Here is a 115,343-nt window from a genome sequence, read left to right on the forward strand (position 1 = left end):
ATCTTTGACTCTAAATGGAATGAGCCCGATACAATATCGAGCTCATTTCCAAAATTAAATTTTGTTTAACCGTCCAACTTTTGGGGTTCAGTCCAAGATGCCGGTTTTTAATAATATAATTGAAGATTATCCTCCAAAATCATCAAATCTGATATTCTCATCAGGAATTCCGAAGTCTTCTCCCATCTTTTGAACAGCTTTATTCATCAATGGCGGTCCACAGAAATATAACTCTATATCTTCTGGTGATTCATGATGATTTAAATAATTATCAATAACCACGTTATGAACAAAACCTACAAACCCGTCTCCCTCTGTGTCGTTAATATCCTTTTTAACTTTCCAGTTATCAACTTCCAACGGTTCTGACAGTGCCAAATAAAATTTGAAATTAGGGAATGTCTTTTCCAATTGATAAAAATGATCTAAGTAGAAAAGTTCTCTTTTAGATCTACCACCATACCAAAACGTAACAGTACGTCCTGTTTCTAAGGTTTTGAAAAGGTGATATAGATGGGATCGCATTGGTGCCATACCTGCTCCTCCACCTACATATAACATCTCAGCTTCGGTCTCATTGATAAAGAACTCTCCATAAGGCCCTGAGATAATAACTTTATCTCCAGGTTTTCTAGAAAATATATATGAAGATGCAACTCCAGGATTCACATCCATCCATCCGTTCTTAGCGCGATCCCATGGCGGGGTAGCAATTCGAACATTCAACATAATGTCTCTACCTTCAGCAGGATAAGAAGCCATCGAATAAGCTCTCTCAACAGTTTCATTATTCTTCATCACTAATGGCCACAAATTGAATTTGTCCCATTCTTCTTGAAATTTATCCGGAGTTTCATGCTCTTCTGGGTGAGCCGTGATATCCATATCTGCAAACTTTACTTCACATTGAGGAATTTCAATCTGGATATATCCTCCTGCCTTATAGTTCATATCTTCTGGAATACGGACTACAAATTCTTTAATAAAAGAAGCGACGTTATAATTACGTACAACTTCTGCCTCCCATTTTTTGATTCCAAAAACTTCTTCAGGAATCTCTATATTCATATCCTGCTTAACTTTTACCTGACAAGCTAAACGAGCACCGTGCTGCAGTTCCTTCCGAGAAAAATGCGGTGTTTCAGTAGGCAAAGCCTCTCCTCCACCTTCTAAAACATGACACTCGCATTGAATACAAGTACCACCACCACCACAAGCAGATGGTAAGAATATTTTTTGCGCTCCTAATGTAGATAACAAGCTACCTCCGGAAGCTACTTCTATTTCTTTTTCACCGTTAATAGTTATTTTAACGGGACCTGACGGCAGTAATTTATCTTTTGCAAATAACAAAATCCCAACCAATACCAATGTCAACACCAAAAAGGCGATTACGGTAATTACGATGGTTCCAACTGTTGACGCTAAAAATATCATATTATTTAAGTATTGTAACGTTTGTATTATCAGCTACTTTTTTGGTAGCATTTTCTTCTTTTACTTCCACCTGAACACTCTCAGCTGCTTTTACATCTTCTTCATCGTCCCCTCCGGTAAGCATTCCACCAAAACTCATGAATCCAATAGCCATTAAACCCGTTAAAATAAAGGTGATACCTAAACCTCTAAGCGGTGCAGGAACATTGGAGTATCTGATTTTTTCACGAATAGCTGCAATTGCTAAAATTGCAAGAAACCAACCAATCCCCGATCCTATACCGTATACTGCGGCGTGAGAAATTGCAGGAAATTCTTTTTGTTGCATAAACAAAGACCCTCCTAAGATGGCGCAGTTTACTGCAATCAATGGTAAGAAAATACCTAAAGAATTATATAAAGATGGTGAGAACTTTTCAACTATAATCTCTACCAATTGCACCATCGTTGCGATAGTTGCAATAAATAGAATAAAGGTAAGAAAACTTAAATCATAGCTTGCATACTCTGGTCCAAGCCAAGCTAGAGCACCATCCTGTAACAAATACTTATCAAGTAAGAAGTTGAGAGGTACAGTTATGGCCAAAACGAAAATAACTGCTGCTCCAAGACCTACAGCGGTTGATACTTTTTTAGATACTGCAAGATATGAACACATTCCTAAAAAGAATGCGAATACCATGTTATCTATAAATATTGCTTTTAAAAACAATTCTAAATATTCCATTTTATATTGCGTTTATATTAGTATTACTTTTATTAGGGATTATGACATGCAACATACTCCCTGGTTTCAGTAATTATAACTTTTTAATGATCTTCGATTAAAGCTTTATTTTTACTACGCTGTACCCATATTATGATTCCTACCGTAATTAAAGCCATAGGCGCAAGTACCATAAAACCATTGTTTTCATATCCAAACGCATACAATCCCGTTTTTTCAATTGGATCACCCAAAACTTTAAATCCGAATAGCGTACCAGAACCTAAAAGTTCTCTAAAAAAGGCAACAATTATTAATAACAGTCCATATCCGGCTGCATTACCTACACCATCCAAGAAAGATTTCCAAGGACCATTACCCAAGGCAAAAGCTTCAAAACGTCCCATAATTATACAATTAGTAATAATCAAACCAATAAAAACGGATAATTGCTTACTCAGTTCATAGGCAAAAGCCTTTAATACCTGATCAACGATAATAACCAAAGCGGCTACCACTACTAATTGAACAATAATTCTAATTTTGGATGGTATAACATTTCGCATCAGCGAAATAACAACATTACCGATACCAAGTACAAAGACAACCGATATTGCCATCACAATCGACGGTTTAAGTTGTGCTGTGATTGCAAGTGCAGAACATATACCTAGTACCTGAATGGTAATCGGATTATTATCTGCTAAAGGATCGGTTAGCAACTTTTTGTTTTTCTTTGAAAATAAAGGCTCCTTCGGCTCTTTTACTTTAACTTCTTCTGTAGTTACTTCAGCCATTATTTATTTTTTTAAAGTTTCAAAATAAGGTAAATACATCTTAATCCCTTTTTTAACCATGGCAGTTACACCATCACCTGTAATCGTAGCACCTGCTAAAGCATCTACAGCATTATCATCTTTCCGATCATTTTTTGGATCAGAATTTCCCTTTTTCACCTCAATACCACGATAGTTACCATCAGCATCTAAAATCTTTTCTCCAAGAAAATCTTCTCTAAAATACGCTTCGGTAATATTAGCCCCTAAACCGGGGGTTTCACCCTTATGATCAAAGAAAGCTCCTTTTACTGTGTCAAAATTATCATTAAGCGCGACATAACCCCAGATAGCATCCCATAAACCATTTCCTCGAACAGGAATGATATAGAATTTTTCTCCATCCTTTTCCCCTACAAATAGCGGCAATCTTCTTTTGTAATCAGCATCTTGTTTTACCTTATCTGCTTCTTTTTTAATGTCAATTTCAAAGGCATCAGTAGTTTTAGTAGCGTTTCCATCTACAATAACAAATTGCTCACCTCCAACATACTGATCAAACAGTACCTGTGCTTTATCTGCAGGCACAAAGGCATTAGGATCCTCATCATCTGTTACATTCATAGCAAACAAAATATTTTGTTGCTTCTCTTTCTTTTTATTGATAGCTATATCTGGCTTAAGTACCGAAGATACACCAGCCAATAAAGCTCCTACAACAAACACCATTATCACAGAGAAAATGATCGTGTAGTTATTTTTATCTGTATTCATCGCCATGATTACGCTGTTTTTAATTTTAAACGTTTCATTCTCTTCTTTATATTTCCTTGAACAACATAGTGATCAATTGTCGGAGCAAAAACATTCATTAAAAGAATTGCTAAAAATACTCCTTCTGGATAAGCGGGGTTAAAGACACGAATAAGAATTGAAATAAATCCAATTAAAAATCCATATATCCATTTCCCTTTATTGGTTTGTGATCCGGAAACAGGATCTGTAGCCATAAAAACAACTCCAAATGCAATACTACCAATTATTAAGTGCTGCCAGAATGGTGTACTCATTAATCCATAGAATTTACTGGATTCTGAAATCCATCCTGCATCTACAACTCCGTTGAATAATAGTCCCATAAGTGCTGCACCCACAAAACCACTCAAAATTATCCTCCAACTCGCTACTTTGGTAAAGATCAAAATTGCCGCTCCGATCAAAATCAATAAAGTAGAAGTTTCTCCTACGGATCCAGGAATGTATCCGTAAAACATATCTGATATAGAAAACTGAACAGGATTACTTTGCGCCAATGTACCAAGAATGGTTTCTCCGGATATCGCATCTGCTGTACCAGCTCTTTCAACAGCCTCATGCACCCATACCTTATCCCCTGACATCCAAGTTGGATAGGCAAAGAACAAAAATGCTCTGATAGTTAGGGCAGGATTAAGAATATTCATCCCGGTACCTCCAAAAACTTCTTTCCCGATCACAACTCCAAAAACAACTGCTACCGCAAGCATCCATAATGGTATATCTATCGGTACGATTAAGGGAACTAACATCCCCGTAACCAAATACCCTTCCTCTACTTCATGTCCTTTAATAACGGCAAACAAAAACTCTACAGCCAATCCTACCCCGTAGGATACAATTACTAGCGGCAAAACCGTCCATGCACCTAAAACAAAATTCTCCCAGTTAATAAAATGCTCAAAAAGAGAAAAATCAGCAGGAAAACCATTAATTGCAGAATAATGTTGATATCCAGCATTAAAAATACCAAAAAGCAAACAAGGTACTAACGCCAAAATCACGGTGTTCATAGTACGCTTTAAATCATCTGCAGCTCTAACGTGTCCTCCAGAATGTGTGGTCTCGTTAGGCAAATACAAAAAAGTATGGAGTGCATTAAATGCAGGCGCCATCTTTTTATCCTTATACTTAAGTTTTAATTGATGTAATTTATTTTTTAAGCTCATAGCTACCCAATTTCTTTTAACATTAAATCTAAACCTTCTCTAACAATTTGTTGATGCGGTTGCTTTGACACACACACAAACTCAGTAAGCGCAAAATCCTCAGGAGCTATCTCATACATTCCCAACTGTTCCATCGCATCCAGATCGTTTACCACACATGCCTTTAACAATTGTAACGGATAAATATCAAAAGGAAAAACTTCCTCATAATTACCGGTCACCACAAAGGCACGGTGCTCACCATTTGTATTAGTATCTAATTCGTATTTTTTATTAGGAAACAACCAAGAAAAGGTTAACGCTCTAGAAGTAGATATTTTATTAAAAATTGGTTTGTTCCAACCAAAGAATTCATAATCATTACCTTCAGGAATAACCGTCACAGTGTTATGATAAAATCCGATATGTCCATCAGGCTTAACATTATCACCGGTTAAAACATCTCCACTGATAACACGAATATTCTCATCCTTAACTCCAGAGTCGTATACTAATGTTGAAACTTCTGCTCCAATACGTGTTTTATAATATTTTGGAGTTTTAACAGACGATCCCACTAATGCTATTGTACGTTCTGAGTTAAATTTACCAGTTAGCAATAATTCACCCATAATAACTAAATCCTGAGGCGTAACAACCCAAACAGTCTCTCCTTTGTTGATCGGATCAATGTTTGCTATCTGTACACTCACATTCCCAGCAGGATGTGGTCCGGATACGCTGTGAAGCTGTATATCAGTAAGTTTAGCAAAAGGCGATGAATTTAAATCCCCCGCAGAAACATGCACACTCCCCGGAGTCATTTTACTAAGCGCAGTAACCGCAGCTTGAAGCGCTAATTCTTTACCTTGTAAAATATAGTCGTAAGAAGCCGCCAAAGGAGCTGTGGCATATGCGGAAACATAAATAGCTTTAGGCTCAATACTCGGGTCAGCAATTACATCATATGGACGTTGCTTAATAAAAGGCCAGCATCCAGAAGCAAGTAGATGATCTTTCACCTCTTCACCTGACATAGTTCCAACATTTTTAACTCCAAAATCCTTATACTGCTGTTCCTTATCAGCTAAAATTTTAAAGGCTAAAATCTTACGCTTTGCACCCCTAACAATTTCTACTACCTCTCCACTTACGGGTGAAGGAAAAAGTAATTTGGCATTAGCCTTAGAATGAAAAAGAGGTTCCCCTGCTTTAACTTCTGTGCCTAACTTAGCCATAACCTTGGGCACAATGCCATGAAAATCATCAGGCCTAATCGCGTTGATATTACTTCGAGTAGCATCGACAGTAATTTTCTCTGCTTCGCCAACAAGCTTAATATCTAAGCCTTTTCTGATACGAATGTCTTTTGACATATTTAAAGTCTATGTTAATTAACTAAAAAAATCGTGCAAATTTACTAATTAAAACATGCAAGTGAAAGGAGGTTGTGTTATAAGATTTTATTTATATTCTTTCTAAATAAATAATTTCTGTTAGTCATGTACTATAAAGTTTTTAGGTATAACTTTTGATTATCTTTATCCTCAAAACGAACACAAATGTCAAATTATATCTGTAGACATCTAATAATTTTTGTCCTTTTGACCACGTCCAATTTACAAAATATTTTAGCTCAATTACAAACAAATGAAGCTGCATTACCTTCTCACATAAAATCTGTTCAGTTTTTGAGAGCAGCAGACAAAACCGGAATACCCATACTTCAACAAGGCGATCCTTTACGTATGACTTTTGACGACATTAATGGAGATGAGGCCGACTATTACTATAAAATTATTCATTGTGACTTCAATTGGACTCCGTCACAATTATCAAAGAATGAATACTTGGACGGCTTCGATGACATTAGAATCACCAACTATGAAAATTCTTTTAACACCTTACAAATTTATAGTCACTACACGGTAAATATACCTAATGAAGATACTTATGGATTGAAAGTTAGCGGTAACTATATACTTCAAATTTACGATGATAATGATCAGTTCGTTTTTTCAAGAAAATTTATTGTATATGAAAATATTGCTTCTGTCGGTGTTGAAATAAAAAGATCCAGGACTTTGACTCACATCAACACGAAGCAAAGCGTACATTTTGAAATCAACCCTGGTAAATCATTTTTTTTTAGAAATCCCGAGCAAACTGTAAAAACATTAATCCTTCAGAATGGTGATCTGCAAACCAGCATCACAAATTTGAAACCTCAGTACACTTCGGACAATAAACTTGTGTACCGGTATGATAGCGAAGCTAGTTTTTGGGGTGGCAATGAATTTTTATTTTATGACAATAAAGAAATACGCTCTTCTACAGCCAACATCAAGCGTGTAGCCTTAGAAGATCTTTACCATCATTACTTATATACAGATGTGGTACGAGCAAATCGTAACTATACCTACAATCCAGATATTAATGGTGGATTTGTGATACGCAACCTGCGCTCCGAAGACAGCGACACTGCTGCAGATTATGTTTGGATGCATTTTACACTTCAGTGTTATGAACCTATAGGAAAAGGTGAACTGTATTTATATGGAGATTTCAACAATTATGAACTAAACCGTAATAACCAACTTGTTTACAATAAAGAATCCGGATTTTTTGAATTAAAAATTCTACTTAAACAAGGTTTTTACAATTACAAATATGTATTACTCACCGAAAATAATGCTATAGAACCCGGTTTTATCAGCGGAAATTTTGATGAAACCGAAAATATCTACACCGTTATATCGTACTACACCGCTCCGGGAGCCAGATATGATAGAGTTATAGGTATTGGAGAAGCTAATTCCTCATCTATTAGTAATTGATACACAACTAAAACAGCAGTCAATGCAAAATCCGCGGCTAATCACTTACAAACTATTGTTAAATTAGCTAAACGAATTATTGATTATATGTATATTAGCTTAAGTCATCATTCAAGGTCCAAGGAAAAAACCTTTTACTATGGTCGAACAAATTACCAAAGGCATAAAAATCTCGGTTGACACTAATTTTGAAGGCACGTTTATTAAAAATAATCGTGTATTCTATGCTTTCGCTTATATTATATCTATTGAAAATCAAAGTAGCGATGTAGTTCAACTAACATCCAGATTCTGGAAAATTAAGGATGCACTAAACTTTGTGGAAACTGTCGAGGGCGAAGGGGTCATCGGAAAAAAACCGGTGTTACAACCTGGAGAAACCCACACATACAGCAGTGGTTGTTTGCTTCACTCCCCGTTTGGCTCTATGAAAGGATTTTATAACATGATCAATTTTACCTCAACTGCCAGATTCAAGGTATTTATCCCTAGCTTCAAATTAAGCACTCCTTTTGCACTGAATTAAAATACACGCTTAATTCGCTGTAATTTACAAATTTCACCTTCTTGTTGTACGTGACAAAATAAACAATTAGAGTCGTGGATTATTTCAAAATCCTTTTGAAAATTAAATCCTTTTTTCTCAAGTATAAACTGACCTTCAAAATCTGCAATACCTTTTTCCGTATACCGTCGAATAGTATATATCTCCTCATCCTGCGTCTCCTGGATGTAGAAATAAGCACTGCTTCCAATACCACTTAAAAAAAACAAATATTTGGAAACAAGTTTCAATTCATGAGTTGATTCATCGAGAGGTACAGGAATTTTTTTATCAAAATAATTCACTAAATTCTCTCGGATCACTGATCCGGCATAAGGTTGTAAACACCCATCGGTAACGGTATAAAGATCTTTTTTTCTAGATGCATACAGCACGTTACCCAATGGACTTGGTGTAAAAATTTTTATTCTCTTTAAGTACAGTTTGATAATTATATTTGTTGTACTTCGAATAAGCGTATCTGTAACCAAACGAGAACAATTACTTCCTTTTTTACCAAAAGCTCGATATGGAAGGCTACCGTGCTCCTGCATCGACATGAGATACCCTTTAGCACTCTCAAAGTTAATTGCATAACATAACGAAGCCACAAGCCGCCCTTCACCATGAGTTTTTTCAGGATTTGCCTCAAGCCACACTAAAAACTCTTTTAAGTTATCCAAATTTCCTGCGTCGTCAAATTTTGCATTGAACGGAAGCTCTAACTCAACGTCTGTCGCAGCACTACGCACCCTTCCCGTCCCTGGCGGAGTCACGTAACGACCAAAATCATAATAGGAGGCCCTACCCGTAGAATTTTCGATAAGTACTAAAGCCGCATGTCCTGCCTTAATAAACTTATTTTTACCTAACCCCAAATAAGGAAAAACATGCAATGCTGATTCATCAGAATAGCGAACAAAAGTATCCGGAAATGCTAAAACGATAATAGTACCGGTATTCATTTTTTAACTAATTTAACGCCTTTGCTATTTAGAAATAACCTCAGGTGAAACATCTTTCAACGAACAATAGGTTACCAGTGAATTTGTATCGGTCAAATCTTCATACCGCATTGATAATTCTTGGGAAGTTTTTACAATTTGAGTAACACTTCGGGTTTTTAAGAACCCACGATCAATTTGCAGTCCAATTTTCTTATTCCCTTGACCTGCTATTTTGTGAAATTCTAAAATCTTCTCAGGACTTGTATCTTTTTGTTTTAAAAAATTATTAAACCATAATTCACGTGTTTTTTTTGCATTTTGATCATATAGCGTTGCAGAAGACCATATGTATGTAGACGCGTCTAATGAAGTTATATTTGATTGTACACCATCCCAAACAAGTTCATAAAACTCATGCTCCCCTTTCCATTGCGCAGCTATAACCGTGAATGGTTCTACACCTTGATAATCAAAAGATCGTAACCTCTCTAATAAATTTCCGGCACGTAACAAATCTTTAACCACCACACCTCTACTTAATCTATAAGGAGGCTTGGAAATATGCCTGTCATTACCTCCGTTCAAAAGACAAACCATACTATTATTATCACTCATACCAATCCATGTACCTCCAGCCAACATGTCTTTTGGGTAAATTAATTTGTGGTCATTATCCCTATAGCTTTTGGGAGCAAGTGTTTCTCGATTAATGATCTCATCTCTATTAGATGTAAGAATAAAACCCTTGTTAGGCTTTTTAATTAAAGTTACTGTACACATGGGTAGATTTGTCGTTTTAAAGCTACGAAACTTACAAAAAAAAGTTGAGCTCAAGAGGTATTAATAAAAGTTAAACCGAGCATAAGCCTTATTAATTTTCTATCTTTGTCGACCAAGTTACTAACACATAAAAAATATCTTAACATGGGAAAAGGTTTTTTTCAAGTACCTACCGCAATTAACGAGCCGGTAAAATCATATGCTCCTGGAACTCCAGAACGCGAAGAAGTACTTGCTACATATAAAGAAATGTACAACAGCACAGTAGAAGTGCCTTTATATATTAATGGTGAGGAAATAAAGACAGGGGACACGGGAACGATGTCACCTCCCCACGACCATAAACATGTTTTAGGAACCTATCATAAAGCTCAAAAAAAACATGTTCAAGAAGCTATTGACACGGCACTTGAAGCCAGAACAGAATGGGCAGGTCTTGCATGGGAACAACGTGCAGCTGTATTTTTAAAAGCAGCCGAGCTTATTGCAGGTCCTTACCGGGCTAAGATTAATGCTGCAACTATGCTGGCGCAATCAAAGAATATTTTTCAGGCAGAAATAGATGCTGCTTGCGAACTAATTGATTTTCTACGTTTTAATGTGGAGTTCATGACACAGATTTATAACGATCAACCTGCATCCACCTCGGGCGCTTGGAATCGGTTAGAATATCGCCCGTTGGAAGGGTTCGTTTATGCAATTACTCCATTTAACTTTACTGCTATTGCTGGAAATTTACCGGCTAGCGCTGCATTGATGGGGAATACTGTCATTTGGAAACCTAGTGACAGTCAAATCTATTCTGCAAAAGTTATCATAGATATTTTTAGAGAAGCAGGTGTACCGGAAGGTGTTATCAATGTGGTATATGGTGACCCGGTAATGATTACAGATACCGTATTAGCTAGTCCTGATTTCTCAGGAGTACATTTTACAGGGAGCACGCATGTATTTAAAGATATTTGGTCTAAAATTGGCGCAAACATTAATACATACAAAACATATCCTAGAATCGTTGGTGAAACCGGAGGAAAAGATTTTATTGTTGCACATCCAAGTGCTAATGCAAAACAAGTTGCAACAGGAATTTCTCGTGGAGCTTTTGAATTTCAAGGTCAAAAATGTAGTGCTGCTTCTAGAGCTTACATACCAAAAAGTTTGTGGGAGGATGTTAAAAAATATGTCATTGAAGACGTAAAATCCTTTAAAATGGGATCTCCTGAAGATATGGGTAATTTTATTACCGCTGTAATTCACGAAGGTTCTTTTGATAAGCTTGCAAAATATATAGATCAGGCAAAAACTGATGCTGATGCAGAAATTATTGTGGGAGGAAACCATGATAAGTCCAAAGGTTATTTTATAGAACCTACCGTTATTCTTGCTAAAGATCCTAAATATACAACGATGTGTACAGAGCTTTTTGGCCCTGTAATCACTATTTATGTTTATGAGGATAAAGACTGGAACAAAACCTTAAAATTGGTTGACGGAACGAGTGAATACGCTTTAACAGGCGCTATTTTCTCAAGAGACCGTTATGCGGCAGCCGAAGCTACAAAGGCACTTCAAAATGCAGCAGGTAACTTCTATATCAATGATAAACCAACAGGAGCTGTTGTAGGTCAGCAACCGTTTGGAGGCGCGCGCGCATCAGGAACCAATGACAAAGCAGGTTCTTACCTGAATCTGTTACGATGGGTTTCTCCTCGTACAATTAAAGAAACTTTTGTTACTCCCGTGGATTATAGATATCCATTTTTGGGAGAGTAAAAAATAAGATTTCCTAATATTCACCGCATAATTAGCTCTAATTATGCGGTTTTTTATTTATAAATTTATCTGTATGAAAGAACTACTTATTAGAGAAGCTACACATAAAGATCTTGAAACGCTACTAGATTTTGAACAAGAGATTATTCGTACCGAAAGACCTATGGATAAAACTTTGATTCAGGATAAAAAAATCAGTTACTATGACATTGCCTCTTACATTGTTCAAAAAGATACACAGGTTCTGGTAGCAGAAGCAGAAGGTCAGCTTATAGGGAGTGGTTACGGACAAATAAGAGAAAGAAAACCATATTTTAAAACCGATCTATTAGGGTATATTGGCTTTATTTATGTGAATGAAAACTTTAGAGGAAAAGGCGTAAGTCAACAAATTTTAAAAGCTCTTACAGAATGGTTTCAAAATCAAAATATTACTGAAATTAGATTAACGGTGTATTCGGAAAACCCGAGAGCAATAAAAGCATACGAAAAAGTTGGGTTCAAAAGTCATATCATAGAAATGCGACTTGATAACTAATTCAACAAACAATTCTTTTTGAGATTACAACCGCACCTCTACCTACAACTTATATTTCACAGGTAGATACACCACTTTTTTTGTTTCAAAAAATTCTTCTTCAAAATAATCAGATAACTGATGTTCTACAGCTTTTGGAAACATGGATAATTCTTCTGTAAGATCTCCACCTTTTAAGTATAAGATACCGTTGGCCAGTTCATGTTGATTTTTCTTTTTGATATTTTTACGAATCCATGAGACAAAATCCGGCATATTGGTAACAGCCCTGCTCACGATAAAATCAAAACGTTCCTCAAACGTACCCGCTCTGCGTTGTTCAGCCTTTACATTACTCAATTCAAGACTATTAGCTACCTCATTTACAACTTTGATTTTTTTTGCTATGACATCTACAAGGTAAAAGCTGGTTTCAGGAAAAAGTATTGCCAATGGTATCCCGGGAAAACCACCACCAGTACCAACATCAAGCACAGAGGTTCCAGGCTTAAACTGAAGAATTTTTGCGATCCCAAGAGAATGTAGCACATGTCTGGTGTATAAGGTCTCTATATCCTTTCTTGATATTACATTTATCTTCGCATTCCACTCAAAGTACAAAGCTTCTAACCGATTAAATTGATCCTGCTGCTCTTCGGTTATATCCGGAAAATATTTTAAAATCGCGTCCATTGGCCTTTTTATTAGTCGGCAAAAATACATCTTAACATTATAAAATTTATACTTTTAAGAACTTTAAAAAATATAATACTTAAATTTACAAACATTTAATGGTAAACACCGTTATGTCATAAATTTACATCCCATGACTACACCCAACATACACTTTAGCCGAAGTGATTCTGCCAAGTTTTTCAGAACACTCAACAAGCGTGTAAACACCTACTTTAAGGAGAATAATATTAAACGAACTGGTAATTGGAGACTTTATCTGAAAACCATTGTCATGTTCTCATTATTCTTGAGCCCGTATTTCTTAATCCTTACTTTAGACATTTCACAATGGTGGATGCTGCTATTGACTGTGGTTATGGGGATTGGTATGGCAGGAGTTGGTATGAACGTTATGCATGATGGTAATCATGGTTCCTATTCGTCAAAAAAGTGGTTAAACAAACTAATGGGCAGCAGTCTCTATATTTTGGCAGGTAATGTATATAACTGGCAAGTACAACACAATGTTTTACACCATACCTATACGAACATTCACGGACATGATGAGGATCTTGATGCGGGAAGAATCATTCGATTTACAAAGCACGCACAATGGAGGCGTTTTCATAAATTTCAACAATACTATTCAGTGTTCTTATACGGTCTCCTTACATTCAACTGGGCTTTGACCACGGACTTTAAACAAACTAAGCGATACCTGTCCCGTAAGCTATCCTACGGAAAACTACCCACGGCCTGGAAGCAATGGAGCAATGTTGTGATCACTAAAATTATTTATGTATTAATATGGATTGTAATTCCAATGCTAATCTTATCTATCGCCTGGTGGAAAATTCTTATTGGTTTCTTTATCATGCACTATGTTGCCGGATTAATTCTCAGCATCGTATTTCAGTTAGCGCATATTGTTGAAGCAACAGAGATGCCATTACCTGATAATACAGGAAGCATGAAAAATACTTGGGCTATCCATCAACTATTTACGACAGTAAACTTTTCAACAAAAAACAAAATAGTAAATTGGTTTACCGGTGGTTTAAACCATCAAGTCGAACATCATATTTTTCCTCATATTAGTCATGTTCACTATACCAAGATTTCTAAGATTGTTAAACAAACTGCTTTAGAATTCAATCTACCTTATCACGAGTACAAAAGTACGCGTAAAGCCATAATGGCGCATTTCAGACACTTGAAAGAAATGGGGATGAAACCCGCAATATAATCGCTAACCTTTATTCACCAATCATAATGAGCATACAACTCTCAGACAGAATTAACAATCTGGCTGCATCAGCTACGCTTGCAATGGCAGCAAAAACAAGAGAATTAAAAGCTGAAGGCAAAGACATTATTGGACTAAGCCTTGGAGAACCGGATTTTAATACTCCTGATTACATTAAAGACGCAGCTATACAAGCTGTAAATGATAATTACAATTCCTACACTCCGGTTGACGGGTATGTAGAGTTAAAAGATGCTATCATCACTAAGTTTAACCGTGACAACGGAATCAACTATGATCGATCTCAAATCGTTGTCTCTACTGGTGCTAAACAGGCTTTATATAACATAGCGCAGGTTTGCATTAATCCTGGGGATGAAGTTATCTTACCATGTCCGTATTGGGTGAGTTATAGTGATATTATTAAACTTGCTGGTGGAATTCCGGTTGAGGTTGCCACTATCATTAAGAATGATTTTAAAATGACGCCCGCACAATTAGAGGCAGCCATCACATCAAAAACTAAGATGATTTGGTACAGCTCTCCTTGTAATCCCAGCGGATCCATATACAGCAAACAGGAGCTGAGAGCGCTTGCAGACGTGCTTCAGAAATATCCCGAAGTTGTTGTTGTAAGCGATGAGATCTATGAGCACATCAATTATGTTGGCGGACATGCATCCATGGCTCAGTTTGAAGACATGTATGACAGAACAATTACTGTCAATGGGGTGGCCAAAGCTTTTGCAATGACTGGATGGAGAATTGGTTACATCGGTGCTCCTGCAACTATTGCACGAGCGTGTAATAAAATACAAGGTCAGGTAACCAGTGGCGCGAATTGTATTGCACAACGTGCCGTAATCACCGCCTTAGAATCTCCCGTAAGCAATATAAAGTATATGGTGGATGAGTTTAAAAACAGAAGAGAATTGGTGTTAAAATTACTTCGTGACATCGAGGGGTTTGAAAGTAACACTCCGGAAGGGGCATTTTATGTTTTTCCGAATATTTCTTATTTCTTCGGAAAAAATTTAAATGGGACAACTATTAATAATGCCACCGATTTTTCAATGTACTTGTTAGAACACGCAAATGTGGCTACGGTTACCGGAGAAGCTTTTGGTAATCCTCAATGTATTCGTCTGTCTTACGCAGCCAGTCAAGAACAAATTAAGGAAGCTTTAGCTCGTATAAAAACAGCAGTAAGTTAACACTTTATACATCATTCTATTTAAAGCGCTACGAATCGTAAGATTTTTGGCGCTTTTTTAGTAGATAAAAGAGAAGTTTTAAACTTTTTTTATGAATTACAGAATACTTTTAATAACTAATTAAAGTATATTTGTATCATACTTTCCCGAATACCCCTTAAATAAACTATTAAAACATTAGTTTATTTTTTAGATTTAAGAAATACGTTGGCTTATCCAAATGAGAAGTGTTATTAACCAAATAAAACACCATGTTATGGATATTAAAGAAAAAGAACGCATCGTACGAACCAACGTGCTACACATTTTTAAGGAAAATTTTAAGGTTCGAAAGACGGATTCAGAAATTTTAGATATCAGTCCGGAAAAAGAATTTGACAAGAATTTTATCAAATACTATCAATCCATTTTAGACATTTTCTTTATCGAACAGGAACACCTTGGAAAAATCACAGGCAAAGTAAAGGATACTGTAAAAAAGGTTGCTCGTTTATGGCAAACTAATCCACACTCCTACAGCCCTTTTGAAATGCAGTAAACATTATAAAATTATCTATTTCTCCAGAAGAACGGAGTCAGAAGTATCAGCACGGTAAACAATTCTAATCTACCGATAAGCATAAGGAAGGAACACCACCATTTTCCGAATGCCGGCAAGACATCAAAATTGTTTACCGGGCTTAATTTTCCAAACGCAGGTCCTACGTTACCCAATGAAGATGCTGCTCCACCAATTGCAGTTTCAAAATCTAACCCTAAAGCTCCTAAAACCAATGAGCCAATGATAAAGGCTAACATGTAAAGTATAAAAAATGCTAGGATATTAAACACAATTTCTTTGGACACAGACTTTTTATTATAACGTACCGGTATGATAGCATTGGGATGTAATGTACGTTTGAACTCCATCACCCCATTCCGTATAGTTATAAGATGTCTTACCACTTTCATCCCACCCGCTGTAGAGCCGGCAGATCCTCCTAAAAACATTAATCCAAAGAAAAAAACTTTTAGAAAGGGCGACCACAAGGTAAAATCAGCACTTACAAATCCGGTCGTGGTAACGACAGCAAGTACTTGAAACAATGCGTGGCGAAAAGCACTTTCTGCCTCTCCCCAAACCATAGGGTGGTCTATCAAAGATAAGGAAACGTCTGCTTTATAATATATAATTGCTGCCGATATCAAGGAAAATATTACAATAAAAAACGAATAGAGCTTAAACTCTTCATCCTTGATAATTTTTTGAACTTTACCCTTAAAACCAAAATAACTAAGTACAAAATTGGCACCCGCCAAAAACATGAACAATATAATGATATATTGTATTAAAGGCTGGTCATTCCAATACGCTACACTTGTATTCTTTGTAGAGAATCCACCAGTCGACAGCGTACTTAAGGAGTGATTGATCGCATCAAAAAAGCTCATTCCTGCTAATTTTAGCAATACAGTTTCAGCGGCAGTATATCCTACATATATATACCACAAACGTTTTGCTGTATCCGTAATTCTAGGATGTAACTTATCAGCATTAGGTCCGGGTGCTTCGGCAGCAAATAACTGCATTCCACCAATACCTAAAAGAGGTAGTATTGCTATAGCCAACACGATAATACCCATTCCGCCGATCCAGTGTGTTAAACTTCTCCAGAATAAAATACCTTTAGGTATGATCTCTATGTCATTGAGAATCGAAGCTCCGGTTGTTGTATACCCAGACATTGTCTCAAAAAACGCATTCGTAAAATTAGGAATCGCACCAGAAAAGATATAAGGCAGAGTACCACTAAGAGACATAAGTATCCAGCCAAATGTTACTACAATATAACCCTCGCGCTTATTTATTTTCTTTTGATGATCCCGCGTCAAGAACATAAGCACAATGCCCACAAACATGGTTGCAAGTGAGGCGAGCATGATCTCTGTAGTTACCCCATCATCACAGATCAGACTTACAATTGTAGCAATAAGCATAAACCCACCATTACAAAGCAACAACAGCCCCATAATATGTGATATTATTTGATAGTTAAGTTTGGACATGCCTATAGAAAGAGTTTTTCAATTTTCTTAATTGATTTAGGCAAACAACACACTACTACCCTGTCTCCCGCTTTGATATAGAAGTCTCCTAAAGGAATAACTCCCTTCCCATCCCTAATTACACCTGCAATTACAGCAGAACGGGGGAAATCTAAATCCTTAATAAGATTGTCACTAACCTCTGAGGTAGGCTTTACTATAAACTCCAACAACTCTGCATTCATGTTGTTAAGCTTTGTCATAGCAACCACGTCACCTTTTCTAATAAATCTGAAAATATTATTTGCAGCTAACAGTTTTTTGTTAATAAGCGTATCGATCCCGATGGAATGTGATAACTGAAAATAATCCATGTTTTCAACTAAAGCTATCGTTTTCCTAACTCCTTTCGATTTTGCCACCAAGCATGACATAATGTTAGTTTCAGAGTTTCCGGTAACTGCTATAAAAGCATCCATCTCACCAATGCCTTCTTCTTCTAAAAGCTCCACGTTTCTCCCATCACCATTAATGATCAAGGCATTAGGACAATCATCTGCCAAATCAAAAGCTTTCTCCTTATCATTTTCGATCAATTTCACTCTGAACTTATGATCACACAGATCTTGAGTAGTCTTAAGACCAATCTTGCTCCCGCCCAAAATCATTACATTACGTATCTGTTCTTTGAACTTGCCCGTCAGTTTATACAACTCATCAACACCACCGAGAGAAGTTACAAAATAGACTTGGTCTCCTTCTTTAAAAACAGTATCACCTCTAGGAATCAACGTATATTGCGTCCCATAACGCTGTATTGCGATAGGCATAAAATGTAATTCCTGAAAAATCTCAGCAGCTTGACTTACGGTTTTCCCAACGATTAACGCCTTATCTGATAAACTTGTACCAACCATCGTGAGTGCACCATTCTCAAACTCATAACTATCATTGAAAGCAGATTGATTTAACAATAACTCAATTTCACTGGCAGCCAAAGCTTCCGGCGAAATTAATTCATCGATTCCAAATCTAAAGAAACCAACCTCTTCTTTATTCTCTATAAACTCTGTATTTGAGATACGTGCTATCGTTCGCTTCGCGCCCAATTGTTTAGCAAGCACACAAATAGTAATATTAGTAGTTTCACTTTCGGTAACCCCAATAACCATATCTGCCTCATCAACCTTTGCTTCTTTTAAGATAGCAATAGATGTTGCGTCTCCCTTAATAACCCGAATATCCAAATGCGTGTCCGCATAACTCAGACTATCTTTATTGGTATCGATTAAGGTAATATTTTGAGATTCAAAAGAGAGTAACTTAGCCAAATGAAATCCAACCTCACCAGCACCGGCAATTAAAATTTTCATTTGTTTTGTTTCAGGTTTATCATAGATAAATTTATTTCAATTTAAGACACACCTAGCAATCAAAAAGAGAGAGCATCGTTGCATTTTAAAAATAAAGAAATACAAAGATAACAGAAATTAAATTAGTTCTAAAATATTACGTAAATGATCTAAAATGTTCTCATTTGACATCAAATTAGTAAAAGGTAACATGCCATATAAAGTTGCAAAGGTCCTAACCTACGATGTGGAAATCCATAACAAATACCAACTGCTTATCATCCAAAACTGTATATTTGCAAAAATTTAATGAGATGTCAGAAAAGATAACACCTTATAACGATACTTCACGAAGCAAAAAAGAGCAGGTGACCGAAATGTTTGATACTATTTCTGGTAATTACGACGGTCTCAATCGTGTTATATCGCTTGGAATTGATATCAAATGGAGGAAACGACTGGTATCGTTGATCGCAAAAGCTAAACCGCAACGTATTTTAGATGTAGCAACAGGAACGGGGGATCTCGCTATTAATCTGGCAGAAACCGGGGCTTCTGAAATAATAGGCCTTGATATCTCATCAGGAATGTTAGAAATTGGAAAGAAAAAGGTTTCTATCAAAAAACTTGACAGTACGATAACTATGGTTCAAGGTGATAGCGAAGCTTTACCTTATGAAGATAATTATTTTGATGCAATTACTGTAGCGTTTGGTGTTCGTAATTTTGAAAATTTAGAAAAAGGACTCTCTGAAATATTTCGCGTATTGAAGCCTGGCGGAATTTTTGCTGTTTTAGAAACTTCTGTTCCTACAAAACCACCTTATAAACAAGGGTATAACTTTTATACAACAAAGATTCTACCGGTTATTGGTCGATTGTTCTCAAAAGACAGATCTGCTTATGCATATTTGAGTGAAAGTGCTGCCGCTTTTCCTTATGGGGAAGCTTTCAACAATATTTTAAAGAAAATTGGGTTTATAAATATTGAGGATTTACCTCAAACTTTTGGAGTTTCAACAATTTATAAAGCAACGAAGTAAATTCTAACCATTGTTTCAATCAGAATTATTTTAGTACTTTAACCCAATCATTGCACGCCTGTGCATTAGTAACTTTGTAATACATGAAAAGACTTTGTTTCGCGATTATACTCTTAACTTTTACACAACATGTGAGCGCTCAACTATTTAGCAAAGAGCGGGTTCAAAATTTAGAAAACTTTGACAAACCCAGATTTAGTTGGGGATATATTCTAGGCTTCAATAGCTATGATTATAATTTTGACTATAATGAATTTGCAGAGGACACTGATATCGTTGTAGAAAAAGGCGGCATAGGTTTCAACGTTGGTCTTTTAGGAAATATGCGCATCAATGAATACTTAGACTTAAGACTAGAGCCTATGGTAGCTTTCACCAAGCGTAATCTCATTTACTCCGGAAGACAATTTAATTCTGAAGCAGAAGCACTGCGAGAGATCAACTCAACGTATGTTCATATTCCATTACTTTTAAAAATATCCACAAAGCGTCTCAATAATTTTAAACCTTTTATCGTGGGTGGAATTTCAACTTCTCTAAATCTATCCAGTAACGAAAATAATCCTGACGATAATAATGCCGGACAGTTTAGAACCAAAACCAATACCAATTATTATGAAATTGGCTTTGGTATCGATTTTTACCTTTATTATTTCAAATTCACCCCTTCTATTCGAGGAGTTTTTGCGATGAGTGATGAATTAGTTAGAGACAATGATCCTAATAGTCCGTATACTTCAACAATTGATAAAATGTCAAGTCGAGGAGTCTTTATTAATTTTACTTTTCAATAAAGCGTTTTTATCTTCTTAAAAACTCACTTAATATAATTGCCGTAGCTGTTGCCACGTTGAGACTTTCAGTTTTTTGACCTTGACCGAATTGTGGAATTGCCAAACGCTTAGTAACCAAAGCTTCAATTTCGGCCGAAATACCATTCGCCTCATTTCCCATTACTATTATTCCTTGAGACGGAAGAGTCGTTTCATAGATCGATACTCCGTCCATGAATGTACCATAAGACACTATGCCTGCTGAGCTTTTTGCTTCAAGAAACTCCTGAAGGTTCACATAGGTCACATTCACTCTGGTAATGGATCCCATGGTTGCTTGTATAACTTTAGGATTATAGCAATCCACCGTCTGATCCGAGCAAACCAAGTCCGTTACGCCAAACCAATCACATAACCTGATGATCGTTCCTAGGTTACCGGGATCTCTAACATCATCTAAGGCAAGTATCAATCCATTATCTGTTGTATCTAACGCGGTAGGAATATGAAAAATACCCAAAGCATTTTGCGGCGTGGTAAGAAAAGTGATTTGTTTCAACTCTTCTGCTGTCACAGAAAAAAATAAGGAGGATTCTACTTCAAAAAAAGATGTCTCTTGGGCAAAAAGTGAATGCACCGTTAAACCCGCATCTATAAACTCTTTTATAACTTTCTTCCCTTCGGCAACAAATAAATTATGCTGCTTTCTATACTTTTTTTGTTTTAAACTTTTTATTAGCTTCTTTTGGTTTTTGCTAACCATACAAATAGTGTATTTTTGGTCCTATAATACTGTTGAATTGAAACACTTGTTGACAAAAATATCATTTATTGCCGTAATCACGGTACTAATCTTATCATGTAATGCAGTAAAGAGAGTTCCTGAAGGTGAATTTTTACTTACAAAAAATGAAATCTACGTAGATAGCGTTAAAACAAATGATATAAAACTTGAAAATCAATTGTATCAAAAACCTAATATTAAATTATTAGGTATCCCCATTCGTTTACATATTTATAATTTAGCAAAGGCTGAACCGGATTCAGCGTACCAAAATTGGTTGAAAAAGACCCCAAAACGAGAAGAGCGCTTAGTCAACTTCTTATCAAAAAAACAGGTAGATCGTTTAGGAACGGCCTATGTAGCGTTTAATGAGTGGATCAAAACTACAGGTGAGGCTCCGGTGATTATTGAAGAATCCCGTGCAAAAAGATCTGCCCAACGACTTAAAGCATATTATTGGAATAATGGTTGGTTTAATGTGGAAACAGCCTATAATATTGAAAAAGGTGAAAATAAAAGAGGTGAAATTAAGTTTTTCACACAACCTCACCAACCATATTTTATAGATTCTCTTCAACTAAAAATTGAATCCGCTGTAGCCGATTCAATATATCGCAAGAACAGAGAAGAATCGACTATCGTCTCAGGCAAACAATACAAGACACTAGATATCGAATCCGAGAGAGATCGAATTACTACTGTGTATCGAAACTCTGGCCTCTATCACTTTGAAAAAGAATATATAAAATTCGACGCAGACACGGTCAATACAGATCATAAAGTAAACTTGAATTTACTTATTAACAACCGTCAAGTAACCGAAGGAGATTCTACTTCCAAGGTAGCTTTTAAGATACATAAGATTAGTAAAGTTAACGTGTTCACAGATTATAAGTACGAATACAGAAATGAAGCACCTAAGGATAGTTTTTACTATAAAGGGTATAATATTTATAGTTTTGATAAACTCAAGTATAACCGTAAGGCAATCACCAATGCCATACTAGTAATTCCCGGTGAAATTTATAGAGATAGAGACAGAACGCTTACATATAACCAGATAAGTAACCTTAGAACCTTTAAATACCCAAATATTCAATATGAACTGGATCCGACCGATAGCACTTCAAGTAGTTTAATCGCGAATGTTTTGTTAACTCCAAGAAAAAAATACAGCGCCAACTTTGAATTTGATTTGACTACGTCCGAAATTCAGGCTTTTGGTGTTGGTTTTGGTGGCTCTTTGCTAATTAGAAACATTTTTAGAGGTGCCGAGATTTTAGAAATCTCTGGACGCGGTAGTGTAGGATCTTCAAAGGATGCAGCCATAGCTAGTGGGAGCGATAGCTTTTTTAATATCTCTGAAATCGGAGCAGATATAAAGCTGAGTTTTCCCAGAATATTATTTCCATTAAACACCTCCAGGATCATCCCTAAGTACATGTCTCCTACCTCGAATCTTGTGTTTGGTATGAATGTGCAACAAAACATAGGTTTAGATAAACAAAATGCTTCCGGAACTTTTAATTATATCTGGAAGCCTTCCAACAAGCTAACGCATCAAATAGATCTCGTCAATATTCAATATGTTAGGAATTTAAATACTAAAAATTATTTTAACATTTATGAGACCTCCTTTAATCGCATTAATGCGATTGCCCGTAACGTTCTGGATCCCAACTCTACGTTATTCGAACAGGAATCATCAAGCCCGATTACGAGTGAAAATGCAAGATTAACCATACCAAATGGCACTAATAATTTTATATCCCAATCCCTGGGCGAGAGTCCGGATCCTGATCTAAACACTGATCAAATAAATGAAATAAAAAACATTCAAGAGCGTAGAAACAGATTGACCGAGGACAATCTAATAGTTGCATCCAATTACACTTTTCTAAGAAACACCAGAGAAAATCTCTATGATGAAAATTTTTCACGCTTAAGAGCAAAAATCGAATTAGCAGGAAACGTCTTAAGCACTGTGGCTAGTTTGGCGGGATTATCTCAAAACTCCAATGACCGCTATGCAATCTTTGGAGTTGAGTTCTCTCAATATGTCAAAACAGAAATTGGTTACATCAAACACTGGAATTTAGGTCGACGCAATGTCCTTGCATTACGCGCATTTGGCGGAATTGCAATTCCCTATGGTAATGCAAACAGTATTCCCTTTGCCCGAAGTTTTTTTGGAGGTGGTCCTAATGACAATAGAGCTTGGCTAGCCTATGATTTGGGCCCTGGTAGCACGGGTGGTCGCAATGAATTTAATGAAGCAAATATGAAAATTGCAACAAATATAGAATATCGATATAATATTCTTGGTGCACTTAACGGCGCTTTTTTTATAGATGCTGGTAATATTTGGAATGTCCTTGATAATGTTGAGGAAGAAGAAGCAGTATTTTCGGGCGCTGAGGATTTACAAGAAATAGCTGTTGGAACTGGACTTGGACTTCGTTATGATTTTGATTTCTTTGTCCTAAGACTTGATGTAGGTTTTAAAACTTTTAATCCTGCCAATGATGAAGATCAGCGCTGGTTCAAAGGATACAATTTTACAGAAGCAGTATATAACGTAGGTATTAATTATCCATTTTAAATTTTATCACAGCTAGTTTAAATAATTGAAATTTAAAAAAGTGAGTTTTCCCTTGTCTATTATCAATCCTTTCCGTTTTAATTTATTAATTTTGTAAGCTTATAAACCAAAACTAAATTATGAAGCACAACATCAAACCAGGGGTGGCTACAGGAGACGAAGTACAAGCAATTTTTGCTTATGCTAAAGAAAATAACTTTGCCTTACCAGCAGTAAATGTTATTGGATCAAGCTCTATCAATGCAGTTTTAGAAACTGCGGCCGAATTAAATTCACCAGTAATCATTCAATTCTCGAATGGTGGTGCTCAATTCAATGCCGGAAAAGGCCTATCTAATGAAAATGAAAAGGCTGCTATCGCAGGTGGAATTGCTGGAGCAAAACACGTTCACTTATTGGCAGAAGCCTATGGAGTGCCTGTTATTTTGCACACTGACCACTGTGCAAAAAAATTATTACCATGGATTGATGGATTATTAGATGCAGGGGAACAATTTTACAAAGAGACGGGCAAACCATTGTACAGCTCTCACATGATTGACTTATCTGAAGAGCCAATCGAAGAAAATATTGAAATTTGTAAGCAATATTTAACCCGGATGAGTAAGATGGGAATGACCCTCGAAATTGAGCTTGGTATCACAGGTGGAGAAGAAGATGGTGTAGACAATAGTGATGTTGACGACTCTAAGCTTTATACGCAACCGGAAGAGGTTGCTTATGCTTATGAAGAATTAAGCAAAGTAAGTGATAAGTTCACTGTAGCTGCTGCTTTTGGAAACGTCCATGGAGTATATAAGCCAGGAAATGTTAAGTTGACCCCAAAGATTCTAAAAAATTCTCAAGAATTTGTTTCTAAAAAATTTAATGTCGAGCCTAACCACATCGATTTTGTATTTCATGGAGGAAGTGGATCTACGCTAGAAGAGATCAGAGAAGCTATTGGCTATGGGGTAATCAAAATGAATATCGATACAGATTTACAATTTGCATTTAACGAAGGAATTCGGGATTACATGATAAATAACATTGAGTATTTAAAAACTCAAATTGGAAATCCTAAGGGCTCCGAAGAACCGAATAAAAAATATTACGATCCAAGAAAATGGTTGCGAGAAGGTGAAATCACATTTAAAAACCGTCTAAAGAAAGCATTCGAAGATCTTAATAATGTCAATACATTATAACAATTAAATACCGAGCTGAAAACTTAAATTAAAGTATAGTTTTCAGCTTTTTTAATACAACTACTTATGGCTTGGTTTAAAAGAACCCAAAAAGGTATACAAACAGCTACCGAGGACAAAAAAGATGTTCCCAAAGGCTTGTGGTACAAATCTCCAACAGGAAAAATTGTCGACGCAGAACAGTTAGAAAAAAACTTTTATGTAAGTCCCGAAGATGGGTACCATGTACGTATCGGAAGTGCTGAGTATTTTAAAATCCTGTTTGACAATGATTTTAAAGAACTTGATAAAAACCTGACTTCTAAGGATCCCCTCAAATTCGAAGACAAGAAAAAGTATGTAGATCGACTCAAAGATGCACACGAGAAGACTAATCTTAATGACGCCGTGCGCACCGCAGTTGGTAAATCGGGAGGACATGACTTGGTAATTGCATGTATGGATTTTGCATTTATCGGCGGATCAATGGGTAGTGTTGTTGGTGAAAAAATTGCCAGAGCCGCCAATTATTCATTGGAGCATAAAATTCCTTTGATGATTATATCCAAATCAGGAGGTGCCAGAATGATGGAAGCTGCTTTATCATTAATGCAACTTGCCAAAACCTCTGCAAAATTAGCACAATTAGCAGACGCCGGTATCCCGTATATTTCTTTATGTACAGATCCAACTACCGGAGGTACTACTGCTTCTTTTGCTATGCTTGGAGATATCAATATTGCAGAACCAGGCGCTTTAATCGGTTTCGCTGGACCTAGAGTAGTAAGAGACACAACCGGTAAAGAATTACCTGAAGGTTTTCAAACCTCAGAATTTTTATTAGAACACGGTTTCTTGGATTTTATCACCCCAAGACATGAATTAAAAAACAGAGTAAATCTTTATCTTAATTTGATTCTTAATCGTTCGATAGCGAATTAAACTAAGAATTTTATATATAAAAAACTCCCGATATCAGATGATATCGGGAGTTTTTATCTTACTAATAATGTGTTTTGCTTATAATGTTATCTCAACAACCGCGCCTTGGGTTGTGGTAAACGTAGCAGCATTGTCACAAGTTCCATCCCCATAATCAAGCACACCTTCATATGTTGATCGGATGAGTTCGATTTGTCCACTTACAAAATATCGACAGCTCAATTCTCTTCGTAAAGCAACCTTCACTTCGCTGGAATGTATGTTTCCATTAGGAAAGATAGTTTCCCAATTTCCGGTTATCAGGTATACATTGTCCCCCCAATTACCATTAAAAACACCTTCAATCCATTCACGCACATAAAGTCCTTTACGTTTGATCTCTGCATCATTAATAATCACAGCACCATCCACCATAACGGTTAACTCAGGATTACCGTTTTGATTTTTCAAAACCCAGGTAGCAGTTCGCTTTCCTGTAAAACTAATATCGTTGATAGAAAAATTCTGAAGGTCATAATCAATTATCACAGATGTAAAATCCGGTTCAACTGTATAGTTCATTACTATCTTACCTTTAAAAACATAACGGTCATTAATAGTACAGCCATCAACACCAAAATCTAAAATGACTTGCTTTTGATTGGCGTTCAACTCCACCAAAACGCTAGCACATTGGGGAAGAAATGAGCGATTCGACGATTTGTTTAAATTTTCTTCTTCGGTAAAACTCTGGAAGACCAAATCGTTGAGTACACTATCGTTGTCATCTATAACTGCCATTTGATTTACCTCTTCAACCGCAGTAATTTGATCTTGTTGATCCTCGGTATCGTCACTTTGACATCCGGCAAAGAGAAAGAAAGAAAACAGTACACTTGCTAATTTTAAAACATTGTTCATCATATTGATTAATTTAGGATTAGTAATATATAAGACTGTAATTTTATGAAAAAGTTTAATCTATAACGATTTTTAAGGTATGAAAAGTATTTCTATTTAAAAAATACTATATTTGCACGCTAATAACATAGCGTTATTTATACATAAAAATCATTTAAAATAATATTGGAATGTATTTAGCAAAAGAAGTTAAAGAAGAAATTTTTGCAAAGCACGGTAAAGGTAAAAATGACACCGGTTCTGCTGAAGGACAAATCGCGTTATTTACGCACAGAATTGCTCACTTAACAGAGCACCTTAAAAAGAATCGTAAAGATTATAACACCGAGCGTGCGCTAGTAATGCTAGTTGGTAAGCGTAGAGATCTTCTTGATTACTTAAAGAAGAAAGATATCTTAAGATATCGTGCTATCGTAAAAGAATTAGGATTAAGAAAATAATCGAAAAAGAGAGGCTGCGCGCCTCTCTTTTTAATTATACCCAAGTATAGTTAAAAAACCATAGCTTGTATAAAGTTATGTATGCCTTAGTTTTTCATTGGTCGCACACAACTACAACAACACAACCTTGTCCGCCCGAGTAAGACGGAAACCAATGTTTAATTACATCTTTAAAACATTTTTTAAAGATATTAAGAATCAAAAATAGTATGATTCCAAAAGTTTACAAAGAGGTCATTGACCTGGGTGACGGTAGAGAGATTTCTATTGAAACCGGAAAATTAGCTAAGCAAGCACACGGATCTGTAGTTGTACAGTCCGGAAACTGTATGATGCTATGTACAGTAGTATCTAATTACAAACAGAGCGACGTCGATTTTTTACCCCTTACGGTAGATTATCGTGAAAAATTTGCAGCATCAGGTCGTTATCCGGGTGGTTTCTTCAAAAGAGAAGCAAGACCAAGTGATGGCGAAGTATTAACGATGCGTTTAGTAGATAGAGTATTACGCCCGCTATTTCCAAAGGATTATCACGCTGAGACTCAAGTAATGATCCAATTAATGTCTCACGATGAAAATGTAATGCCTGATGCTATGGCCGGTCTGGCTGCATCTGCTGCAATTCAATTATCAGACTTTCCTTTTGAATGTGCTATCTCAGAAGCTCGTGTAGGTCGTATCGATGGTAAATTTATTATCAATCCAACACGCGCACAATTATTAGAATCGGATATCGATATGATGATCGGTGCATCGGCAGATTCTGTAATGATGGTTGAGGGAGAGATGGATGAAATCTCTGAAGAAGAGATGGTTGAAGCTATAAAATTTGCACACGAAGCTATTAAAGTTCAATGTGCTGCCCAAATACGTTTAGCCGAAGCATTCGGAAAGAAAGAGACTCGAGAGTATGAGTCGGAGCGTGAAGACGATAGCCTAGCTAAAAAAATTCACGATTTAGCGTATGATAAAGTATACGCCGTTGCAAAAGCTGGTTCATCCAAAAAAGAAAGAAGTACTTCTTTTTCTGAAATTAAAGAAGAGATAAAAGCTACTTTTTCTGAAGAAGAATTAGAAGATTTTGGAGATTTAGTCTCTAAATATTATGCAAAAGCTGAAAAAGCTGCGATACGTGACTTAACCTTAAATGAAGGTTTACGTCTTGATGGTCGTAAAACAGACGAGATTAGACCTATCTGGTGTGAAGTAGACTACCTACCATCAACACATGGTTCTGCTATCTTTACAAGAGGAGAAACTCAAGCCTTGGCAACAGTTACTCTAGGTACATCTAGAGAGGCAAATCAAATTGATATGCCATCTTATGAAGGCGAAGAGACATTTTACCTTCACTATAACTTCCCTCCTTTCTCCACCGGAGAAGCGCGCCCGATTAGAGGTACGTCACGAAGAGAAGTAGGGCATGGTAATTTAGCTCAAAGAGCACTTAAAGGAATGATTCCTGCTGACTGCCCGTACACAGTGCGTGTTGTATCAGAAGTGTTAGAATCAAATGGTTCTTCTTCGATGGCAACTGTTTGTTCGGGTACTATGGCATTAATGGATGCTGGTATTCAACTTAAGAAGCCTGTTTCCGGAATTGCAATGGGACTTATATCGGATGGTGAAACTGGTAAATATGCTGTTTTATCTGATATCTTAGGAGATGAAGATCACTTAGGAGATATGGATTTTAAAGTGACTGGTACTGCAGACGGTATCACAGCTTGTCAGATGGACATTAAAGTTAAGGGACTTTCTTACGAGATCCTGGTAAATGCATTAAAGCAGGCAGCCAACGGACGTATTCATATTCTTGGTAAGTTAACCGACACGATTGAAACTCCTAATACTGACGTTAAGGCACATGCCCCAAAAATGATCACCAGAACAATTCCTGGAGATTATATTGGAGCATTAATTGGTCCTGGAGGTAAAGTAATTCAAGAATTACAGAAAGCTACAGGAACTACCATTGTAATCAACGAGGTTGATGAACAAGGTGAGGTTGAAATTTTGGGAACAAGTCAAGAAGGTATTGATGCAGTCCTTGCAAAAATTGATTCTTTATTATTTAAACCACAAGTGGGAAGTGTATACGAAGTAAAAGTTATCAAAATGTTAGATTTTGGAGCTGTTGTAGAGTATATGGATGCACCTGGAAACGAAGTATTGTTACACGTATCAGAATTGGCATGGGAACGCACAGAAAATGTTAGCGATGTTGTAAACATGGGTGATGTTTTTGATGTGAAGTATTTTGGAGTAGATCCACGTACACGTAAGGAAAAAGTGTCGCGTAAAGCATTACTACCGAGACCTCCTAGACCAGAAGGTTCTGAAAAACCAAGAGGTGACAGAAAACCTCGTCAAGACAGAGATCGTAAAGACAATAAATAATACTATTTTCTTTTATAAAAGTAAAAATGCCGCTGAAATAGCGGCATTTTTTGTTTTAAAACAATCATCTAATAAACGGGTAATCAATAGGTTTACCCGTTGATTTTTAAATTTAATTTAAGTTTTTGTAACATTCTGTATACTCTTTACGTATAACTAATCAAAAGCCCTAATATTCACAATATTAAATTTCGAGGAGAAGATAGATGAGACAACTTAAGATTACGAAGCAGGTAACGAATCGTGAAACTGCTTCGCTGGACAAGTATTTGCAAGAAATAGGAAAAGTAGATCTTATTACGGCAGATGAAGAGGTAGAATTAGCACAGCGAATTAAGGCGGGTGATGAGAGAGCTCTTGAAAAATTAACTAAAGCAAATTTACGTTTTGTTGTTTCGGTTGCAAAACAATATCAGAATCAAGGTCTTACCCTTCCGGATTTAATTAATGAAGGTAATTTAGGTTTGATCAAAGCAGCAAAACGTTTTGATGAAACACGGGGATTTAAGTTTATCTCCTATGCCGTATGGTGGATTCGTCAATCTATATTGCAAGCATTGGCTGAGCAATCTCGTATTGTAAGACTCCCTCTGAATAAAATTGGATCTATCAATAAGATCAATAAAACTTATGCCTTTCTGGAACAATCTCATGAGCGTCCACCAAGTGCAGAAGAGATTGCTAAAGAATTAGACATGACTATCAATGATGTGAAGGAATCAATGAAAAATTCCGGACGTCACGTAAGTATGGATGCGCCATTAGTTGAAGGTGAAGATTCAAACCTTTACGATGTACTCAACTCTGGAGAATCACCAAATCCTGATAGAACTCTATTACACGAGTCTTTACGTACAGAAATAGAGCGAGCACTTGAAACCTTAACACCCAGAGAAGCTGACGTCATCCGTTTGTACTTTGGTTTAGGTGATCAACACCCGATGACCTTAGAAGAAATTGGAGAGACGTTTGATCTTACCCGTGAACGTGTAAGACAGATTAAAGAAAAAGCTATTCGTAGATTAAAACATACGTCAAGAAGTAAAATCTTGAAAACTTATTTGGGATAATGCCCAGTACCGTTAACAAACAGTTCATAACATAACTGTTCGTTTTTTGATTGATGAATGACCTCCGGCTGATTACCGGAGGTTTTTTCTTTTAAATAATGTCTAAGGCTATTTTTGAGCTCTAATTAATCAATTTGCTAACTATCTTTTCCTTTATCCTAACATAAATCCTATTTTTGCAAAAAACATCACAACACACATGGATTCAAAATTAATTGCCCCTTCAGTTCTTGCAGCTGACTTTGCTAACTTACAACGAGACGTAGAAATGATCAATGAGAGTGAAGCCGACTGGTTTCATATTGATATAATGGATGGTGTATTTGTGCCAAACATATCCTTTGGAATGCCTGTTTTACGTGATATTGTAAAACATGCTAAGAAAACTATTGACGTTCATTTGATGATTGTGGAACCGGATCGTTATATCAAAACCTTTGCTGACCTGGGAAGTGATATTCTAACCGTGCATTATGAAGCTTGTACCCATCTGCATCGTACATTGCAAGCGATCAAAGCCGAAGGGATGAAAGCTGGCGTCGCGATTAACCCTCATACAAATGTAAGCTTGCTGGAAGATACAATTAAAGATATTGATCTGGTATGCGTCATGAGTGTTAATCCAGGATTTGGCGGACAATCTTTTATAGAAAACACCTATAAGAAGGTTAAACAATTAAAAGAGATTATTACGAAAAATAATGCGTCTACAAGGATTGAAATTGATGGAGGTGTGACTGACAAAAATGCTAAAAAACTCATAGATGCCGGAGCTGATGTACTGGTCGCCGGTAGTTTTGTTTTTAAGAGTGATGATCCAAAACAAACGATCCGCAATTTAAAAAATAGTATTCTATAATGACTGATGAGATGCCTCATGATATCATTATAGTTGGAGGCGGCCCTATTGGTATCGCCTGTGCTTTGGAAGCACAAAAACACGGAATGAGCTATTTGATCCTGGAAAAAGGCCCCATTGTCAATTCCTTATTCAATTACCCAATTAATATGCAGTTTTTCTCCTCTTCAGAAAAATTGGAGGTTGGGAGTGTACCCTTTATCAGTAAAGAAGCTAAACCCAAAAGGGATGAAGCTCTTGAATACTACAGGAGGATTGTTACTTCTAATGATTTAAACATCCATCTTTTTGAAGAGGTTGCACATGTTCAAAAAAAAGCAACATTATTTCAAGTAAAAACTAGCAAAGCTGCTTATCAAGCTAAAAATATTATTGTTGCCACAGGTTTCTATGATATTCCTAATTCAATGAACGTTCCCGGGGAGGAATTGGCAAAAGTTACGCATTACTATAAAGATCCGCATTTTTATGCCAAGCAAAAAGTTGCGGTTATTGGCGCCAGTAATTCCTCGGTGGATGCAGCCTTAGAATGTTATCGAAAAGGCGCAGATGTCACCATGATCATACGAGGAAGTGGTATTGGAGAACGCGTTAAATACTGGGTAAAGCCTGATATTGAAAATAGAATTAAAGAAGGAAGCATCAAAGCATTCTACAATGCAGAGGTAGTTGAGATCACTCCTAATTCAATATCCTTTAAAATTGGTGATACATTGCATTCATTAGAAAATGACTATGTGCTGGCACTTACGGGCTACAAACCCAACTTTGAGTTTCTAAAAAACATCGGTATAGAACTTTCAGCCGATGAGAAGTTGTACCCTGTCTATAATGAAGATACCATGGAGTCTAATGTTGAGAATTTATATCTGGCAGGCGTAATCTGTGGGGGTATGGACACACATTTGTGGTTTATTGAAAACTCCAGAATTCATGCCGATCTTATCATTCAAGATATCCTTAAAAAGATATAATGATAAAGGCGCTAATATGAATTTGCGCCTTTATCTTTTCTACATACCGTAATACTAATCACCACTCAGGCGAGTCAGAATACTCAAAATATACCAAAATAATAACATGAGTGAAGCGAACAGCCCCAAAGAGGCACCTACATATTGATCTTCAGTATAACGGTTCTCATATTCGAAGTTTGATATAAAATTGATCCCGAGGCTAAAACCACCATACCAACACTAAACCATAATCCTAAATTAAAACCACATATCATCCCCGCCACGATAAGACCAATCGCTATAAAAAAACCAATCGTTAAAATAGATTTTAGAAAAGAAAAATCCTTTTTAGTTAATAATACAATCGCAGACAGACCGGTAAAAAGAGATAAAGTTAAAATTGCCGCTTGGTTGAGGATTGCTCCTCCTCCATTCTCTGCAACCATCATTGCAATAAATATCAACGGAATGAAAATAAATGCTTCAGCGATTACATACACTAATAAAGCTAAATACTGATGTCCTTTATTATGACTCTGAATAGCCATTTTTTCAGCGTAGGTAGTGACTAACATGAATCCACCTAGTAACAATAACCAAGACCAACCTTGCGTTAATGATAAAGCAAATTCTCTGATCGCAGTAATCTGAAGAAATGCAGATTCAACGATTATAAAAAGCAGAACGGCCATCGCCAAATGTGTATATGTCTTCTTATAAAACGCAACGCGTCTACCTTCTGTCAATGCACTTATTGGCACTATTCGTTTATATTCTTCCATAAAAAATTAAAAATTTATTAGTGTAGTAAAGATACGATTATGTGTAGAATCGAATCTATTATTTGTCGAAATATCTAAAATTAAGCATCCGCATTACGTAAGCGTAAATTTCAGGAAAATGTTCTTTAAGCCTGTTCGGTGTTTCCATAAAAACCTCAACCAAAACCGCTATAAACTCAAATTTATTGGTAAAAGCATAGGGTCTCAATACTTGAGATTTGACAATCATAGTTCGTATTTTTTCAGAAGATAAATACGCTTCCAATTCTAAAAAGGTATCATAAAACAACTCCGAGTTGATATCACTATTCCTAATCGCATTATAATGGATGACATGAGTGAGTTCGTGGATACCCAAATGAATTCCGTTATGTTTATCCGAACGACTTTTTTCAAATTGATTCCATGACATCACCAGTGCTTTAGAATGCGGATTGAACTCTCCATAGTTTTCGGTTCGGTTTAAAACGGAATAAAAAGAGTCGGGATACAAAATAATCGTTTGTAGATGCTCTAGCATATAATTACGCATTCCAAAAGTCATTTGTACTGCCAGCATTGCAATTTGCATACGAATATAGCTGGTAATGGCAAGTCCGTCACGCTCTACAAAGGTGGTTTTCTCCAAAAAATTAGCAACTCTATGCTCAAAATAACGTTGCTTTCTGTCGCTTAAAATTTGGTAGATATCATGCGCTTCAAGCAGTGCTTTTTCTTTGCTCGGTAATTTTTTAATCTTGAAGTAAAGATGTGTATAAAAAGGTTGCTTGTAATATTTTACATAAACGGTTTCTAGGTACCTCAGGACATAATATATACAAATAGAAACAATTAGAACCGTAACGAACACTCCCAAAATCGGTGCTATAGGTGTATTCGTTTCTTCTTTTTGCTGATCTATTATTTGAACTAAAAATAAAGTCAATGGGGTGTATTTATCTTACAAAATACTGCTTTTATTCTGAATAGTATTAATAATTTGTAAAGCTTACTAAAAATCTATTATCAAAATTCCGTAATAAAAAAGGGGTGCTAGTATCAGCACCCCCTCATTCCTTTAAAAAAAATAATACTTACTGTTTGATAAACTTACCCTGAATCTTCTGGTTCCCAAAAGAGATCGTATAAAAATATAAACCCATTTTAAGAATTGAAACATCAAACATATGTTCTAAGCTACCGGTTTGAGTCCTTACTTCATTCAGAACGCTAATACCATTTAGTGTAAAAGCCTGAAATCTAAAGTCCACATTAGAAGACATTCCCTTAAGACTCAAAGACAATATATTATCCTTGATAGGATTAGGAAATATGCTAGCTTCAATTTTTTGATTGAGAACTGTACTATCTTGGCGAAGTAGTGGGCTACGGTCTAAACCGTCAATGTAGGCTCTATGAGGGTTTGAAAATCCGAATACGCTTGCCTTATCCCAATTGATAGACCAAGTCATCAATCCTCTAAAATTGGCATAACCTGATGGGTTACGTAATGTATATCTGCCTCCAAAAGACTGTCCCTCGATAATGTAATCCAAGGCTTTATGTACTTCTGCTGGTGCTGTGAATCCACTTCCCGCAGCAGACCCTGTGGCCGGTAATCCAATGGCAACCTGATCAGGTCTTAATGCCGGGAACTGTTGACCTCCAGCTACAGGAAACCCTTGTAATAGCATGTCTGCCATAGCAACATGAAAATCGGCAGTTGCCGAACTATAGCACAATCCGTCTAATCCTAACATACAACCTGTATTATAATGCTGTACATGAATGTAATCCATGTCATTTCGTAATGCATAAATAACAGGAAGATAAGCACCTGCAGGGCCACCATAAGAACTAAAACCTCCTTGAACAAATAAGGTTTCTGGTGCCATAGAAAGCACAAAATCAGAACCAAATTGAGATAATATCGTTCTAAAAGCACTGATCAGGTTTACGACCTTAGGAGATGTAGGGTTTTTAAAATCAGTATCACCTCCGACAAGAGAAATAGACTGTCCTTCAAAATCTATATCCATACCATCAAAACCATATTCTCTTATAATATTAATCATCGAGGTGCTAAATGCTTGAGCATCAACTGGTGTACTAACACATACAACACCTGTCTCACCTCCCATAGAAATTAATACTTTTTTACCTTTACTCTGTAAATGTGCTACCTCATTCTTAAATTCTTACACCCTCGAATAAATAGCAGGATCTGGTGTAAAAGTCATTGTTGAGCCTACAGGAACAGTCGGTACCGCAAAAGCAATGTTAACCACATCCCACTTATCAGAAACCTCACTTAGTTTCATCGGGCCGGCAGGATTAATAAAGTTATGCCAGTACCCTACTAACAACCTTTTAGGAAGATCTCCTCCCGGATTTGGCGGATTGGTTGATCCTACTGAGATATTGACAGTTATGGACTCTCCAATTGCATTATCATCATCGATAGCTTTGGCAATTAATGAATAACTACCAGATGAAGCGTTATTCCAGGTAAAACTGTAAGGACTGTTTGTATCTTCTCCTATTTTAGTTCCATTCCTATAAAACTCTACTTTAGTCACGTTTCCATCACTATCTGAAGCAGAAGCATGGATAGTAATCGAACTTCCAACAGTAAAAGACTGTCCGTTTACAGGTTGTGTTATAGAAACGGTAGGAGCTTCATTTCCTCCAGGAGGATTTCCGCCGCTACAATCACCAAGCTCTTTCCATGCATCAGGCCAAGCCCATCCATTTGGATCACCAGGAGCATATGGACCACCTACGGTACACCATCCTCCTACAATACATTCGTACTCTTTACCAAAGTTTTGAACTTTATCACCAGTGTTATATGGTGATCCATCTACATTCTGCTGGGCATCACAACCGCTGCCACCAGTGTCATTTTGAACGGTAATATTAATTACTGCCGAAGTAGTGTTCGCATTATCATCATCGGTCGCAATTGCTGTTACACTGTGACTTCCTACTGTTGAAGTCCAATTTGTTGAATACGGAGCAGAAGTATCTTCGCTGATCATGTTTCCGTCAACATAAAACACAACTTTACTTATGCTCCCGTCTGTATCATTGGCATTTGCGGTAATCGCAACATTTTGTCCTGTAGTAAACGATGCATCATTACCAGGTCCGGTTATTGAAACTGTTGGAGGCTGATTAGTTGTGTCTCCATTTACTGAAATCGAAACCAGAGTTGAAGTTCTTACTGCACCTGCATTATCTGTTGCTCTTGCTGTGATTGTATGATTACCTGAAGTTGCTATCCAGTTTGCTAGATAAGGCGAAACAGTATCTTCACTAATCAAATTTCCATCTATGTAAAAAGCAACTTTGGTCACATTTCCATCACTATCTGAAGCATTCGCACTGATATTTACCGTATTTCCGGCCGTAAACGTAGCTCTGTCCGCCGGAGAAATTACAGCTACCTGTGGAACCACATTTTCTGGGCCACAAGAACTACCTGCCACTTGATTTATGGCAGTAAGTAACGAAGTAACCTGACTACTGGTATCGTGAGATAGCTCCCACATCATGATACCTCCTCCTCTTTGCTGTGCTAATTCAGTTTTTGCCTTTATTGTAGGAATTCCATTATAGTGAACACCCTGATGCACATCACTGTTTGGATCTGCACCTTCAGCAATTAGTGTAGCATAACTTTTCCAGGAAGGTCTTCCATAGAACGGAACCCCTAATACAGCTTTTGATTTTGGCAACCCTCTACCTAAACAATAATTTAAAGAACTCTCAGCATAGCTGTATGGTGAATGACTTGCACCATCTCCCCCATCATATGCCATAAGATTTAAAAAATCTACGTCGTTAAAGACACCGCTCAGAATTCCATTTCCTGCCCATCCTTGTGCTACTACAGCAGCTGTCAATAATTTTCCTCGACTATGTAAGGCTTGTGCGAGTTCGCGCATCAATAATTCATAATTTTGTGGCTCGCTACCATTATCGGAATACTCCCAATCCATATCAACGCCATCGAGATTATATTCGTTCACAAAACTGATCATATTGTTTACAAATGCAGTTCGTGCTGAAGCATTAGATGCCAATTGTACAAAACGCGTATCAACTCCGCTCCCATCACCAAGCTCCCATCCACCGACAGCGATCAATACTTTTACTCCTTGAGCATGTCCTAAAGAAACTATTTGACGCAATTTTCCGGCATTTGCCAATGGTTCCAAACTACCATCACCTCTTGGAATTGCAAACGCATAATTAATATGTGTTAATTTATCATATTGAATGTTATTTGCATCCCCTTGCCAGCTGGGGCTATATCCGACCACTTTGAAACCATCACCTTGGCAACCACTGCCACCATCAGAGGTAACTGTGACAGTTACAGCTGTGGAGGTGGTAGATTTATTATCATTATCTGTTGCTTTGGCTGTAATCGTATGATTTCCTAAACTTGCTGTCCAATTGATGGTATACGGAGCAGAAGTGTCTTGTCCAATCATACTACCATCGACATTAAATTCTACCTTAGCAATAGAACCATCTGTATCTGAAGCATTGGCATTAATAGATATAGTAGTTCCCTGAACAAAAGATTGACCACCTGATGGAGAAGTAAGTGAAACTTGTGGTGCTCCGTTTGGAGGATTTCCTCCACCATCGCATGCTCCCAGATCTTCCCAATCTGAGCTACCTACAGGATTTTGATTGGTCCACCACTTAGCTTTGTATTCGCGACCATCAAGGGATACTACATCGCCGCCGTTATAAGCCTGTCCTGACACCCAGACCGGTGCAGTACATGATCCGGTCGGGGGGTTACCACTTCCATCACATGGTCCATGATCTTCCCACTCAGAACCTCCAGGAGTTTGTTGTGTCCACCATTTGGCTTTATACTCATGACCTTGATAGGATACTATTTGTCCTCCAGTATATCCCTGACCCGAGACCCAGGCTGGTGCTGTACAAGATCCACTTTCGCTTCCGGTAACGGTTATTGAAACTGAAGAAGACCCTTCTCCATCTTCATTATCAAACGTTTTAACAGTGATAGTATAGCTTCCTGCTGGCACATTGATCCAATCCTAATTATGAGGTGCAGCCGAATCTTCACCCAACATCGCATTACCATTATAGAATTCAACACGGCTAATGGTACCATCTGTGTCTGATGCATTTGCCGAAACCATAATATTGGAACCAGCTGTAAATGTGGCACCCTCAGCTGGGCTTGTAATTGAAACCTTGGGTAACTCGTTACCACCGGTCCCTGTAACCGATACTTTAACAGTCGATGTGGCACTAGTACCTTCATTATCATAAGCTTTGGCTACAATCGTATAACTACCTGCAGATATATTTGTCCAATTATACGAATATGGCGCATTTAAATCCTCTCCCAATAAAGCAGATCCATTATAAAATTCAACACGAGCTACACTAATATTATCACTTGCATTTGCAGTAATACTGATATTTGCTCCGGCAGTAAATGTTGCTCCTTGAGCAGGAGAAGTAATTGAAACTGTAGGAGGTGGATTACCGGTACCCCCTGAAGCAAATAATTCATTCATTTTATTAACTAATGGTGATTTTACATTAGACCATCTTTTTAACTTTGGCCCAAAGGATTGAGCGGATCCACTAAATTCAAGATCACCAAACACCGTCCAGACTATTGTCCCTGCAAGATTATTAATATTGATAAATTTCGCTTTTTTAGCTATGGACTCTTCATCATCATAACTTAGAAAATAGTTGTCTTTAATAAGATAAGGCACTTTAGCTTCGTTATCCCATTTTTTTGTCCACCCACTATTTGGTGACAATGCTTTTTGCTTAATGAAAAAATAATTTGGCGTGCCATCATAGACATCTCTAGGCCAATTGGTAAAATCCGCTGCCGTTTGGATGGGTCCGTCCGGTTGTACCGTCTCTGCTCTTTTTACGGTTGCCACATTAAGATCTGCCGGACCATTGGTAACAACACCTCTCCCATAAAAAGGAGCTCCGAAACAAATTTTATTTTTTGGAACTCCCATTGAAGTAAGTTGTTGTAATGTGGACTCCCAGTTAAAATTAGAAGCTTCTGCACCTGCATAAGGATATACCGGAGCATTATGATTTGCCTTATTAGAAAACCCTCTAGCAAAATCATAGGTCATCATATTGAAATAATCCATGGTATTGGCTAACTTCGACCAATTGAATCCGTCTAGCTTTTTGGGATCTGCCGACATTGCAGCGGTAATTAATTTATTCGGACCTATAGCATTTCTTATTTCCTGCACCAGTGTTTCAAAATTAGCAAAGTCTGCCTGACTGCCTGTAAAATTCATTCCGGAATAGGGTCCGGGATACTCCCAGTCTAAATCTATCCCATCAAATCCAACAGCAATCAACTTTTTACAATCTGCAATGAATTTTGCTCTTTTTACTGGATCTGCTGCCATTTCAGGAAAATGCTTGCACATACTCCATCCTCCAATAGAAGCCATTACCTTAACCCCTTTTTGGTGTGCAAGTTCTATTAGCCCTGGCGCTCCGTTCTCTTTGTGCAAGGGAACCGGCAATCCCCCACTAAGTCCCCATGTTGGTTGAGACCAAGTACTACCTCCTATTTCTACCACAAAGCCTTGAGCCTCTGCCCGAGTTTTTGCCTCAGCATTAATGTATTGTACAGGATCAATTTCACCAAATAATATATGCATATCCCAGCTACTGTACACATCGGTATAAAAAATATCTCCCGGTTCCTGAACAGCTCCCTGTTGATAGATATTTTTGTTTCGCAGATCTCCACTGTGTAAGGAACCATCCTTAGCTACTCCAAAAAAAGAGTAATTGAGAATGGTATACTTAGAATAATCAATATTAAGATGTGTTAAGGCTCCAGGACTAGGGACGCCCGCGGTAGTAGATTTCCATGCATCCCAATTGGTAATGTACCCTATTACTTGTTTTTGATGCTGCGATGTGGTTGCGTTACCTCCTGTACTGACTTGAGCCACTAATGAAGAGGTAATTATTAAACATATAACTACACAGAGTTGTCTGAGTTGAATTTGGTAATGCTTCCACTTGTAGAAAGCAGAGGGGGTTAAGGTTTTCATGATTTTTTGTGTTTAAGTTAAACTTGATATATAATTAGTATATAAAAGTCGGTTCTTCCTAAAAGTATAAAGAAGCATTAAACACCAAAAATTAAATCGCTAAACGACGATAAACCACTGATTTTTAACCTCAAAATAAAGATGACGTGTAAATTATAGGAGAAAACACCAGCTCTCAATTATCACTAGCTACTTCAATCAAACTTTAAAGAAGAGCTTCTTTCTAAAAAAGAAAAAAGCCAAAAGTGTATAAAATGATACGACTACGAGTGCATAAAATAATGAAGCAAGCGTTCGATCTATGAAACTGTACTTAAATTAATTCTCAAAAAGCCAACTATGTACGGAAACCTCGTTTTTTACCTGAATTAGATAAAATGCTTTTGTAATTAAACTGGAGGTGAAGAATATAAAAATTGCATTGGCTCCAACATATTTCACAATGGCACCAAAATCTCGTTTTTCTTGATCCATAAAATAATAGAATATAGCTAATAACACAGTGCCATATCCAGCAGTTACCAAGACAAAACTACTTGACCATAATGCTTTATTGATTGGAAAGAAATGATTCCAAAAATAACTGACAACAAGCAGCGTACCTCCTATACCACACAGTAATATAAGCTTCCGTGTACTTCTACTGACAAGAATCTCCCCTACAAAAACACCCAATATAGCTGATACAAGTGAAGGCACCGTACGTAAGATACCTTCAGGGTCATAGTCCGGTTTCCATAGGTACCCTTTTAACAGATGATAATCCAAATAATTAGCCCAATTATTCAGCGCCCGATTTAGCGTGGGTAAGCTTCCATCTGGCAAAGGCATGTAAACCATCCACAACCAGTAGCCCACTAAAATAACTACAGCGACAACTATTAATTGTATTCGGGTACAATTGAGATAGGCAATTGATACGACACAAAACACTATCCCGATACGTTGTAGTACTCCGGGTAACCGCAATCCATCAAAATTAAAAAAAGGGATGTATGGTATAAAGGCATTAATAATCAGTCCGAGTGCTATTAGTTTAAAACTTCGGATTAAAATCTTTTTATAAGTAGCTCCTTCTGCGACTTTGTTTTTATAAACCAAAGAAAATGAAATGCCCACGATGAATATAAAAAAAGGAAAAACAAAATCAGCCAGATTCAATCCATGCCAGGGAGCATGTAGCAAAATTTTATATACACAAGACCAATCCCCGGGAGTGTTGACCAATATCATTGTCATGATTGTAAGCCCTCTTAAGAAATCTACAGACTGAATTCTTTGGTTCATCCTTGATTAAGTTACCAACCGTTTACCCGTCGCTTTCCAAACCAGTATTAATAAAACCCCGGCGGTTAAAGCAATTATCGAAGTAATACTTGCTGTAAGGTACTGCCCATATATCCAGTTCCCTGTAGCAAACATGCAGCTATACACTAAAATACAACCTAGAATCATAGCAAGGATTCCGGAAGGAACAAACCAAGATTCGTTGGACTTCACGATCTCTACCTTTTCTTCTTTTGCTCGTTGCAATACGGTCTTCCACCCAGGACCCCCTGGTTGTATTCTTCTATAAAAATCAAAAAGTTTTGAATCATCATCAGGACTTGTTAAATAGGTAACTGTAATCCAAATAATAGTCGTTAAAAGAACTACAAATGGAAATTCAAACCAGTCTGGAAAAATCCCCGGGGTTACTAAGTCATTATCTAGTCCCCCGAAGAGATATCGATTCAAAGCGGTAGTACTAATTACTATAGAGATCACTCCCGAGGCGAACATCGCAGAAATCTCACTCCATGCATTAATTCGCCACCAAAACCATCGTAAAATAAAAATGAGTCCTGTTCCTGCACCAAACATTAGAATATATTTGAAAATCTGAACTGCATTTGTTAGCGCTAAAGCAATCAATGTACTAACTACCATCAAAACAATAGTTGCTATCCTTCCTACTGCCACCAATCTTTTTTCGGAAGCCTCTTTATTTACAAATTCCTTATACACATCATTTACCAGGTAGGATGCTCCCCAGTTTAGATGGGTAGAAATGGTAGACATGTACGCAGCCACTAACGAAGCTGCAACAAGACCTATCAGTCCGGAAGGTAATCTAGTAAGCATTGCCGGGTACGCAAGATCATGACCCAACTTATCATCCGTAATTCCGGGAAAAGCTTCTTTCAAACTTGCCAAATCAGGAAAAACGACTAATGATGCTAAAGCAACAATAATCCATGGCCAAGGTCTCAATGCGTAATGCATAATATTAAAAAAGAAGGTGGCTCCAATGGCATGATTTTCATTTTTTGCGGCTAACATACGCTGTGCAATATAACCTCCTCCACCAGGTTCAGCGCCCGGATACCAAGAACTCCACCATTGTACAGCCAATGGAATTATAAATAAGGTGATCAATGCTTTTTTATCACTCCAACTTGGAATCAACGCCAGTTTATCCTTAATTGCCGGATTGGAAATTAAATTACTCATTCCTCCCACCTCCGGAAGATTAACACAATAATAGGCAGCACCAATGGCTCCGGCCATCGCTACAAAAAATAGTAAAAAATCAGAATATACTACCCCTTTAAAACCACCCACTGCACTAAAAATTAAGGTTATTACCCCGGCATATCCAACAGTTTCCAAAGCAGATAATCCTAACATCACTTGACCAATTTTAATCGCTGCCAAGGTCACTCCCGACATGGCAAGAATATTAAAAATAAATCCTAAATACACTGAACGAAATATGCGTAAAAAACGTGCTGATTTACCAGAATACCGGAGCTCATAAAACTCCATATCAGTTTTGACGTTAGAACGTCTCCATAATCGGGCATAAATAAAAACTGTAAGCAAGCCCGTGAGTAAAAATGCCCACCAAACCCAATTACCCGAAACTCCATTTTGACGCACAATATCGGTAACCAGATTGGGGGTATCCGTAGAAAATGTAGTAGCTACCATAGAGAATCCAAGTAGCCACCAAGGCATATTACGACCAGATAAAAAATACTCGGTAGTATTTTTTCCAGACCTTCTGGATACGACTAATCCTATGATCAAAGTAGTTAAAAAAAAGGTTGCAATGATGCAATAATCGAGTGTTGATAAAACCATAGTATTATTCGTTTAATAAATTTCCTTTATTTTTAATGATTCGTTGTTTTGCGTGCATGACATAATTTCTACCCAGAGGAATTCGTTTAGTCCCTATCTCAATTAAGTTTCCTTCTATAGATTTCACCTTGTCTATAGCAATTGCGTAGGACTTATGAACTCTTATAAAATTTTCATCCGGTAACTCATCGCTTATACTGGATAGACTTTTATGTGAAACATAGGTGCCTTCAGTCGTACTTACCCGTATATAATCTTTGAGACTTTCGATATAAAGTATATCATGCAGCAAAATTTTAACCAATTTCTTATCTACTTTTAAGAAAATATGTGGTGACTGCTCAAAATCAATGGCCGTGTGTAGTTTATTTTCTATGATGAGTCTATTAGTAAGTTTATTGATCGCTTTGAGAAATCTACTAAATGGAAACGGCTTCACCAGATAATCCAAAACTTCTAATTCGTAACTCTCTATTGCATATTCTTTATAAGCGGTTGTGATAATAATCTGGGGATACTTTGGGATGCATTTCAAAAACTCAAGTCCATTCATCCGAGACATATTAATGTCTAAAAAAATAACATCTACTTTACCTTCTTCAATGATAGAGAGCGCCTTTAAAGGCGTTCTGTAAGCTCCAACTATTTCAATATTTTTAAACTCCTCAATAAATGATTCAATCACCTCTATCACCAATGGTTCATCATCTATAATAATAGCTTTAATATGCATTATATTGGTATTTTAAGGGTATCTTTAAATTCATATTCAGTAGTATGTATGTTTAAATTATAATCTGAACCATATAGTAATTGCAATCTTCTTTCTACATTTTTAATTCCGATACCGTTATTTTAAAAAAAACTATCACAAGGAGCACATGTATTTATCACTTCAAAATGTAATACTTCTTGTGTAATTGTAAAATTCAAAGACATTTTCATTTTCCCAGTTTTTGATGGCCCATGTTTAAAAGCATTTTCTACAAAAGGAAGAAATAGTAAAGGTACTACCGCTACCTCATCGATATTGCCGTTAATTTCAACCTTAGAAGTAACATAATTTCCAAATCTAACCTTTTCAAGTTCAATATAATTATCGATATGATCAATTTCTTTGAGCAATGGAATTCTTTTTTTACTGGTTTCGTATAGCACGTATTTCATAATGTCTGAGAGCTTGAGAACTACATAAGGGGCTTTTTCTGATTTTTTGAGCGTGAGTGCATATAAATTATTTAAGGTATTAAAAAAGAAATGCGGTTGAATTTGGGCTCTTAAAAAATTGAGCTCCGTTTGAAACTGAAGTTCTCTTAAGTCCGTGTTAGCATCTCGCTCCTTTATAAAATCCACTGTAAATTTTATTGCAGTGGTAAGTCCCAACACATATAATTCCCCAATAGTTACCGCTAAAATATGATTTAGACCAAAAGGTGCAAGACGTCCCTCCACTTCCGGCCAGATATCTTCGGTTACCAACCACAAATTTAATCCTGATCTTATAATATAATGCAAAGCTAAACTCAGAAATATCCATAAAAAATACAAGGTGTACTTTTTCTTCAGAATTAAACGAGGAACTAGATAATACACATTAATATATACCAATATAATATGAAGCGGAAACTCTACTAAATTGGACTTAAAAGAATACATAAAATCTCCAAAATAACTTCCCCAACGCATTACGTTGAACACAAAGTATATCACCCAAAAATAAAAATGATAGCGTCTCTTTATCGTTCTTTTAATTCCGTTTCTTTGCATTTAAAAAACTTTAAAAACATACAGAAAATATAATTTTTAACAAAAAATTTTGAAAAATGTAAGACTATTTGAGAGATTACACAAGAAAAATAAAAATGAACCTACCTTCAAAAAACAGTCATCTTTTAATCCTAGTTATTGGTTGTATAAAAGATGCCGTTGGTCTAAAAAAAAATATTAGCTGCATTATTTAATTTACTTTGAGGACGATTCTAATACATATACCAATGAAATACTATTTATTTCGCATAGCAATTATACTTGTGCTTTTACCATATATAGGAACTGCACAAGAAAAAATATCGGTTGCAGGGACGGTGATCGCAGCGATAAATCAATCCCCTTTACCTGGGGTCAATATTACTATCAAAGGCTCTAAACAAGGAGTTCAGACCGACTTTGATGGGAACTATATGATTCAAGCACTTCCAAATGATGTTTTAATTTTTTCTTATATCGGAATGTCTTCGCAAGAAGTGGTTGTAAATAATAGAAATCAAATTAATATCGAACTGCAAGAGGATGCACAGCAATTGGATGATGTAGTCATCACAGCACTCGGAATTAAAAAAAGCAGAAAATCCCTTACCTATGCTGCTCAGGATATTAGCGCAGAAGAACTTGTACGAGTTAAAGATGCCAATCCTATAAACAGTCTTTCGGGCAAGGTTTCGGGAGTAGTTAGTAACCGGAGTGCTTCGGGAGTCGGTGGATCGGTTAAAGTAACCCCGCGTGGGAATACATCCACTCGAAACAATCAACCATTGTATGTTGTCGATGGAATTCCATTACTCAACAACTCCTCAATACAACCAACCGACACCTTTGGGGATGTCGAAAATGCGGGAAATCGTGATGGCGGAGACGCACTATCACTTATAAATCCAGATGATATAGAAAGTATAACTGTTCTCAAAGGAGCATCGGCCTTTGTATTATACGGTAGTCAGGGTTCCAACGGAGTTATACTTTTAACAACAAAAAAAGGGAAATCAGGATATTTTAAGACTTCTTTCTCCTCAAGTCTCACTGTTGACGAAGCCGCTTATATTGTAGATTTTGATGCTCAAGGGGAGCAAAGTATTGATGACTTTTATACTACCGGAACAACAGCAATTAATTCGATATCTATATCTGGCGGCACAGAAAATGCACAAACATACTTTTCTTATGCAAATACCTTTGCTACGGGAGTAATTCCCACACATGAGATAAAGCGTCACACTATAAACGTACGGGAAACAGCAAAACTATTTGACGTCAAAATGACTATGGATGCAAGCGTTTTATTGTCGACTCAGGACATCCATAATAAACCTGTATCAGGTTTCTATTTTAACCCGCTAGTAGGGCTCTATGGCTTTAACGCAAAGAATGAATCTCTTAATGATTACGAAGACTTTGAAGTTTTTGATCCATCACGTAATTTAATGACGCAACGTTGGTATCAAGATACAAGTGACATTGAACAAAACCCATATTGGATTTTGTATCGTAATGCCAGCGAAGATACAAACCAAAAAGTATTAGCCTCTCTGTCTCTTAACTATAAATTCAACACTTAGTTATCATTACAAGCCCGAGGTAGTTACGATCAGAATTTTTATAAGTTTCAACGTAAAGCGTATGCGACAACTAACGCTACTCTAGCTGCCACCAGAGGAAGATATGTTTATAATGATGTTGAAGACACTCAGTTATATGGAGACTTAATTCTTACCATCGATAATAACATATCAGATTCATTTAACCTCACAGCAAATGTTGGTACCAGCATTCGCAAATCTGATTTGGGTAAATCCATTTTTTTGGATAGTGGGGTTAGTGGTAATCTTAAAGTGTCCAATGTTTTTGTGCTCTCCAATTTTGAAGTTGGTGTCGAAGGCAGTAATCCTATTCTAAATGAAACACAAGCCGCCCGAACTGAAGTACAATCCCTTTTTGCAAGTACAACCTTGGGATATAAAGAAATGTTGTATCTGGATCTTACCACACGTAACGATTGGTCCTCAACGGTAGCAGACTCTTTTTTCTATCCATCGGTCGGTGTTACGGGGATCCTTACAGAACTTTTTGAAATGCCAGCATCTATTGATTATGGTAAAATTCGAGCATCGTATGCAGAGGTTGGAAATGGTGTGCAGAGCTATGCCAATAATCCTCAAAGTATAATAGGTACCGGACAGGAACTCATTGTACGTCCTACAACTTTTCCTTTTGACGAATTGAAACCTAAAATACAAACATCTATAGAAATTGGAACAGAGTGGAAATTTTTAAATGATCGATTTGGGTTCGATATAGGTGTATACAAGACTAATACAAAAGATCAATATATGACTGTTCCCAGTGGAGGAGCTCCGACGTTAAATGGCGAAGATGCTCAGTTTTTTGCTGTCAATGCAGGTGATTTTGAAAACAAAGGAATTGAGGCTTCCCTTTTTCTTAAGCCCATACAAACAGAAACTATTACATGGGAGTCTTTCTTCAATTTTACCACTAATAAAAACACCATTAAAAAACTTGATGATCGTCTGCCGTCTGACAATATCCCCCTTACCCCGATAAGTGTAAACTCTTATGCTTTATTCATTAGAGAAGGAGGATCCTTTGGTGATATTTATGGGCGTAAGTTGAAAAAGAATGACCTAGGCTTACCAATTCGTAGTGGCGGTAATTTCAGTCTAGCCGAACCTTTAGAAAGTACAATAGCAGGTTTTGATTACTTAGGAAATGCTAATCCTGATTTTAACTTAGGATGGAGTAACACCATACGATATAAAAATATCACACTCGACTTTTTGATTGATGGTCGGTTTGGAGGAGAAGTAATGAGTTTGACACAAGCACAAGCAGATTTAAACGGAACAACTAAGAGAACAGGTACTATAAATATTTTTGACGAAGACTTAAATCAAGTGGTTTCTATTGAAGCTAAAGATTATTACAGAAGTATCGGAGGACGTAACGGTTTCTCTAGTGAATATATGTATGATGCTACTAACATTAGATTAGCCGAACTCTCACTAGGCTATAAGTTTAAACTAAAAGACACTAGCTTTTTCCGTTCTATCAATGCATCATTCATCGCAAGAAATCTATTCTTTTTTCACAAAGACGCTCCATACGATCCGAATGTCTCATTAAGTACAGCAGATGGTCTTCAAGGTGTAGATATTTACGGATCACCTGCGACGAGAAGTTTTGGTTTAAATCTTGGCCTAACCTTTTAAGTAACTATGTATCAACTACATTATAACATTAAAACTAGTAAAAATGAAAACTCTACTATATAACTTTTACATAGCTTCCTTCCTACTCGTATCAATTGTATCATGTACAGATGATTTTGAGGATGTTAATACAAATCCGCTCGGAGTGTCTCAAAAACAAAGTGAAGCAGACTTCTCCAATCTAAAAGCACCTTTTAAAAAATATATTTTTAAATATTTATCGCTATACCCCGACATGGCATACACAGTTACAACATAACTTAAATGCTGATACTTTTTGTGGTTATATGACACCTCCCCGACCTTTTGCAGGGGGTGCAAATACAACCAATTATGCATTTATTGATTTCTGGGATCAATGGGCTTGGGACATTCCTTTTCTGAAAAAGGAGTGATGCAAAATTTTAACGATATCAAAAAACTTACAGAAGACCGATTTCCAACCACATATTCCGTTGCGCAAATACTACGTGTGGAAACCATGCATCGAGTAACGGATGTTTATGGCCCCACGGTGTATTCTCGATATGGAGATCTTAGTGTATCTAACCCAGTATTTGACTCTCAAGAACAAGTATATAATCTATTTTTTGAAGAGTTGGACGCTGCGATCATACAGCTTGTTTCAGATAAAAACAATGATCAACTTGCTAATTTTGATTTTGCTTATAGTGGTAATGTCAGTAATTGGATACGATTTGCAAACACGCTACGCCTTCGACTTGCTATGAGAATAGCGAATGTAAATCCACAAAAAGCAAAGTTAGAAGGTGAAAAATCTATTAATCATCCTGAAGGTTTATTGATCTCAAATTCTCAAAATTTTATCGTTAATGGTGGGGCTACGCATCCTTTGACTGTTTTTAATTCGAGCTGGAATGATACGCGCATGAATGCCTCTATGGAATCATTTCTTGTAGGGTATAATGATCCGAGAGGGGACATTTTATTTCAAAATTCTGAGGTTACTCCGGGAAAACTTAAAGGTATAAGGTCCGGCATGCCATTATTAAATCAGTACAGCGATGAAATAAGTCAAAAAGAAGATTATACTCCATTTTCAAAATTAGGAAAAATGTTTGATGCAGATGAGAATCCTACCACTTCGATAACCCTAATGACTGCAGCCGAAGCTTATTTTCTTCAAGCTGAAGCAGCACTTAGAGGCTGGAGTGGAGCCGGTGATGCTCAAAGCAACTACGAAACCGGAATACAAATCTCGTTTGAACAAGCTAATGCTCCTAATAGCAACGAATATATACTGAATGACACATCAACACCATCAGATTATATAGATCCGGTAAATCCTAATCACAATATCACTAAACAAACCTCGCTCACGGTAGCGTGGGATGCAGGAGATGATCAAGAAACAAAGTTAGAAAAGATAATAACTCAAAAATAGATCACAATTTTTCCTGATGGCCAAGAAGCATGGAGCGAATTTCGTCGTACGGGTTATCCCAAGATTTTTCCCGTAGTTGTTAATAATAGTAATGGAACCGTGGACACTAATATTCAAGTAAGGCGCCTACCCTTTCCGGCAAGTCAAAGAACTGCAAATCCAATTGGAGTCGAACAAGCAAGAGGATTGCTAAAGGGAGCTGATCATGGGGGAACGAGATTATGGTGGGATGTTGAAGGCGGTAATTTCTAGAAAAATCCTATTCCCAATTTTAACCTTAAAACAACCTATAAAATCAAGTATATGGTTCAAGAAATTGAATATAAACAAGTTGGTAAATTTGAAGAGACCCAATTTGAGAAAATACATAATGAAATTTTCTCAAGCTCTCTACACGCTTCAAAACTAGTAGCCCATGAGATCGCTAATCTTATAAAACAAAAGCAACAAGAAGGATTACCTTGTGTATTGGGATTAGCCACAGGATCTTCACCCATTAAAGTGTACGAAGAATTGGTAAACATGCACCGCTCCGGTGAACTTAGCTTCCATAACGTTATCACTTTTAATTTGGATGAATATTATCCAATTGATCGTGATCATCAACAGAGCTACTATCATTTTATGCATCAGCATTTGTTCAATCATGTGGATATTATGCCCGAAAACATTCATATTCCCGACGGTAGTATTTTATTAGAAGAAATGGATCAGTATTGTATTGATTATGAATTGAAGATAAAAAATATGGAGGGCTGGATTTTCAATTATTAGGCATTGGTCGAACGGGTCATATTGGATTTAATGAACCGGGTTCTCATCCAAATTCCGGAACCCGGGTCATAACATTGGATCATATAACACGAAGTGACGCAGCATCCGATTTTAATGGCATTGAACATGTTCCCAAGAAAGCAATTACTATGGGCATCAGTACCATTTTGAAAGCCAAACGTATTATTCTTCTTGCTTGGGGACATAAAAAAGCACCCATGATAAAAGATACAATTGAAGGTACTGTATCTTCCAGTGTTCCTGCTACATTTTTGCAAAATCATCAAAATATCACATTAATTTTGGACGATGAAGCAGCCTCAGAGTTAACAAGGATTAAAACACCATGGCTTGTAGGTCAATGTATCTGGACTGAAAAACTTAGATTAAAGGCAGTTACCTGGTTAAGTGAATTATTAAATAAACCAATTTTAAAGCTTACCGATAAGGACTACAATGAGCACGGGATGTCTGGATTACTAGCCATCGAGGGTTCATCCTATGATCTCAATATCAAGATATTTGACCACCTACAGCACACTATCACCGGATGGCCGGGTGGAAAACCAAATGCCGATGATACCCATAGGCCAGAACGTGCACTGCCTGAAAAGAAAAGAGTCCTTATTTTTAGTCCGCATCCTGATGACGATGTAATCTCCATGGGTGGTACACTTTTACGACTAATTGATCAAGGACATGACGTTCATGTAGTATATCAAACCTCGGGTAACATTGCCGTAACGGATCAAGAGGCCTTAAAATTTGCAGAAGTTTTTAATGCCTTTACTAATGGCCCCAACTCTTCAAAATTTCAAGAAACTATCTCGTATCTGAAGTCCAAAAAAACTAGTGATCGCGATCCGGATGCTATATTAAAAATAAAGGGCTTAATACGTCGTATGGAATCCTTGGGAGCCATTCGTCATCTGGGTTTAAGTGATGACAATGTTCACTTTCTGGATTTGCCGTTTTATGAAACCGGAAGAGTAAAGAAAAAGCCGCTATCTCGGGAGGATATTACACTTACCAAAAAAAGATTATTAAAAAAATTGCACCGCATCAATTGTACGCTGCGGGAGATTTAGCCGATCCGCATGGTACACATAAAATATGTTTTGATGCAATTTTTGCTGCTTTAAAAGATCTTAAGTCGTCAACATTTATCGATGACTGCTGGGTTTGGCTATATCGCGGCGCATGGCAAGAATGGGATGTTTCAGAGATAGATATGGCTGTTCCTTTAAGCCCCGATGAGGTAACAAAAAAAACAAACGCCATTCTTCATCATCAATCACAAAAAGATCGCGTGATGTTTCAGGGAGAAGACTCAAGAGAGTTTTGGTTAAGAGCCAGAGAACGTAATAAAAACACAGCCGTATTATATGATGCTTTAGGGCTTGCAGATTATGAGGCTATTGAAGCGTTTAAAAGATATATTTATTAGCCAGTTGATATATTGTGTGTTTGTCAAAATAATCCATTCTTTTCTGGGGGAAGGGGTTATTTATAGCATCTAATTGATTAAGACCAGAAAATTAAGATACTCATATAATATCTAAACGTTTAGGATTTTAGTAGCTGACAGCGGTTCTACCAAATGTGATTGGGTACTATCTAATTATAACGGAAAACCAATTCACAAAGTTCAGACTCCGGGATTAAATCCGTTAGTCTACACCACCACCCAGCTTCTACAGATAATTGAGAATTCAGTAATTCTTTGTCAATATAAAGAGCATATTGATCACATCCATTTTTATGGAGCCGGTTGCAACTCAACACGAACTAATCAAATAATTGAAAAAGTTTTGCTATCCATATTTACTAATAGCATAAGTATTACTGTTCAAGAAGACATCATAGCCGCTGTGCATGCTGTAACAGATAGCCCAGGAGTAGTTTGTATTTTGGGTACAGGAGCAAACAGTTGCTTTTTTAATGGGGTGGAAGTATTTCAAAAAGTCCCGGCGCTGGGTTATGTATTAGCTGATGAGGGTAGCGGAAATTATTTTGGAAAAAAAGTACTGAAAGATTACTACTTTAAAAAAATGCCCCTCCCTATTGCTTACAGCTTTGAACAACTATGTTCACCAATATTAGACACAATTCTCTCTAATATTCATAATAGTACGAATCCTAGTAAATATTTGGCGTCTTATGCAAGGTTTTTATTTGAACATCGTGGCAATGCTTATATAGAAAACCTCTTAGAACAAGGTGTAGAAGAATTCGTAGCATTATATATCATGCCCTATAAAAAAGAGCTGGAACACCACCCTATACACTTTGTGGGATCCATTGCTTTTAATTTACAAGATATCATAAAAGAACAACTTAGCGATCTTGGTTACAATGTGCAACGATTCCTTAAAAGTCCGATAACTAAACTCACAAATCAAATAATCACTAAAGGAATATAAACATTTATGACTAGAAAGTTTTTTTATATAGCCTTACTCCTATCAACTTCTCTATGGACTGCTTGCAATCTTTCCTCTGGAAAAGACACGATACAATATGTGGATATTTCTATTATTCCTCATCCTGAAATAGTTAAAGTCTACAAAGGTGATTTTACTATAGACTCAAACACAAAACTTGTTTACACTAATGCTCAAAACAATGCTATAGCAAGCCTCCTTAAACTAGAGCTAAAGAAAACTACTGGTTTGGTTTTAGAAACTTTTAAATCCGATACACTTGACAAAAATGTGGTGGCTCTAACAATAGATGAACAATTACCAGGAAGTGATGAATCCTACACCCTTACTATTACTTCAAAAAATATCATTATTACAGCTAAAAAAGACAATGGTCTGTTTTATGGTATGAAATCTTTTCTACAACTCCTCGAAAATTGCACTACTAAAAAGTCTCTAACGCTTCCCAATGTGAGTATTACAGATGCTCCAAGATTCCCTTGGCGAGGCATGCATTTGGATGTCTCGAGTCATTTTTTTTCTGTCCCGTTTATAAAAAAGCAATTGGATATTCTAGCTCAGTTGAAAATTAATAAGTTTCACTGGCATCTTACGGATGATCAAGGATGGCGAATTGAAATTAAGAAATATCCAAAACTCACAGAAATCGGATCTGCACGAAAGAACTATGATGGTACCACGCATCGTGGCTTTTATACACAGGAGGATATAAAAGAAGTAGTAGCCTACGCTAAAGAACGATTTATAGATGTTGTCCCGGAAATTGACACTCCCGGACATGCCATGGCTATTTTAGCTGCTTATCCTGAGTTTGCTTGTCAGCATGGAAATTACCAAGTTCGAAATTTATGGGGAGTTGAGTCAAAAATACTTTGTGCTGGAAAGGAAGTTACCTTTCAATTTATCGATGATGTTTTCAAAGAAATAACAACTTTATTTCCTTACGAGTATATACACATGGGAGGTGATGAAGTTCCTAAAACGAAATGGACGAATTGTGGCCGTTGTCAAAAAAGAATTGAAGCGCATTCCTTAGATGAAGAAGCTGGATTACAGAGTTATTTTATGTCCCGTGTTGAAGGCCTTCTGAAAAAATATAACAAAAAAATGATCGGCTGGGATGAAATTTTAGTAGGTGGAATAACTTCAACCACAACAATAATGTCGTGGCAGGGTGAAGACGGCGGTATAAAAGCTGCAAATAGTGGCCATGATGTAATTATGACTCCGATCAGCTATACGTATTTTAATTTTCATCAAGGTGATCCGGTAGTAGAACCGCTAGCATTTGGAGGAAATATTTCGCTTCAAAAAGTTTACAATTATGATCCCATACCTTCCACGATAGATAAAAACAAAAGAAAACATATCCTAGGAGTTCAAGGTAATATGTGGACAGAATATGCGTCTAACGAAGAAACTGTTGAATATTTAGCCTATCCAAGAATTGTCGCCTTAGCTGAAACCGCTTGGTCATCGAAAGAAAATAGAGTATATACTTCTTTTTTGAAGAGACTGAAAAAATTCTATCCCGTGCTCGATCGCGCAGACGTGAATTATCATATACCCCTTCCCGAGGGACCGGATGCGGATAAGTTAATATTTACGGATTCTATATCTATTCCTTTTACCACTTCCTATCCAATCAAAATGGTTTATACTTTGGATGGAACAGCACCGACAAAAAATAGTATTATATATAAATCGCCTATAACTATATCACAAAATTCTACACTAAAAATAGCATCCATCCTGCCTCATGGAAAAATGAGTGCTGTTCGTACACTTCATTTAAAAAAGGTAAATTATATAGAAGCCACTAATCCAAGAAATACCTTAATATCAGGTTTGAACATAACAACGTTTTATGGTTGTTTTGAAACCATCCCTGATTTTTTGAAACAAAAAGAGGCAAAAACAGCTACTATCACTGAGATCAAACAAGCAAATACAACATACAATTGGGGACATAGTATAAAACCAGAAAACTTCTCGGCTGTGATACTAGAGGGCTTTATAAAAGTCTCTGATGATAGTATATATGCATTCTCAAGTGCTCAGGATGAGGTTTGAATTGCGAATGGATTGATTATTGAAAATAATAAAACAATAAGAAAACATCCTACCCAAGGTTACATAGCATTGAGAAAAGGCTTACATCCTGTAAAAATTATATACCTTAATATAGTACATGAAGGATGGGCTACAGATTGGAATCCTGTAGAATTGAGATTTAAAACTTACAACCAAGATGAGTACAAGATCTTAAAAGGTGATATGTTATATCACATTGCTTCCGAATTGTAGATATATCTATGAGAAAAACCATTTCAAGAAGTTTCAAAAAATCTGTATTACCTCCAATTTATTTCCAAATACTTTAAAATTTTATAGTATTACGCAGTAGCACGTATAGGTGCCCAATGAGAGCACAACATTCCAGGTGCTGCCTTTTGAGGGTTAGCACAGGTGGGTCCTTGATAACGAGAACAGGTTGTGCAGTTAGGATCATCCTTCAACGAGGCTCTCATTTCAAAACTATCACATGTATGACGATTACTCACGGTTGTTTGATGCGTTGTACAATATTCTCCTTCAATTAAGTGTGAACAGTTTAAACAACTGTTTCCAAGTCTGATAGCCATAACGTTTAATTTAGTAATTACACTTAAATTTAAGACTTAAACAAAAAAGAAACAATATAAATTAGCATCATTATCAATTAAAAATGTAAAGTAATCTACTCAATATCCAATTCACCTTCAACACCCAAATCTTGTTTCTTTCCTGTTACTGCACCTACACCCATTTTAATAAATGTAGTTAATTTCCCGTTTTTGGTATCCCAATAATAAGCTTCCTCAGGAATAACTTTAATAGCGGTTACATTAGGATCATCAATTCCGTCAAACCAAGTGTCATCAAATTTTCCATAATACTTCTTGATAACATTTCTATCTGTTGTGATGTATGCATGGCCAAACACTGTCATATATTCCATATCTCCGGGTTTAGCGTAAATCAACTGCACTGCATTATCTCTTTCAATATAAGCATTGTGTTTACTATTACTATTACTCAAAAACCAAATCGCTCCTGTGGCGTCTACTTCTTTTGTGCTCATAGGAATAATATGAGAAGGCTTACCACCTAAATTAGTATCCATCATAGTAAAATCAATACCCTCTGCTAATTCTTTGAGCTTATTTAAAGCTTCTTTTCTCATTAAATCTTTCGTACTCATCGCTGTTAAGTTTAAGTAGGTAATAGCCCCATCTCACTAATATAAAGATATTTATAAAAATTATACTTTAAACAGTGCTCGTGTAGATTTAGAATTATCTTAACTTAATATCGATCAGTCTCAGTAAATTTTAACAAGCATGGAAGATGCATTAAAACTTATATTAATAGATGTATATAGAATCTTGACTGCAATTTATTTTTTATCTTTTTTTTCAGGCTCAGCTTGATCATAACTTAAAACAGTACTTAATTTCCATAGTTTATCTTCTAACACCCAAACCGAAGTGAATTTTGCAATTCCCGTCCGTAAATCTTCTTTACCGCTTTCTCTGATATAAAAATAATGTACTCCTGATTGAATAGCGCCATACAGTTCTCCATTGTCATATAGCGGATAAACCATTAAGCTCCCATCTTTTAATTTTCGGATTGGTTTTTTGACGGATGTACCACAGATATTACCTCTAGTATTTTGCATAAACAATTGCGCATCCTGATAACCTCCTCTATCATGATAAAATTTGAGATCATCTGTAATATGTGCTTTAAGATAATTCAAATCACATTGATTAAAGCCTCGCTCAAAGAATATACTATCCTGTGTCTTGAGCTAAATAAATAGGTCAGAAGCTTTTGAAATTTGCGCCTGTCCATTTGTCAAGAAAACTGTAAAAAATACGAGCATTAAAAATTGTTTCATTATCTTATTATTTTTTATCAAAGATGAGAAATTGATACTTTTTGATATCAAAATTTAACCCACTAATACCGCGACAACACTGCGTCAGTCCTAAATGACATTAAATCTTAAGTGAATTCTAAGCTTTTTTTGCTTATCAATTGCCGCTGTATTTCTGAGTATAATAAATACATTAATTAACACTAACATAATCATAACAAGTATTGTAAATTCATTACCGGCACCAATCCATTTTTTTAAAAAAATACTTAGCTTAAAAGTGATAATAGCAACAATCGTATATACGATTTGTAACGAAACAATTTGTCTAGTTAGAGGATTAAACTGCTTTACGAGAAACATGATTACTAACGGAAGTACAATGTTGGCCGAGGGCAAAAACGTAACCACTACTGAAGATAAATTGAAGATAAATTGAAGGTTTTTATCCAAGTATAATTTGTAGTATCTGGTAGCTCGCGAGTACTAAGTAGCTCATTCACTTCACTTTCAAGTGCTTTTGCCACAGCTTTCAAGGTATGTCCTTTGGGCTCTACACCCAATTCAATTCGTTGTATCGTTCTAATTAACAGTCCTGACTTAGTCGCTAACTCTTCTTGTGTTAAGTTTAGGTACTCTCGTTTACTTTTTAGCTTAGACATTTAAAGTATATTTCATCCGCGTACTTTTTTTTTGAATTGTAAAATAGTCAATAATCGTTTTACTGATATATAAATAGTATATTCTTCTATTAAAAGACAAAATAGAATGTAAGAATACGATGTACTAAACTACAATTATTTTCTGAAACCTTCCATCAACTGTCTTGTTGATCTCTGGAATTTATTCATAATAGATGAAAATGGGGAAAGCCAAATAGAAAGGCTACATATTAATGAAACTTAATACTTGTAAACTTTATAAAGGTTCAGGTTGAGAATCACTATCAAGCACCACTTAACGAGTTTCAAAAGAAGAAGCGAGCTTCGTTTCTCAATCTGGGTTAACTGCGTTGATCCCTGCAACGCTCCGCGTTGAAAATCACAAAAAGAATAACTTAGCCATCTTCAAAAAAAAAAGCGAGCTTCGTTTTTTGAAACTCGCTTCGCAATTCACCTTTTTTGTGATTTATTCGTGACCGCGGAGGGATTCAAACCCCCAACCCTCAGAGCCGAAATCTGATGCGCTATTCAGTTGCGCCACGCGGCCTAATATTTTGTTTTTTAAGATAATTTTGCTTTTACTATTGTTGAGATCGTTTTACCATCTGCTTTACCCGTTAGTTGTGCATTTGCCTGCCCCATTACTTTACCCATATCCTTCATACCTTCTGCACCGGTTTTTGCAATGATATCTTCAACAACCTTCTCTATTTCAGCTTCGCTCAACTGCTCAGGCAAAAATTGAGAAATCACTTCGGCTTGTGCCAGTTCTGGTTCAGCCAAATCATTTCTATGCTGCTCTGTAAAAATTGCTGCGCTGTCCTTACGTTGTTTTACTAATTTTTGAAGTAATTTTAATTCTTCATCATCAGATAATGTTTCCTTGTTGGATCCACTTTCCGTTTTCGCTAATAAAATGGCTGATTTTATCGCACGTAATGACGTTAATGCGTTTGTATCTTTGGCTTTCATTGCCTCTTTCATTGCTGTCATTACTTTTTGCTCTAAACTCATGATGATAATTACTTTTAAACTAATTACTATTGGAATGCGAAGATAAAAAATAAACCGATATTCTAAAGGTAGAATATCGGTTATCTGCATTTTTTTACAAATGCTGAATTAGTCCACATTATCATGAAGAAACGAATTGTTTCTTCGTAGTTGTATCTCATCATTTTCATCAGTCCCCAGACTTGTGCGTGACAAGCCTGAAGCATCCGGTCGTGAGTCTACATCTATGCCAGCTCTTTTATAAGCCGGTTCCTTCTCGATCTCCTCTATATTGGAGCTATTTCTGAATTTATAATTAAATTCTTTCATTTTTGCACGTCGTTCTGCAGCACGCGCTCTTAAGGTTTCTGAAATTGGTTGATCGACGGGATCTACGTTTTCTGTACTGGTTTTCTCCTCCGGTTCTTGCGTAATAGTTTTCTTTTCGAACACTATCTCTTCATCTTCTTCAAGAACTTGAGCTGCTGGTTTAGCTTCGGACAAACGTTTCTCCTCTTCCATATAGTCTTCAAGACTATACTTGCGCACCTCATTATGCTGCATCTCTGGCGTAGGTACAACTTCTATCGGATCGTTGACTTCAACATTTAAAATATCATCTGTTAAATCAAAAACAATTGGTTTTTCATCCTCAACTTGTCTCTTAATCTCAGTATGGGGTGTTTCCATAGGCTCTTCAACCGATTTCTTATCTTGCTGTACAGGCATATCAAAAGCCAATGTAAATTGATCTTCCTTGCTTTGCTCTGCCTCTAATTCTTCTCTAGCATCTTTTGCATCATTCACTTCAATTTGATTGATAATATCTTGTGCATTGATAATTACAAAATCATCATCCTTAGAAAAAGGTCGTACCACCTCGTAATCCACATCAATATTTTTCAAGAATTCTGTAGTTGGTATATATTCAGACTTATTATTATTTTTCTTAGGCTCGTCTTCTTCGAGTAATGTATGCTTAATGATAGGATCTGGTTTCACTTCTTCCTTTTTGGGAAGCGGCGCATATATTGGCGTACTATTACTTGTTGATTTAGGAGTGAGATTTTGTGTTAATGCGCGTTGCTCATCATCCAGGGTATGGATAATCTTTTTGGTTTCAGTATTGACAATTTCATCTTGTTGCTCTACATTAAAACCAGTCGCAATAACAGTTACTGAAATAGCGTCTTCTAATGATTCATCCTCTCCTACACCCATGATGATATTAGCTCCATGTCCTGCTTCTTGCTGAATATGATCATTGATTTCTCCTATCTCATCAATAGTAATTTCTTCTTTACCAGAAACAATAAGTAACAATACGTTTTTAGCCCCAGTAATCTTGTTATCATTTAGTAAAGGTGAATCCAGCGCTTTCACAATAGCATCATGAGCACGTTTGGCACCAGAGGCATTAGCAGAGCCCATTATTGCCGTACCACTATTGCTTAGTACTGTTTTTGCATCACGTAAGTCAATATTTTGAGTATAATGATGCGTTATTACTTCGGCAATACCTCTAGAGGCCGTTGCCAAAACTTCGTCTGCCTTGGAGAATCCAGCTTTAAAACCTAGGTTCCCGTATACTTCTCTTAATTTATTATTATTAATTACTACAAGAGAATCTACTTGAGCTCGTAATTTTTCCACTCCTAATTGTGCCTGCTCGTTACGCATTCGGCCTTCAAACTGAAACGGAATCGTAACAATCCCAACAGTTAAAATATCCAACTCTCTTGCCATTTTGGCAATAATCGGAGCAGCTCCGGTACCGGTACCACCTCCCATTCCTGCAGTAATAAAAATCATCTTGGTATTGGTATCCAACATTCTTTTTATTTCTTCATAGCTCTCTACTGCAGCTTTTTCTCCTACTTCAGGATTTGCCCCTGCTCCTAACCCCTCGGTTAACGAAACACCTAATTGTATTTTATTAGGAATCGGACTGTTGTCTAATGCCTGGGAATCTGTGTTACAGATGACAAAATCTACTCCTTTAATTCCCTGCTGAAACATATGATTGATAGCATTGCTACCGCCTCCTCCAACACCAATCACTTTGATCACATTAGATTGATTCTTAGGCAAATCAAACGAAATATTTTCAAATTCTTCATTACTACTCATAACTGCTAATTTTATGGTTCTCTTACTTTTCTTTTCCTTTTTCTTCTTTCTTTTTTTACCTTAAAAATTAAGGTTATCTATTCCGCATTATCCAAAAACTCTTTGAATTTTTCGGTCCATTTTTCCAATATATTTCTACGTGGTTTAGAAATAGTTTCGGTAGCGACGGGTTCCTCATGATGTTCTGAATCCATCGTTGGTTCTGTCTCTGTCTGAACACTTTCCTGCGCCATTGCTTCTCTTGAATCTATAGCACGTTGCTTTTTGAGATGGGTCAAACTATCCATCACTAATCCTACTGCTGTAGCGTACATTGGACTTGTGGTCTCAGAATCGCTATCACCCGCCAAATGTTCGTTTGGATACCCGATTCGTGTATCCATACCAGTGATATATTCTACCAATTGTTTTAAATGCTTTAGCTGTGCTCCACCACCGGTAAGGACGATCCCTGCAATTAATTTCTTTTTTGGGGATTCATGTCCATAATTTTTGATCTCCAAAAATACCTGCTCTACAATTTCAACGACGCGTGCATGGATAATTTTGGATAAATTCTTTAAGGTGATTTCCTTTGGCTCTCTACCTCGAAGTCCTGGAATCGAAACGATTTCATTCTCCTTGTTCTCACCGGGCCACGCGGATCCGAATTTGATTTTTAACAACTCGGCCTGTTTCTCAATAATTGAGCATCCTTCTTTAATATCTTCAGTAATTACATTACCTCCAAACGGAATAACCGCTGTGTGGCGAATGATCCCATCCTTAAAAATGGCTAAATCTGTAGTTCCTCCACCTATATCAATAAGTGCGACTCCTGCTTCTTTCTCTTCCTGACTTAATACAGCATTTGCAGATGCCAAGGGCTCCAAGGTAACATCTGACAATTCTAACCCTGAACTTTTTACACAACGTCCGATGTTACGAATTGAGGTTACCTGACCAACCACTACGTGAAAATTCGCTTCCAAACGACCTCCGTACATACCCACCGGCTCTTTAATTTCGGCTTGACCATCAACTTTATATTCTTGGGGTAAAACATGTAAAATTTCTTCGCCCGGTAACATTACTAATTTATGCACTTGATTACAAAGTGTGTCTATATCATTTTCATCGATTACAGCATCAGCATTAGGCCGTGTGATATAATCACTATGCTGCAGACTTCTGATGTGCTGCCCGGCTATACCAACCGTTACTTTTTCTATTTTGACTCCCGAAACACTTTCAGCTTCTTGAACTGCTTGTTGTATTGATTGAATAGTCTGAGTTATATTATTTACTACCCCGCGGTGCACACCTAAACTTTTAGATTTCCCTACACCTAATACCTCCATCTTACCGTACTCATTGTACCGTCCGGCCATAGCAACAATCTTAGTTGTTCCTATATCTAAACCTACCGCTATTTCCTTTTCTACCTCTTTCATTGGTATTATTTTTTTGTACACACAACTTGATTATCAAACTGAAGGCTTACTTTTTTGTAAGCATTTAAAGTTTTGTCCTTCAATGCTTTTTGATAGAAAGCTTTAAAATTATCAATTTTATTATCTAACAGTTCAATTTTTCCTAAAACGATGGTAAACGTGTATACCCGCAATCCCATTTCGTATGCTCCTTCTTGATTTTTAGTTACGCTTACTATATGCTTTTTTAAAAAATCGTCTTCCTGAATTTTAATCAGTAAAGGATAAATTTCTTTCACTTCTCTTTCAGACACGTTATAAATCATAGGTACGTGTGCTGCATGGTTTTTGGATAATGGCATCATCTCTCCTGTAGCATCCACATAAAAAGGTGTTGTTGCGTTAATCCTAGCAATTGGGGTGCGTTGCTTTATTTTAACCTTAAGTTCTCCACTTACAGTTAGATACACATCTGAATTTTCTATCATACGGTGTGCATCCAATTCTTTTTCCACTATATTCAAAACTAAAGTTTCTTTACCCACGCTCGTCACTCCATCAGAATTTTGTATCAACAATTTATTAACCGTATTTTCATTGATGTATGGATTCTGTTCTTCGATAAATTCTATACGTACTTTGTCAATAGTTCTTTCCTCATTTCGCTTCTTTGTAAAAGCAAATAAGACGATTATTAACGTCAACAATCCTACGTATTTCAAATAGTGCATTATTCTCTTCATACAAGCAGGGCTTTTCTAATTGATGCTACTTCAGCTCCTATATCTCCCGCCCCGATGGTAACAATGACATCGGCATCAGATGCTGTTATCTCTGAAATTAACTCATGTTTTGCTATTACTTTTTTCTTTTCACCTGTCATCATACCTGCCAACCACTCTGATGTCACTCCGGGTATCGCAACTTCTCGTGCGGGATAGATATCTAATAATAATATTTCATCAAACAAACTCAAACTATCAGCAAATGCCTGTGCAAAATCTCTTGTTCTGCTATACAGATGGGGTTGAAAAACACCCAACACCTTTTTATCAGGATGCATCTCTCGTACCGCTTGATGCAATGCACTAATCTCTGTAGGATGATGGGCATAATCATCGATAAGGATCTTATCTTCATTTTTAAGCTGATAGCTAAATCTACGCTGCACACCTTTAAATGTTGATAAAGCCTTTACCAATTTCTCGGTTGGGGAACCGTATAATAGTGCTATGGCAAAGGCTGTAATCGCATTCAATAGGTTGTGATTGCCCGGTAGTGTAAGCTCAATATTTTCTATGTATTCTGAAGGTGTTTTAAGGTTAAAAATATAAGTTCCATTATCAATACGAATGTTTTGTGCACTATAATCAGATGCATCGTTTAAACCAAACGTCAATCCCTTCAAGGACACTCCGGAAGCTACTAAGAGATGCTCTTTGGTTCTATTAGCAAATTCTATAAAAGACTGTTCTAGCTGACTCGCTTCCTCGTATATATCGAGATGATCAGCATCCATTGAGGTTATTGCTGCTATATCCGGATAAAGCTGTAAAAATGATCGATCAAATTCATCTGCTTCTACCACTACAACATCGTTTCCTTCCAGAATCAGATTGGAATTATAATTTTCACTTATACCACCTAAAAACGCAGTAACTTTGGCACCACTTGCTTTTAACAGATGTGCCAAAATTGTCGTGGTAGTAGTCTTCCCATGAGTACCAGCCACAGCAAGCGTAAAGGTCCCTTTGGTTATTATTCCTAATACTTCAGCTCGTTTTTTGACATTGAAACCTTTTTCTTTAAAATAATTGAGTTGCACGTGGTCTTTGGGTACCGCTGGCGTGTAAACAACTAAAGTATCCTCCTTGTTCAAAAATTTCTGGGGCACACTAACTACCAAGTCGTTAAATTGAATCGTTATACCCAATTCCTGAAGCTCAGAAATAAGAGGCGTAGGTGTTTTATCGTATCCCGCAACTGCTTTTCCGCTAAACCTAAAGTATCTAGCCAATGCGCTCATCCCGATACCACCGATACCGATAAAATAAATGTTTTTTATATGATCTAAAGTAGTATTCATTTTACTTCTCGTCTCGCTTCTTTTCTATAATTTTTTCAACTTCATCCACAATCTCCATCGTTGCATTGGGCAGTGCTAACTTTTGTATTGCTCTGCTTAAATTTTTCTGTAATTCGGGGTCTTCAACAAGACCGGTGATTGTTTTTTCGAACGCTGTGTCCAAATCCTTTTCTCTAATTAATAATGCTCCTTTTTGAGCTACAATGGCTTGAGCATTTTTAGTTTGATGATCTTCAGCTACATTAGGCGACGGAATAAAAAGTGTCGGCTTGCCTACCAAACATAGTTCCGATACTGATCCAGCGCCTGCTCTTGACAGTATGATATCTGCACTCGCATAGGCTAAATCCATCGTCTCGATAAATTGATGCACCTGCACTTCATCCCGATCATTATACTTTTTATATTCTTCAAAATATAGCTTACCACATTGCCATACAATTTGAATATTTTTTTCTTTAAAAAAATCCAGTTTTGACTCAATTAGCTGATTTATTCTTCGCGCCCCTAAACTCCCGCCCAAGATCAATAATGTAGTTTTACCTGCCACTAAGCCATATACTTCTCGTCCTTTTTGCTGCTTCCCCTCCAAATTCAAAAGATCTTGACGCACAGGATTACCTGTTACTTGTATTTTCTCCTTTGGAAAAAATCGCTCCAAACGTGGATATGCCACACATATTCGATCCGCACTCTTTGCCAACCATTTATTAGTGATCCCCGGATACGAATTTTGTTCCTGCAGCAGCGTAGGCACATTAGCACTTGCTGCCATTCTTAATAATGGTCCGCTTGCAAAACCACCTGTTCCTATTGCTATATCAGGCTTGAATTTTTTGATTATTTTTTTAGATGTAAACAAACTACTCAGCAATTTAAATGGAAACATTAGATTACTCCATGTCAATTTACGCTGTACACCACTGATCCATAATCCTTTAATAGGATACCCTGCACTTGGCACCTTTTGCATCTCCATTCTATCCTTTGCCCCAACAAAAAGTATGTCAGCTTCAGGATAACGACGCTTAATTTCGTTTGCAATCGCAATTGCCGGGTAGATATGTCCTCCCGTTCCGCCTCCTGATAATATGACTCTTGGTGCTGTTTTCATACCACTTCGCTTAGTATTTCCAAGGCATCCTTGTCATCAGAGCTCTCTTGCATCATATTTTCTTTTTCCAAAATCTCTTCTCGGTTGGAACTGACGCTTAATACAATCCCTATAGCTAAGCATGTCATCCAAATAGAGGATCCACCACTACTAATCAAAGGTAATGTCTGCCCTGTTACCGGAAACAATTCTACAGCCACGGCCATATTAATAAATGCCTGAAAAACGATTGGCAATCCCACACCAATTACCAACAATTTGCCAAATACATCAGCACTTTTATGGGCCACAATCACAATTCTAAATAATAAAAGTGCATATAAAAGCATCAAGAACAAACCTCCAAAAAGGCCCCATTCTTCTACTATGATCGCATATATAAAATCTGAAGAAGATTGCGGCAAGAAATTACGTTGTACGCTTTTACCCGGTCCTTTTCCTAATAACTCTCCGCGGGCAATGGCAATTTTCGCTCGTTCAATTTGATAGTCCTCCTCGGTATCGGTATCATCTACAAAATTTTCAACGCGACTAACCCAAGTATCTACACGGTTAGGAAAGACGCCAGGAAAAGCTTTGGCAAAAAGCACAAAAAAAGCTAACACAACAAATCCTGATCCTAATACAACTGTTATATATCGTAACGGATAGCCTCCCAGAAAAACGAGAACAATTACCATTGCAAACAAGATCGCAGCAGTTGAAAAGTTAGCTGGAAGTATGAGCATTAAAATAATGAAAACCGGTAGCCACAATGGCAATAAAGTTTCTTTAAAGGTAACTGACTTATCCTTAATTTTTGTCAAATATCGTGCTACAAAAGCCATCAAAACTACTGCCGACAAGGTAGACGTTTGAAAAGTAACACCTACAAACGGTAATCTAATCCATCGACTTGCATTCGCGCCTTCAATAGTGGTGTTTTGTGCCATTGTAAGTAAAAGCAGTATTACTATGACCGGAAGCATAATAATCGAGAGGCCTTTAAAATAGTGATAAGGAATTTTATGAACCCAATACATTATTCCAAAGCCAAGAGCTAGATGGGCAAAGTGTTTTACTAAGAAACCGAACGTATCACCATCCCCATATAAATATGCCAGATTGCTACTCGCACTATATACAGGCAGAAAGGAGAAGATCGCCAATAAAGCAGCAACCGCCCAAATCATTCTATCTCCCTTTATATTTCTAAGCACGCTTTTCATATAGCTACTTCTTAATTTTTACTTCAACCTCTTAAAGTTCTCTTACAGCTTCTTTGAACTGTCTTCCACGATCTTCGTAATTTTTAAACAAATCAAAGCTTGCGCAGGCTGGCGATAAAAGCACATTATCGTTTCGCTCCGCCATTTTATATGCATATTGAACGGCCTCTTTCATTGATTGTGTTTCGACGATATTATCCACGCAATTCCCAAAAGCATTGATGATTTTACTATTATCAACTCCTAAGCAAATAATAGCTTTCACTTTTTCATTAATCAAGGCATACAACTCTGAATAGTCATTACCTTTATCCACACCTCCAACAATCCATATGGTCGATGATTTCATCGCATCTAAGGCATAAAATGTAGCATTAACATTGGTAGCTTTGGAATCATTGATATACTGAACATTATTTATTTTCAATACACTTTCTAGTCGATGTTCTACCCCATGGAAGTTCTCTAAACATTCTCTAATGGTATTCTTTCTAATACGTAAAAGTTGCGCAACTGTGGCAGCTGCCATGGCGTTTTTTACGTTATGATTTCCTTTTAAAGCTAAATCTGCTGTTGGCATAATAAATTTATTATTATTAACTGTTATTATAATATTTTCGTTTTCTAAATACGCTCCTTCTTCAATTCTGTTCTTGAGTGAAAATGGTAACAATTTTGATTGAACGGGATGTTTTTTTATATACTCGTTTATTACTTCATCATCTGCGTCATAAATGAAATAATCAGACGGAGTTTGATTCTTTACTATTCCAAATTTGGAAGCGATGTACTTGTTAAAGTCATTATCGTAACGATCTAAATGATCCGGCGTGATATTAGTAAGTATCGCTATGTGAGGGTTGAAATTCACAATACCATCCAGCTGAAAACTACTCAATTCAAGTACATAGTGTGATGCCTCATCATTAATTACTTCTTCTGCGAAGCTTTTGCCAATATTTCCTGCTGCTTTACTTTTTAAACCGGCACCTTTTAGCACGTGATGTATTAAAGCAGTTGTGGTTGTTTTACCATTACTCCCGGTAATTCCAATCAACATCGCTTCCGTAAAAGGATAAGCAAATTCTATTTCAGAAATTACGGGTATATTTTTCTTTTTTAGCTGAACAACCAATGGTGCGCTATCCGGAATGCCCGGGCTTTTCATTATAATATCTGCGGAAAGAATGTGAGCTTCGGTATGTTGCTTTTCTTCCCATTCAATGTCAAAACGTCTAAGAACTTCTTTGCTTTCTCCGCGTATCTCTCCTCGATCAGAGACAAACACCTCAAATCCTTGTTTTTTTCCTAGTAATGCAGTTCCTACACCGCTTTCTCCGGCTCCTAACACTACTAATCGTTTATTCCCTCTTTCTTCCATCACTCAACACTATTACCCGTTACCTCACTTTTAACGTTACCACAGTGAGAATCGCCAAAAAAATACCAATAATCCAGAAGCGAGCAACTATTTTGCTTTCATGAATACCACGTTTCTGATAATGATGATGCAATGGAGACATTAAAAAGATTCTTCTTCCATCACCAAACTTCTTTTTGGTATACTTGAACCATCCTACTTGCATCATTACAGATAATGTTTCAATAAAGAAAATTCCGCAAAGCACAGGTATTAAAAACTCTTTACGTGTAGCAATTGCCAATACTGCAATAATTCCTCCAATGGTCAAACTGCCCGTATCACCCATAAATACTTGTGCAGGATAAGTATTGTACCACAAAAACCCAACAAGTGCTCCTGCAAATGCTGTGATAAAAACTGTCATTTCTCCCGAGTTTGGGATATACATTACATTGAGGTAATCAGAAAAAATTATGTTCCCTGAAACCCATGCAAAAAGCGCCAGAGTTAACACAATAATTGCCGAAGAACCCGCGGCTAAACCGTCAATACCATCGGTTAGGTTAGCGCCATTTGACACGGCTGTAATAATAAAAATCACAAACGGTATAAAGATCAGCCAGGCATATTTGGCTAAATCAGGACTAATCCAAGTAATTAAATCAGCATAATCAAATTCATTATTTTTAAAAAAAGGAATTGTAGTTTTGGTAGATTTTTGCGCCGGCTCAAATTCTGGCGTATCTTTTCCGACAGCTACAACCTCCTCAATACCAGGTTTTGTAATTTCTTCTTTTACAGTAATATCATTATGAAAATACATAGTACAACCTACGATCAAGCCCAATCCCACTTGACCAATAACCTTGAATTTACCTGCTAATCCTTCTTTATCCTTACGTTTGATTTTAAGATAATCATCGGTAAAACCAATTATCCCCATCCATACCGTGGTAACAATCAATAAAATCACATAAATATTATCCAATTTTGCAATTAATAGTACGGGAACAAGCGTTGCCATTATAATAATAAGACCTCCCATTGTCGGTGTCCCTGCTTTTTCCATTTGACCTTCTAAACCTAGTTCGCGAATACTCTCTCCCATTTGTCTACGCTGCAAAAACCGTATAATTCGCTTTCCATAAATAGTAGAAATCAATAGAGATAAAATGATAGCCATCGCTGCTCTGAATGTTAGAAACTGAAACAAAGTTGCACCAGGAAACTGGTACTCACTTTCTAAATATTCGAAAAGATAGTATAACATAATTCGTCGTTTAATCCTCTATGACTAATGAGGAAGTTTTGGGGTTTATTTTCCTACTTTCTTTAATTCATCAGTTACTATTTTCAAATCATCAAAATCTGTACGTTCATGATTGATCTCCTGATAGGTCTCGTGCCCTTTTCCGGCAATTAAAATAATATCCTCTGCATTTGCCAATTGACACGCCGTCTTAATTGCTTGCAATCTACTGGTAATAGCGAGCGTTTTTTTATAGTCCTGAGGCGCAACTCCAGACTCGATATCCTTTATTATAACATCCGGATCTTCGGTTCTTGGATTATCACTCGTAAACACAACCTTATCACTTAATTGCGCAGCTATTGCTCCCATCACAGGGCGTTTGGTCACATCACGATCTCCACCACAGCCCACAACGGTTATCAAAGTCTCATTTTTGGTTCGTATATCATTAATGGTCTCTAGTACGTTTTTCAAAGCGTCTGGGGTATGCGCGTAGTCCACAACTGCCGTCACTTTACCTTCGGAAATTATGTATTGAAACCTGCCTGCAACACTTTCCAGTGTGCTCACTAACTGAAGTACTTCTAATTGTTCCAGCCCTAACAAGGTAGCGGTAGCATAAATTGCTAATACATTATACGCATTAAAACTTCCTATTAATTTACTCCAGACTTCATGGTCATTAAGTTTAAGTAATAACCCACCTAAACTATTTTCCAGAATTTGACCCCGATAGTCTGCATAACTCTTTAATGCGTAACTGTATGCTTTAGCCTTGCTATTTTGTAACATGAACATACCGTTCTTATCATCTTTGTTCACCAATGCAAATGCGGATGACGGTAATGCATCAAAAAACTCCTTCTTTACGTCACGATATTCTTTGAAGGTATTATGGTAATCTAAATGATCATGCGATAGATTAGTAAAAACCCCCCCTGCAAAGGTCAGTCCCTCAATTCTTTTTTGATGGATTCCGTGTGAACTAACTTCCATGAAACAGAACTCCACACCCTCCTCATTCATAAGTTTCAAATACTTATTGAGCGTAACAGAATCAGGTGTTGTATGTGTAGCTTTATAGACCGTAGCATCGACCATTATATTTACGGTAGACAACAAACCGACTTTGAACCCGGCTTTTTTAAATAATTGATATAAAAGGGTTGCTATGGTAGTTTTACCATTCGTGCCCGTGACACCAACCAATTTGAGATTTGCAGAAGGATTCCCGTAATAATTAGAGCTCATTATTGCTAATGCTACATGAGTGTTTTCCACCTTTACATAGGTGATATTCTGCTCTCTCACCTCAGGCAACCTTTCACAAACTACAGCGATCGCTCCAGATGCAATTGCTTTGTCAATATAATCATGCCCATCAAATTGCACACCTTGTATTGCTACAAAAAGATCATCCTTACCAACTGCACGTGAATCAAATTCAATTTTTTGAATATCGCACCCGGTATCACCTGCCACCGTATCGATAGCAACTTTATATAATATGTCTTTTAACTGCATCATGATAACACCAATCTGATAGTTTGTTCTTTTTCTATTTTAGTCCCAGGAGCTATACTTTGTTCCCGGACTTTCCCTAAACCTTTTAACTCTACACGTAACCCCATATTTTCTAACAAAGAGATCACATCCATTGCTGACATGCCTTTAACATTAGGCATGATCGTTTTATATTTTTGGGCAGTACTATAATACTCTTCAAAGCTTTTTCTTACCGAGTTACTTTCGGTAACTAGCGGGGAAACTTCGTCAATCGTAGGTATATCGTTATAAATTTTTGTTGCAATAGCCTTAAATACAGGAGCGGCGACCGTATTACCATAGTACCCCTTTGATTTATTAGGCTTATGGATCACCACTATACATGAGTACATCGGATTATCAGCAGGAAAATACCCTGCAAAAGAAGCGATATACTCCCGTTCTTTATCTTTACCATAGTTCCCCCAACAAGTTCCTGTCTTGCCTGCTATGGTAAAATTGGTCGTTTTTATATTGTCTGCTGTGCCTCGCAACACCACATTCTTCATCATCTCCTGCGCAATCTTGGCGGTTTCTTTTGAACAGATTGCCGGATTGAGCACCTGTTTATCAAAGCGCTCTTTCGTTTTATCCCAGGCACGGACTTCCTTTATAAATCTGGGTTTTACCATTTCACCATCGTTTGCGATCGCGTTGTAAAAAGACAGCACCTGCAAGGGAGTCATTGCAACTCCATAGCCATGCGCCATCCAAGGTAGTGTCGTCCCATACCAATCATCATCCCCAGGGTACGGAATTTTAGGTTGCCCTTCGCCCTTAATCGACAACCCTAAATCTTTATCCAATCCCATATTGATTAAGCGGTTTACAAATTTATGAGGATTGTCCCGGTACTTTTCATCTATAATCTTTGCAAAAGCTGTATTTGATGAAAGCTCAAAAGCTCTCGCTGCCGAAATAATGCCGTAACCACCCCACTTAGAATCTTTGACGGTACGGTCGTAAAATTTTACACGGCCATTTTCAGTATCTACAGCATAACTAGAGTCAATAACCTTGTCTTCTAACGCAGCTACAAGAGTCATTAATTTAAACGTAGAACCTGGTTCATGAGATTCTCCAACTGCATAATTAAGTTTCTCATAATATTTTCCTGCACGTGTTCTGCCTAAATTTGATATAGCCTTAACCTCGCCCGTTTTTGTTTCCATTACGACAACCGTACCATGTTCTGCCTCAAACGCTTCTAGTTGAGCCAACAACGCATGATGAGTGATATCTTGTATATTCACATCAATTGTTGAAATCACATCATACCCGTCCAAAGGTTCAACTTCATTAGCATCACCAATAGGCTTCCATTGATTTTTAGCTATTTTTTGCTTCTTTCTCTTCCCTTCTTTACCTCTTAGATAGGGTCCGTAAGCTCCCTCTAACCCTACACGGGTATAGTACCCCTGTGCATCCCTACGCTCATAACCTACAGTTCGCTCAGCAATTTTCCCTATTGGATGTTCACGCACTGTACGTTGCTCTACAATAATTCCTCCCCTATTAGAACCAAATTCAAAAAGCGGAAATTGCTTTACCCTCATATATTGCGAGTAGCCCAGATTTCTTTTGACAAGAACATACCTGTTTTTATTCGCTCTTGCTTTGCGCAACAAACGGTTGTAATACTCCGGGGATTGCCCAAATTCTTTTGCAAGTGCTTGCGTTAATGGCTTAATGTAAGTTCTAAAATCTTTATCCTTTACAGTTACCGCATCAAATCGTATATCATATTTAGGCACTGAGGTGGCGAGTAAATTTCCTTTACTATCATACAAATTCCCTCTATTGGCTGGAATATCAAATGTCTTAAACACGCGTTCTTGTGCTTTTTGACGATATAGATCCCCTTCAACAAACTGAATATTCACCAGTTTTACCATAATTACTATAGCAAAAACCAGCATCAGTCCGGCGATGACATACAAACGGTTTAATATGTTTTTCTCTTTGATTGCCAATTTATTCTGAACGTTTTACAATAATTTTTTTAGGTGGATTCTTAGGTTCTTTTATGCCGATTCTCGTCATCTTATCAATGACCGAAGACTCCATTTTAAGCTGCATCAATTCGGTACGACCGTCTACAAACTGTGTTCTCAATTCTCTAACCTCATCATTTAACTTGGCTATTTGATGCACTTTACTTTCTGCGTTATGAGAGCTTGCAATCATAATAATTGCCAGAAAAGAGAGAAACAAAAGCATCCTCCAGTTTTTGATAGCGTCATCCGCTATCAAAAACTTCCCTTTCAATATATCATACAAAGTTTGCTTCATAATACTTCATCATTTACTTCATAGCCTCGTTGCTACACGAAGTTTTGCACTACGCGCCCTACTATTTTCTTTTATCTCCTTATCCGACGGAACAATCAAGCCCCCCACTTTTTTGAAAGGAACAGAAACATTACCATACAAATCCTTTTCCGGCTCACCTTCAAAAAGTCCGCTTCTTATATACCGTTTAACCAAACGATCTTCTAAGGAATGATAGGATATTAAACTAATCCTACCTCCTGCATCAAGTAAACCCTCCGTTTGCAATAGAAACTCTTTTAAAACTTCTATCTCTTGATTCACCTCAATACGTATTGCCTGATAAATCTGAGCAAGCAACTTATGCTCTTTATGTTTTACTAAAAACGGACGCAAAACATCTTTTAAGGTTTCACTAGTCTTTATTTTCTCATCCTGTCTGGCGGTTACGATCGCTTTTGCCAGTTTTGGCGCAGCCCTTAACTCTCCATACTCATAAAATACGTTACGCAACGCTTCTTCTTCATATTCATTTACCACATGATATGCTGACAATTCACTTCCTTGATTCATACGCATATCGAGATCAGCTTCAAAACGTGTTGAAAAACCACGTTCGGCAACATCAAACTGATGCGATGAAACTCCGAAATCCCCTAAAATACCATCAACTTTTTTCACTCCATACAATCGCAGAAAACGCTTGATAAACCTAAAATTCTCATTTATAAGAGTAAATCTAGGATCGTCAATTGCATTCTCTAATGCATCAGCATCCTGATCAAAAGCGTACAGTTTACCCTCAGGACCCAACCTTGACAATATCTCTCTTGAATGGCCCCCACCACCGAAGGTAACATCCACATACACCCCGTCAGGCTTGATAGCTAAACCAGCCACAGTTTCTTTTAATAATACTGGATTATGATATTCCATCTGTTTCATCTTCAAATCCCATTACTTCTTCGGCCAAATCAGCAAAATCATCAGCTGCATCATCAATAGCTTTTTCATATTGATCTTTATCCCATATCTCTACGATATTCACCGCCGATGAAAGCACCAACTCTTTTTTAATACCTGCAAAACCAATTAAATCTTTTGGTATCAAAAGTCTACCGGTTGCATCGATTTCAATAATTTTAACGCCGGCAGTAAACCTTCTGATAAAATCGTTGTTTTTTTTCTTGAATCGATTCAACTTATTAATTTTTGCCATTAAAACATTCCATTCTGCCATTGGATATAATTCCAAACATGATTGAAAAACAGAACGTTTAAGCACAAAACCTTCTTGTAGGACCGGAGACAATTGCTTTTTAAAAGCAACAGGCAACATCAGACGCCCTTTAGCATCTGCTTTGCACTCATATGTCCCAATCAGGTTTACCACCAAGTCTTTATTTTTGTTTAATAATTCAAATATATTGAAAATATTACCACTTTTTACCACAATCTACCACATTGTTAATAAGTTATCTCTTTTGAACGTTAAAATTTGAACTTGATTTTTTTAAGAATTTGTCTATCAACACACTAGGTAAATCCTTGATTTTTCTTGGAATCATGTAATTCAGAGCTGACATTTAGAGTCCTGAAAAAAATCGTTATGTAGTATTTGTAAAAAATCTTTAAACTATTAATGAAAATGCTATATTTGCTTCTAATCCTCGTAAGAAGTATTAATGACGCATAAATTAAAACAAGACGGAAAATTCAGTTATCTTGAGTTAGGTGAAGGTACTCCAATCGTTATTTTACATGGACTAATGGGGGGATTGAGCAACTTTGACGGTGTTGGCACATATTTTCCACAGCATGGTTACAAAGTTTTGATACCCGAATTACCCTTATACACCATGCCTCTTATTAAAACAAGCGTAGGGACGTTTGCAAAATATCTAAAAGAATTTATTGATCATTTAGGCTATGACGAAGTAATCCTTTTAGGGAATTCATTGGGTGGTCATATTGGTTTACTTTGCACTAAAATGTTTCCTGAAAAGATAAAAGCTTTAGTTATTACAGGAAGTTCCGGCTTATATGAAAGTGCTATGGGTGAAAGCTATCCTAAACGCGGTGACTATGAATACATCAAAGCAAAAGCCGAAAATGTATTTTATGACCCTGAAATAGCAACCAAAGAGATCGTTGACGAAGTATATGCTACGGTGAATGATCGCAATAAACTTATTAGAACTTTAGCTATTGCAAAAAGTGCAATCCGTCATAATATGGCTAAAGATTTGCCTCATATGCATACGCCTACTTGTATTATCTGGGGTAAGGATGACAATGTTACGCCACCAGAAGTTGCTGACGATTTTAACAAGTTACTCCCAGATTCTGATCTTTATTGGATTGATAAATGTGGTCACGCAGCTATGATGGAACATCCAGAAAAGTTCAACACCCTACTACATACCTGGCTTCAGGAACGTAAATTTTAAGATCCTGTCTTTATGAAAATTACGAGCGCAGAATTTGTAATCAGTAACAGCAATGTCGCAAAGTGTCCTAAAGATAATTTGCCAGAATATGCCTTTATTGGCAGATCAAATGTTGGTAAATCGTCGTTGATCAACATGCTTACTGACCGAAAGAGTCTCGCTAAAACCTCGGGGAGACCTGGGAAGACGCAACTTATCAATCATTTTTTGATTAATAAAAATTGGTTTTTGGTTGATTTACCCGGGTATGGATATGCGCGTGTATCAAAATCTGCAAAAAAAGTTTTCCAAAAATTTATCACAGCGTATTTTAGCAAAAGAGAACAATTAATTACTGCATTTGTATTGGTTGATTGTCGTCATGAACCTCAAAAAATTGATTTAGAATTCATGCAGTGGCTGGGTGAAAATCAAATTCCGTTTTCTATCATTTTTACCAAAGGCGATAAGTTATCAGAAAACAAATTATCCAAGCAAATTGAAAGCTACACCAAAGAAATGCTGGAGTACTGGGAAGAAATGCCTAATTATTTCATAACCTCCTCTTCATCCGGGATGGGCAAAGAAGAGGTATTAGCTTATATTACCGAACTAAATGAACAATTTTCTACATAAGAAAAGCGTTGGTGTTATTATTTTTGTTTGATTTCAAGTTTCTCGGCAAAATAATCACAAAAGTCCTTCATCGTTGCAGTCATCTTTTCATCTTGTGTTGCTCTATTAAAAGTATCACTCATCGATACTAGCGTCTGGTGAAAAAACACCTTCATTTCGTCAATCGGCATATCCTTGGTCCATAAATCGATGCGAAGACTTTCTTGATGCGCGCTATCCCAAACGGAAAGCAAAACCGCCTTGGTTTCCTCATTGACGATTCCTCCATCGGGAGCAGTCCAATATAGTTTTTCGGGTACTTTATTTTCGTCTAATTCAATGGAAATCTTTATTTCTGACTTTTTTGTAACTGACATTAGTTTCTTGGTTTGTATTTTGATTTATTAAAAATTGTTTCTGCATCCATCATTAACAATTGCCGCAAAGATACGTTGTTATTCTCCATATATGAAGCGACTATTCGCCAACCTATATACCTCCCAATACGATCTGGAGCTTCTTTATCAATTTCTTCAAGGTCAAATTTAGAAAAAGGGGCCGGATATAAAAATCTGGGTGACAAGTCGGCATCTGTACTGTATAATGTTTCTTTGTCAATGAAATAACGCCAAATTTGTTCTTCATTCACTCGCACCCACTCCAATTGCTCAGGACTATACCCGAGTTTGGTATACTCCTCATATTTGGGAAGAAACAAGTCTATCAAGTACTGAACTTTACCGTAATATACCAGATTCGATAAAAACGTTCTGCTTTTTGATAAACTCACTAACTGTTTTGCATAAACTGTAGCAATATCAGGAATGATTTGATCTGATTTGAAATTACGCCGAATATACTCCTGAATGCTTTCATAAAAATAATGGTCCTTACCCAAATAAGTATCCAAAGCAATGAGTAATAGATCATCAGCCAAGATTATCTTATTATGATAATCAACATCATTGGTTATGGTAATAACACGAGGCTCTGTAATTTCAGGAAAATAATATTTGGCATGTTGCAATAATCCCTCCAATTTGATTTTCAGAGTACTTAGATCAGGATACTTTTTTGCTACCTGATTTGCTAATTCAATTTGCAGAGTATCCGCTACCTTTTGAATCCAAAAACTATCCTGATACTTTTCTGGAAACAAAAAAGGATATTGCTGTTTTAATGCCGGCAGTGTTTTTTGATCCACTTTGGAAAAAGCCTTATCAAAACGTTCTATAGTTATTGTAACCGGAATTTCAGCAATTTCTTTTTCTAATTTATCCTCTTTATTACAACCCGCAAGAAAGATGAATATTAATGAAAGTATTATCGATTTAATACAGATATGAGCCATATTGTCTCTTTTATATAAATACACCATACCACTATACAACGCCATCTTTTTTTATTAATTTTATCCACGCAAAGATACGCGTATAGATTCTAAAAAAAACAACTATGCAAACTGAAAAAGTTATTGATCACATCGTTAATTGGTTAAAGGATTATGCTACAAAAGCGAATATGGAAGGTTTTGTAATCGGTATTAGTGGTGGTATCGACAGTGCGGTTACTTCATCCCTATGTGCTAAAACAGGCTTACGGTTGCTCTGTGTTGAAATGCCTATCCATCAAGCACCTAATCAGATCAGTAGAGGCCGGGAGCATATCGATCAATTGCAAAAAAGATTTGCCAATGTTACGAATGTTGAAATGAATCTAACACCTGTTTTTGAAGCTTTTAAATCTGCAGCACCCGAACAAGAAGCTGACCCAACGTCAGATATGGCTCTCGCCAATACACGTGCCAGATTACGAATGACATCTCTCTATTACTTTGCAGGAATTCATAAATATCTAGTTGCAGGAACCGGAAACAAAGTAGAGGATTTTGGTGTTGGCTTTTTCACAAAATATGGCGATGGTGGCGTGGACTTGAGTCCAATAGCAGATTTATTGAAAAGTGAAGTGTATGAATTGGCAGCCGCACTCCAAGTACCTTCCTCAATTATTGAGGCAGCTCCTACAGACGGACTTTTTGGTGACAGTCGAAGTGACGAAGACCAGATAGGTGCAACCTATGATGAACTTGAATGGGCTATGAAAATGAAAGATGAAGGAAAATCAACATCTGATTTTACAGGAAGAGAAAAAGAAGTATTTGAGATCTTTTTGAAACGAAATACGGTAAACCAACATAAAATGAACCCGATACCGGTGTGTAAAATACCCGTTGGTCTTAAATAAATACAATTTCATCGAGAATATAGTAAAAAGAGGATTACAACACTGATATCTTAGTAATTTTGCTACAATCAATATAGCATTTATTGAGATATTGACGAAATAATTAGTGTAACCTCTTCAATACTATAAAAGAATGACTACCGTACTCATAGCAGACCATCACCCCATAACACGAAAAGGAATCGTATCGCTTTTGCGTAATTCTGAAAGTTATGATATCGTTGGTAAGGTTAGCAACGGTAATGAGCTTTATGAACTTTTAAAGGAGAAATCTCCTGATGTACTCATCATGGAGTTAGACTTACCTCAGATTAATGGAATCATGGCGTTGAGAACCATTAAAAAGGAGTTCACTAAGCTAAAGGTGATTATTTTTAGTTCTCATCCAGAAGAAATGTATGCTTTAAGTGCTATTAAAGCCGGAGCTTCAGCATACTTGTCTAAAACGGTCTCTACAAAAATTTTGAAAAAAGCTGTGGAGCGCGTAGCAAGAGGTGGGATTTATTTAAACGATACCCTAACTCAACAACTTGCCAATGGCACGACCAATGATAACAACATGGTTGTAAAGTATAAGAAATTATCTTCTCGTGAAATCGAAGTCCTCAACCTACTCTCGTCAGGTAAAAGAAATAAAGATATAGCAAGCACGCTTGCTATTAATGAAAAAACGGTAAGCACATACAAAACACGCTTACTCAAAAAACTAAAGGTAGATAATCTGGCAGATTTGATCCATCAATCTCGCTTATTGCATATAAGTTAAATGACTCGATTTAATTTTTGTGACAACATCTTTCTTAACCCAATATAATCGATAATATCCTGCATGATCTCATGATTTTGCGTTTGTTCTTCACTTTCTTTTATAGTTTGTGATAATTCTGCTATCTTTTGCTCTATGAGGAAGCGTCTTAGATTAAGAATAATATCACTTACGTATTGTGACACACTGTGAAGCTTCTGTTTCACATGAATTTCCTGATCAATCCATCGTGCCAGCGCATAACGCTCTTCATTCATGATAATCTCCGTAATTTCAGGTGTAATTTCAGGTGGAATTGTATTTATAAATGTGTCAATTTGAAAATCATCTACTTGATTGAGGTGATCGATGAGTACTGAATACGTTTTTCTGAAATTCTCTTGTGTAAATTCGATTTCATCATCCTGAAGATCCAGAAAGATCTTCTCAAACACCTTACTCGTATAGACTTCTGGCTCCATTACAAGTTCACCCGCTTCATTTTCTTTAAGAATAAGATCTTCAAACTCTTCTTCCTTGCTACCATAGAGAAGTAAAATTTCGATGACCTTACGCTCGAGTTCATATTGCTGATTGACCTTGGTTTTTTCTTTTACCTCAGGCTTAACTACCTGCATCGAACCGCCAGCACTATCACCCTTTTTACTCGTGGTCTTTTGTTCTGCTGCTCCTCGAAGTTGCGCTAAAGCATTAAATAATACTTCTTCAGAAATATCCATTATACGTGAACATTCCTGCACGTAGATTTCACGTTTTATAACATCCGGAATCTTAGAAATACTAGCAACCATATCCCGTACGACCTCGGCTTTCTTAATGGGATCATTCTGGGTGTCTTCCTGTAGTATAGAGGCTTTAAAACGTATAAAATCCTGAGTGTTTTCCTTCAGGTACTGCTGAATATCTTCTAAGGTGTTTTTTCTAGCAAAACTATCAGGATCTTCGCCATCAGGAAATGTACATACTTTTACATTCATTCCCTGTTCCAAAATCAAATCAATTCCTCGAATAGATGCGCGCATCCCTGCTGCATCACCATCAAAAAGCACGGTAATATTTTTGGTAAGTCTATTAATTAAACGAATTTGATCTGACGTTAGCGCCGTACCGGATGAAGAAACAACATTGGTAATTCCAGATTGATACAACTGAATTACATCTGTATACCCTTCAACCAAATAGCAGTTATCCTCCTTGGCGATTGTTTGTTTCGCATGATAAATACCATACAGCACCTTACTTTTATGATAAATATCACTCTCCGGGGAGTTCAAATATTTGGCTGCCTTTTTATCATTTGTAAGTATTCTACCTCCAAATCCTAAAACCCGACCAGACATGGATTGAATAGGGAACATTACCCGTCCTTTAAATCTATCGAATTGTTTATTATCTTTAACAATAGCAAGTCCTGTGCTCTCTAGAAACTTAAGTTGATACCCCTTGCGTATCGCTTGACTGGTAAGCGCATCCCATGTGTCAGGAGAATACCCTAAATTAAATTTTTTGATGGTAGCATCGGTAAACCCTCTTTCTTTATAATAAGTTAGCCCAATAGCTTTGCCTTGCTCAGTTTTATGCAATGAATTTTGAAAAAAAGTATTTGCATACTCGCTAACCAGGTACATGCTTTCCCGTTCATTTGCCTGCTCTTTTTGCTCATCGGTTTGCTGAGTTTCTTCAATCTCGATATTGTATTTTTTAGCTAAATACTTTATCGCCTCAGGATACGTAAAATGCTCATGTTCCATCAAGAACGCAACTACATTCCCTCCTTTTCCGCTTGAAAAATCTTTCCAAATTTGTTTTACCGGAGAGACCATAAAAGAAGGCGTTCGCTCATCACTAAACGGACTCAAACCCTTAAAGTTACTGCCTGATTTTTTTAACTGAACAAAATCACCAATAACCTCTTCTAACCGAGCGGTTTCAAAAACAGCATCTATGGTAGCTTTATGAATCATTAAATAACTCCTTTTGGAAATTTAAAATTATGAATTCTTTTTAATTATAGCATTACAATATTGGGAGGCTCTTTACATATCATAACGCAAACCTAGCGATACGTTGTAATACTCGGGTATGGATTTCTCAAAAACCGAAGAAAAATCATACTTTCCATAAAGCGATATACTTCCAAATCCTATATACGTTCCAATACCGTAAACAAAACGCTTTACTTCTAAATCATTCTTCAATTTGTACTTTTTATCTCCTTCATCAGTTTCATACTTTATTTTTTGCATCGTATTAATGGTTGCTCCGACAAAACCACCAATCCCTAACTTAAAACGTCCTGATGTGTCAAAATTAATACTTGTGCGGCTTGTTTTGTCTTTTGAAGGTCCAACTTCAAGATAAAAAGGTATAGTGAGATTATCAACTCTGAATTTGGACTTGGACAGCGATTTATCTGAGATGCTCAATAGCGTTTGTTCTCCGTCATACACGAAAATTTGATCGTTTTTGCTTCTAACACCGTTAGATTGATAAGAAATCCCATACCGTAATCTTAACACATTACTATTTTTAAACACTCGAGTTGTCCACAACCAACCAAATTCAAAAAAACGGCTTCCGTATAATTCAAAATCCGTGTCATTATATGATTCCGATTTATCGCTAAAAGTATTTAGACCCGCAGCAAGAAACAATCCACTGGAGGTTCGTTGATCAAATTTTACTTCAGGTCTTAAAATGAATACTTCCTTTTCTTGTGCCTGCAATACATTTATAAAACTCATCACAACGCTAAGCGTGATGATCATAACCTTATACTTCATCTTCATTAAGTCTTTGAAACAGGTGCCATTATTTTTTGCGATCGATCACATAATTAACCATTAATATCAGTGATTGTTTGTATTGGGAATCCTCATACTCTGACAAGATATCTAATGCCTTTATTTTAAACTCGTTCATTATTTTTACGGCATAATTGAGGCCTCCGCTAAGCTTAACATAATCAATCACTTCTTTAACCCGCTGTTTATTTTTATTATGATTTTTAATCGAATTAATCAACCACTTTTTCTTTTCCTGAGAACAAGTATTAAGCGTATAGATTAGAGGAAGTGTCATTTTTTGTTCTTTAATATCAATGCCTGTTGGCTTACCTATAGCAGTATCTCCATAATCAAATAAGTCATCTTTTATTTGAAAAGCCATCCCTATTAATTCACCAAACAGCCTCATTTTCTCAACAGAATCAGAGTCCGGAGCCACCGAGCATGCACCTAAACTACAGCAAGCGGCAATAAGTGTAGCGGTCTTTTGCCTTATAATTTCATAATAGATAGCTTCAGTAATATCTAAATTACGTGCTTTTTCTATTTGTAAAAGTTCTCCTTCACTCATTTCTCTTACAGCGACCGAGATGATTTTTAATAAATCAAAATCGCCGTTATCAATAGAAAGTAATAGCCCTTTTGATAGTAAGTAATCTCCTACCAGTACAGCTATTTTATTTTTCCACAAGGCATTAATTGAAAAGAAACCACGACGACGATTCGAATCATCTACTACATCATCGTGTACCAAGGTCGCTGTATGAATAAGTTCGATTACCGAGGCCCCTCGATAAGTTCGTTCGTTTACAGACCCACCTGAAACCATCTTAGCGACTAAAAAAACGAACATTGGACGCATTTGCTTACCTTTACGATTAACAATGTAATGCGTTATTCTATTTAATAAGGCAACTTTGGAGGTCATTGATTGAGAGAACTTCTGTTCAAAAAGTTCCATTTCATCAACTATCGGGAGTTTTATTTGTTCAACAACTTTCAATACGAAATACTTACTTCTATTTGCTTAGTCTTGCGAAGATAGCACAAATAGTTTTTGCACGTAATAGGAATTTAATAATTATAGTGCGCTGCGCACCACGATAGGAAAGCCACTCTGATTTGAGCTAGTAAAAAAAGAGAGAAATTATTGCTTGTTGGCTAATTGACCGCATGCCGCATCAATATCTTTACCCCTGCTTCTTCTGACATTTACGACGATACCTCTGGCCTCTAAAGCACGAATGTAATTCTCCGTAGCTTGTTCGGACGCTTGCTGAAACATACCGTCATCTATCGGATTATATTCTATCAAATTTACTTTACAAGGAACATAACTGCAAAATTGAACCAACGCATCGATGTCTGCTTTTTTGTCATTAATTCCTTCCCAAACCACATATTCATAAGTAATTCTACTCTTAGTCTTCTCATACCAATAAATAAGAGCTTCTTTTAAATCTTTGAGTGGAAAATTCGTATTAAAAGGCATAATTGACGTACGTACCTCATCAATTGCAGAGTGCAAGGATACCGCCAGCTTAAATCTGACTTCATCATCTGCCATCTTTTTGATCATCTTTGGCACTCCGGATGTAGATACGGTAATGCGTTTGGGGGACATCCCCAGACCTTCGGGAGACGTGATTTTGTCTATTGCCTTAAGTACATTATTATAATTCATCAATGGCTCTCCCATCCCCATAAAAACTATATTGGATAACGGGCGCTGATGATACAACCGACTTTCATCATCAATAGCCTTGACTTGATCATAAATTTCGTCCGGATTAAGATTTCGCATTCGTTTAAGCCTTGCGGTTGCACAAAATTTGCAATCCAGACTACATCCAACTTGTGAGGAAACGCAGGCAGTAGTGCGGGTAGGTGTTGGAATTAGCACCGATTCTACGACCAATCCATCGTGTAATTTTACAGCATTTTTGATCGTACCATCAGAACTGCGTTGTATTTGATCTACAGAAATATGATTGATTACAAAATTATCCTCCAACATCTGACGTGTTTCTTTGGATATATTCGTCATCGCTTCAAAATCATGTGCGCCTTTATTCCATAACCACTCATATACCTGACTACCTCTGAACGATTTATCTCCCTGTGACACGAAAAACGCCTGAAGTTCTTCTTTACTCAATGCTCTTATATCCTTTTTCTTCTCCTTCATTATAGCTATTTGTAAAGATTTACACTGTAAAACCTACTAATTATACGAATTGTAGTTACTTACTGTCAATATATTACTCGTCTTCTTTGACACGCTTCCACTGATGGGCACCTCCACCACCTTTATACTTGACATTGAGCACGTCCATTTCTTCTTCATCTATCCATATATCGCAATCAGAAACTTCTCCAGTTCTTATATCTGTGAATTTTCCGTTCTCATATTTAAAATCCTTCGCATGCTTCAAGCGTTTCATAATAACCAAGCCTTCTACATTTTGATTTTTGTCATCACCTTTACATTGATAACAAACGGCATCTCTCTCTGATTGACGCAGCATACGCTGAATAGATCCAAAAATTTTGTTTTCGATCATATACAATTGAACGATCTTAATTGCTACACCGGTTTCCTTATCATAAGTTTTCCATCGACCTAAAATTGGATTGGGCGTATACGATGCTAAAACATCCTCCTTCAACTTCTCGTCAACCGGATTTTCACCCAACCATATTTTAAAGAAAGCTTTCTTAAACTTAAGACTATTAACCTGCCCCAGTTTATCTTTGTTCCTATATAAAGACAAGTTACCGCCCTTTTTATAAACTACTTTGAAGATATCATATTTATTGATGTCATTTGGCAAAAGATTGATAAAATCTCTAATTTCATTTTCTAAAAGATAACTATTGCCGTCTGTTGCACGTTCAAGACCATTGCGTAACATTTCTTTTATTTCGGCTCCGGCAACTGTACTGGTTATTACCTTTATGGATATAGCCATATCGGCATCCTTATTAGCAACCCTTAATCCGTCCTCTACTCCTTCGACCTCAAAATCTAAGTATAAACCTAAAGCATACAAACGCTCTCGTTCACCTGCTCCATTTAGCATCAATTCTGCTCCTTCAAACGTATCAATGTCATTAAAATAAACCTCTCCGACCTTAGTCTGGCTAAATGAGGTTAACGAAATTGCTCCAAAAAGAATTAAAAATAAATTTTTCATAAGTCATTTTAAATTAGGGGGCATGTATACTACTAATATTTAAAACGTGGATTCTCAACACAAAGTATCTATTAGCGTGTAATGGTATAAACAATTTAGGTAATTTTAAGATAGCAAAAACCCCACTTTATGCAGGCATAAAGCAGAGTCTTGTAATATGTAACATATTGATGACCATGTTATATAATCAACATTGCATCACCATAGGAGTAAAATTTATATTTCTCCTTAACGGCTTCTTCATACGCCTTTTTCATAAAATCGTGTCCCGCAAAAGCAGAAACCATCATCAATAAAGTAGATTTTGGTGTATGAAAATTAGTAATCATACAGTTAGCAATGCTGAAATCATATGGAGGGAAAATAAACTTATTGGTCCACCCTTGAAATTCATTAAGTGTATGCTCAGAAGAGACAGAGCTTTCCAAAGCTCTCATTACAGTCGTTCCTACGGCACAAATTCTTCTTTTGTTCGCAATCCCTTTGTTAATTACTTCGGTAGTTTTTGAATTAATATAGGCTTCTTCACTATCCATTTTGTGCTTAGAAAGATCCTCAACCTCAACCGGATTGAATGTCCCTAAACCAACATGTAAGGTTACCTCAGCAAAATCAACACCCTTAATTTCTAAACGTTTCATAAGATGTTTAGAAAAATGCAATCCTGCAGTAGGAGCAGCAACAGCTCCTTCGTTTTTTGCGTAGATAGTTTGATATCGATCTATATCATCTGGCTCAGCCTCTCTTTTAATATATTTTGGTAAAGGAGTTTCTCCCAGGTCTGTAAGCTTTTGTCTGAATTCATCATAAGAACCATCATATAGAAAACGTAGCGTTCTACCTCTAGAAGTAGTGTTATCAATAACCTCTGCCACTAGACTTTCATCATCGCCAAAGTATAATTTGTTTCCGATACGGATTTTACGCGCCGGATCCACTAACACATCCCAAAGACGTGTTTCCGGGTTAAGTTCTCTAAGTAAAAACACTTCAATTCTCGCTCCGGTTTTTTCCTTATTACCATATAATCTTGCAGGAAAAACCTTTGTGTTATTAAGTACCATAACATCATTAGGCTCAAAATAATCGATAAGATCTTTGAACTGTTTGTGTTCAATAGTCTGTTCTTTACGATTGAGAACCATAAGACGAGATTCGTCTCTATTTTCTGCAGGATATTCGGCTAATAACTCTGGCGGAAGATTAAAATTGAAATGTGATAACTTCATTCTATATATTTTTTGAGGGTGCAAATATACGATCTACGGACAGGCGATGTCAAGTAAATCGACACTTATTTTGAAATCAACTAAATTTGAAGCCCAACCTTTCAAGATCATTCCAAAAATCAGGATATGACTTAGTCACTACGTCTGCATCGTTGATACTCAAGCTTGTTTTTAGCGCTAAAGGCGCAAATGCTAAAGCCATACGATGATCGTTATAAGTTTCTATAGTTATATCGGGTTGAATATGACTTGAAGATTCCAGGAAAAGAGCATCTTCTGTAATATGAACTTTGCCTCCCAGTTTTTCAAGTTCTGTTTTAAGTGCAAGTAAGCGATCCGTTTCTTTAATTTTTAAGGTATGAAGACCTTTCAGGTTACAGGAAATCCCTAAACCGAAACAGGTTACTGCTATCGTTTGTGCAATATCAGGAGCATCCACTAGATTGAGCACGATGTTATCCACCGTCTTTAACTTTTTTTTGAGCGTTATTGTATCATTTTTAAATAGAGTTTCTACACCAAAGTTTTTATAAATAGTAGCTAATCTAGCATCTCCCTGATAGCTTTCTTTTTTGTAAAAACTCAACGTTACTTCACCGTCATTCGATAAAGCCATCATACTATAGAAATATGATGCAGAACTCCAATCCGATTCTATTGTAATTGTTTGTGATGCTACCTTTGTTTGAGGATTTATAGAAATTTGATTCCCATCAAATTTTGTTTCAATCCCAATTTGACACAGCAATTGCTTAGTCATATTGATATATGGTATTGAGGTGACTTCTCCTTCAAGGTGAATTGTTAACCCTGCTGTCAGGGAGGATCCAATAAGCATTAAAGCAGAAATGTATTGACTACTTACATTTGCCTTGAGAGAAACGCTATTCTCTACTGGTACCACGCCTTGGATTTTGAGTGGCGGATATCCTTCTTCTTTCAAATATTCGATCTGGCATCCAATGGTTCTAAGTGCATCTACCAGTATTTTGATAGGACGCTGTTGCATTCTTTCGCTACCTGTTAAAATAACGTCCACTCCCGGTTTCACTGCAAAATACGCAGTCAAAAAACGCATCGCTGTTCCTGCGTGATGCACATCGATAACACCGCTACCTTTTGCCAGCGCTTCTCGCATGGTATTAGCATCGTCGCTATTTGAAACATTTCGAAGCAGTAATTCAGGGTAAAAAGCTTGCAATAAGAGGGAACGGTTGGTTTCACTCTTAGAACCTGTGATCTTAAGTTCACGACTAAGAATAGTATCTAGTTGGGCTAAATTTAATTTCATTATTTACGTTTCTTTTTAAGCTTTCTGGATTCAAAATGATATCCCAAAATCATCCCATACATAAGCCCACCTATTACTCTGGATAGGGCGTAGCGCAGCCACTTGCCTTCGTTAATCCGTTCAGTTACAAAAGCTGAAAAATTAAAACCTTGATACTGCATAATTAATTCTATTAAACTAAAAAGCACTATAAAACCTATTGCAAGTAGTGTTACCGATTTCCAATAGGATCTAGAAGAAAGTATAGTCTTGAACATTATTTTAATTTTTTATTATTCTGATGACGATCGTGATCTCTTTCAGTTTTAATCGCCAACTTTTTATCAAAAGCTTCTTGAAGATCAACACCTGTTTGATTTGCCAAGCATAATACTACAAAAAGTACATCTGCTAATTCTTCTCCCAGATCTTTGTTCTTATCGCTTTCTTTTTCACTTTGCTCTCCGTATCGGCGTGCTATAATTCTCGCTACTTCTCCTACCTCTTCAGTAAGTTGTGCCATGTTAGTCAACTCATTGAAATAACGTACTCCGTGCGTATTGATCCACTCGTCTACTATTTTTTGGGCATTTTGAATGTTCATTTTATATTTTTTTTAATACTACTTGTTCGCTTTCTTTTTCAATTATCTGGTTATAGAACTCTTTAATTACTTGATAGTAATCAGCAGATATAAAGGGTGTATTTAAAGTTTCTGATACTAACACCTGTATCTGGTTACCAGTCTTATTAATTCTATAAATAAATTTCCCCATGTTTTCAGGAAGTTTAAAAGCAGATGGCTTGGGTACTTCAAGAACTTTATAACCTTCAGGAATTTTAATAGAAATCATTAAATTATTGTCATAACCATATCCGAAATCAATAGGATATTTGCGATCTTCTGCTCTAAAAAAATTCTCCTTATCTCTTAAAAATAGTAATGGTGAAAAAAACATCTCATTATCAACAATTTCAATCTCATTTTCTAGAACAAATTCAAAACGCTCTCCTAATGGTTTTCCAACCTTATCCACTTCTTTTAATTCGTAGGACAGAATAGTATCTATTTCATATTTTTCTTTGATCCTTTTAATTTGTGTGTTTATATCGTTTTCTCCATATCGAACTCTAAAATCATGTGCCAAATATGACAAACGATTTGAACTTTGTTTGCCTGTCACAATACCATACTCATCAATCTCGCACATCACTGTACAGTGAAACCTAGAGCCCTCATCTGGTCTAAAGTTTATCAATTGTGAGGTTCCATTTTCTGAAAGTATTCTTCCTGACCCTTGAATTACTCTATCCGGAAGCACATTAAACTCTCCCAACTTATCAGTAGCATCCATATATAAAATATTATCACCAGACTTAACTCTAGCAATTAAGTAATCGAAACCTTCCAACGTAGGAAACAACGCCATTGTTTGGTTTACTGAGCTAACTAGAACAGGGTTCGCTTGAACCTTTGCGTACTTGAGCATGGCCACTAACATAATATTTATTTCGGCCGAATTACCAACTCCGGAAGTATATGCTTTTTTTACTCCATCAACAGTAATTACCCTAAATTTTTTATTCCAGGTCATCCGTTTTTTTACAAAATCGAAAATTTTACTAGTTCGTTGCAAGGGATCACTTATATCTTTGATAATAGAATCAATATCCTTTTTAAAATAGCTTTTTTTCTCTAATTCATTACCAAACCTTGAATCGTTATGTATAGTTTTAGCAACCTCCTCCCAACTTGTAGAATAACTTGAAATACGACTGTTGGGGAATTTAGTATACTGTAACTCAAAATCTATAGAAGCCATATAATTTTTAGGATTCCCTGAATAAGGTTCCGATTTAAATGCTGGAATATTCTCTGAATTGATTTCATAAGTATTTACCGCATACTCTATTTCATTTTGTGAATAACTCGTTTTAGAAACATAGAACCCTGATCTCGATTTTGAATTTAATACTATCTTATCACGTTTTACAGATTCCTTTAAGTTTATTGGTAGATGTCCGGAAGTGAATTTTTTAAAATTATAATATTCCGGAATTGAAATATGTATCGCCATTAGTTTTATTGGAATATTTCTTTGTAAATAGATTTTATCAATACTTCTTGCAAAAGGTGAAATGAGCTTATATTTATACTCAATAACTGATCCTTCCTGTATTGAGGGCATAGTAAATTTTGCCTCATTATAATATTCTGAATACTCATTTTTGAATATTTTATCTTTTTTCAGTTTAGTCTCTACTATTTCTCCATTTACCAAACTATAAGTGACAGCTTTCAAACCACTAAGTTTTTCTTTATCACTGTTATTTTTGTATAGATAAATATGTTCGCCAGCTTCATTAAAACCATTTTTATTATAGAGCTTTACACGTTTATGCACCTCAGTAATTAACTGAAAACCGTTATTCTGACTATACTGAAAATTAATATTTCGGCTTTCGTACAAAACCACAGCATTTGCTGTGGTATCCATTTCGTAGCTCTTTTCTAACAACTCCTGTTTTGAAACCTTGCCAAACTTAAAATCTTGTGCAAAGCCATGTGTGGTAAACATTAGGATAATAACAACTATTGAGTTAATTGAATTTTTCATTTTTTCGTTGGTTAAGATTATTCCTTTTTAAGTACGATTCTTGTCTTGTCTGTATTTTTTATATCTGTCCAAAATTGTCTATAACTCTCATACTTTTCTTTTGGAAAAATTCCATCAATCATCTTTAGAGTACGTTTAAATTTAATCTTAGATGGACTTAGCATTTCCAATTCGTAACTATAGGTTCCAAATTCGTTTGTGATAAACTTGCTTTCAGGTAACTTACTAAGTAAATATCCCGCAGGTAGATTAATCTCATACTCATCAGTATTTTGATACCCATGTCTTATAACCAAGGGGGTACGTCTATTTTCGTAAACAGGCAGATTCCCCTGATTACGATTAAACACGTTTGGAGTCACCAATAATCTGCTACCAGCTTTTTTAGAATAAGAAGAACAGGTAATCAAAAGGTCTTCTACAAATTGCACTGTTTCTTTATCATCATGAAGATTAACTGATTTAATATGTAAGTTATTAATGTAACTCCACTTTTCTTTATAATGCAAATCAAGATTCTTCGGAGTTTCAAATTGAATTTGATAATTCCAATTATACTCTAACCCTCTAGCTTCTCGATTGATAGTAGCTTCCATCGAATTATCAGCTTTTAATTGTATTACCGCATTAGTATTCAATATATTTTCCTCTGAGAAATATTTCTTTGTACGTTTAATTTCTCCACCCTCCCGTTTAACTACCAAAACATTTCTATCATCGGTAAAATCTCCTATAAAATTAAACGGTATCGTTTGATTTGTGCACTCTAACCATATATCTTCTTCTTTATCAGGAATGTTTAAAATTACATGATCCCCCTCTATAGAAGCAAAATCTGCATCTATATCTCTTCTTTCATCAGCAAAAACAACTGTATAAAACGATAGGATACCTTGACTATCTAATAACGCTTTCGTATAATTTGTAAGCGCTTTACAATCTCCATAACCTAATCGATCTACATCACTCGCTAAAAACGGCATCCATCCACCGATCCCTAATTGCACACTTATATATCTTGTTTTATTCTGAACATATTCATAGATAAGCTTCGCTTTCTCTGCTTTAGTATTTGCCTCAGCGACTAGATTATTTATTTCCTCAATAGTTGATTCAGGCAACTCATTTCTACCCATTAAAAGTTTTTCATAATACCACTTTCCAAGAGCCTTCCAATCCTTAGCTGATCCTTCCATCCCTTCTAATGTGAAATTATTTAGAAACACCTTCACAATTGGCATAACCTCAAAATAAGCCGGGCTCATGATTTCTGAACGTTTTGATACTATATTTGCCACTTCATAGGATAATTCATAATCCGAATTATTTTTAAAAATTGAATATTCTTCAAGATTTATTTCTTTACTTTTGAGAGGTATTTTAGTTGGATTGACAATTTTATAATATGATTTTTCAACACTCAATCCGTATCTTGGAACCGGAACCCAAGATTTAATGAAGGCAGTAGACGATCTTTTGATCTCACTCTCAAATATTACAGTATATGGATATCGAACCGGTGTATATTCAAAATATTTGATTCGGTCATCTCTCATCAAAGAAAAACCATCAATATAGCTTCTATCTTTGAAATCCTTCTTTTTATATTTATAAATTTCATTACCAAAACTATCATAAATCACAGCTGATAATTTATTAATTTTTCTTGAGGGATCATACCATTCGGAAAAGTTTGCAGAACGCTCCCCATACCTATTAAGCACTGTTACTGTTCTTTTGGTTTTAACCGTTACTGCATCAACAGCAGATATCTCTATCAAAATTTCTTCGACTCTAACCACTGCATTTGCATTCTTGAGCAATGCCGAATCGATCCGATTCACATGTAGTTCCGGTAAATCCTGAGAAGAAACCTCAAAAAAAGGCATGAGTAAAAATACCCAAAAAGGGAAAAGTAAAAATCTAGACATACATTATAAAATTTGGGGTAGTTACTCTTTATTCTTTGTGTCGATAAGTAAGGTAACAGGTCCGTCGTTGATTAAATTTACCTTCATATCTTTTCCAAATATACCCGTTCCAACTTTCTTACCCAAATCCAATTCTAACTGATTTACGAAACGTTCGTAAATTGGGGTCGCTATTTCAGGACTCGCTGCTTTGATATAACTGGGTCTATTTCCTTTTTTAGTACTGGCAAATAGAGTGAATTGGCTTACAACGATAACTTCTCCGTCAATATCCTGAATCGACCTATTCATCACTCCATTTTCGTCTGCAAATATTCGTAGTCTACTAATTTTACCTGATAACCACTTACTATCTGCATCGGTATCCTCTGCCTCAATACCTAAAAGAATTAATAGGCCATCTGCTATATTTGAAATTACTTCCCCTTCAACCGTAACAGAAGCTTTTAACACCCTTTGTATAATTACTCTCATGCAATGAATCTATTCTTCAGTATAATTATTCTTGCGATAATGTTCCTCCTCGCCCTCAATAATTTGCAAGTAGCTTTTATATCTAGACCAAGCAATTTCCCCAACATCCAGTGCGTCTTTAATTGCACATTTCGGTTCATTAATATGCAGACAGTTATTAAATTTGCACTTAGATTTCAGTTGAAAAAATTCAGGGAAATAATCACCTAATTCTTCTTTTTCCATATCCACCACTCCAAATCCTTTTATTCCCGGGGTATCTATAATTTTTGCATCAAAACTCAGATCAAACATTTCTGCAAAGGTAGTCGTGTGCTGCCCTTGTTGGTGTTGTTCGCTAATGGCTGTTGTCTTTAACATTAAATCCGGCTCAATTGTGTTGACCAAGGTTGACTTACCGACCCCACTATGGCCAGAAAACATACTAACCTTGCCCTGCATCATAGCCTTCACCTTATCGACATTCTTCCCGGTCTTAGCTGAAATACCAACACATTCATATCCTATTTTTCTGTATAATGCAGCGAGATATTTGATTTCGAGCAACTCCTCCTCGTTATAGGTGTCAATCTTATTAAATAAAAGCACGGCTTTTATTCCATAAGCCTCTGCCGTCACTAAAAATCTATCTATAAATGTGGTAAACGTAGGAGGATTATTTAAAGTAACCAGTAAGAAAACCTGATCGATATTGGCAGCAATAATATGCGTTTGTTTGGACAGATTTACAGATTTACGAATGATATAATTTTTTCGATCATGAATCGTATTAATTACCCCACGTTCACTATCATTCTCATCATTCGTTTTCTCCAATTTAAAATCCACCTTATCACCAACAGAAACCGGATTGGTACTCTTAATCCCTTCAATTCTGAATTTTCCTTTTATTCGGCATTCATATGTTATTCCGTTTTCAGCTTTTACGGTATACCAACTTCCAGTAGATTTATATACAATTCCTGTCATAGCTACAAAGATGCAAATTATATCCCAAATGCGCATTTGTTCTAAACCTCCTTTCCTTTATTTAGAACTGTTTTTTTGATGGTTAATAGACTCTTGATGAATGGCCTTATAAATTCGCAAAATAAATTCTTCACTCAGACCATTTTCATTTCCTTCAAGGATCATACGTCCCAAAATTTCATTCCAGCGCTTGGATTGCAAAATAGCAACATTCTGTTTTGCCTTTACCTTCCCTATTTCATCAGAAATTTTCATTCTTTTTGCCAACACCTCTAATACCTGATTATCCGCTATATCGATTTTAGCTCGTAATTGACTCAGTGCTTTTTGATACGCTTCATCTTCTCCGATTTCCTTTCGAATTTTTAAATCTTTCATCATTTGAATTAAAGTGTCTGGCGTTATTTGTTGCTTTGCATCACTCCATGCATTATCCGGATCATAATGTGTTTCTACTATCAACCCATCAAAATTAAGGTCCAATGCAGTTTGAGACAAATCAAAAATTAAATCTCTTCGACCTGCAATATGAGAAGGGTCTAAAATTAAAGGCAAATCAGGAAAACGATTTTGCAGGTCAATCGGAATTTGCCATTCTGGAATGTTTCTGTATTTAGTTTTCTCATAGGTCGAAAACCCTCTATGAATTACTCCCAGATTTTTAACATCTGCCGTATACAATCGTTCTACGGCTCCCAACCATAGCGAAAGATCCGGATTAATAGGGTTCTTTACCAACACAGGGTTATTAATACCCCTACAAGCATCAGCAATATCTTGTACTATAAATGGTGAGACTGTACTTCGTGCTCCTATCCATAGAATATCTACTCCATGTTCTAAGGCTAATTCTACGTGATGTGGATTAGCTACCTCGGTCGCTATCTTCATTCCCGTCTCTTCTTTAGCGCGTTGCAACCATTTTAGTCCTAAGGCGCCCACACCTTCAAAATTGCCTGGTCGGGTTCTGGGTTTCCAAATTCCGGCACGTAATACTGTAGCATCAGAATCTTTAAGCTGATGAGCTATTTTGACCACTTGATTTTCGGTTTCCGCACTACAAGGTCCGCCGATAACCAAAGGATGATCTAATCCAAACGCATCCAACCAGTTTCTCAATTCTTTTTTATTTTCCATAATTTCTTTTTTTATGCTGTTCAAATCATTAAATCTGTCGTTGATCAGGCTTCGATTCCGTTTAAAATTAATTTTATATGGTTGATATCTTCCATTTCTTTATGTAAACCTTCAAAATCGTCATTTTGAAGTAAACTTTTGAAATGAGAGAGGTTATTAATATACTCACTCAGTGATTCTATCACATTTTCTTTATTCTGTTGAAAAATAGGTCCCCACATGGCAGGAGAACTTTTTGCTAATCTTACTGTAGAGGCAAATCCACTGCCAGCCATATCGAAAATATCTTTTTCATTCTTTTCTTTCTGAATCACCGTTTTACCCAACATAAATGAACTGATATGTGATAAATGGGAGACATATGCAATGTGCTTATCGTGCGACACAGGATCCATATACCGGATACGCATTCCCAAAGCTGTAAAAATTTTCATCGCTCGCTCTTGCAATTTAAAAGCTGTTTTTTCTACTTCGCAAATAATGTTGGTCTTACCAAAAAACAGGGTATCGACTGCTGCTTCAGGACCAGAAAACTCTGTTCCCGCTATAGGGTGAATCGCTAAAAAATTACGCCTCTTATCATGTGTTGCTATGGACTGACAAATTTCCTGCTTTGTCGATCCTACGTCCATGACCAATGCAGTATCCTGGATTCGATCTAAAACCTGAGGCAACAAAGTCACTGTTGTCGTCACAGGTATTGATATAATCACTACATCGGCTAACCCTAATTCTTCTATGGTGGACGGTCGGTCAATAAACCCTATTTTTAATGCAGAATCCAAATGCTTTTCATTCGAATCTATCCCATAAATTATAGTATCTGGCATGGTTTGCTTAATATCTTTACAAAAAGACCCTCCTATTAAACCGACTCCAATAACAAACAGCTTCATATAGCCTTAAATTTTAGGGTTTCAACAGAAAAATCTACCCCTGCTATCCGATGTAAAGCTTCTTCAATCTGATCTATATTCGCACATAAAGAAAACCTTAAATACCCTGCTCCTTGAATTCCAAAAACTGCGCCAGGAGTAACAAAAATATTATATTCACGCAACAGTTTTTCTATAAAGTCATATCCATTTACATATGCTGGTAATTTGGCCCAAACGAACAACCCTACAGCTTTGTGATCCACCATACAATTTAATTTCTTAGCTAGTTTCCAGATTAATTTTCTTCTTTTCGCATATGTTACATTCAGATTTTCATACCACTGATCTGAAATTTGTAAAGCAGCTAAGGCTCCGTGCTGAATTCCTAAAAACATCCCGCTATCCATATTGGATTTCACTTGAAGTATTGCTTGTATTTTTTCTGCACCACCCATAACCATTCCTACCCTCCATCCTGCCATATTAAAAGACTTACTTAGAGAATTTAATTCTAAAGCATGATCCTTAGCTCCGACAACATTAAATATACTGATAGGTTCAGGGTTGAGCACAAAACTGTATGGATTGTCATTTATAACTAATATATTATGTTTTTTAGCAAAGTGAATGAGTCGCTCAAACAATAGTAGATTTCCTGAAGCACCTGTTGGCATATGGGGATAATTAACCCACATCAACTTTACCTTTCTTAAATCGAGTTGTTCCAACGCCTGAAAATCAGGTTCCCAATTATTTTGCTCGGTTAATTCATAAGCAATAGGTTCTGCATCCAGCAATTTGGTTACCGAAGCATATGTAGGATATCCCGGATTAGGAATTAATACCTGATCCCCAGCATTGAGATACGCCATAGAAACATGCATAATCCCTTCTTTTGACCCCATTAATGGTAGGATTTCGGATTCACTATCTAAATCTACACCAAATTTGTTTTGATAAAATTCGGCAATGGCTGTTCTAAGCTGAGGAACCCCCTGATAACTTTGATACTGATGCACCCCTTTCTCTCGCATAGCTGATTGCATAGCCCGAACAACCTCAACGGGAGGCTCCAAATCAGGACTACCGATTGCTAAATTCAAAATCGGTTTTCCTGCACTGGCCAGCGCTCTCACCTCACGTAATTTTGAAGAAAAGTAGTACTCTTCTACATTGTCTAAGCGTTTTGCAGTTTGTACTTTCATCGTTGTTGGTTTTTATAAGTCCCTAAAATTTTTAGCTCTAGCGTCATGATTCTCAATAAGGTGATTGCCTTTTCAAAGTATTCAGACTTCCCAAATGTGACATCAATAAAAAATGAATGTTTCCAAGGCTCATTCAATATGGGGAGGGATTGTATTTTTGTAAGATTAAGGCTACAGTCACTCATAACATTTAGTAGCGTCGCAAGACTTCCTTGCTTATGCATCGCAATAATCTTTAACGAAGCTTTATTAATTTCTTTTTTCCTTTCTACAGCTTCGGATTTTCGCTCTAGCACAAAAAACCGGGTACTATTAGTCGTTATAGTTTGAATATTATGTGCTAAAATTTCTAAACTATATAATATTGAAGCAATTTTGCCTGCGATGGCTGCAATACCTAAATTATTTTCATTTTTAATATTTCTCGCTACCGCTGCAGTATCTGTCGCTTCAACCAATTTGATGCCCGGATATTGCTTAAAGAAATCTTTACACTGTAAAAGTGCCATTGGGTGAGAGTGCACTTCATTAATATCTTCTATTTTTTGACCCGGAAGCACCATAAGACAATGATTTATCGGAGCATAAAACTCTCCTATAATGTTAAAATCACATTCATCGATATATGCATAATTTGGGATAATTGTCCCTGCAATAGAATTTTCTATGGCCATTATCGCATGTTCGCTATGCGCGTTTACCAAACTATTTGCCACTTCTGCAAAGGACATACATTCCTCTACCTCAACCAAGTCACCAAAATATGCTTGAGCTACTTGATGATGGTATGAACCTTTTATACCTTGTATGGCAACTTTTGATTTCATTCAAATTTGGGTAAAAAAAAATCCCGATTTGCATCGGGATTTTAAATTATAAACATAAAAATATTTACATAGGGATCCCGTTTCTCTCTTTAAAATAAAAGAAGAAAAAATAAAATCCGTTCCAAGTAAATAAATTATTCATTGTCTCTGTTGTAACTAGATTGCTAAAGTAAATAAAACATCGAACTTTCAAAACAAAAAGTAAACTAATTCTTTTTAAAGTTCAATCAATTATCAAACTCTTTATTTTTTGAGTTTTAAATAGGAATTATTCAAAATAGGATCCGCATATCTAAAAACCTTACTAAAATATAAGATGCTGTTAAATAACTTTCAGTTCTTTTCCTACCTTGGTGAATGCTTTAACCGCTTTCTCAAGATGCTCACGCGTATGCGCCGCAGATAATTGAACACGTATCCGTGCTTTTCCTTTTGGCACTACGGGATAAAAGAATCCGATAACATAAATACCTTCATCCAGTAATTTTGACGCAAATTCCTGCGCTAATGTAGCTTCATACAGCATTACAGGAACAATAGGATGATCTCCCGGCACGATGTCAAATCCTGCGGCAGTCATTTCGGTTCTAAAATATTTAGTATTTTCCTCTAACGTATCTCGCAGTGAGGTTGAAGCGCTTAAAAGATCCAAAACCTTGATAGAAGCACCTACTATTGAAGGTGCCACAGTGTTTGAAAATAAATAAGGTCTAGATCTTTGTCTTAACAATTCTACAATTTCTTTACGTGCTGCGGTAAATCCACCGGATGCACCTCCTAAAGCTTTACCATATGTACCTGTTATAATATCTACTCGTCCCATAACATCACAGTACTCATGCGTTCCACGGCCTGTTTTACCAAGAAATCCTGTAGAATGGCACTCATCAATCATAACCATCGCATTATACACTTCTGCTAAGTCGCAAATTTTATCTAATTGAGCAATGGTACCATCCATAGAGAAAGAACCGTCGGTAACAATTAAAATACGTCTGGAACCTTGTGCTTCTTTTAGCTGCTCTTCGAGGGAGTCCATATCGTTATGATCATATCTAAACCGTTTTGCCTTACATAATCTGATACCGTCAATAATAGAAGCATGATTAAGCGCATCAGATATGATAGCATCATCAGGTCCTAAAATTGGCTCAAAAAGTCCTCCATTAGCATCAAATGCTGCGGCATATAAGATACAATCTTCCATTCCTAAAAACTCTGCGGTCTTGCGTTCTAATTCTTTATGAATATCCTGTGTACCGCAAATAAAACGAACTGATGAAAGTCCATAACCATGTGAGTCAATAGCATCCTTTCCTGCTTGAATTACGTCTGGATGTGACGAGAGACCCAAATAATTATTCGCACAGAAATTTAAAACCTCCTTTGAATTTGTGGTATCGATTTCTGCACCTTGAGGTGTAGTAATGATACGTTCGGACTTATACAATCCTGCATCCTTAATTTCTTCTATTTCTCTTTGTAAATCTTCTTTAATATTTGAAAACATAAATATGATTTTGTAATTAATATATACCCTACGCTATTTCAGTTCTTTTTAAAATTACACTATATGTTGTGTAACTCCAAGTATCCCCTATGTTTCTTGAAAAATCCCTTTAAAATTGACAATAAATCATCCAAAAATATCTAAACGCCTTTAAGTTGGATTGATTTCGTATTGTAATTTTAATTTTTCGACCATAACTTGTGTCATCCGGTTTAAATCGTACTCGGGTTGCCATCCCCAATCGTCTCTTGCACTACTATCATCTATCGAATTAGGCCATTTTGCTGCTATTTTCTGTCTGAAGTCAGGAGTGTACTTAACCTCAAACTTAGGATATATCTTTTGCAATGCTGCTGCAATATCCTTGGGAGCAAAGCTTGCTCCAGCCAAATTATATGACGTTCTCACTTTTATATGTTCTTTTGGCGCATCCATCAATTCCAAGGTTGCACGCACTGCATCTTCCATAAAAATCATTGGCAGCATTGTGTCTTCTTCTAAAAAGCAATTGAATTCTTCTTCTAAAACAGCCTTATGATAAATATCTACGGCATAATCTGTCGTACCTCCGCCAGGTAAGGATTGATAGCCAATAACTCCAGGGTAACGTAACGAACGTACGTCGAGACCGTAGCGTAAAAAATAATATTGTGCCCAGTTTTCGCCCGCAGCTTTACTTATACCATACACCGTTGCCGGATCCAAATAAGCATCATTAGGTGTTTGAGTCTGGTTAGCTCCTTCTCCAAAAACAGCAATCGAACTAGGATAAAACACTTTTACAACCTCATTGAGTCGTGCGACTTCTAATACATTAAACAAGGTCTGCATATTAATATCCCAAGTCTGTAAAGGGTTCTCTTCACCTCTAGCTGATAATATGGCTGCCAAGTGATAGATCTGGGTTATCTTGTATTGTTTAACAACTGATTCAATTCTGTTACGATCGGTAGCATCAATAATTTCAAAAATTCCATCGGCATTTTCTTTTTCCCTCAAATCAGAAGCAACTACGTGTTCTACACCAAATTTTTCTTGAAGCGATTTTGTCAATACAGAACCCAATTGACCATTTGCACCAACGATTAAGATATTTGTATCCATATACATTCAACTATTAAGTAGTATTTACTTGCAAAAGTAACAGTTGCAATTTTTAATTTGAAATTTTATTCTATCTTCAGTAAAAATTGCGACATTTAATTAAATTAGCAACTATTTTATCTTTTTGAGATATTATAAAATACAAATGCAGTTAAATTTACTAAGCTTATGGAAGATATAGACGAAATAGACCTTACAATTTTGAGAATTCTTCAAAAAGATGCAAAAAAAACGACCAAAGAGATCGCACAGCTCCTCAATCTAACGGCTTCTCCGATCTATGAGCGGATTCGCCGTTTAGAAAAAAAAGGATTTATTCAGAAATATGTAGCTATTTTAGATAAGAAATTAATCAATCGGTCAGTGACCACTATCTGTCAAGTCTCGATGCGATACCATAATGAAGCTTTTATTCAAAAATTTGAAGAACAAATACAAAATTTAGAAGAGGTTCAGGAATGTTATCATATGGCCGGTCAAGTTGATTTTATTCTAAAAATAAATACGCCTAGTCTTGAAGCATATCATGATTTTGTAAAGTATAAGCTTTCGACTATTGAAAATATCGGAGTATTAAACAGTACTTTTGTATTAAAAGATATTAAACACACCTCGGCTTTTTATATATAAATCGAGAACCAGCTTCGCATATTAAATTTAAGTTTCTTAAGTTACTAATTAGTATTTTTGATAAAATTAAAAAACATGTCTATATCCGTCTCCCATATTTCTAAAACGTATCATCAGGAAAAAGCAATTTCAGATATTTCTTTTACGATAAAAGAGGGAGAAATTGTGGGATTTCTTGGACCAAATGGAGCCGGAAAATCGACTATGATGAAAATTCTGACCACCTACCTGCCCCCCAACCAGGGTAGTGCTATGGTAAACACATTTGACATCATAAAAAATCCATTGGATGTTAAAAGAAGTGTAGGGTATCTTCCTGAGCATAATCCATTATATGAAGAGTTATACGTGCGAGAATACCTATCCTTTAATGCAAAAGTATATAATATACCTGCCAATCGCATTGAGGAAGTTATCACAAAAACTGGTTTGACTAATGAAGCTTCTAAAAAAATTACTCAACTTTCAAAAGGGTATCAACAGCGTGTGGGTTTAGCTTGTGCTTTGCTACATGATCCAAAAGTTCTTATTCTCGACGAGCCAACCACCGGATTGGATCCCAATCAGTTAGTGGAAATACGATCGCTAATAAAAGCTCTGGGAAAAAATAAGACGGTTTTGTTATCCACTCATATCATGCAAGAGGTAGAAGCCATGTGTGATCGAGTCATCATAATCAATAAAGGAGAACTGGTGGCTGATAGATATTTAAAGGATTTAATTGACACCAAGGAACAAATTATTGAAGTTGAATTCGATTATCGTGTTGAGGAAGCTTTCTTAAAAAGAATTCCGCATGTCATGCGGGTGATAAACAAACATAATTTTGTGTACGAAATTACATTTGATACGAGTATTGATATGCGCCCGAAGGTTTTTGACTTTGCTCACGATAACAAATTAAAAATTTTACAATTATCACGGAAAAACAAAAATATGGAAAGTCTGTTTAGAGAGCTAACACAATAATTATAAACCAATATTTGAATGCAAAATCAGCTCTGAGATGTTTCAAACTCTTTCAGAATTTCTTTGAGACGTTTTACTGATATTGGTTTGACGATATAATCACTTACTAATTCATACGACTTGGCCTTAGCCACGTCCTGAGGATCTACCGATGAGGTAACAATATAAATAGTTATTTTCTTACTGCACGGTATTTTAGTGAATTCTTCCAAAAATTGCCACCCATCAAGGATGGGCATATTGAGATCCAGTAGTAAAATATCAGGTAGTTTTTCTCCACTGGATATAATTGCTTTTAACTTATCCAAGGCTTCCCTTCCATTCTTAAATACTAAGAAGCCATTACAGAAATTTGCCAATTCCATAACCTTTTTAATACCGAAAACAAAAATCGGATCATCATCTACAATACACGCTAAATCAACTTTCTTCATTTCTTAAAATATATTTTAAAAACAGTTCCTACATTAACTTCACTTTTGACTTCAATAGTACCTCCCATAGCTACTATTTGATTTTTAGTAATAAAGAGTCCTAAACCGCGAGATTTCTCGTGATCATGAAATGTTTTATACATGCCAAACATTTTAGCCCTATGCTTTTCCAGATCAATACCTAAACCATTGTCTCTCACTTCTAAAACCTGAAACTCATTTTCAACATAGCTATTTAAGGTTATAAAGCTGTTTCGCGTTTTAGCCCTATACTTTATGCCATTAGTGATCACATTAAGACAAATACTTTCAACATATGCGGCAATGCCTAAAACTTGTGTTGAAGTATCTATATTGTTTTCAATGCGTACGTCAGATTCAAGATGCATCCCTGCAATATTCTTTATCGTTTTTCGAACCGCTTCAAACAAGTTGATATGTTCCATGTTTGATTCTTCCAAAGAATTCATTACAACCACATCATTTAAATGATGTATTGTTTCATTAAGGTTCCCGGATGCTTCACACAATAAGCCAATATATTCGTTCGATACTAACTCTGGATGTTCATCGGTTAATAAATCTAATAACATCTGAAAGTTTCCGGAATGAGATCTTAAATTATGTGAAACAATGTGCGCAAAATTCAAAAGCCTGTTATTTTGATCCTGGGTAACTTCAAGTAACGATTTTAGGTCATTCTCAACTTTTTTAATTTCTCTGATATCCGTTGCAATAGCCAAATAACCGGTTATTTCTTCATCTTGCTTTAAGGCAGTCATAGTTACCAAGACAGGAAAGGTGGTGCCGTCACTACGTCGGTGAGTCCATTCTCTGGTGTCTATTTCATTTCTGAATGGTAATATTGTAAAGATCTCAAACCCTCTAATACTACACTGATATTCTTGAGATAATTGTATTTCTCTTTTTTGTATTTCTTCGGGAAGATGCAGATCGATGTAGGAACGCTTTAGAATCATTTCATCGCGATTGTATCCTAATAAATTTTCTGCTCCCTTATTAAACGTTGTGATTTGTCCATATTTATCGGTTCCAATAACACTTACCTGTGTTATATCTTCCAAAATGTTTTCTAATTTCTGTAAGGCTTCAGATAGCTTTTTTCTAGTTTTAACTCTCGGAGTGATATCCATTATTTGAGATATAAAATACAAAGGATTATCCTCCTCATCTTTTACCAATGAAACCGAGAGGATAATATGAGCCAATTTTCCACTCTTTTGAAAATAACGCTTTTCCATTTGATAAAACGATCGTTTGCCGGCCAAGAGTTCTTCTAACAATGATAGGTCCTTATCTAAATCATCTGGATGTGTTATGTCTTGAAACGTTAACTTTCGTAGTTCTTCGGCCGTATAACCTACAATATCACATAAACTTTGATTAACCTCTATCCATTGTCCCTGTATGCTAAGAATCGCCATTCCGACGGCTGCATTTTCAAAATTACCTCTAAAAGCTTCTTCACTAATCTTTAATTTGATCTCTGCTTCTTTGGCACGTGTAATATCTGCCGTATGCATAATCACACCTCCTATATTATTATCGTGCGTATACCAGGGTCTTAATTCCCAACTTAACCACTGTAACGATCCATTTTTCTTTAAAAAACTATCTTCGTCCGATTTAAGAGTTTCTCCCTGGAGGGCCGATTTAAAAATTTCCTTCCATTTTTGACTAATGGTGGGGAAAATAGCAAAATGAGATCTTCCGATAATATTTTCATTTTTTAGGCTGTAATCCTCCAACCACTTAGTTGACACAGCCAGATACCTCATCTTACTGTCAAACATGGCAATGGCTGTTGGAGCCTCTTCTATAAACAAGCGATTTTTTTCTAGCTCATTCTTACTGGCCGTTATTTCTTGATGGGATCCAATAATCCATTCCGGAGCATCATTTTTATAACTCACTACTTTTCCTCTAGCAAGCACCCAGACCCAATGCCCTTTTTTATGACGCATTCTCACTTCGCACTCATATACGGGCGTAGATTGCTCGATATGTTCCTTTAAAAGTTTTTCCGTCTTTACACGATCTTTAGGATGCACTGAATTTTTCCAGGTTTGAATTGAAACAGGTTCTATTTCCAATAAGGAATATCCAATAATTTCTGCCCAGCGCTCACTGAAGTATATTTCACCAGTTTGTAAATTCCACTCCCAAACTCCGAGGTTTGCCCCTTCAATAATATGTTGATACCGGTCCAGTTGTCTTTGCAACCGTAATTCAGTTTGTTTTAATTTAGTGGTGTCGGTAAGAGCAACTAACAAACGATTAGCTACATTATTCTCATCAAAAACACCAATACATTTACATTCAATCGCCACCTTATGGCCTAGCTTATGCACAAAATCAATATGTTCAACATACGGGGATGTTTCTGTTCTAAAATGTGATATAGAGTTTTCGAAGAGTTGGCGTAATATAGTAATCGGCAGCGAAGTTTCGCTCAAAAGATGAGAAGAGGACTCATGACCTACAAAATGACCCAGCGTATTCCAAAATTTACTGCTAATCCATATCCGTTCAAAGGTCGATAAATCCCAATACCATAGACCATCCAGGGCTATATCCTGTACAAAATCAAAGATAGCAGTATCCCTTTGCACCAAAGCATATAATTCGTCTTTTAAATGATTGCGGCTAGGGTACGATGACACCTGTAGTCGCTTAGTTTTTTTTTGAATCATTCTATTGTAGGTTTACTAGGCTGCAGATGGGGATGATAAATTTAAAGAAAAATTAATTACTTACTGCCATTTTTTTTATTTCAACATATTAAATATTTCTTAAGATTTATTGCATATCAGGCAATATAACGCAGATACACTTTAAAATTAGACCCTTTATTCACTTCACTCTCTACTGTAATTTTACCTCCCAAAGCTTCGATCTGATTTTTGGTAATGAACAATCCAATGCCTCTAGCGTCTTCATGTTTATGAAAGGTCTTATACATTTTAAATAGTTTGGATCGATTTCTATTCAAATCTATTCCCAAGCCATTGTCTGCAAAACTAATTACTACAAACCCATCCTTTTTTGTTGCACTGATCGATACTGTGCTTTGACATGTTGGTCTGCGGTACTTAATTGCATTGGTGGTCAAATTAAGAACGATACTCTCTAAGTACGCTGGCAAAGCGAGTACCTCCATATCTTTTGGCACAGTTACTTTAATCTTGACATTGTTCTCGCTGGCACTAGACAATACCCCTTGTAAAACACTATTTACAATTTTAGAAAGATTTATTTTGTTCAAATTTTGATCTACAGATGCGCTCATTACAACAACTTCACTAAGATGTCCTATTGTTTCAGCTAAACTATCTGAGGCATTTTTAAAAAGTTTTAGAATCTCATTATCAGAAAATTCCGGAAATTCTTTATGAAACAGATTTAGAAGCATTGAAAAGTTTCCCGAATGCGAACGTAAATTATGGGATACGATATATGCGAAATTTTTCAACCGTTTATTTTGATCTTCTGCGACTTCAAGCAGAGATTTTAATCGGCCTTCTACTTTCTTAATCTCACTAACGTCAGTAATTACAAGAAGATATCCCGAAATATTGAACTCATCTTTGAGGATGGTCAGCGTACTTTGTGCAGAAAAAGTTGACCTATCCTTACGTACATATTCCCATTCGCTTGTATCACCAATTTCATCGGTAGATAATGCAGTTAGTACATCAAAATCGATATATTGCTCTTTATGGGATTCATAAAGTTCATTAGATCGTTTTTTAAGCTCCTCTTTCCTATAAAAATCGACAACCGATGTGCCCTCTATCTCTTCAAAAGAATACCCTAATAAATTTTCGGCCCCTTTATTAAAAGAAGTAATAGCACCCTTTTTATCCAATCCGATAATTCCCACTTGAGTGTTGGAATCTCTTAAAATCTTAAGTTCTGCCAAAGTTGACAGCATCCTATTCTTGGCTTCAATTCTCGGACTTATATCTATGATCTGAGATACAAAAAATAATGGAGAACCCTCACTATCTCTAACTAAAGAGACCGCTAAAATCACATGAACACTGTAGCCTTCTTTATGAATATACCGTTTTTCCATGTGATAATGTGTGCGAATTCCTTCTGTCAGTTCATTCAACAACTGAAGGTCTAAGGCAAGATCGTCTTCGTGCGTAATATCCTTAAATGTCATTGCTTGCAATTCTGAAATCGTGTATCCAACGATTTCACTAAAAGCCTCATTTACTTCTATCCACTGATATTGACAATTAGAAATTGCCATGCCAATCGCAGCATTCTCAAAATTAGCTCTAAAAGTTTCCTCACTAATGCGCAATTTTTCTTCAGTATTCTTGCGCTCAGTAATGTCGTGCATCGCCACTACAGCTCCAAAAATTTCACCATCGAGACTTCTAAGCTGAGAGCCATTTACCGACACATAGCGCTTGAACCCTTCATTGGGTTTAATAATTATTTCATCAGCTTCTAACGACCCATTTTTTAGTGTGCGAAGTAGCGGTATCTCTTCCGTTTCCAAGGGTGTTTTTCCATCTGGTTTGAATAACCCATAATATCCGGAAAGCTCTGAGGTAGGCAAAACCTCAGGTGGTAAGCCATGCCAATTCTTGGTGGTTTTATTGAAAAGCGTTAGCGTTCCCGATTGATCACAAGAAACAATACCGACCTCAATACTGTCTAAAATTGCTTCCAAAAAAGTTTGCTTTTGTTGATTGGCGTGCTCTATTTGCTTGAGTTCTGTTATATCGGAAACATGCATAATTATACCTCCGATTTTCATGGTATCAGTAAACCATGGCTTCATTTCCCATGACAACCATTGTACCGAACCATCTTTCTTATAAAACTTGTCTTCCTTACTTTTTAAAATTTCTCCTTCAAGACACCTACGATGCTGTTCTTTCCATTCTTCACTAATATGAGAAAACACTTCATAATGTGACTTTCCAATGATATCTTCCTCGTGGATATCATAATCTGTAAACCATTGTCTGGAGGCTGCCAGATAGCACATGTCCAAATCAAACATGGCTAACGCACTTGGGGCTTGCTCAATAAAAGCTCTATAGCGTTCTATATTCTTTTTACTTTCAGTAATTTCTTGGCGAGATCCAATCATACGTTCCGGATTACCTTCTTTATCCCAACTCATAACTTTACCTCGGTCTAAAAACCAAATGTAACTACCATTTTTATGTCGAACTCTGGTTTCAAATTCAAAAGTAGCTTCACAGGATTGCAACGATGTTTTTAGTTTTGAACGAAATTTTTTCACATCGATAGGCTCCATACCATTGAGCCATGTATCCATGGACAAGGGTCTCAATTCGATCAAAGTATACCCTATCATTCTGGCCCAACCTTCATTAAAGATTACTTCGTCAGTTTTTAGATCCCATTCCCAAGTCCCTATGTTTGAACCTTCAATTATGTGCTCATAGCGCTGTAATTGTCTCTGTAGCTCAAATTCTACCTTTTTGAGTTTAGTAATATCGGTATGAGCGCCTAACATGCGTACCGGTTTACCCTCAGCATTTCTAATTACTAGACCTCGACACTGTATCCATAGTGTATGTCCTAATTTGTGGGTATAGCGTACCACCTGATCGTAGCTATAAGAGGGGTCGTGAAGATGCCTATTTGCATTCTCCATAGCTAGCGCTAAATCCTCCTGATTGATAATATCTTGCCACGCTGAGGATTTGTGGGGCATTACTTTAGGATCATACCCCAAAACTGTCCAAAATTTGTCATCCATCCATTCATTCTCAGGATCTTCTAAATCCCAAAACCATAAACCGTCTAATGCTGCTTTTTGAACAAAATCAAAAATCAAATCATTTTCTTTGATCAGCGTATTCAGCTCGTTTTGCAAATAATTTTTGGTGGAAGTACTTTTCTTACTGTTTTGAATAGATAATTTTATTGGCATACCTAACGTTTGAGGTTATTAGAATTTGGGGGAATTCTATAAAGTTAGGCATAAAAAAGATGATGATTCTGCGTTTTAACCACAATAATATTACGTTAAAAACATAAAAAACAATTACTTACACTTACTCCAGGTCGAATATAAGTTTACCGGTATAGAATTGTTTTACCGCTACCTCCTCTGGTTCGAATACACTTATAACATCTCCGGTACTTCGAATTTCTCCCTTTAAAGAAACTTGGGGATTTACTATTATTTTATTTGCTCCGCGATGATATACTGTAACATAATCAGCCATAAGCGACTTTCCTTCAAAACGACCGGTACCAGAATAGAGTCCGACCGTAAGGTTGCTTACAAATCCTCTTATTTTGAAAGATGCAATATTATTTCCAACAATATTTAGTTTTTCTGAATCAATGGTAAGCTCAAAAACACCTGTTGTATTACCTTCTGCATAACCAACATCTTCAGACAGTAAGGTCAGACTATCAAAACTCAATACTCCTTCTGAACGAATAGCAAATTGAGTCGCACTTCTAATTACTGTGAGCTTTGGTACACTAATATAAAATTTGGTTTGATTAAAATCTCTAACAAAATTGCAATCATTTACATTACTCAAAATAAGCTCCCCATTTATCACCTCTGCTGAGACTTCATTAATTAAGTTCTCCCCAGTCTCTACTACAACTTTCGTTGTATCTCCTTGCTTTAAAACAAGTTCGATATTCGGACCAACCAGAATTTTTGTAAAAGGCGTTACCTCCATTTCCCGACTCACGAGATTCCCCGTTCGTTGAAAACAATCTGGTGCATTCTCTGTATCACATCCCAATATAACTGTAAAAAACAACAGGAAAAGTATTGTGTGCGCTTGAATGTTAATATATCTGCTCATAATCGATATCCAATTGAGTATTCAATAGCTTCTGCTTTGGCTGCATGTGAACGAACGGTTATTGCACCAAAAATAGAGGACGTAAAGTTGTATTTTAGTCCAGCTCTATTATACATGGTCCCTTCAAAATCATAAGGGTAGTAAAAATAATATCCAAAGTTTATAAGTATAGCTAATTTATTAATGGTTAGTTCATGTCCAACATATACTCCCGCTCTTTTTGAATCCTCGTTCCCTGTAGTACCATCCCCAAAATCCCCAACCGCGCGATAATCGATATAGCGTTCCAGAGCTTTTGAGAAAAATAATTCTGACCCAACAACGATAGTACTTTTTTTATTCAATTGCTTATGTGCAAACATCCCAACCGTAAGAAAAGGGTATCTTCCCGAACCCACCAAATCACTTTCATTGAAACCTCCACTTAACATTACTCCTAGGCCAATAGGTCTTGACCCTCTTAATAAACCTTCTTCTTTCGCAATATATTGTTTTGGTTGCTGACTCAAATTATAATTCACTGCGACATTGGCAAAGAGGGTATTGGTACTTTTATTAGGTGCTTTGGAGTTGCCATTAGAGTAATGTAAAATACCTATACCCAATTGTAATCCAACATGCTGTATAACATTTTGATGGCGATAATTTAAAAGCGCATAACTAGCACTCATAATATGAGATCCATAAGCAATATTGCGGTAATTATCATCAATATCATACGGCTTCGAAGCGTAGGTTGCTCCTTGGGCTATTCTAAGCTGTAGGTATCGTCTTAAAAAATAAAAGTTATAATGTGCGAATGCTCCAATACTGATTCCTAAAAAATCATTCTTTAAATCCTGATACACTAATGAAACTCCGTAATCCGGATAATTATACAGTCTCTGCCACTCTTTATCCCCATAAGTTTGATGATTAATTGCCAGTATGAGACCTGATGGATGACTAGTGATCAGATGAGAAATATCAGGATTGTGTTTTAGTATAGTACCTTGAAAAGCATTGATATCAATGCTATATGATTTATTAGTTACAGTTTCTTTATCCACCGATAATTTCATCGGAGTCTGAGCATAACCCATACCCATGACCACAATTACAAAAAAAATGATTCTCCTTATCATGCGGCTAAAGTACTGTACCCTCCGCTGCTACACAAGTTTTTAATCTGAGTTGTTTTTTATATAAACTCAAAACTACTTAAAATATGGCTGCAGCTATTTTTTTTATATTATCGGACTTCCCCATAGAATAATAGTGCAGCACCGGAACGCCATACGCCATTAATTCTTTGGACTGGTGAATAGCAAATTCTACTCCCACTTCTCGCACCTCTGCATTTGTCTTGCACTTTTCTATGGCCTTCACTAATTCGTCCGGCATATCTAATTTAAAAACCTGAGGTAGTAAATGAAGATGCTTTTTTATTGAAACCGGTTTGATCCCCGGAATAATGGGCACAGAAATCCCAGCAGCTCTTGCCTCTTCTACAAATTTAAAATAGCGTTGATTATCAAAAAACATCTGAGTAACCACATAATCCGCCCCTGCATCAACTTTTTCTTTTAACCTTCTTAAGTCTGAATTTAACGAAGGCGCTTCGACATGTTTTTCGGGATACCCGGCTACGCCGATACAAAAATCCGAATTGGTCTCAGTCTCGACAACTTCATGTAAAAATTTTCCTTGGTTCATCGCTACAATTTGTGATACCAGCTCATTAGCATAGCAATGCCCTCCGTTTGTAGGTGTAAAATACTTTTCTTCCTTCATGGCATCTCCGCGTAAAGCCATTACATTGTCAATTCCCAAATAATGGCAATCAACCAACAAATATTCTGTTTCTTCTTTGGTAAATCCTCCACATAAAACATGTGGTATAGCATCCACATTATATTTATGAGTAATAGCTGCACAGATTCCTACAGTACCCGGACGCATTCTTGTTAGTTTTTTATCTAATAAACCCTTCTTATTTATATAAATATATTCTTCTCTCGAGGTCGTTACATCAATAAACGGAGGATTGAACTCCATCAACGGATCAATATTATTATACAACTCTTGAATATTTCTTCCTTTTTGGGGCGGAATCAGCTCAAATGAGAATAGTGTTTTACCCTTTGACTGTTCAATGTGATCTGTAACCTTCATATACTACATTACTATTAAGTGCTTTTTATAAATCGTTTTTATCAGTCCTCAGAGAGGTTAGGATTCAACCATTTTTTTGCTGATTCGAGGGTGATGTTCTTTCGTTCTGCAAAATCTTCTACTTGATCCTCTTTGATTTTACCCAGTCCAAAATAGCGTGCCTCTTCATTTCCAAAATAGTATCCGGACACAGAGGCAGCAGGCCACATAGCTAAACTATCGGTAAGCTCTACACCAATCCGCTCCTTTACGCTGAGAATTTTCCAGATTTCTAATTTTTCTAAATGATCAGGGCAAGCCGGGTAACCTGGAGCAGGCCGTATGCCTTTGTAGCTCTCTTTAATCAAAGCTTCATTACTCAAATGTTCATCGCTGGCATATCCCCAATATTCTTTCCGAATTTTTTCATGTAGATATTCTGCAAAAGCTTCAGCCAATCGATCGGCGAGTGCTTTAATCATAATAGCGTTATAATCATCAAGCTCCGATTCGAAACGCTCCGCTAATTCTCTGGTACCGAACCCGGTTGTTACGCAAAAGCATCCTATATAATCCTTCCTGTCACTATCGGAGGGCGCAATAAAATCGGATAATGCAAAGTTTGGTTTCCCTGCATGTTTTTTTAACTGTTGCCTTAATGTTCTAAACGTACCTATCGTTGTTCCATCAGCATATATGTGAATATCATCATCGTTAACTGTATTGGCTTCAAAAAGACCAAAAATACCTTTCGCTTTTAACAACTTTTGATCTATCACAGTACTCAATAGCTTTTTTGCATCTTTGAAAAGAATTATTGCCTGTTCTCCAACCACAGTATCGGTTAAAATATCAGGATACTTACCATGTAAATCCCAGGATCTAAAAAAAGGAGACCAATCAATATAAGGCTCTAATACATTCAGCTCCAAAGATTCGATACATTGCACTCCAAGTTGATTTGGTTTTTTTATCAAAGTCGACGACCAATCAATCTGAAATTTATTTTTTCTGGCTTCAGCAATGGATAAATATTCTTTGTGCTTTGTTCGTTTGTGAAAACCAATTCTAAACTTTTCATAATCAGCCTTTAGATCTCCTACATATTTCTGATTATTGCGCTGATTGAGTAGATCTCCCACAACGGTCACTGCTCTTGAAGCATCATTCACATGCACCACTGCATTTTTGTATTGGGGGTCAATTTTGATCGCTGTATGTGCCTTTGAGGTTGTTGCGCCACCAATAAGTAACGGAACCTTAAAATTCCTTCGTTCCATTTCTTTCGCTAAAAACACCATTTCATCCAGTGACGGAGTTATTAATCCGCTCAACCCAATAACATCGACTTGCTTATCTATAGCTGTTTGAATAATTTTCTCAGGAGCTACCATAACACCCAAATCAATTATTTCATAGTTATTACATGCTAAGACAACCGAAACGATATTCTTACCAATATCATGAACATCCCCCTTGACAGTAGCCATTAAAACTCTACCAGCACCCTTAGTTTCCTTTCCGGTTTGGGGGTTTTTCTTTTTTTCTTCTTCGATGAACGGTAATAAATAGGCCACTGCTTTTTTCATTACTCTTGCAGACTTTACCACCTGTGGTAAAAACATTTTACCGGAGCCAAAGAGATCTCCAACCACATTCATACCTGTCATTAAATGACCTTCGATAACCTCAATTGGTTTTGTAACAGATAATCGTGCTTCTTCTATATCCTCGAGCACGTAGGTATCGATTCCTTTTACAAGCGCACGTGTTATTCGAACTTGCACCGGTTCTTCCCTCCAGGATAGGTCTATCGTACTTTCTTTTGCTTTACTGACTACGGTTTCTGCAAAATCTAAAAGTCGTTCTGTAGCATCATCTCTTCGATTTAGCATCACATCTTCTACACGTTCCAGTAAATCTTTAGGGATGTCATCATATATTTCCAGCATAGTTGGATTCACAATCCCCATATTCATCCCCGCCTTAATAGCATGATATAAAAACACTGAATGCATCGCCTCTCTTACAGGGTTGTTACCTCTGAAAGAAAAAGAAACATTACTTACACCTCCACTAACACTACAATAAGGCAGATTTTCTTTGACCCAAGCCGTAGCTTCGATAAAATCCAACGCATTTCGTTTGTGTTCCTCCATGCCTGTGGCTACGGGAAAAATGTTTAAATCAAAAATGATATCCTCCGGAGGAAACTTCACCTTATTGACAAGAATATCATAAGACCGTTTAGCTATTTCTATTCGTCTCTCATAAGTATCTGCCTGACCCACCTCATCAAAAGCCATAACAATCACTGCCGCTCCATAACGCTTAATAGCCTTTGCGTAATTTAAAAACTCTTCTTCTCCTTCTTTTAAACTTATGGAGTTTACAACACATTTACCCTGAACCACTTGTAAACCGGCTTCGATAATTTCCCATTTTGAACTGTCAATCATGATGGGAACCCTAGCTATATCAGGCTCTGAAACGATAAGATTCAGGAATTTGACCATGGCTTCTTTGCCATCGATCAAACCATCGTCCATATTAATATCAATGATCTGAGCTCCACCTTCAACCTGATGTCTGGCTATGTCTAAAGCTTCTTCAAATTTTTCTTCTTTTATCAGTCTTAAAAACTTCTTAGAACCAGCTACATTGGTTCGCTCTCCTACATTGATAAAGTTAGTATCGGCTGTTACGACCAAAGGTTCAAGTCCTGATAATTTTAAAAGTCTATGCTGTTCAGTCATGGTGTTTAAATGCTTTTTATAGTACGCACTTGTCTTGGTTTATATTTTGAGGCTATCTCAGCAATGGCTTTTATATGTTCTGGTGTGGTTCCGCAACAACCCCCAACAATATTCACTAATCCTTTTTCTAAATATTCCTTAATTTGGGATGCCATCTGTTCGGGAGTTTCGTCATATGCTCCGAAAGGATTAGGTAAACCGGCGTTCGGGTGTGCAGAGACGGCAAACGATGTTTTTTGAGCCAGAACTTCCAGATGCGGGGTGAGTTGACTCGCCCCAAGTGCACAATTGAATCCAACAGAAAGTAACGGAATATGGGAAACAGAAATTAAAAAAGCCTCGGCCGTTTGACCAGAGAGCGTTCTCCCACTAGCATCTGTGATCGTACCACTAATCATTATAGGAATATTACACTCTCGCTCCTCCTTTATTTCTTCAATTGCAAAAAGAGCTGCTTTTGCATTGAGTGTATCAAATACGGTTTCTACTAACAACACATCTACTCCTCCGTCTAGCAAAGCATTTACCTGCAAAGCATAGGCTTTCTTTAGTTCATCAAATGTTACCGCGCGGTAGCCCGGATCGTTTACATCAGGTGACATACTCGCTGTTCGATTTGTTGGTCCTATAGATCCGGCAACAAACCTAGGTTTCTCAGGTTCCTTTTCTGTAAATATGTCGGCAGCTTCTTTAGCAATTCTAGCGGATTCAAAATTGAGTTCATATACTAAATCTTCCATTTGGTAATCAGCCATGGCAATGGTAGTTCCAGAAAAAGTATTCGTCTCAACGATATCAGCGCCAACTTCAAAGTAATAGGAATGAATATCTTTAATTACTTTTGGCTGAGTAAGACTCAATAAATCATTATTCCCCTGTAATGGCACAGGCCAATCTTTGAACCGCTCACCTCTAAAATCTGCTTCGCTAAATTTATGACGTTGTAACATGGTACCCATGGCGCCATCCAAAATTAAAACTCGATCCTTTAAAACTTCAGAAATATCTTTCATACACAACCTTGAGGGCTCAAAAGAGACCTATTATTATTAAAAAAAAACCACA

At 36.6% G+C, this 115,343-nt stretch carries 98 protein-coding genes, 1 tRNA gene and 4 pseudogenes; 31 read left to right on the forward strand and 72 right to left on the reverse strand.

Annotated features, from left to right (window positions below):
• Positions 1-126: 126 nt before the first annotated feature.
• The 6 genes from nqrF to BD809_RS02755 all read right to left on the reverse strand — a co-directional run bounded on the left by nqrF (position 127) and on the right by BD809_RS02755 (position 6,259).
• The gene (nqrF, locus tag BD809_RS02730) at positions 127-1,437 is read right to left on the reverse strand and encodes an NADH:ubiquinone reductase (Na(+)-transporting) subunit F (RefSeq protein WP_148781440.1); all 1,311 of its coding nucleotides are present in this window, start codon (positions 1,435-1,437) and stop codon (positions 127-129) included.
• A 1-nt stretch (position 1,438) separates the two neighbouring features.
• Positions 1,439-2,164 (reverse strand): NADH:ubiquinone reductase (Na(+)-transporting) subunit E, encoded by a 726-nt coding sequence (gene nqrE, locus BD809_RS02735; RefSeq protein WP_148781441.1) that lies wholly within the window; start codon positions 2,162-2,164, stop codon positions 1,439-1,441.
• 83 nt (positions 2,165-2,247) lie between these two features.
• Complete coding sequence (locus BD809_RS02740; protein WP_148781442.1) at positions 2,248-2,940, reverse strand: NADH:ubiquinone reductase (Na(+)-transporting) subunit D; 693 nt, start codon at positions 2,938-2,940, stop codon at positions 2,248-2,250.
• 3 nt (positions 2,941-2,943) lie between these two features.
• Positions 2,944-3,699 carry a Na(+)-translocating NADH-quinone reductase subunit C gene (locus BD809_RS02745; RefSeq protein WP_148781443.1) on the reverse strand — a complete coding sequence of 252 codons (756 nt, stop codon included), beginning with the start codon at positions 3,697-3,699 and terminating at the stop codon, positions 2,944-2,946.
• Positions 3,700-3,701: 2 nt separating this feature from the next.
• Positions 3,702-4,904, reverse strand: coding sequence for an NADH:ubiquinone reductase (Na(+)-transporting) subunit B (locus tag BD809_RS02750; protein ID WP_148781444.1), 1,203 nt, complete (start codon positions 4,902-4,904; stop codon positions 3,702-3,704).
• A gap of 2 nt (positions 4,905-4,906) precedes the next feature.
• Positions 4,907-6,259 (reverse strand): Na(+)-translocating NADH-quinone reductase subunit A, encoded by a 1,353-nt coding sequence (locus BD809_RS02755; protein WP_148781445.1) that lies wholly within the window; start codon positions 6,257-6,259, stop codon positions 4,907-4,909.
• 186 nt (positions 6,260-6,445) lie between these two features.
• Between BD809_RS02755 and BD809_RS02760 the strand changes: the two genes are divergently transcribed.
• Together BD809_RS02760 and apaG are read left to right on the forward strand one after the other, a co-directional pair.
• A complete protein-coding gene (locus tag BD809_RS02760; RefSeq protein ID WP_148781446.1) occupies positions 6,446-7,720 on the forward strand; it encodes a type IX secretion system plug protein in 1,275 nt (424 codons plus the stop codon).
• Between the two features lie 139 nt (positions 7,721-7,859).
• Positions 7,860-8,246, forward strand: a complete 387-nt coding sequence (apaG, locus tag BD809_RS02765) for a Co2+/Mg2+ efflux protein ApaG (RefSeq protein WP_148781447.1) — start codon at positions 7,860-7,862, stop codon at positions 8,244-8,246.
• On the opposite strand, the gene BD809_RS02770 is transcribed toward apaG, so the two are convergent.
• Together BD809_RS02770 and BD809_RS02775 are read right to left on the reverse strand one after the other, a co-directional pair.
• On the reverse strand, positions 8,243-9,229 hold the full coding sequence (locus BD809_RS02770; RefSeq protein WP_148781448.1) for a DUF6695 family protein: 987 nt from the start codon (positions 9,227-9,229) through the stop codon (positions 8,243-8,245). The two genes, apaG and BD809_RS02770, sit on opposite strands and share 4 nt — an antisense overlap.
• A gap of 24 nt (positions 9,230-9,253) precedes the next feature.
• Positions 9,254-9,991, reverse strand: coding sequence for an NRDE family protein (locus BD809_RS02775; RefSeq protein WP_148781449.1), 738 nt, complete (start codon positions 9,989-9,991; stop codon positions 9,254-9,256).
• Between the two features lie 144 nt (positions 9,992-10,135).
• Between BD809_RS02775 and pruA the strand changes: the two genes are divergently transcribed.
• Positions 10,136-11,764 carry an L-glutamate gamma-semialdehyde dehydrogenase gene (gene pruA / locus BD809_RS02780; protein WP_148781450.1) on the forward strand — a complete coding sequence of 543 codons (1,629 nt, stop codon included), beginning with the start codon at positions 10,136-10,138 and terminating at the stop codon, positions 11,762-11,764.
• A 73-nt stretch (positions 11,765-11,837) separates the two neighbouring features.
• Positions 11,838-12,302, forward strand: a complete 465-nt coding sequence (locus tag BD809_RS02785; RefSeq protein WP_148781451.1) for a GNAT family N-acetyltransferase — start codon at positions 11,838-11,840, stop codon at positions 12,300-12,302.
• Positions 12,303-12,344: 42 nt separating this feature from the next.
• Here BD809_RS02785 and rsmG read toward each other — a convergent pair whose 3' ends face one another.
• On the reverse strand, positions 12,345-12,974 hold the full coding sequence (rsmG, locus tag BD809_RS02790) for a 16S rRNA (guanine(527)-N(7))-methyltransferase RsmG (protein WP_148781452.1): 630 nt from the start codon (positions 12,972-12,974) through the stop codon (positions 12,345-12,347).
• A gap of 133 nt (positions 12,975-13,107) precedes the next feature.
• Between rsmG and BD809_RS02795 the strand changes: the two genes are divergently transcribed.
• From BD809_RS02795 to BD809_RS02805, 3 genes are all read left to right on the forward strand, one after another.
• On the forward strand, positions 13,108-14,202 hold the full coding sequence (locus BD809_RS02795) for a fatty acid desaturase family protein (RefSeq protein ID WP_148781453.1): 1,095 nt from the start codon (positions 13,108-13,110) through the stop codon (positions 14,200-14,202).
• A gap of 26 nt (positions 14,203-14,228) precedes the next feature.
• Positions 14,229-15,416, forward strand: coding sequence for a pyridoxal phosphate-dependent aminotransferase (locus BD809_RS02800; protein WP_148781454.1), 1,188 nt, complete (start codon positions 14,229-14,231; stop codon positions 15,414-15,416).
• Between the two features lie 256 nt (positions 15,417-15,672).
• Complete coding sequence (locus tag BD809_RS02805) at positions 15,673-15,954, forward strand: hypothetical protein (protein WP_148781455.1); 282 nt, start codon at positions 15,673-15,675, stop codon at positions 15,952-15,954.
• A gap of 11 nt (positions 15,955-15,965) precedes the next feature.
• On the opposite strand, the gene BD809_RS02810 is transcribed toward BD809_RS02805, so the two are convergent.
• Both BD809_RS02810 and trkA read right to left on the reverse strand, forming a co-directional pair.
• Positions 15,966-17,462 (reverse strand): TrkH family potassium uptake protein, encoded by a 1,497-nt coding sequence (locus BD809_RS02810; RefSeq protein ID WP_148781456.1) that lies wholly within the window; start codon positions 17,460-17,462, stop codon positions 15,966-15,968.
• A gap of 2 nt (positions 17,463-17,464) precedes the next feature.
• Entirely contained in the window at positions 17,465-18,814 is a 1,350-nt protein-coding gene (gene trkA, locus BD809_RS02815) for a Trk system potassium transporter TrkA (RefSeq protein WP_148781457.1), read from the reverse strand.
• A 293-nt stretch (positions 18,815-19,107) separates the two neighbouring features.
• Here trkA and ubiE point away from each other — a divergent pair, with 293 nt between their 5' ends.
• On the forward strand, positions 19,108-19,836 hold the full coding sequence (gene ubiE / locus BD809_RS02820; protein WP_148781458.1) for a bifunctional demethylmenaquinone methyltransferase/2-methoxy-6-polyprenyl-1,4-benzoquinol methylase UbiE: 729 nt from the start codon (positions 19,108-19,110) through the stop codon (positions 19,834-19,836).
• Between the two features lie 83 nt (positions 19,837-19,919).
• Complete coding sequence (gene porT, locus BD809_RS02825; protein ID WP_148781459.1) at positions 19,920-20,630, forward strand: type IX secretion/gliding motility protein PorT/SprT; 711 nt, start codon at positions 19,920-19,922, stop codon at positions 20,628-20,630.
• A gap of 7 nt (positions 20,631-20,637) precedes the next feature.
• Here the strand turns inward: porT and BD809_RS02830 are convergent, their stop codons facing one another.
• On the reverse strand, positions 20,638-21,372 hold the full coding sequence (locus tag BD809_RS02830; RefSeq protein WP_148781460.1) for a TrmH family RNA methyltransferase: 735 nt from the start codon (positions 21,370-21,372) through the stop codon (positions 20,638-20,640).
• Between the two features lie 46 nt (positions 21,373-21,418).
• On the opposite strand from BD809_RS02830, the gene tamL reads away from it, so the two are divergent.
• The 3 genes from tamL (at position 21,419) to accD (ending at position 26,103) form a co-directional block, all read left to right on the forward strand.
• The gene (gene tamL / locus BD809_RS02835) at positions 21,419-23,995 is read left to right on the forward strand and encodes a translocation and assembly module lipoprotein TamL (RefSeq protein WP_317130842.1); all 2,577 of its coding nucleotides are present in this window, start codon (positions 21,419-21,421) and stop codon (positions 23,993-23,995) included.
• A 119-nt stretch (positions 23,996-24,114) separates the two neighbouring features.
• Complete coding sequence (gene fbaA / locus BD809_RS02840) at positions 24,115-25,182, forward strand: class II fructose-bisphosphate aldolase (RefSeq protein WP_148781462.1); 1,068 nt, start codon at positions 24,115-24,117, stop codon at positions 25,180-25,182.
• A 66-nt stretch (positions 25,183-25,248) separates the two neighbouring features.
• A complete protein-coding gene (accD, locus tag BD809_RS02845; RefSeq protein WP_148781463.1) occupies positions 25,249-26,103 on the forward strand; it encodes an acetyl-CoA carboxylase, carboxyltransferase subunit beta in 855 nt (284 codons plus the stop codon).
• A gap of 78 nt (positions 26,104-26,181) precedes the next feature.
• On the opposite strand, the gene BD809_RS02850 is transcribed toward accD, so the two are convergent.
• Positions 26,182-27,006 (reverse strand): hypothetical protein, encoded by an 825-nt coding sequence (locus BD809_RS02850; protein WP_148781464.1) that lies wholly within the window; start codon positions 27,004-27,006, stop codon positions 26,182-26,184.
• A 167-nt stretch (positions 27,007-27,173) separates the two neighbouring features.
• On the opposite strand from BD809_RS02850, the gene rpsO reads away from it, so the two are divergent.
• From rpsO to BD809_RS02875, 5 genes are all read left to right on the forward strand, one after another.
• On the forward strand, positions 27,174-27,443 hold the full coding sequence (gene rpsO / locus BD809_RS02855; protein ID WP_148781465.1) for a 30S ribosomal protein S15: 270 nt from the start codon (positions 27,174-27,176) through the stop codon (positions 27,441-27,443).
• Between the two features lie 209 nt (positions 27,444-27,652).
• The gene (locus BD809_RS02860; protein ID WP_148781466.1) at positions 27,653-29,845 is read left to right on the forward strand and encodes a polyribonucleotide nucleotidyltransferase; all 2,193 of its coding nucleotides are present in this window, start codon (positions 27,653-27,655) and stop codon (positions 29,843-29,845) included.
• Between the two features lie 206 nt (positions 29,846-30,051).
• Complete coding sequence (locus BD809_RS02865) at positions 30,052-30,915, forward strand: sigma-70 family RNA polymerase sigma factor (RefSeq protein WP_024772554.1); 864 nt, start codon at positions 30,052-30,054, stop codon at positions 30,913-30,915.
• Positions 30,916-31,114: 199 nt separating this feature from the next.
• Complete coding sequence (gene rpe / locus BD809_RS02870) at positions 31,115-31,774, forward strand: ribulose-phosphate 3-epimerase (RefSeq protein ID WP_148781467.1); 660 nt, start codon at positions 31,115-31,117, stop codon at positions 31,772-31,774.
• Entirely contained in the window at positions 31,774-32,748 is a 975-nt protein-coding gene (locus BD809_RS02875) for a YpdA family putative bacillithiol disulfide reductase (protein WP_246131404.1), read from the forward strand. The genes rpe and BD809_RS02875 overlap by 1 nt, the downstream gene beginning before the upstream one ends.
• Before the next feature lie 54 nt (positions 32,749-32,802).
• On the opposite strand, the pseudogene BD809_RS02880 reads toward BD809_RS02875, so the two are convergent.
• From BD809_RS02880 to BD809_RS02925, 10 genes and pseudogenes are all read right to left on the reverse strand, one after another.
• Positions 32,803-33,512 (reverse strand): annotated as a pseudogene (locus BD809_RS02880) (Bax inhibitor-1/YccA family protein).
• A gap of 58 nt (positions 33,513-33,570) precedes the next feature.
• Positions 33,571-34,437, reverse strand: a complete 867-nt coding sequence (locus BD809_RS02885) for a zinc-dependent peptidase (RefSeq protein WP_148781468.1) — start codon at positions 34,435-34,437, stop codon at positions 33,571-33,573.
• 148 nt (positions 34,438-34,585) lie between these two features.
• Positions 34,586-34,963 carry a T9SS type A sorting domain-containing protein gene (locus BD809_RS15920; RefSeq protein ID WP_262712877.1) on the reverse strand — a complete coding sequence of 126 codons (378 nt, stop codon included), beginning with the start codon at positions 34,961-34,963 and terminating at the stop codon, positions 34,586-34,588.
• A 141-nt stretch (positions 34,964-35,104) separates the two neighbouring features.
• Positions 35,105-35,653, reverse strand: a pseudogene (locus BD809_RS15925) (glycosyl hydrolase family 18 protein); the annotation flags it as partial.
• A 36-nt stretch (positions 35,654-35,689) separates the two neighbouring features.
• Positions 35,690-38,566 carry an Ig-like domain-containing protein gene (locus BD809_RS15735; protein WP_211356684.1) on the reverse strand — a complete coding sequence of 959 codons (2,877 nt, stop codon included), beginning with the start codon at positions 38,564-38,566 and terminating at the stop codon, positions 35,690-35,692.
• Positions 38,567-38,578: 12 nt separating this feature from the next.
• Positions 38,579-40,606, reverse strand: a complete 2,028-nt coding sequence (locus tag BD809_RS02905) for a glycosyl hydrolase family 18 protein (protein WP_148781469.1) — start codon at positions 40,604-40,606, stop codon at positions 38,579-38,581.
• Between the two features lie 318 nt (positions 40,607-40,924).
• Entirely contained in the window at positions 40,925-41,893 is a 969-nt protein-coding gene (locus tag BD809_RS02910) for an acyltransferase family protein (protein ID WP_246131406.1), read from the reverse strand.
• A gap of 6 nt (positions 41,894-41,899) precedes the next feature.
• Positions 41,900-43,732, reverse strand: a complete 1,833-nt coding sequence (locus BD809_RS02915) for a sodium:solute symporter family protein (protein ID WP_148781470.1) — start codon at positions 43,730-43,732, stop codon at positions 41,900-41,902.
• A gap of 4 nt (positions 43,733-43,736) precedes the next feature.
• On the reverse strand, positions 43,737-44,465 hold the full coding sequence (locus BD809_RS02920; protein WP_148781471.1) for a LytR/AlgR family response regulator transcription factor: 729 nt from the start codon (positions 44,463-44,465) through the stop codon (positions 43,737-43,739).
• 122 nt (positions 44,466-44,587) lie between these two features.
• A complete protein-coding gene (locus tag BD809_RS02925; RefSeq protein WP_246131407.1) occupies positions 44,588-45,499 on the reverse strand; it encodes a sensor histidine kinase in 912 nt (303 codons plus the stop codon).
• Positions 45,500-45,726: 227 nt separating this feature from the next.
• Between BD809_RS02925 and BD809_RS02930 the strand changes: the two genes are divergently transcribed.
• The 8 genes and pseudogenes from BD809_RS02930 to BD809_RS02955 all read left to right on the forward strand — a co-directional run bounded on the left by BD809_RS02930 (position 45,727) and on the right by BD809_RS02955 (position 55,428).
• Complete coding sequence (locus BD809_RS02930) at positions 45,727-47,064, forward strand: carboxypeptidase-like regulatory domain-containing protein (RefSeq protein ID WP_148781472.1); 1,338 nt, start codon at positions 45,727-45,729, stop codon at positions 47,062-47,064.
• Positions 47,065-47,307: 243 nt separating this feature from the next.
• Positions 47,308-48,732 (forward strand): TonB-dependent receptor domain-containing protein, encoded by a 1,425-nt coding sequence (locus tag BD809_RS02935; RefSeq protein WP_148781473.1) that lies wholly within the window; start codon positions 47,308-47,310, stop codon positions 48,730-48,732.
• Positions 48,733-48,775: 43 nt separating this feature from the next.
• Complete coding sequence (locus BD809_RS15800) at positions 48,776-48,991, forward strand: hypothetical protein (RefSeq protein ID WP_246131408.1); 216 nt, start codon at positions 48,776-48,778, stop codon at positions 48,989-48,991.
• A complete protein-coding gene (locus tag BD809_RS15930; protein ID WP_262712878.1) occupies positions 48,948-49,127 on the forward strand; it encodes a SusD/RagB family nutrient-binding outer membrane lipoprotein in 180 nt (59 codons plus the stop codon). The genes BD809_RS15800 and BD809_RS15930 overlap by 44 nt, the downstream gene beginning before the upstream one ends.
• Positions 49,127-50,389, forward strand: a pseudogene (locus BD809_RS02940) (SusD/RagB family nutrient-binding outer membrane lipoprotein). The gene BD809_RS15930 and the pseudogene BD809_RS02940 overlap by 1 nt, the downstream one beginning before the upstream one ends.
• Positions 50,390-50,440: 51 nt before the next feature.
• Positions 50,441-52,358 (forward strand): annotated as a pseudogene (gene nagB / locus BD809_RS02945) (glucosamine-6-phosphate deaminase).
• Positions 52,359-52,722: 364 nt separating this feature from the next.
• Positions 52,723-53,334 carry an N-acetylglucosamine kinase gene (locus BD809_RS02950; protein ID WP_148781474.1) on the forward strand — a complete coding sequence of 204 codons (612 nt, stop codon included), beginning with the start codon at positions 52,723-52,725 and terminating at the stop codon, positions 53,332-53,334.
• Positions 53,335-53,340: 6 nt separating this feature from the next.
• On the forward strand, positions 53,341-55,428 hold the full coding sequence (locus tag BD809_RS02955) for a beta-N-acetylhexosaminidase (RefSeq protein WP_148781475.1): 2,088 nt from the start codon (positions 53,341-53,343) through the stop codon (positions 55,426-55,428).
• 323 nt (positions 55,429-55,751) lie between these two features.
• Here the strand turns inward: BD809_RS02955 and BD809_RS02960 are convergent, their stop codons facing one another.
• The 20 genes from BD809_RS02960 to mraZ form a co-directional block, all read right to left on the reverse strand.
• A complete protein-coding gene (locus tag BD809_RS02960; RefSeq protein WP_148781476.1) occupies positions 55,752-56,000 on the reverse strand; it encodes a hypothetical protein in 249 nt (82 codons plus the stop codon).
• A gap of 95 nt (positions 56,001-56,095) precedes the next feature.
• Positions 56,096-56,599, reverse strand: a complete 504-nt coding sequence (locus BD809_RS02965; protein WP_148781477.1) for a pyridoxamine 5'-phosphate oxidase family protein — start codon at positions 56,597-56,599, stop codon at positions 56,096-56,098.
• 195 nt (positions 56,600-56,794) lie between these two features.
• Entirely contained in the window at positions 56,795-57,160 is a 366-nt protein-coding gene (locus BD809_RS02970; RefSeq protein WP_211356685.1) for a hypothetical protein, read from the reverse strand.
• Positions 57,161-57,391: 231 nt separating this feature from the next.
• Positions 57,392-57,691, reverse strand: a complete 300-nt coding sequence (locus BD809_RS15805) for a hypothetical protein (RefSeq protein ID WP_246131430.1) — start codon at positions 57,689-57,691, stop codon at positions 57,392-57,394.
• Positions 57,691-57,942, reverse strand: coding sequence for a helix-turn-helix domain-containing protein (locus BD809_RS15810; protein ID WP_246131410.1), 252 nt, complete (start codon positions 57,940-57,942; stop codon positions 57,691-57,693). Before BD809_RS15810 ends, BD809_RS15805 begins: the two co-directional genes overlap by 1 nt.
• A 473-nt stretch (positions 57,943-58,415) precedes the next feature.
• Positions 58,416-58,489 (reverse strand) — tRNA-Arg (locus BD809_RS02980).
• Positions 58,490-58,503: 14 nt separating this feature from the next.
• Positions 58,504-58,956: a GatB/YqeY domain-containing protein gene (locus BD809_RS02985; RefSeq protein ID WP_148781916.1), complete on the reverse strand. Its 453-nt coding sequence runs from the start codon at positions 58,954-58,956 to the stop codon at positions 58,504-58,506.
• A 108-nt stretch (positions 58,957-59,064) separates the two neighbouring features.
• Complete coding sequence (gene ftsZ / locus BD809_RS02990) at positions 59,065-61,065, reverse strand: cell division protein FtsZ (protein WP_148781478.1); 2,001 nt, start codon at positions 61,063-61,065, stop codon at positions 59,065-59,067.
• A 77-nt stretch (positions 61,066-61,142) separates the two neighbouring features.
• Positions 61,143-62,498, reverse strand: coding sequence for a cell division protein FtsA (gene ftsA, locus BD809_RS02995; protein WP_148781479.1), 1,356 nt, complete (start codon positions 62,496-62,498; stop codon positions 61,143-61,145).
• A 5-nt stretch (positions 62,499-62,503) separates the two neighbouring features.
• On the reverse strand, positions 62,504-63,220 hold the full coding sequence (locus tag BD809_RS03000; RefSeq protein ID WP_148781480.1) for a cell division protein FtsQ/DivIB: 717 nt from the start codon (positions 63,218-63,220) through the stop codon (positions 62,504-62,506).
• Positions 63,217-64,563, reverse strand: a complete 1,347-nt coding sequence (gene murC, locus BD809_RS03005; protein ID WP_148781481.1) for a UDP-N-acetylmuramate--L-alanine ligase — start codon at positions 64,561-64,563, stop codon at positions 63,217-63,219. The genes BD809_RS03000 and murC overlap by 4 nt, the downstream gene beginning before the upstream one ends.
• Before the next feature lies 1 nt (position 64,564).
• Positions 64,565-65,677, reverse strand: coding sequence for an undecaprenyldiphospho-muramoylpentapeptide beta-N-acetylglucosaminyltransferase (gene murG / locus BD809_RS03010; RefSeq protein WP_148781482.1), 1,113 nt, complete (start codon positions 65,675-65,677; stop codon positions 64,565-64,567).
• A complete protein-coding gene (locus tag BD809_RS03015; protein ID WP_148781483.1) occupies positions 65,674-66,885 on the reverse strand; it encodes an FtsW/RodA/SpoVE family cell cycle protein in 1,212 nt (403 codons plus the stop codon). Before BD809_RS03015 ends, murG begins: the two co-directional genes overlap by 4 nt.
• Positions 66,886-66,916: 31 nt before the next feature.
• The gene (gene murD / locus BD809_RS03020; protein ID WP_148781484.1) at positions 66,917-68,266 is read right to left on the reverse strand and encodes a UDP-N-acetylmuramoyl-L-alanine--D-glutamate ligase; all 1,350 of its coding nucleotides are present in this window, start codon (positions 68,264-68,266) and stop codon (positions 66,917-66,919) included.
• A gap of 19 nt (positions 68,267-68,285) precedes the next feature.
• The gene (gene mraY, locus BD809_RS03025; RefSeq protein WP_148781485.1) at positions 68,286-69,518 is read right to left on the reverse strand and encodes a phospho-N-acetylmuramoyl-pentapeptide-transferase; all 1,233 of its coding nucleotides are present in this window, start codon (positions 69,516-69,518) and stop codon (positions 68,286-68,288) included.
• A 45-nt stretch (positions 69,519-69,563) separates the two neighbouring features.
• Entirely contained in the window at positions 69,564-71,027 is a 1,464-nt protein-coding gene (locus BD809_RS03030; RefSeq protein ID WP_148781486.1) for a UDP-N-acetylmuramoyl-L-alanyl-D-glutamate--2,6-diaminopimelate ligase, read from the reverse strand.
• A complete protein-coding gene (locus tag BD809_RS03035; protein ID WP_170251740.1) occupies positions 71,024-73,018 on the reverse strand; it encodes a penicillin-binding protein in 1,995 nt (664 codons plus the stop codon). The genes BD809_RS03030 and BD809_RS03035 overlap by 4 nt, the downstream gene beginning before the upstream one ends.
• Before the next feature lies 1 nt (position 73,019).
• The gene (locus BD809_RS03040) at positions 73,020-73,337 is read right to left on the reverse strand and encodes an FtsL-like putative cell division protein (protein WP_148781487.1); all 318 of its coding nucleotides are present in this window, start codon (positions 73,335-73,337) and stop codon (positions 73,020-73,022) included.
• Positions 73,338-73,355: 18 nt separating this feature from the next.
• Positions 73,356-74,252 carry a 16S rRNA (cytosine(1402)-N(4))-methyltransferase RsmH gene (gene rsmH / locus BD809_RS03045; protein ID WP_148781918.1) on the reverse strand — a complete coding sequence of 299 codons (897 nt, stop codon included), beginning with the start codon at positions 74,250-74,252 and terminating at the stop codon, positions 73,356-73,358.
• The gene (gene mraZ, locus BD809_RS03050; RefSeq protein ID WP_148781488.1) at positions 74,239-74,709 is read right to left on the reverse strand and encodes a division/cell wall cluster transcriptional repressor MraZ; all 471 of its coding nucleotides are present in this window, start codon (positions 74,707-74,709) and stop codon (positions 74,239-74,241) included. The genes rsmH and mraZ overlap by 14 nt, the downstream gene beginning before the upstream one ends.
• Positions 74,710-75,001: 292 nt before the next feature.
• On the opposite strand from mraZ, the gene BD809_RS03055 reads away from it, so the two are divergent.
• Both BD809_RS03055 and yihA read left to right on the forward strand, forming a co-directional pair.
• Positions 75,002-75,766, forward strand: a complete 765-nt coding sequence (locus tag BD809_RS03055; RefSeq protein WP_148781489.1) for an alpha/beta fold hydrolase — start codon at positions 75,002-75,004, stop codon at positions 75,764-75,766.
• Between the two features lie 12 nt (positions 75,767-75,778).
• On the forward strand, positions 75,779-76,381 hold the full coding sequence (gene yihA / locus BD809_RS03060) for a ribosome biogenesis GTP-binding protein YihA/YsxC (protein WP_148781490.1): 603 nt from the start codon (positions 75,779-75,781) through the stop codon (positions 76,379-76,381).
• A 17-nt stretch (positions 76,382-76,398) separates the two neighbouring features.
• Here yihA and gldC read toward each other — a convergent pair whose 3' ends face one another.
• Positions 76,399-76,737: a gliding motility protein GldC gene (gene gldC / locus BD809_RS03065; protein ID WP_148781491.1), complete on the reverse strand. Its 339-nt coding sequence runs from the start codon at positions 76,735-76,737 to the stop codon at positions 76,399-76,401.
• The gene (gene gldB / locus BD809_RS03070; protein ID WP_148781919.1) at positions 76,737-77,711 is read right to left on the reverse strand and encodes a gliding motility lipoprotein GldB; all 975 of its coding nucleotides are present in this window, start codon (positions 77,709-77,711) and stop codon (positions 76,737-76,739) included. Before gldB ends, gldC begins: the two co-directional genes overlap by 1 nt.
• Before the next feature lie 104 nt (positions 77,712-77,815).
• On the opposite strand from gldB, the gene nadE reads away from it, so the two are divergent.
• Together nadE and BD809_RS03080 are read left to right on the forward strand one after the other, a co-directional pair.
• Complete coding sequence (nadE, locus tag BD809_RS03075; RefSeq protein ID WP_148781492.1) at positions 77,816-78,604, forward strand: NAD(+) synthase; 789 nt, start codon at positions 77,816-77,818, stop codon at positions 78,602-78,604.
• A gap of 133 nt (positions 78,605-78,737) precedes the next feature.
• Entirely contained in the window at positions 78,738-79,370 is a 633-nt protein-coding gene (locus BD809_RS03080) for a response regulator (RefSeq protein ID WP_148781493.1), read from the forward strand.
• On the opposite strand, the gene dnaG is transcribed toward BD809_RS03080, so the two are convergent.
• The 19 genes from dnaG to BD809_RS03175 form a co-directional block, all read right to left on the reverse strand.
• Entirely contained in the window at positions 79,367-81,334 is a 1,968-nt protein-coding gene (gene dnaG / locus BD809_RS03085) for a DNA primase (protein ID WP_148781494.1), read from the reverse strand. The two genes, BD809_RS03080 and dnaG, sit on opposite strands and share 4 nt — an antisense overlap.
• Before the next feature lie 72 nt (positions 81,335-81,406).
• Positions 81,407-82,153 (reverse strand): hypothetical protein, encoded by a 747-nt coding sequence (locus BD809_RS03090; RefSeq protein WP_148781495.1) that lies wholly within the window; start codon positions 82,151-82,153, stop codon positions 81,407-81,409.
• Between the two features lie 28 nt (positions 82,154-82,181).
• The gene (locus BD809_RS03095) at positions 82,182-83,159 is read right to left on the reverse strand and encodes a polyprenyl synthetase family protein (protein ID WP_148781496.1); all 978 of its coding nucleotides are present in this window, start codon (positions 83,157-83,159) and stop codon (positions 82,182-82,184) included.
• Between the two features lie 144 nt (positions 83,160-83,303).
• Positions 83,304-84,344 carry a 23S rRNA (adenine(2503)-C(2))-methyltransferase RlmN gene (gene rlmN / locus BD809_RS03100; protein ID WP_148781497.1) on the reverse strand — a complete coding sequence of 347 codons (1,041 nt, stop codon included), beginning with the start codon at positions 84,342-84,344 and terminating at the stop codon, positions 83,304-83,306.
• 73 nt (positions 84,345-84,417) lie between these two features.
• Entirely contained in the window at positions 84,418-85,353 is a 936-nt protein-coding gene (locus BD809_RS03105; RefSeq protein WP_148781498.1) for a chalcone isomerase family protein, read from the reverse strand.
• Between the two features lie 179 nt (positions 85,354-85,532).
• Positions 85,533-86,582 (reverse strand): tRNA preQ1(34) S-adenosylmethionine ribosyltransferase-isomerase QueA, encoded by a 1,050-nt coding sequence (queA, locus tag BD809_RS03110; protein ID WP_148781499.1) that lies wholly within the window; start codon positions 86,580-86,582, stop codon positions 85,533-85,535.
• A 76-nt stretch (positions 86,583-86,658) separates the two neighbouring features.
• On the reverse strand, positions 86,659-87,873 hold the full coding sequence (locus tag BD809_RS03115; RefSeq protein WP_148781500.1) for a 3-phosphoshikimate 1-carboxyvinyltransferase: 1,215 nt from the start codon (positions 87,871-87,873) through the stop codon (positions 86,659-86,661).
• Positions 87,873-88,130, reverse strand: coding sequence for a hypothetical protein (locus tag BD809_RS03120; RefSeq protein WP_148781501.1), 258 nt, complete (start codon positions 88,128-88,130; stop codon positions 87,873-87,875). Before BD809_RS03120 ends, BD809_RS03115 begins: the two co-directional genes overlap by 1 nt.
• Positions 88,130-88,456, reverse strand: coding sequence for a nucleotide pyrophosphohydrolase (locus tag BD809_RS03125; RefSeq protein ID WP_148781502.1), 327 nt, complete (start codon positions 88,454-88,456; stop codon positions 88,130-88,132). The genes BD809_RS03120 and BD809_RS03125 overlap by 1 nt, the downstream gene beginning before the upstream one ends.
• A 1-nt stretch (position 88,457) precedes the next feature.
• Complete coding sequence (locus BD809_RS03130; RefSeq protein ID WP_148781503.1) at positions 88,458-90,470, reverse strand: DUF3857 domain-containing protein; 2,013 nt, start codon at positions 90,468-90,470, stop codon at positions 88,458-88,460.
• Positions 90,471-90,487: 17 nt separating this feature from the next.
• Complete coding sequence (locus tag BD809_RS03135) at positions 90,488-92,401, reverse strand: DUF3857 domain-containing protein (RefSeq protein WP_148781504.1); 1,914 nt, start codon at positions 92,399-92,401, stop codon at positions 90,488-90,490.
• 21 nt (positions 92,402-92,422) lie between these two features.
• On the reverse strand, positions 92,423-92,875 hold the full coding sequence (gene dtd, locus BD809_RS03140) for a D-aminoacyl-tRNA deacylase (protein WP_148781505.1): 453 nt from the start codon (positions 92,873-92,875) through the stop codon (positions 92,423-92,425).
• A 9-nt stretch (positions 92,876-92,884) separates the two neighbouring features.
• On the reverse strand, positions 92,885-93,844 hold the full coding sequence (rsgA, locus tag BD809_RS03145) for a ribosome small subunit-dependent GTPase A (protein ID WP_148781920.1): 960 nt from the start codon (positions 93,842-93,844) through the stop codon (positions 92,885-92,887).
• A 57-nt stretch (positions 93,845-93,901) separates the two neighbouring features.
• Positions 93,902-94,981, reverse strand: a complete 1,080-nt coding sequence (locus tag BD809_RS03150) for a bifunctional 3-deoxy-7-phosphoheptulonate synthase/chorismate mutase type II (protein WP_148781506.1) — start codon at positions 94,979-94,981, stop codon at positions 93,902-93,904.
• Between the two features lie 44 nt (positions 94,982-95,025).
• Positions 95,026-95,877: a prephenate dehydrogenase gene (locus tag BD809_RS03155; protein WP_148781507.1), complete on the reverse strand. Its 852-nt coding sequence runs from the start codon at positions 95,875-95,877 to the stop codon at positions 95,026-95,028.
• Positions 95,874-97,064 (reverse strand): pyridoxal phosphate-dependent aminotransferase, encoded by a 1,191-nt coding sequence (locus tag BD809_RS03160; protein ID WP_148781508.1) that lies wholly within the window; start codon positions 97,062-97,064, stop codon positions 95,874-95,876. Before BD809_RS03160 ends, BD809_RS03155 begins: the two co-directional genes overlap by 4 nt.
• Positions 97,061-97,891 (reverse strand): prephenate dehydratase, encoded by an 831-nt coding sequence (locus tag BD809_RS03165; RefSeq protein WP_148781509.1) that lies wholly within the window; start codon positions 97,889-97,891, stop codon positions 97,061-97,063. The genes BD809_RS03160 and BD809_RS03165 overlap by 4 nt, the downstream gene beginning before the upstream one ends.
• A gap of 322 nt (positions 97,892-98,213) precedes the next feature.
• Positions 98,214-99,401, reverse strand: a complete 1,188-nt coding sequence (gene kbl / locus BD809_RS03170; RefSeq protein ID WP_148781510.1) for a glycine C-acetyltransferase — start codon at positions 99,399-99,401, stop codon at positions 98,214-98,216.
• Between the two features lie 150 nt (positions 99,402-99,551).
• Positions 99,552-100,505, reverse strand: coding sequence for an NAD-dependent epimerase/dehydratase family protein (locus tag BD809_RS03175; protein ID WP_148781511.1), 954 nt, complete (start codon positions 100,503-100,505; stop codon positions 99,552-99,554).
• A gap of 168 nt (positions 100,506-100,673) precedes the next feature.
• Between BD809_RS03175 and BD809_RS03180 the strand changes: the two genes are divergently transcribed.
• Both BD809_RS03180 and gldA read left to right on the forward strand, forming a co-directional pair.
• Positions 100,674-101,135 (forward strand): Lrp/AsnC family transcriptional regulator, encoded by a 462-nt coding sequence (locus tag BD809_RS03180; protein ID WP_148781512.1) that lies wholly within the window; start codon positions 100,674-100,676, stop codon positions 101,133-101,135.
• A gap of 75 nt (positions 101,136-101,210) precedes the next feature.
• Entirely contained in the window at positions 101,211-102,104 is an 894-nt protein-coding gene (gene gldA, locus BD809_RS03185) for a gliding motility-associated ABC transporter ATP-binding subunit GldA (protein ID WP_148781513.1), read from the forward strand.
• Positions 102,105-102,130: 26 nt separating this feature from the next.
• Here gldA and BD809_RS03190 read toward each other — a convergent pair whose 3' ends face one another.
• The 8 genes from BD809_RS03190 to BD809_RS03225 all read right to left on the reverse strand — a co-directional run bounded on the left by BD809_RS03190 (position 102,131) and on the right by BD809_RS03225 (position 115,291).
• Positions 102,131-102,538, reverse strand: coding sequence for a response regulator (locus tag BD809_RS03190; protein WP_148781514.1), 408 nt, complete (start codon positions 102,536-102,538; stop codon positions 102,131-102,133).
• Positions 102,535-105,252 carry a PAS domain-containing protein gene (locus tag BD809_RS03195; RefSeq protein ID WP_148781515.1) on the reverse strand — a complete coding sequence of 906 codons (2,718 nt, stop codon included), beginning with the start codon at positions 105,250-105,252 and terminating at the stop codon, positions 102,535-102,537. Before BD809_RS03195 ends, BD809_RS03190 begins: the two co-directional genes overlap by 4 nt.
• 116 nt (positions 105,253-105,368) lie before the next feature.
• On the reverse strand, positions 105,369-108,488 hold the full coding sequence (locus BD809_RS03200; RefSeq protein ID WP_148781516.1) for a PAS domain S-box protein: 3,120 nt from the start codon (positions 108,486-108,488) through the stop codon (positions 105,369-105,371).
• Between the two features lie 124 nt (positions 108,489-108,612).
• The gene (locus tag BD809_RS03205; RefSeq protein WP_148781517.1) at positions 108,613-109,389 is read right to left on the reverse strand and encodes a head GIN domain-containing protein; all 777 of its coding nucleotides are present in this window, start codon (positions 109,387-109,389) and stop codon (positions 108,613-108,615) included.
• Positions 109,386-110,513 carry an acyloxyacyl hydrolase gene (locus BD809_RS03210; RefSeq protein ID WP_246131414.1) on the reverse strand — a complete coding sequence of 376 codons (1,128 nt, stop codon included), beginning with the start codon at positions 110,511-110,513 and terminating at the stop codon, positions 109,386-109,388. The genes BD809_RS03205 and BD809_RS03210 overlap by 4 nt, the downstream gene beginning before the upstream one ends.
• Positions 110,514-110,589: 76 nt before the next feature.
• Complete coding sequence (gene metF, locus BD809_RS03215) at positions 110,590-111,543, reverse strand: methylenetetrahydrofolate reductase [NAD(P)H] (protein WP_148781518.1); 954 nt, start codon at positions 111,541-111,543, stop codon at positions 110,590-110,592.
• A 41-nt stretch (positions 111,544-111,584) separates the two neighbouring features.
• The gene (gene metH, locus BD809_RS03220) at positions 111,585-114,278 is read right to left on the reverse strand and encodes a methionine synthase (RefSeq protein ID WP_148781519.1); all 2,694 of its coding nucleotides are present in this window, start codon (positions 114,276-114,278) and stop codon (positions 111,585-111,587) included.
• A gap of 5 nt (positions 114,279-114,283) precedes the next feature.
• A complete protein-coding gene (locus BD809_RS03225) occupies positions 114,284-115,291 on the reverse strand; it encodes a homocysteine S-methyltransferase family protein (RefSeq protein WP_148781520.1) in 1,008 nt (335 codons plus the stop codon).
• Between the last annotated feature and the right edge of the window lie 52 nt (positions 115,292-115,343).

The organism is Aquimarina intermedia, from assembly GCF_008124785.1.
Classification (GTDB): domain Bacteria; phylum Bacteroidota; class Bacteroidia; order Flavobacteriales; family Flavobacteriaceae; genus Aquimarina; species Aquimarina intermedia.

Excerpts from the sequence above, each read along its gene's own strand:
- nqrF (WP_148781440.1), bottom strand. The coding sequence starts at position 1,437 with ATGATATTTTTAGCGTCAACAGTTGGAACCATCGTAATTACCGTAATC.
- nqrE (WP_148781441.1), bottom strand. The coding sequence starts at position 2,164 with ATGGAATATTTAGAATTGTTTTTAAAAGCAATATTTATAGATAACATG.
- BD809_RS02740 (WP_148781442.1), bottom strand. The coding sequence starts at position 2,940 with ATGGCTGAAGTAACTACAGAAGAAGTTAAAGTAAAAGAGCCGAAGGAG.
- BD809_RS02745 (WP_148781443.1), bottom strand. The coding sequence starts at position 3,699 with ATGGCGATGAATACAGATAAAAATAACTACACGATCATTTTCTCTGTG.
- BD809_RS02750 (WP_148781444.1), bottom strand. The coding sequence starts at position 4,904 with ATGAGCTTAAAAAATAAATTACATCAATTAAAACTTAAGTATAAGGAT.
- BD809_RS02755 (WP_148781445.1), bottom strand. The coding sequence starts at position 6,259 with ATGTCAAAAGACATTCGTATCAGAAAAGGCTTAGATATTAAGCTTGTT.
- BD809_RS02760 (WP_148781446.1), top strand. The coding sequence starts at position 6,446 with ATGTCAAATTATATCTGTAGACATCTAATAATTTTTGTCCTTTTGACC.
- apaG (WP_148781447.1), top strand. The coding sequence starts at position 7,860 with ATGGTCGAACAAATTACCAAAGGCATAAAAATCTCGGTTGACACTAAT.
- BD809_RS02770 (WP_148781448.1), bottom strand. The coding sequence starts at position 9,229 with ATGAATACCGGTACTATTATCGTTTTAGCATTTCCGGATACTTTTGTT.
- BD809_RS02775 (WP_148781449.1), bottom strand. The coding sequence starts at position 9,991 with ATGTGTACAGTAACTTTAATTAAAAAGCCTAACAAGGGTTTTATTCTT.
- pruA (WP_148781450.1), top strand. The coding sequence starts at position 10,136 with ATGGGAAAAGGTTTTTTTCAAGTACCTACCGCAATTAACGAGCCGGTA.
- BD809_RS02785 (WP_148781451.1), top strand. The coding sequence starts at position 11,838 with ATGAAAGAACTACTTATTAGAGAAGCTACACATAAAGATCTTGAAACG.
- rsmG (WP_148781452.1), bottom strand. The coding sequence starts at position 12,974 with ATGGACGCGATTTTAAAATATTTTCCGGATATAACCGAAGAGCAGCAG.
- BD809_RS02795 (WP_148781453.1), top strand. The coding sequence starts at position 13,108 with ATGACTACACCCAACATACACTTTAGCCGAAGTGATTCTGCCAAGTTT.
- BD809_RS02800 (WP_148781454.1), top strand. The coding sequence starts at position 14,229 with ATGAGCATACAACTCTCAGACAGAATTAACAATCTGGCTGCATCAGCT.
- BD809_RS02805 (WP_148781455.1), top strand. The coding sequence starts at position 15,673 with ATGGATATTAAAGAAAAAGAACGCATCGTACGAACCAACGTGCTACAC.
- BD809_RS02810 (WP_148781456.1), bottom strand. The coding sequence starts at position 17,462 with ATGTCCAAACTTAACTATCAAATAATATCACATATTATGGGGCTGTTG.
- trkA (WP_148781457.1), bottom strand. The coding sequence starts at position 18,814 with ATGAAAATTTTAATTGCCGGTGCTGGTGAGGTTGGATTTCATTTGGCT.
- ubiE (WP_148781458.1), top strand. The coding sequence starts at position 19,108 with ATGTCAGAAAAGATAACACCTTATAACGATACTTCACGAAGCAAAAAA.
- porT (WP_148781459.1), top strand. The coding sequence starts at position 19,920 with ATGAAAAGACTTTGTTTCGCGATTATACTCTTAACTTTTACACAACAT.
- BD809_RS02830 (WP_148781460.1), bottom strand. The coding sequence starts at position 21,372 with ATGGTTAGCAAAAACCAAAAGAAGCTAATAAAAAGTTTAAAACAAAAA.
- fbaA (WP_148781462.1), top strand. The coding sequence starts at position 24,115 with ATGAAGCACAACATCAAACCAGGGGTGGCTACAGGAGACGAAGTACAA.
- accD (WP_148781463.1), top strand. The coding sequence starts at position 25,249 with ATGGCTTGGTTTAAAAGAACCCAAAAAGGTATACAAACAGCTACCGAG.
- BD809_RS02850 (WP_148781464.1), bottom strand. The coding sequence starts at position 27,006 with ATGATGAACAATGTTTTAAAATTAGCAAGTGTACTGTTTTCTTTCTTT.
- rpsO (WP_148781465.1), top strand. The coding sequence starts at position 27,174 with ATGTATTTAGCAAAAGAAGTTAAAGAAGAAATTTTTGCAAAGCACGGT.
- BD809_RS02860 (WP_148781466.1), top strand. The coding sequence starts at position 27,653 with ATGATTCCAAAAGTTTACAAAGAGGTCATTGACCTGGGTGACGGTAGA.
- BD809_RS02865 (WP_024772554.1), top strand. The coding sequence starts at position 30,052 with ATGAGACAACTTAAGATTACGAAGCAGGTAACGAATCGTGAAACTGCT.
- rpe (WP_148781467.1), top strand. The coding sequence starts at position 31,115 with ATGGATTCAAAATTAATTGCCCCTTCAGTTCTTGCAGCTGACTTTGCT.
- BD809_RS02875 (WP_246131404.1), top strand. The coding sequence starts at position 31,774 with ATGACTGATGAGATGCCTCATGATATCATTATAGTTGGAGGCGGCCCT.
- BD809_RS15920 (WP_262712877.1), bottom strand. The coding sequence starts at position 34,963 with ATGACTTGGTCTATCAATTGGGATAAGGCAAGCGTATTCGGATTTTCA.
- BD809_RS02905 (WP_148781469.1), bottom strand. The coding sequence starts at position 40,606 with ATGAAAACCTTAACCCCCTCTGCTTTCTACAAGTGGAAGCATTACCAA.
- BD809_RS02910 (WP_246131406.1), bottom strand. The coding sequence starts at position 41,893 with ATGAACCAAAGAATTCAGTCTGTAGATTTCTTAAGAGGGCTTACAATC.
- BD809_RS02915 (WP_148781470.1), bottom strand. The coding sequence starts at position 43,732 with ATGGTTTTATCAACACTCGATTATTGCATCATTGCAACCTTTTTTTTA.
- BD809_RS02920 (WP_148781471.1), bottom strand. The coding sequence starts at position 44,465 with ATGCATATTAAAGCTATTATTATAGATGATGAACCATTGGTGATAGAG.
- BD809_RS02925 (WP_246131407.1), bottom strand. The coding sequence starts at position 45,499 with ATGCAAAGAAACGGAATTAAAAGAACGATAAAGAGACGCTATCATTTT.
- BD809_RS02930 (WP_148781472.1), top strand. The coding sequence starts at position 45,727 with ATGAAATACTATTTATTTCGCATAGCAATTATACTTGTGCTTTTACCA.
- BD809_RS15800 (WP_246131408.1), top strand. The coding sequence starts at position 48,776 with ATGAAAACTCTACTATATAACTTTTACATAGCTTCCTTCCTACTCGTA.
- BD809_RS02955 (WP_148781475.1), top strand. The coding sequence starts at position 53,341 with ATGACTAGAAAGTTTTTTTATATAGCCTTACTCCTATCAACTTCTCTA.
- BD809_RS02960 (WP_148781476.1), bottom strand. The coding sequence starts at position 56,000 with ATGGCTATCAGACTTGGAAACAGTTGTTTAAACTGTTCACACTTAATT.
- BD809_RS02965 (WP_148781477.1), bottom strand. The coding sequence starts at position 56,599 with ATGAGTACGAAAGATTTAATGAGAAAAGAAGCTTTAAATAAGCTCAAA.
- BD809_RS15810 (WP_246131410.1), bottom strand. The coding sequence starts at position 57,942 with ATGTCTAAGCTAAAAAGTAAACGAGAGTACCTAAACTTAACACAAGAA.
- BD809_RS02985 (WP_148781916.1), bottom strand. The coding sequence starts at position 58,956 with ATGAGTTTAGAGCAAAAAGTAATGACAGCAATGAAAGAGGCAATGAAA.
- ftsZ (WP_148781478.1), bottom strand. The coding sequence starts at position 61,065 with ATGAGTAGTAATGAAGAATTTGAAAATATTTCGTTTGATTTGCCTAAG.
- ftsA (WP_148781479.1), bottom strand. The coding sequence starts at position 62,498 with ATGAAAGAGGTAGAAAAGGAAATAGCGGTAGGTTTAGATATAGGAACA.
- BD809_RS03000 (WP_148781480.1), bottom strand. The coding sequence starts at position 63,220 with ATGAAGAGAATAATGCACTATTTGAAATACGTAGGATTGTTGACGTTA.
- murC (WP_148781481.1), bottom strand. The coding sequence starts at position 64,563 with ATGAATACTACTTTAGATCATATAAAAAACATTTATTTTATCGGTATC.
- murG (WP_148781482.1), bottom strand. The coding sequence starts at position 65,677 with ATGAAAACAGCACCAAGAGTCATATTATCAGGAGGCGGAACGGGAGGA.
- BD809_RS03015 (WP_148781483.1), bottom strand. The coding sequence starts at position 66,885 with ATGAAAAGCGTGCTTAGAAATATAAAGGGAGATAGAATGATTTGGGCG.
- murD (WP_148781484.1), bottom strand. The coding sequence starts at position 68,266 with ATGGAAGAAAGAGGGAATAAACGATTAGTAGTGTTAGGAGCCGGAGAA.
- mraY (WP_148781485.1), bottom strand. The coding sequence starts at position 69,518 with ATGTTATACTATCTTTTCGAATATTTAGAAAGTGAGTACCAGTTTCCT.
- BD809_RS03030 (WP_148781486.1), bottom strand. The coding sequence starts at position 71,027 with ATGATGCAGTTAAAAGACATATTATATAAAGTTGCTATCGATACGGTG.
- BD809_RS03040 (WP_148781487.1), bottom strand. The coding sequence starts at position 73,337 with ATGAAGCAAACTTTGTATGATATATTGAAAGGGAAGTTTTTGATAGCG.
- rsmH (WP_148781918.1), bottom strand. The coding sequence starts at position 74,252 with ATGGAATATCATAATCCAGTATTATTAAAAGAAACTGTGGCTGGTTTA.
- BD809_RS03055 (WP_148781489.1), top strand. The coding sequence starts at position 75,002 with ATGACGCATAAATTAAAACAAGACGGAAAATTCAGTTATCTTGAGTTA.
- yihA (WP_148781490.1), top strand. The coding sequence starts at position 75,779 with ATGAAAATTACGAGCGCAGAATTTGTAATCAGTAACAGCAATGTCGCA.
- gldC (WP_148781491.1), bottom strand. The coding sequence starts at position 76,737 with ATGTCAGTTACAAAAAAGTCAGAAATAAAGATTTCCATTGAATTAGAC.
- gldB (WP_148781919.1), bottom strand. The coding sequence starts at position 77,711 with ATGGCTCATATCTGTATTAAATCGATAATACTTTCATTAATATTCATC.
- nadE (WP_148781492.1), top strand. The coding sequence starts at position 77,816 with ATGCAAACTGAAAAAGTTATTGATCACATCGTTAATTGGTTAAAGGAT.
- BD809_RS03080 (WP_148781493.1), top strand. The coding sequence starts at position 78,738 with ATGACTACCGTACTCATAGCAGACCATCACCCCATAACACGAAAAGGA.
- dnaG (WP_148781494.1), bottom strand. The coding sequence starts at position 81,334 with ATGATTCATAAAGCTACCATAGATGCTGTTTTTGAAACCGCTCGGTTA.
- BD809_RS03090 (WP_148781495.1), bottom strand. The coding sequence starts at position 82,153 with ATGAAGTATAAGGTTATGATCATCACGCTTAGCGTTGTGATGAGTTTT.
- rlmN (WP_148781497.1), bottom strand. The coding sequence starts at position 84,344 with ATGAAGGAGAAGAAAAAGGATATAAGAGCATTGAGTAAAGAAGAACTT.
- BD809_RS03105 (WP_148781498.1), bottom strand. The coding sequence starts at position 85,353 with ATGAAAAATTTATTTTTAATTCTTTTTGGAGCAATTTCGTTAACCTCA.
- queA (WP_148781499.1), bottom strand. The coding sequence starts at position 86,582 with ATGAAGTTATCACATTTCAATTTTAATCTTCCGCCAGAGTTATTAGCC.
- BD809_RS03115 (WP_148781500.1), bottom strand. The coding sequence starts at position 87,873 with ATGAAATTAAATTTAGCCCAACTAGATACTATTCTTAGTCGTGAACTT.
- BD809_RS03120 (WP_148781501.1), bottom strand. The coding sequence starts at position 88,130 with ATGTTCAAGACTATACTTTCTTCTAGATCCTATTGGAAATCGGTAACA.
- BD809_RS03125 (WP_148781502.1), bottom strand. The coding sequence starts at position 88,456 with ATGAACATTCAAAATGCCCAAAAAATAGTAGACGAGTGGATCAATACG.
- BD809_RS03130 (WP_148781503.1), bottom strand. The coding sequence starts at position 90,470 with ATGAAAAATTCAATTAACTCAATAGTTGTTATTATCCTAATGTTTACC.
- BD809_RS03135 (WP_148781504.1), bottom strand. The coding sequence starts at position 92,401 with ATGTCTAGATTTTTACTTTTCCCTTTTTGGGTATTTTTACTCATGCCT.
- dtd (WP_148781505.1), bottom strand. The coding sequence starts at position 92,875 with ATGAGAGTAATTATACAAAGGGTGTTAAAAGCTTCTGTTACGGTTGAA.
- rsgA (WP_148781920.1), bottom strand. The coding sequence starts at position 93,844 with ATGACAGGAATTGTATATAAATCTACTGGAAGTTGGTATACCGTAAAA.
- BD809_RS03150 (WP_148781506.1), bottom strand. The coding sequence starts at position 94,981 with ATGGAAAATAAAAAAGAATTGAGAAACTGGTTGGATGCGTTTGGATTA.
- BD809_RS03155 (WP_148781507.1), bottom strand. The coding sequence starts at position 95,877 with ATGAAGCTGTTTGTTATTGGAGTCGGTTTAATAGGAGGGTCTTTTTGT.
- BD809_RS03160 (WP_148781508.1), bottom strand. The coding sequence starts at position 97,064 with ATGAAAGTACAAACTGCAAAACGCTTAGACAATGTAGAAGAGTACTAC.
- BD809_RS03165 (WP_148781509.1), bottom strand. The coding sequence starts at position 97,891 with ATGAAATCAAAAGTTGCCATACAAGGTATAAAAGGTTCATACCATCAT.
- kbl (WP_148781510.1), bottom strand. The coding sequence starts at position 99,401 with ATGTTTTCAAATATTAAAGAAGATTTACAAAGAGAAATAGAAGAAATT.
- BD809_RS03175 (WP_148781511.1), bottom strand. The coding sequence starts at position 100,505 with ATGGATACAAATATCTTAATCGTTGGTGCAAATGGTCAATTGGGTTCT.
- BD809_RS03180 (WP_148781512.1), top strand. The coding sequence starts at position 100,674 with ATGGAAGATATAGACGAAATAGACCTTACAATTTTGAGAATTCTTCAA.
- gldA (WP_148781513.1), top strand. The coding sequence starts at position 101,211 with ATGTCTATATCCGTCTCCCATATTTCTAAAACGTATCATCAGGAAAAA.
- BD809_RS03190 (WP_148781514.1), bottom strand. The coding sequence starts at position 102,538 with ATGAAGAAAGTTGATTTAGCGTGTATTGTAGATGATGATCCGATTTTT.
- BD809_RS03195 (WP_148781515.1), bottom strand. The coding sequence starts at position 105,252 with ATGATTCAAAAAAAAACTAAGCGACTACAGGTGTCATCGTACCCTAGC.
- BD809_RS03200 (WP_148781516.1), bottom strand. The coding sequence starts at position 108,488 with ATGCCAATAAAATTATCTATTCAAAACAGTAAGAAAAGTACTTCCACC.
- BD809_RS03205 (WP_148781517.1), bottom strand. The coding sequence starts at position 109,389 with ATGAGCAGATATATTAACATTCAAGCGCACACAATACTTTTCCTGTTG.
- BD809_RS03210 (WP_246131414.1), bottom strand. The coding sequence starts at position 110,513 with ATGATAAGGAGAATCATTTTTTTTGTAATTGTGGTCATGGGTATGGGT.
- metF (WP_148781518.1), bottom strand. The coding sequence starts at position 111,543 with ATGAAGGTTACAGATCACATTGAACAGTCAAAGGGTAAAACACTATTC.
- metH (WP_148781519.1), bottom strand. The coding sequence starts at position 114,278 with ATGACTGAACAGCATAGACTTTTAAAATTATCAGGACTTGAACCTTTG.
- BD809_RS03225 (WP_148781520.1), bottom strand. The coding sequence starts at position 115,291 with ATGAAAGATATTTCTGAAGTTTTAAAGGATCGAGTTTTAATTTTGGAT.